Annotated in this window: 82 protein-coding genes, 2 pseudogenes and 2 other annotated features; of the genes and pseudogenes, 62 read left to right on the top strand and 22 right to left on the bottom strand. The window is 39.6% G+C overall.

Annotated features, from left to right (window positions below; all coding sequences use genetic code 11):
• Positions 1–171 precede the first annotated feature (171 nt).
• The 3 genes and pseudogenes from FC81_RS07565 to FC81_RS11175 all read left to right on the top strand — a co-directional run.
• Positions 172–465: pseudogene (locus FC81_RS07565) on the top strand (HigA family addiction module antitoxin).
• 778 nt (positions 466–1,243) lie between these two features.
• A complete protein-coding gene (locus FC81_RS11170) occupies positions 1,244–1,411 on the top strand; it encodes a hypothetical protein (protein WP_235804658.1) in 168 nt (55 codons plus the stop codon).
• A gap of 12 nt (positions 1,412–1,423) precedes the next feature.
• A pseudogene (locus tag FC81_RS11175) lies at positions 1,424–1,804 on the top strand (M24 family metallopeptidase); the annotation flags it as partial.
• Positions 1,805–1,984: 180 nt separating this feature from the next.
• On the opposite strand, the gene FC81_RS07575 reads toward FC81_RS11175, so the two are convergent.
• From FC81_RS07575 to FC81_RS07605, 7 genes are all read right to left on the bottom strand, one after another.
• Positions 1,985–3,388, bottom strand: a complete 1,404-nt coding sequence (locus FC81_RS07575) for an APC family permease (protein WP_057745183.1) — start codon at positions 3,386–3,388, stop codon at positions 1,985–1,987.
• Between the two features lie 18 nt (positions 3,389–3,406).
• A complete protein-coding gene (locus FC81_RS07580; RefSeq protein ID WP_057745186.1) occupies positions 3,407–4,300 on the bottom strand; it encodes a DMT family transporter in 894 nt (297 codons plus the stop codon).
• A gap of 23 nt (positions 4,301–4,323) precedes the next feature.
• Entirely contained in the window at positions 4,324–5,073 is a 750-nt protein-coding gene (locus tag FC81_RS07585; protein WP_057745189.1) for a gamma-glutamyl-gamma-aminobutyrate hydrolase family protein, read from the bottom strand.
• A gap of 119 nt (positions 5,074–5,192) precedes the next feature.
• The gene (locus tag FC81_RS07590) at positions 5,193–6,161 is read right to left on the bottom strand and encodes an NADPH:quinone reductase (RefSeq protein WP_057745191.1); all 969 of its coding nucleotides are present in this window, start codon (positions 6,159–6,161) and stop codon (positions 5,193–5,195) included.
• Between the two features lie 61 nt (positions 6,162–6,222).
• Positions 6,223–6,606: a RidA family protein gene (locus FC81_RS07595; protein ID WP_057745194.1), complete on the bottom strand. Its 384-nt coding sequence runs from the start codon at positions 6,604–6,606 to the stop codon at positions 6,223–6,225.
• 71 nt (positions 6,607–6,677) lie between these two features.
• The gene (locus FC81_RS07600) at positions 6,678–7,460 is read right to left on the bottom strand and encodes a PhzF family phenazine biosynthesis protein (RefSeq protein WP_057745197.1); all 783 of its coding nucleotides are present in this window, start codon (positions 7,458–7,460) and stop codon (positions 6,678–6,680) included.
• A gap of 179 nt (positions 7,461–7,639) precedes the next feature.
• The gene (locus tag FC81_RS07605; RefSeq protein WP_057745200.1) at positions 7,640–8,515 is read right to left on the bottom strand and encodes a LysR family transcriptional regulator; all 876 of its coding nucleotides are present in this window, start codon (positions 8,513–8,515) and stop codon (positions 7,640–7,642) included.
• Positions 8,516–8,618: 103 nt separating this feature from the next.
• On the opposite strand from FC81_RS07605, the gene FC81_RS07610 reads away from it, so the two are divergent.
• Together FC81_RS07610 and FC81_RS07615 are read left to right on the top strand one after the other, a co-directional pair.
• Entirely contained in the window at positions 8,619–9,098 is a 480-nt protein-coding gene (locus tag FC81_RS07610; RefSeq protein ID WP_057745203.1) for a YbaK/EbsC family protein, read from the top strand.
• 51 nt (positions 9,099–9,149) lie between these two features.
• Positions 9,150–9,746, top strand: a complete 597-nt coding sequence (locus FC81_RS07615; protein ID WP_057745206.1) for a sugar O-acetyltransferase — start codon at positions 9,150–9,152, stop codon at positions 9,744–9,746.
• Between the two features lie 402 nt (positions 9,747–10,148).
• On the opposite strand, the gene FC81_RS07620 is transcribed toward FC81_RS07615, so the two are convergent.
• Positions 10,149–10,661: an HXXEE domain-containing protein gene (locus tag FC81_RS07620; protein WP_057745209.1), complete on the bottom strand. Its 513-nt coding sequence runs from the start codon at positions 10,659–10,661 to the stop codon at positions 10,149–10,151.
• Positions 10,662–10,793: 132 nt separating this feature from the next.
• On the opposite strand from FC81_RS07620, the gene FC81_RS07625 reads away from it, so the two are divergent.
• Entirely contained in the window at positions 10,794–11,336 is a 543-nt protein-coding gene (locus FC81_RS07625) for a TetR/AcrR family transcriptional regulator (RefSeq protein WP_057745212.1), read from the top strand.
• A 194-nt stretch (positions 11,337–11,530) separates the two neighbouring features.
• Here the strand turns inward: FC81_RS07625 and FC81_RS10775 are convergent, their stop codons facing one another.
• The 3 genes from FC81_RS10775 to FC81_RS07635 all read right to left on the bottom strand — a co-directional run bounded on the left by FC81_RS10775 (position 11,531) and on the right by FC81_RS07635 (position 12,801).
• Positions 11,531–11,752, bottom strand: a complete 222-nt coding sequence (locus FC81_RS10775) for a Txe/YoeB family addiction module toxin (protein ID WP_420806349.1) — start codon at positions 11,750–11,752, stop codon at positions 11,531–11,533.
• An 84-nt stretch (positions 11,753–11,836) separates the two neighbouring features.
• Positions 11,837–12,097, bottom strand: a complete 261-nt coding sequence (locus FC81_RS07630; protein ID WP_057745213.1) for a type II toxin-antitoxin system Phd/YefM family antitoxin — start codon at positions 12,095–12,097, stop codon at positions 11,837–11,839.
• A 311-nt stretch (positions 12,098–12,408) separates the two neighbouring features.
• Entirely contained in the window at positions 12,409–12,801 is a 393-nt protein-coding gene (locus FC81_RS07635; protein ID WP_057745216.1) for a helix-turn-helix transcriptional regulator, read from the bottom strand.
• A 984-nt stretch (positions 12,802–13,785) separates the two neighbouring features.
• Here FC81_RS07635 and FC81_RS07640 point away from each other — a divergent pair.
• The 13 genes from FC81_RS07640 to FC81_RS07700 all read left to right on the top strand — a co-directional run bounded on the left by FC81_RS07640 (position 13,786) and on the right by FC81_RS07700 (position 25,731).
• On the top strand, positions 13,786–14,583 hold the full coding sequence (locus FC81_RS07640; protein ID WP_057745220.1) for a CPBP family intramembrane glutamic endopeptidase: 798 nt from the start codon (positions 13,786–13,788) through the stop codon (positions 14,581–14,583).
• 309 nt (positions 14,584–14,892) lie between these two features.
• On the top strand, positions 14,893–16,053 hold the full coding sequence (locus FC81_RS07645; protein WP_057745222.1) for a flagellin N-terminal helical domain-containing protein: 1,161 nt from the start codon (positions 14,893–14,895) through the stop codon (positions 16,051–16,053).
• A 118-nt stretch (positions 16,054–16,171) separates the two neighbouring features.
• On the top strand, positions 16,172–16,603 hold the full coding sequence (locus FC81_RS07650; protein WP_057745225.1) for a flagellar protein FlaG: 432 nt from the start codon (positions 16,172–16,174) through the stop codon (positions 16,601–16,603).
• A 10-nt stretch (positions 16,604–16,613) separates the two neighbouring features.
• Positions 16,614–18,029: a flagellar filament capping protein FliD gene (gene fliD, locus FC81_RS07655; RefSeq protein WP_057745228.1), complete on the top strand. Its 1,416-nt coding sequence runs from the start codon at positions 16,614–16,616 to the stop codon at positions 18,027–18,029.
• Between the two features lie 15 nt (positions 18,030–18,044).
• Complete coding sequence (locus FC81_RS07660; RefSeq protein WP_057745230.1) at positions 18,045–18,386, top strand: hypothetical protein; 342 nt, start codon at positions 18,045–18,047, stop codon at positions 18,384–18,386.
• 16 nt (positions 18,387–18,402) lie between these two features.
• The gene (gene fliS, locus FC81_RS07665; protein ID WP_057745233.1) at positions 18,403–18,780 is read left to right on the top strand and encodes a flagellar export chaperone FliS; all 378 of its coding nucleotides are present in this window, start codon (positions 18,403–18,405) and stop codon (positions 18,778–18,780) included.
• 90 nt (positions 18,781–18,870) lie between these two features.
• Entirely contained in the window at positions 18,871–21,063 is a 2,193-nt protein-coding gene (locus FC81_RS07670; RefSeq protein WP_057745236.1) for a glycosyltransferase, read from the top strand.
• Between the two features lie 18 nt (positions 21,064–21,081).
• Positions 21,082–22,215 (top strand): DUF4767 domain-containing protein, encoded by a 1,134-nt coding sequence (locus FC81_RS07675; protein WP_057745238.1) that lies wholly within the window; start codon positions 21,082–21,084, stop codon positions 22,213–22,215.
• A 34-nt stretch (positions 22,216–22,249) separates the two neighbouring features.
• On the top strand, positions 22,250–22,900 hold the full coding sequence (locus FC81_RS07680; protein ID WP_057745241.1) for a DNA alkylation repair protein: 651 nt from the start codon (positions 22,250–22,252) through the stop codon (positions 22,898–22,900).
• A gap of 202 nt (positions 22,901–23,102) precedes the next feature.
• A complete protein-coding gene (locus FC81_RS07685; RefSeq protein ID WP_057745244.1) occupies positions 23,103–23,741 on the top strand; it encodes an amino acid ABC transporter permease in 639 nt (212 codons plus the stop codon).
• Positions 23,742–23,843: 102 nt separating this feature from the next.
• A complete protein-coding gene (locus FC81_RS07690) occupies positions 23,844–24,701 on the top strand; it encodes a transporter substrate-binding domain-containing protein (RefSeq protein WP_057745247.1) in 858 nt (285 codons plus the stop codon).
• 42 nt (positions 24,702–24,743) lie between these two features.
• The gene (locus FC81_RS07695) at positions 24,744–25,031 is read left to right on the top strand and encodes an ArsR/SmtB family transcription factor (RefSeq protein WP_057745249.1); all 288 of its coding nucleotides are present in this window, start codon (positions 24,744–24,746) and stop codon (positions 25,029–25,031) included.
• 55 nt (positions 25,032–25,086) lie between these two features.
• Positions 25,087–25,731: a glutathione binding-like protein gene (locus FC81_RS07700; RefSeq protein ID WP_235804666.1), complete on the top strand. Its 645-nt coding sequence runs from the start codon at positions 25,087–25,089 to the stop codon at positions 25,729–25,731.
• 87 nt (positions 25,732–25,818) lie between these two features.
• Here FC81_RS07700 and FC81_RS07705 read toward each other — a convergent pair whose 3' ends face one another.
• Positions 25,819–26,712, bottom strand: coding sequence for a helix-turn-helix domain-containing protein (locus tag FC81_RS07705; protein WP_057745256.1), 894 nt, complete (start codon positions 26,710–26,712; stop codon positions 25,819–25,821).
• 91 nt (positions 26,713–26,803) lie between these two features.
• On the opposite strand from FC81_RS07705, the gene FC81_RS07710 reads away from it, so the two are divergent.
• Together FC81_RS07710 and FC81_RS07715 are read left to right on the top strand one after the other, a co-directional pair.
• Positions 26,804–28,000 (top strand): MFS transporter, encoded by a 1,197-nt coding sequence (locus tag FC81_RS07710; protein WP_057745259.1) that lies wholly within the window; start codon positions 26,804–26,806, stop codon positions 27,998–28,000.
• A gap of 132 nt (positions 28,001–28,132) precedes the next feature.
• Entirely contained in the window at positions 28,133–28,804 is a 672-nt protein-coding gene (locus tag FC81_RS07715; protein ID WP_057745262.1) for a type 1 glutamine amidotransferase, read from the top strand.
• Between the two features lie 137 nt (positions 28,805–28,941).
• Here FC81_RS07715 and FC81_RS07720 read toward each other — a convergent pair whose 3' ends face one another.
• Positions 28,942–29,970 carry a zinc-binding alcohol dehydrogenase family protein gene (locus tag FC81_RS07720; protein ID WP_057745619.1) on the bottom strand — a complete coding sequence of 343 codons (1,029 nt, stop codon included), beginning with the start codon at positions 29,968–29,970 and terminating at the stop codon, positions 28,942–28,944.
• A 180-nt stretch (positions 29,971–30,150) separates the two neighbouring features.
• Between FC81_RS07720 and FC81_RS07725 the strand changes: the two genes are divergently transcribed.
• From FC81_RS07725 to FC81_RS07735, 3 genes are all read left to right on the top strand, one after another.
• Complete coding sequence (locus FC81_RS07725) at positions 30,151–30,558, top strand: winged helix-turn-helix transcriptional regulator (RefSeq protein WP_057745264.1); 408 nt, start codon at positions 30,151–30,153, stop codon at positions 30,556–30,558.
• Between the two features lie 178 nt (positions 30,559–30,736).
• Positions 30,737–31,300, top strand: a complete 564-nt coding sequence (locus FC81_RS07730; protein ID WP_057745267.1) for a DUF2975 domain-containing protein — start codon at positions 30,737–30,739, stop codon at positions 31,298–31,300.
• A gap of 43 nt (positions 31,301–31,343) precedes the next feature.
• A complete protein-coding gene (locus tag FC81_RS07735) occupies positions 31,344–31,520 on the top strand; it encodes a helix-turn-helix domain-containing protein (RefSeq protein WP_201781898.1) in 177 nt (58 codons plus the stop codon).
• Between the two features lie 117 nt (positions 31,521–31,637).
• Here FC81_RS07735 and FC81_RS07740 read toward each other — a convergent pair whose 3' ends face one another.
• Positions 31,638–31,817 carry a hypothetical protein gene (locus FC81_RS07740; RefSeq protein WP_057745271.1) on the bottom strand — a complete coding sequence of 60 codons (180 nt, stop codon included), beginning with the start codon at positions 31,815–31,817 and terminating at the stop codon, positions 31,638–31,640.
• A gap of 230 nt (positions 31,818–32,047) precedes the next feature.
• Here FC81_RS07740 and FC81_RS07745 point away from each other — a divergent pair, with 230 nt between their 5' ends.
• The 20 genes from FC81_RS07745 (at position 32,048) to FC81_RS07840 (ending at position 55,858) form a co-directional block, all read left to right on the top strand.
• Positions 32,048–33,421 carry an MFS transporter gene (locus tag FC81_RS07745; RefSeq protein WP_057745275.1) on the top strand — a complete coding sequence of 458 codons (1,374 nt, stop codon included), beginning with the start codon at positions 32,048–32,050 and terminating at the stop codon, positions 33,419–33,421.
• A 180-nt stretch (positions 33,422–33,601) separates the two neighbouring features.
• Positions 33,602–34,351 (top strand): 16S rRNA (guanine(527)-N(7))-methyltransferase RsmG, encoded by a 750-nt coding sequence (gene rsmG / locus FC81_RS07750; RefSeq protein ID WP_057745278.1) that lies wholly within the window; start codon positions 33,602–33,604, stop codon positions 34,349–34,351.
• On the top strand, positions 34,351–35,202 hold the full coding sequence (gene noc / locus FC81_RS07755) for a nucleoid occlusion protein (protein WP_057745281.1): 852 nt from the start codon (positions 34,351–34,353) through the stop codon (positions 35,200–35,202). The genes rsmG and noc overlap by 1 nt, the downstream gene beginning before the upstream one ends.
• 14 nt (positions 35,203–35,216) lie before the next feature.
• Positions 35,217–35,981: a ParA family protein gene (locus tag FC81_RS07760; protein WP_057745284.1), complete on the top strand. Its 765-nt coding sequence runs from the start codon at positions 35,217–35,219 to the stop codon at positions 35,979–35,981.
• A complete protein-coding gene (locus tag FC81_RS07765) occupies positions 35,974–36,855 on the top strand; it encodes a ParB/RepB/Spo0J family partition protein (RefSeq protein WP_057745287.1) in 882 nt (293 codons plus the stop codon). The genes FC81_RS07760 and FC81_RS07765 overlap by 8 nt, the downstream gene beginning before the upstream one ends.
• A 35-nt stretch (positions 36,856–36,890) precedes the next feature.
• On the top strand, positions 36,891–37,100 hold the full coding sequence (locus tag FC81_RS07770) for a DUF951 domain-containing protein (RefSeq protein ID WP_057745290.1): 210 nt from the start codon (positions 36,891–36,893) through the stop codon (positions 37,098–37,100).
• Between the two features lie 19 nt (positions 37,101–37,119).
• On the top strand, positions 37,120–38,220 hold the full coding sequence (gene ychF, locus FC81_RS07775) for a redox-regulated ATPase YchF (RefSeq protein WP_057745293.1): 1,101 nt from the start codon (positions 37,120–37,122) through the stop codon (positions 38,218–38,220).
• A 34-nt stretch (positions 38,221–38,254) separates the two neighbouring features.
• On the top strand, positions 38,255–38,989 hold the full coding sequence (locus FC81_RS07780; RefSeq protein ID WP_057745296.1) for a DUF1129 domain-containing protein: 735 nt from the start codon (positions 38,255–38,257) through the stop codon (positions 38,987–38,989).
• Positions 38,990–39,098: 109 nt separating this feature from the next.
• Positions 39,099–39,332 (top strand) — a binding site (T-box leader).
• A gap of 96 nt (positions 39,333–39,428) precedes the next feature.
• Positions 39,429–40,577, top strand: a complete 1,149-nt coding sequence (locus FC81_RS07785) for a trans-sulfuration enzyme family protein (protein ID WP_057745298.1) — start codon at positions 39,429–39,431, stop codon at positions 40,575–40,577.
• 33 nt (positions 40,578–40,610) lie between these two features.
• Positions 40,611–41,309, top strand: coding sequence for an amino acid ABC transporter permease (locus FC81_RS07790; protein ID WP_057745622.1), 699 nt, complete (start codon positions 40,611–40,613; stop codon positions 41,307–41,309).
• Between the two features lie 24 nt (positions 41,310–41,333).
• Entirely contained in the window at positions 41,334–42,077 is a 744-nt protein-coding gene (locus FC81_RS07795) for an amino acid ABC transporter ATP-binding protein (protein ID WP_057745303.1), read from the top strand.
• Between the two features lie 18 nt (positions 42,078–42,095).
• The gene (locus FC81_RS07800) at positions 42,096–42,905 is read left to right on the top strand and encodes a transporter substrate-binding domain-containing protein (RefSeq protein WP_057745306.1); all 810 of its coding nucleotides are present in this window, start codon (positions 42,096–42,098) and stop codon (positions 42,903–42,905) included.
• Between the two features lie 496 nt (positions 42,906–43,401).
• Positions 43,402–44,034, top strand: coding sequence for a superoxide dismutase (locus tag FC81_RS07805; RefSeq protein ID WP_057745309.1), 633 nt, complete (start codon positions 43,402–43,404; stop codon positions 44,032–44,034).
• A 170-nt stretch (positions 44,035–44,204) separates the two neighbouring features.
• The gene (gene licT, locus FC81_RS07810; RefSeq protein ID WP_057745312.1) at positions 44,205–45,071 is read left to right on the top strand and encodes a BglG family transcription antiterminator LicT; all 867 of its coding nucleotides are present in this window, start codon (positions 44,205–44,207) and stop codon (positions 45,069–45,071) included.
• A 108-nt stretch (positions 45,072–45,179) separates the two neighbouring features.
• On the top strand, positions 45,180–47,000 hold the full coding sequence (locus FC81_RS07815; RefSeq protein WP_057745315.1) for a beta-glucoside-specific PTS transporter subunit IIABC: 1,821 nt from the start codon (positions 45,180–45,182) through the stop codon (positions 46,998–47,000).
• Positions 47,001–47,029: 29 nt separating this feature from the next.
• A complete protein-coding gene (locus FC81_RS07820; protein WP_057745318.1) occupies positions 47,030–48,487 on the top strand; it encodes a glycoside hydrolase family 1 protein in 1,458 nt (485 codons plus the stop codon).
• 260 nt (positions 48,488–48,747) lie between these two features.
• Complete coding sequence (locus tag FC81_RS07825; RefSeq protein ID WP_057745322.1) at positions 48,748–49,881, top strand: exonuclease SbcCD subunit D; 1,134 nt, start codon at positions 48,748–48,750, stop codon at positions 49,879–49,881.
• Positions 49,881–53,018, top strand: coding sequence for an AAA family ATPase (locus tag FC81_RS07830; RefSeq protein ID WP_057745324.1), 3,138 nt, complete (start codon positions 49,881–49,883; stop codon positions 53,016–53,018). The genes FC81_RS07825 and FC81_RS07830 overlap by 1 nt, the downstream gene beginning before the upstream one ends.
• 197 nt (positions 53,019–53,215) lie before the next feature.
• Positions 53,216–55,045 carry an SEC10/PgrA surface exclusion domain-containing protein gene (locus tag FC81_RS07835; protein ID WP_057745326.1) on the top strand — a complete coding sequence of 610 codons (1,830 nt, stop codon included), beginning with the start codon at positions 53,216–53,218 and terminating at the stop codon, positions 55,043–55,045.
• Between the two features lie 267 nt (positions 55,046–55,312).
• Positions 55,313–55,858, top strand: a complete 546-nt coding sequence (locus FC81_RS07840; RefSeq protein ID WP_057745329.1) for a phosphoribosyltransferase family protein — start codon at positions 55,313–55,315, stop codon at positions 55,856–55,858.
• A 91-nt stretch (positions 55,859–55,949) separates the two neighbouring features.
• On the opposite strand, the gene FC81_RS07845 is transcribed toward FC81_RS07840, so the two are convergent.
• Both FC81_RS07845 and FC81_RS07850 read right to left on the bottom strand, forming a co-directional pair.
• A complete protein-coding gene (locus FC81_RS07845; RefSeq protein ID WP_057745332.1) occupies positions 55,950–57,284 on the bottom strand; it encodes a dihydrolipoyl dehydrogenase family protein in 1,335 nt (444 codons plus the stop codon).
• A gap of 89 nt (positions 57,285–57,373) precedes the next feature.
• Positions 57,374–58,558, bottom strand: coding sequence for an ArgE/DapE family deacylase (locus tag FC81_RS07850; protein WP_057745334.1), 1,185 nt, complete (start codon positions 58,556–58,558; stop codon positions 57,374–57,376).
• 174 nt (positions 58,559–58,732) lie between these two features.
• On the opposite strand from FC81_RS07850, the gene FC81_RS07855 reads away from it, so the two are divergent.
• The 17 genes from FC81_RS07855 (at position 58,733) to FC81_RS07935 (ending at position 80,266) form a co-directional block, all read left to right on the top strand.
• On the top strand, positions 58,733–59,152 hold the full coding sequence (locus FC81_RS07855) for a (deoxy)nucleoside triphosphate pyrophosphohydrolase (RefSeq protein ID WP_057745337.1): 420 nt from the start codon (positions 58,733–58,735) through the stop codon (positions 59,150–59,152).
• A gap of 1 nt (position 59,153) precedes the next feature.
• Complete coding sequence (locus FC81_RS07860) at positions 59,154–62,069, top strand: DEAD/DEAH box helicase (protein ID WP_157054760.1); 2,916 nt, start codon at positions 59,154–59,156, stop codon at positions 62,067–62,069.
• Positions 62,070–62,159: 90 nt separating this feature from the next.
• Positions 62,160–62,510, top strand: a complete 351-nt coding sequence (locus tag FC81_RS07865; RefSeq protein ID WP_057745344.1) for an Arc family DNA-binding protein — start codon at positions 62,160–62,162, stop codon at positions 62,508–62,510.
• A gap of 30 nt (positions 62,511–62,540) precedes the next feature.
• Positions 62,541–63,350 (top strand): SPFH domain-containing protein, encoded by an 810-nt coding sequence (locus FC81_RS07870; protein ID WP_057745346.1) that lies wholly within the window; start codon positions 62,541–62,543, stop codon positions 63,348–63,350.
• 161 nt (positions 63,351–63,511) lie between these two features.
• On the top strand, positions 63,512–64,099 hold the full coding sequence (locus FC81_RS07875) for a uracil-DNA glycosylase family protein (RefSeq protein WP_201781899.1): 588 nt from the start codon (positions 63,512–63,514) through the stop codon (positions 64,097–64,099).
• Between the two features lie 53 nt (positions 64,100–64,152).
• A complete protein-coding gene (locus FC81_RS07880) occupies positions 64,153–66,264 on the top strand; it encodes a cation:proton antiporter (RefSeq protein WP_057745353.1) in 2,112 nt (703 codons plus the stop codon).
• Positions 66,265–66,633: 369 nt separating this feature from the next.
• On the top strand, positions 66,634–67,455 hold the full coding sequence (locus tag FC81_RS07885; RefSeq protein WP_057745355.1) for a homoserine O-acetyltransferase/O-succinyltransferase family protein: 822 nt from the start codon (positions 66,634–66,636) through the stop codon (positions 67,453–67,455).
• Positions 67,456–67,526: 71 nt separating this feature from the next.
• Positions 67,527–67,780 (top strand) — a binding site (T-box leader).
• A 98-nt stretch (positions 67,781–67,878) separates the two neighbouring features.
• Positions 67,879–68,721, top strand: a complete 843-nt coding sequence (locus FC81_RS07890) for a MetQ/NlpA family ABC transporter substrate-binding protein (protein WP_057745358.1) — start codon at positions 67,879–67,881, stop codon at positions 68,719–68,721.
• 55 nt (positions 68,722–68,776) lie between these two features.
• Complete coding sequence (locus tag FC81_RS07895; protein WP_057745361.1) at positions 68,777–69,859, top strand: methionine ABC transporter ATP-binding protein; 1,083 nt, start codon at positions 68,777–68,779, stop codon at positions 69,857–69,859.
• Positions 69,852–70,553 carry a methionine ABC transporter permease gene (locus FC81_RS07900; protein ID WP_057745364.1) on the top strand — a complete coding sequence of 234 codons (702 nt, stop codon included), beginning with the start codon at positions 69,852–69,854 and terminating at the stop codon, positions 70,551–70,553. The genes FC81_RS07895 and FC81_RS07900 overlap by 8 nt, the downstream gene beginning before the upstream one ends.
• Before the next feature lie 45 nt (positions 70,554–70,598).
• Complete coding sequence (locus tag FC81_RS07905) at positions 70,599–71,768, top strand: ArgE/DapE family deacylase (protein ID WP_057745366.1); 1,170 nt, start codon at positions 70,599–70,601, stop codon at positions 71,766–71,768.
• Positions 71,769–71,958: 190 nt separating this feature from the next.
• Positions 71,959–73,134: a pyridoxal phosphate-dependent aminotransferase gene (locus FC81_RS07910; protein WP_057745369.1), complete on the top strand. Its 1,176-nt coding sequence runs from the start codon at positions 71,959–71,961 to the stop codon at positions 73,132–73,134.
• 129 nt (positions 73,135–73,263) lie between these two features.
• Positions 73,264–75,075, top strand: a complete 1,812-nt coding sequence (locus FC81_RS07915) for a sigma-54-dependent Fis family transcriptional regulator (protein ID WP_057745372.1) — start codon at positions 73,264–73,266, stop codon at positions 75,073–75,075.
• Between the two features lie 530 nt (positions 75,076–75,605).
• Positions 75,606–76,946, top strand: a complete 1,341-nt coding sequence (lpdA, locus tag FC81_RS07920) for a dihydrolipoyl dehydrogenase (RefSeq protein WP_057745374.1) — start codon at positions 75,606–75,608, stop codon at positions 76,944–76,946.
• Positions 76,947–77,013: 67 nt separating this feature from the next.
• Positions 77,014–77,982 (top strand): thiamine pyrophosphate-dependent dehydrogenase E1 component subunit alpha, encoded by a 969-nt coding sequence (locus FC81_RS07925; RefSeq protein ID WP_057745377.1) that lies wholly within the window; start codon positions 77,014–77,016, stop codon positions 77,980–77,982.
• Positions 77,983–78,004: 22 nt separating this feature from the next.
• Positions 78,005–79,036, top strand: coding sequence for an alpha-ketoacid dehydrogenase subunit beta (locus FC81_RS07930; protein WP_057745379.1), 1,032 nt, complete (start codon positions 78,005–78,007; stop codon positions 79,034–79,036).
• Between the two features lie 12 nt (positions 79,037–79,048).
• Positions 79,049–80,266: a dihydrolipoamide acetyltransferase family protein gene (locus FC81_RS07935; RefSeq protein WP_057745382.1), complete on the top strand. Its 1,218-nt coding sequence runs from the start codon at positions 79,049–79,051 to the stop codon at positions 80,264–80,266.
• A gap of 119 nt (positions 80,267–80,385) precedes the next feature.
• Here the strand turns inward: FC81_RS07935 and FC81_RS07940 are convergent, their stop codons facing one another.
• Genes FC81_RS07940 through FC81_RS07965 form a run of 6 tightly spaced genes read right to left on the bottom strand, consistent with a single transcriptional unit; the run spans position 80,386 to position 86,493 of the window.
• A complete protein-coding gene (locus tag FC81_RS07940; protein WP_057745385.1) occupies positions 80,386–80,889 on the bottom strand; it encodes a shikimate kinase in 504 nt (167 codons plus the stop codon).
• A gap of 5 nt (positions 80,890–80,894) precedes the next feature.
• Entirely contained in the window at positions 80,895–81,989 is a 1,095-nt protein-coding gene (locus FC81_RS07945; protein ID WP_057745388.1) for a prephenate dehydrogenase, read from the bottom strand.
• A gap of 4 nt (positions 81,990–81,993) precedes the next feature.
• Positions 81,994–83,307, bottom strand: coding sequence for a 3-phosphoshikimate 1-carboxyvinyltransferase (aroA, locus tag FC81_RS07950; protein WP_057745391.1), 1,314 nt, complete (start codon positions 83,305–83,307; stop codon positions 81,994–81,996).
• Between the two features lies 1 nt (position 83,308).
• Positions 83,309–83,839 (bottom strand): hypothetical protein, encoded by a 531-nt coding sequence (locus FC81_RS07955; protein WP_057745394.1) that lies wholly within the window; start codon positions 83,837–83,839, stop codon positions 83,309–83,311.
• 16 nt (positions 83,840–83,855) lie between these two features.
• Complete coding sequence (gene aroC / locus FC81_RS07960; protein ID WP_057745397.1) at positions 83,856–85,022, bottom strand: chorismate synthase; 1,167 nt, start codon at positions 85,020–85,022, stop codon at positions 83,856–83,858.
• Positions 85,023–85,050: 28 nt separating this feature from the next.
• The gene (locus FC81_RS07965) at positions 85,051–86,493 is read right to left on the bottom strand and encodes an MFS transporter (RefSeq protein ID WP_057745399.1); all 1,443 of its coding nucleotides are present in this window, start codon (positions 86,491–86,493) and stop codon (positions 85,051–85,053) included.
• Between the two features lie 522 nt (positions 86,494–87,015).
• On the opposite strand from FC81_RS07965, the gene guaB reads away from it, so the two are divergent.
• Entirely contained in the window at positions 87,016–88,500 is a 1,485-nt protein-coding gene (gene guaB / locus FC81_RS07970; protein ID WP_057745402.1) for an IMP dehydrogenase, read from the top strand.
• The last annotated feature ends 190 nt before the right edge of the window (positions 88,501–88,690 follow it).

Here is an 88,690-nt window from a genome sequence, read left to right on the forward strand (position 1 = left end):
TACAAAAAAATCTGGCATTGATGATTTCCATCAATACCAGAAAGTTTAGACCCATTAATATAGTAGGTCTATTTATGAGTAATGGGCTCTCAAGTAAAGTTGTCACTGTATGATTAGTGTAATTGCTTTTTGTTGAAGGAGAAATAACATCTGTTAAAGGGAGTGAATATTATGAATAAGATCCCAACACCAAAAATTAGCGAAATTTTGAAAGAAGAATTTATGGAGCCGTTAAACTTCTCAGCCTATGCATTGGAAAAGAAGATCAATGTGCCAACGTCTAGAATACAAGACATCTTACATGATCGGTGACAAATCACTGTTGGTACATCTGTTAGATTAGGCAGGTTTTTTGGAGTTTCTGACCGCTATTTTTTAAATTTACAAAATGATATAGATATTCGTAATGCTGAAGAAGAAAAAGGAAATGAGTATAGTCAGATTCGGCAATATCAACTTGGATAGATTTAAATAGTCCACACCAAAAAAATAGGTGTGGACTATTTAATAACCATGAATTATAAGTTTAGCTTCAGGGTCCATTTATATAAATAACCCTGTAAAAACATTGCTAAAATAGCTCTAAATATTTCAATTATAGATATTAGAGGACATTTTTTTAAATTTCAAAAAAATAACTTCTAATTTTGAGAATTCAAATAGACACCTAATTGCTTAAGGGGAAACCTAATATTTGATTCATTATAAAGAATACAGCTAGTTTCTCTTTTTTTGAGTCAGGTATATAGTCAATAAGAATAGTAACTTAGGATTATCTTCATTTTCTGTAATCTTTTGTAGTGCGTTCATATGATCAATTAAACCTACATGAGCACTATTAAAGAAATCAGGTGAAGAATATATAGTTTCACTTTCATTGTTATATTCTACTAAAAGATTCATAGACGTACGGCTGCCGGTTATTTTTAAATCAACTTTAGACAATATGCTATACAAAAACACAATTTTTCCAACAACACTTTTATCCAGTTCATCAGGTATTCTGAAATTTGATCATAGCTTTCTTTTTTATCGGCGCTAGTAGTAGTTGCTTTTTGAGAATCACTGTTTAAATTCTAATGGGATACCACATATAGAGCAATTAAATTATCAAATACATCATTCTCTGGATGCTCCTAAGTCAATATGTAGTAACGTTGTAAATGAAACTCTAGCCATTGCACAAACCGGTACCAAAGTAGTTGATACTTACAAACTAGGCATGAGAATTGGGGCTGAAGGAATGTCTAAGCATTTTAGCCTTGAAAATAGAACAATTAATGCTGTTTGGCCTGCTGAGTATAGCTATATGCCGCATAGTATTCCTGACGTTAATTCAACAATTGGTTCAGGTCCCAATATCGATGTTGCTACTTTTAATATCCAAGGATATGCTGCTGAGTGTGAGTGAACCTTTTTCACTGAAGAACCCTCCAGAGAAGATATTATTCATTTTAATCAAATGATGCATGCAAGGGAACTTTTCTTGGATAACCTTAAACCCGGGAAAAAATCTAGTGACATTGAACAAGTAGTTGATGAATATTTTAAAGATGAAGGCGTTGATAAAAATACTCTTCATCGTCCGGGCCATGGAATCGGGTTAAATAATCATGAATGGCCAACCCTTTCTCTAGAAAATGATACAGTCTTGGAAGAAAATATGGTAGTTTCTATTGAACCAGCTATTTATTTTGATAATCAAGGTGGTTATCGACATTCCGACACTGCTTTAATTACTAAAGATGGTTATCAATTAATGATTGATGCGCCTACTTCACTTTCCGAGTTAATTTTAAAATGATATGAAGTACTAAATTAAATCTAACAAAGATCTTCAAATAGTTTTTGAAAATTTCCTGCTTAAATTCACAGTCATAGTAATGAAGTCCTACTATATAATAGGACTTCATTTTAATTTCCCATGTTATAACATGGATGAGGGAAATAGTTAATTTACCGGATTGGGTTATCTCTTTAGATATCAATTCTTTTTTTGTAGTTTCGAGTGCTTGATTCCATATCCAAAATATACGATTAAGCCTAAAATTAGCCAAATTCCCACTGAAATCTTAGTGATGTTAGGCAACATAACAATAAAGTAAAGGCTCAACAGCCCTGCTAATATTGGCAAATATGGATAAAGTGGCATTTTAAATCCATGGTTGGGAATATCCTGACGGTGGCGTAAGGGAATAATTCCAAAGGAGATAAGGGCAAAAGCCAACAGAGTTCCGGCATTAATCAGGGCAGCTAATTCAGTTAATGGCACTAATCCAGCAAAAAAAGCTTGCACAATTGTTGCCACAATAATGGCATTGTGCGGAACCGCATGTTTTTTACTAATGCTGCCCATCTTAGCAGGTAACAAGCCATCACGGCCTAATGCATATACTAACCGTGAGCCACCAAAGAACATGGTAATTAGGGCGGTAAAGATCCCAATCAATGCTCCAATGGTAATCAGCTTATTCCAAGTGTCTAAGTGGATTACCTTCAAGGCATAGGCAGCGGGATCATCAACGTTCAGTTCTGAATAGTGAACAATTCCAGTTAGGACAAAGGAGAAGGTTACATATAACAAAACGGAAATGAGCACGGTTCCTAAAATGCCCTTGACCACATTTTTCTCGGGTTCAATCGTTTCAGCTGAATTAGCTGCCAGGGCATCAAAACCAATGAAAGCAAAGAAAACCGTAGCTGCGGCTGTGGAAATACCGCCTAGACCAAAAGGCGTGGTATGAAATTGTCTTGGGTAAAAGGGAACATAGTTACTAGTCTTAACATAAAATGCCCCTACAATAATGAACAAAACAATGATAACTACTTTAATAATGACCGCGACATTTTCAACCCTTTTTGATAAATTAGCCCCTTGAGCGATGATGACGGCAATTATTAAGACAATCACAGTTGCAGAAAGATTAATAATACCGCCTTCCAACGGACCACTCTGTAGTGCCTTTGGTAGGTTGATCCCTAAGGCATTTAGAATATTATTATTAAAATATGCTGCAAATCCTGTTGCCTCAGCGGCAACAGCCAAAAAGTATTCCAAAATTAGCGCCCAACCGAGGATCCAACCAATAATCTCACCATAAACAACAGAACCAAACGAATAGGCTGATCCTGCTACGGGCATTGCTGATGAGAATTCAGCATACGCCATACCAACGATTCCGGAAACTAAGGCGGCTAATAAAAAGGCAATAGTCACCGCTGGACCGGCATGCATCGCTGCTTCGTGTCCTGGCAAAATAAAAATTCCTGTTCCAATGACTGCACCAATCCCTAAAGATACCAAATCACGTGCTCGCAAAGTCTTGTGTAATCGTGAATCAGCTTTTAAGTATGTAGCAACCGATTCTTTTTTAAAAATATTTGTCATACTGCACTCCTTAAAAATTCATTTTTGGGATTCAAACCTAGAAGATTTCCAGTGTCCACTTTGATGTTGAAATACCATAAGCAAGATACTAGCTAGAATCATCATGGCACCAACTAACTCATATTTATTGAACAACTCTCCAAAGAAAAGCCAAGAAAAACCTGCGGAAAACAGTGGTTCTAAAGAAAAAATCAGTCCCATGTTCAAGGGAGAGGTATATTTTTGTGCAAGTGGCTGGAACATAAAGCCAACTGCTGTACATAAGAAGCCCAAACCTAAAACAGCTCCCCAGGTAATGGTGTCTGTCGGCAGCGGAAAATGATGGTGGTTTAATAAGACGATTATGGTTGATACAAAACTAGCAGGAGTGATTTGCCAAATTCCAATTTGTAGTGGTGATTCTCCCTGTGTAAAATAGGCGGTCAAAATTATGTGTCCAGCATACAGGACCCCGGTGGCTAGACACCATAAGTCCCCAATGTTAAATGACTTAAGGGAACCATGCAACGTCAAAAAAGAAACCCCAATTAGAGCTAAACCAATGGCTAATGCTTCTCGTGAAGTAACCCTCTGATGTTTGAACAGCCATAATTCAATGGGGACAAAAATCATCGTTAAACTAATTAAAAAGCCAGCTTGTGAAGGAGTTGTGGTCCGTAATCCCAACAAAGGAAATAAGAAAACCCCAATCAAAATAAGTCCTAATAAACTACCATGGATAACAGTTTTTAGGGGTGTTTTAATGAACTTAGGTCCTAAAAAAATCCCAATGATTAGTAAGGCTAGATCAAAGCGGATCGCTAGTACAGTCAAAGCATCAAGTTGAAAAAGGGCAAATTTCATAAAAACGTATGATGCACCCCAAAAAAAGGTAACAAGTATTAAAATCAAGTTGGCCTGTAACCGTGACATAACATTCAAAGTCCTCTCATTAATTATTTGTCTTTAGTAGAGATGGTTTGTAAATTAAGTTCACTGCGTTGCAGAAAATTTTGAAACAGGTTTTGGGCTGCAACTTGCGTTTCATAAAGGTTTTCTGGGTGCCATTGAACCCCCATAACTTGTCCATTAGCCGTCTCAATGCCCTCTATCACGCCATCTGGAGCAGTTGCCGACACTGTTAAACCTTCGCCTAATTTTTTGATTGCCTGATGATGTCGTGAGTTTACCCAAACTTGTTTGCCAATAATTTGGGCTAGCCAGGTACCAGCTTTAGTCTTAATCTCATGTGTGGGTAAAAATCCAGGGGCTGTTTGTGCATGTTGGATTTTTAAATCAGGATATTCAGAACGTAGATCTTGATAAACAGTTCCGCCCAAAGCGACATTAATCATCTGCATACCGCGGCAGATTCCTAAGATAGGTTTATTGGTTGTTAGGGTTTGTTTAATCAGCGCCTGCTCAAATTGATCGCGAGGATAATAACTGGTGCCAATATTGATATGTGGTTCTTCGTGATAAGTTTTAGCCGCAATATCAGCACCACCAGGAATAATTAAACCATCAAAACTGTCTAAGACCTCCTGATTAATCTGATTGGGATTCATAATCGGTAGAACAATCGGAATTGCTCCCATACCCAACACAAGTTTGACAACAGGCTGCGGTACATAGTAGCAAAACTGCTTATTGAGCAGTTTAGTATTGGTTAAATTTACTGCGGTGGTAATTGCAATTTTAGTCATCTTAATTAGCTTTCCTCTATATTTTCAATTAGGTTAAAGTAAAAAAAATAACCGTTAATTAGGAAGCTATAGCGGTTATTGCATCTACCTTGTAGGCATCAGTATAACTTGGGATTGCACTACTTTTTATTAAGAATTTTGAGAACGACTTTGCCCAAACTATGAGCTAACGCTTGTTGTTGAGCTTTTGCTGCTTCGGCTAAGGGTAAGACCGTCCCGACCTTAGGAATAAGTTTCTTTTGATCCAGTAGCGTTGCGATAGCATCAAGATTATGCTGATATTGCTTATCAGGAACGTTCCACAAAGACATGCCAGTTAACGTAATATCTTTGCTGATAATGAGCCGAGGATTGAAGTCAAGAGAACCACGATTGCCAATAATAACAATTCGGCCAAACTTTTTTAATATCCCAATATCCTTAATCAAATTAACATTGGCTAACATCTCAATCACGAGATTAACATTTTGAATGTTATCTAAATACGATGGATCATGATGATTTAAAACCAAATCAGCGCCGGCTTGTTCAACCTGATTGATTCCGTCCATTGAACCAGCAGTCCCAATAACTTTAGCACCAGCACGTTTAGCCAGTTGAACAGCCAATAGGCCAACGCTGCCTGAAGCGCCATGAACTAAAATGGTTTCCCCGGCATTCAATTTAGCTTTGTCAAATAGTGCATGATAAGCTGTTGAAGCTGGTGAGCCTAAAGTGGCCCCTTCTGAAAAGCTGACAAATTGTGGTAAGCGACGAACAAACTTAACATGACGAACCGTCTTTTCAGCATACGTACCATTTTGAGCATTAGCCAGAGAAGAAGTAACAAAGACCCGATCACCTTTGTTGAATGCAGTGACTCCTGGGCCAAGTTTATCGATTACCCCAGCGCCATCTAAGCCTGGAATATACGGCAAGTTAGGTTTAAAAGCAGCATAGTTTCCCGAACGAATATAGGTATCGACGGGATTAACTCCGGCTGCGTATAATTTAATTCGAACTTCATTTGTCTGTGGTTCGGGTTCCTGAACATCGGTTAATTTCAATAGGTCAGGTGACCCAAATTTTGATAAGCAGATAGCTTTCATTTTAAGTCTCCTTTAAACATGGTCGTTAAAAAACTAATGCTACTTGTAATGAATGCTTCAATTATGCTTCTGTGTCTGCGCTAATTGCTACAACTTCAATTTCACATAATATATTGGCTGGTAGTTTTTTGACAGCCACACAAGTACGAGCCGGTTTTGAAACAAAATACTGTGCGTAGATTTGGTTAAAAGCATCAAAGTCAGCCATATCTTGTAGAAAACAAGTAGTTTTTAACACCGCTTTGAAATCACTTTTGCCAGCTTTGAGTACAGCTGCAATATTCTGACAAGCTAATTCTGTTTGGGCGGTGATCCCTACGGGAACGTCACCGCTTTGCGGATCTAATGGTCCCTGACCAGAGCTGTAGAGCACCCCCTTAGAAACCATGCCCTGAGAATATGGTCCAATCGGCTGTGGAGCTTGACTGGTTTTTATGATTTTCATAATAAACGCCCTCCTGTTAACATCGTGTATAATTTATTAGCTAGTGAACTATTTTAAAATTGGTCACAGCTTTATTTTAGATTAAGGTTACCTGTTGAATATAGCGTAGCATGTCCAGCTAATTTGGTAATTTCCCCTTGATAATCGCAGTAAAGAGTACCGGTACGTTCAGAAGCTTGAAATGCAGCAATTTGATTTTTGCCCAGCTTCTTTGCCCAGTAGGGAATGACGTGACAATGACCACTTCCACAAACCGGATCTTCATCAACATTTAATTTAGGTGCAAACGAGCGGGACACACAATCATAGGCCTTGCCAGGAGCAGTAACATTTTGCAAAAGGCCATCAAGATGCTTTAACTTTTCCAAATTCGGTTGCATTTTTTTAACTTGATTCTCATTAGTAAATACTGCTAATAAGTCACGTCCAAGATAGGCTTCAATCGGCCGCACGCCAAAAGCCGCTTCCATTTCATCAGTAACTGGTACTGACTTAAGTTTGTAAGATGGGAAGGCCATTTCATATAAGTCGCCTTTCTTAGTCACTTTTAAAGCACCGCTTTGAGTATTAAAGGTGACCGTATCGGTATCCTTGGGGGTGGCATTTTGAAAGACCAAGTAACCCGTAGCTAAAGTTGCGTGTCCACAAAGGTCGATTTCTCCGCCTGGAGTAAACCACCGTAAATCATAATTAGCATCTGCTTTTTTGATAGCGAACGCTGTTTCTGAAAAACGGTTTTCCATAGCAATATTTTGCATTAATTGGTCAGTGGGCCATTGATCAACAAAACAAACCGCGGCTGGGTTGCCCTTAAATAACTCATTGGTAAATGCATCTACAACAGACATCTTCATTGAATACCACTCCTTTGATAGTTCGATATAACCTAATCATACTTGTATTTATAGGATAGTTAAAACAAATATAATTAATCCTATCATTAGACAAACTGATTTGTGATATATAGCCGCTATAAAACCGTCACCCATACTAGCTCAATCAAAAATCGCGGCCTTTAGTTACAAAAAATTTACTAGCGCAATTGCCCCTTATTTGTTAACAATTCCTGAATAAAGTACTGACTAGCAATTGGCAGACGTTGTCTGTCTTGATAAGCAACTGCAATTTCACGCTGAATAGCGGGGACTAGCGGTCGAGTAACAATGTTAAATGGCATGCGTTGCAATACCAATTTAGCCAAAATACTGACTCCCAGTCCTGCCTCTACCATCGTCATGATGGCATAGTCATCGTGAATACGATATTTTATGTTGGGCTTAACTCCTGCAGTGGAAAAGGCGTTTAGTGGCTCACTATAATTGCCTTCTTCCAACAGAATCAGGGGATCGTTCTTAAGTTCTTCTAGTTTCAAAGGAACTCCTGGTTTGCGAGCTAATGGGTAGTTTTTAGGCAAAACTGCTAGCATTTCACCTTGTTTAATGGGAATAGTTTTAAATTCAGTAGCCATCGGTGGCGTAGTAAAACCAAAATCAACTGTATTAGTTCTAATCCATTCAGCAATGGAATTGTAATCACCCTGATAAAGTACAAACTCAACATTAGGATATTTAATTTTGAACTGTTTAATTAACTTGGGTAACCAGTGAACGGTGATGCTGGAGATCGTACCAATTCGGATAACACCGGTTTTTAAGCCTTTAATCTCGGTGGCCCGCTCTTGAACAGCTTGATACTGACGAATAGCTTGTTGAATTAAAGGATAGAGTTCTTGTCCCTCTAAGGTTAATGAAACCCCAGAGCGAGACCGATTTAGTAACTTAATGGACAATTCATCTTCCAGTGATGCAAGCATCTGACTGATTGAAGATTGGGTATAGCCTAAAACCTCGGCAGCCTTAGTAAAGCTACCAAGTTCAATTATTTTTTGCAGGATTAGGAAACGGTTCACGACACATCATTCTTTCTAATGTTTGAATTATAATTATTTGTTTTTATTATTTTACTAGTCAGTATATACTAAGCGTAACTTATTCTTCAAGGAGTGAATTGATATGTCGATTGAAAATGTCCGTCAGTATTTTAAACAATTTGGCTTAGCCGATCGCGTAGTGGAACACGATCATATTGGTGACACAGTAGCGCATGCGGCACAAGTGCTAAATTGTGAAGAAAGGCAAATCGTTAAAGCTATGACTTTTATGGTTGATGATCAGCCCATTTTGATTGCTATGGCAGGAGACGCTAAAGTTGATAATCATAAGTTTAAAGCAACATTTCATAGTCGGGCTAAGATGATCCCTTTTGACCAAGTAGAGAGCTTGATTGGTCACATTCCGGGCGCGGTAACTCCATTTGCCGTTAATCCCGGTGTAAAGATTTATTTAGATGCTTCACTCAAACGTTTCAAAACTGTGTATACGGCTGGCGGAAGTTTAAATAGTACCATTAAACTATCACTTGGGGAGTTAGAGAAGTATACTAAACTTACAGATTGGGTGGACGTTGGCAAAGGTTGGTTCATCAACGAATAACAGTTAACGTCAACTACCAACATTAGAAAAGCAAAATGAAAGGGTGAAACGATGAATTTAGATGAAAAGTTTCAATATATGGCAACAGAAAAGCCTTACAATGATTTAGATCCACTTCTATCAGATACCCGTCATCTTTCTACAAAGATGACAAATAGAATTAATCGGGAAGAAGACCCTGAGAAAAGAGAACAACTGATTCGTGAGTTATTTGGCAGCGCTGGAGTTAGCCCTGAAGTTAGTCCTAACTTCAGGTGTGAGTTTGGACGTAATATTCATGTTGGTGATCATTTTTATGCGAACTATGATTGTGTCATCTTAGATGGTGCCAAGGTTACGATTGGTGATCGCGTTCTCTTCGGCCCTAAAGTAGGTCTTTATACGGCCAATCACTTATTTGATGCCAAGGAACGTGAAATTGGGGGTTGTATTGCTAAACCAATTACCATTGGTGATCGTTGCTGGTTAGCTGCTAACGTATCTGTTTTGCCCGGTGTCACCATTGGTAGTGATACTATTATTGGTGCCGGCAGTGTGGTCACCCATGATATTCCCAGTAATGTGATTGCCGCAGGAAATCCATGTAAAGTGATTCGACCGATTACTAATGACGACAAAACTAGCTTTACCGGCCATGACAATTTGTAAGAGATTACTATTTTAATTCTTTAAAATGTTAGTAAAATAATATTAATAAAAAAATCATGAATCATGGTTCTTTGAAAATTTCTACAATCATGGTTTATGATTTTTTACATATAATAAGAGACTGTTTTTGAGTTCAATCGCTGATTTCTTGGTGGCTGCCAATTTTTGTTAATCTTCTATAGGAAAATAAATACCAAACTCAGAGTTACTGTCATTTTTCCCGTTGAGTCATGTCGCTAAATGGCTAAGTATTGCTGGCCTGATCCAAGCCTACATAAGCTATGGTCTTGCTTCGATGGAATGATTTAACCAATACATGAATAAGTCCCTGTTTTTCACATGGTATGAGTACCTAAGTAATTAATTCTCAACAAGAGGCTAGTTATGTCACATCCTCATTGTTTATTTTGCGTAGGCTAGGAACTTTTTCTGAATTACCGGCATTAGCTTGTGCATTATCAGTAAGTTGATAAATACAATGAAGAATGCAGGTACTAGATATATTATAAGGTTCAAGATCGAAGCTTGGCTTAAAGTCCAATATGAAGTAATCAACCATATCATAAAGGGAAGTTGTATTGTTGCGGAGACAACACCTGGAACATAGCTCTTTATAGAAAAGCACATTTTATAGTGCATAACGAAATGAAATGTATACACAATTATAAATGCTAAGTACAAGGTGTAATTATGACTTAAACTACAGATTATTGAAACAACAATTAGAATTAGCATTTCTTCTAATACACCTACTGAAAATGCCTGTCCATTCGTTACACGACCAAAAAATGGCTTCTCCATGTTAGCTAACAGTTGCTGGTGACGCCTTTTCCACAAAGGGACGCAAATTATTTCTTCAAAATCATGCAATATAAATAATATTGGCAGTATCCAAAAGTTCAAAAAAATTTCCATACTTTATCCTCCTTAAAAAGGTTGCATGTGTTACCTTTTTAAGGGTAGGATAGATTTTGTAGAAATACAATATATTTTTCTTAAGTGTCACAGATTGACTTTTCTGTTACCTTTTTGAAGGGGTGAAGTTGTATGAATAAAACTGCATTAAAATCTAAAAAGAAAATAATGGATGTCTTTTTTGAAAAACTAGCGACAGAAAGAATTGAAGTAATTACGATCTCAGAGATCGCTTCTGAAGCTGGCGTATCCAGAAAAACTTTTTATCGTAATTATGCTGGAAAATTAACAATAATAAAATTTTATATTCAGGAAACGGTTAATAAATATTTGGAAGACGTAAGTAAAGAAAATATTACATCATTTCAAGATGTATTAACCTTTTATTTCTCTTTTTGGAAGTCTCAGAGTAGGTATCTTGAAACACTCCAAAATAATGGCTTATTGAGTTTTATGTTTGATATTCAACGAGAAACATTACTAAAGAAGGTACCATGGCAAAGCTTTGCATGGCATACGCTGCACAAAGATGAGACTATCATTGACCTACTTATCATTGGGGGTATATGGAATATTTTCTTATATAACCTAAACCTAAATAATGCTATTGAGCCAGAAGTATTAGCGCAAAAAGTTATTGATGATCTTAAGGTGTATATAAAATATCTAAATTAAATACTAGCTTATCTTTCATCTTGGGGGGAGATAGTCCAAGGGTTGATCCGTAAAAATAGCAATACAGGTGAAAAGAGAAAATTTACAAAATGATAAAAAAAGAACCGCTAACTTTGATCTATATCTCCCAAGCTAAAATCTTTACTTTAACTTTTGGGGGACACCTCAAAACTAGTGGTTGTCCTTTGCTATTGTTAGTTTCTTCTTGAATTAGGTTTACCATTCAATTCAAGAACCCTATCCTCATAGTGTGCCCAACATGAATAAATTTCGACTATCTTGGTTTCTTTATTAATCGTATAGACTACTTGATGTTGCCCATTTATTCTTCGAGAATAGTAACCAGCAGCAGGTGGAGTTAATTTTTCAAATGACTGTATTGGCTTATATGGATCAACTTCTAAGACATTTTTTATTTCTTCAAATGATTTACGTAATGGGCTTTTTAAGACTTTTTTAAGTCACCTTTAGCTGACGACTTTATCTTAATTTTTCAGCGGTTACTCATTATCAATCTCTTTCATCATTTCAGCCAGGTCAACTGATTCATCATCTTTACGGTTAAGGGTTGCTTGAATTTGCCCATTCACAATTAAATTCATAGTTTCTTGTAACGCATCATAATCCCTTTTCCCAATTAGGACGGCACTACGACTATCATCGGCACCTGCAATGATAACAGGTGTGGAGTCTCTGTTAGCACTCTTGATAAGTGAAAATAAATTTGTTCGTGCTTTAGTTGGATTAATGATTTTTTCCATGTTGTCGCCCCCCTTGATATATGCTAATTATATATGTACTGGATAGCGTACGCCAATGAAAAACTACCGCAAAAGGGGATAATAAGGTTATGTAATAAATCGTCTTACCAATCCAAAACTAAAGGGTATAGGATACTGAAATACCCCATAATTGTTAGTTTTTAGGGGACCTAACAATTATGGGGCGCTTCACTAACGTGTTAGTAAGATATTCTTTTTCGTTATCACTTAATGATTTTTTATTTCACGTAGTAATAATAGAAGAATCGTGACATGATCAAAAAGTATAATTGACGGCAGCTAGACCTTGACTACCTAAATGCGTCAACAATTTCAGGGATGAACCAAGATAACCAACCGCCGATAACAAAAATCAGCCACCAATACTTAACCAGAAATTCCCAAAAGTTTAAGGGATGGTGCCGGCGGATGTATTTACCGTCGCGAGGATCAAAAATAAATTCATTAGGGTCGATTTTCTCCGTAGAATTATCCGGTTGCTCAAGTCCCAGAACTAAATTATCTAAGGAACAGTTAAACAATTCAGCTAATTTGATGAGATTACTTAAATCGGGTGTAGCATCGCCTGCTTCCCATCTAGAAATGGCTTGGCGTGAAATGTGCAGTTTGGTCGCAAGATCTTCTTGTGACATCTGGGCTTTTTTGCGGTATTTCTTAAGTTGGTTAGGAAATAATAATTCCATCTTAAACACGCTCCTTAATGTTTTCTTACCTTTAGTATTATCTATGTTCAACCAAAAAGATAGCATTAAAAATCACCAAAGCCGCAATCAGCAACTATAACATGCGCACGCTTAGGTTGCTGATTGCACTTAACAAGTACCCTGAACGCTGTTAATTCAGGCTTAGTTTGGGTTGCGGGATGTTGAGGAATATATAATGCTACTTTGCATTATTTCTATATTCTATCTATATAATGAAAAGAATGATACTAGATAAGGTGTGAGTGCAACAGCCATAGCAATGTGCATTGGTCTCTAATCATAAACTTGCTCAACCTTTTAATTTCTGTTCGCAACTGGCTGCTTTTTCAAAATTGCACAATCTATACCACTTATTTTATTTCTTTACACTTCATTTTTGTTTCATGTTATAATGATTTTGCAAAGAAAGAATAAACATTTTTACACCAAAGCCCCTAGCAGTCACAAGCTGCTAAGGGCTTTTTTTAGTGGGCTAAATGTCGCCTATGTTGTTTTACGTGCGGTGTTTCCGTTTTAGCCAGTCCGTAAACCACGCTGTTATCAGCGCGACCGCAAGTGGGGCAAAAAGTGAATTAAACATATACACAAGTATTTATGTTGGAACGATATTGAATAGTAATGAAAAGATGATTTACTATTCTTATAGGTGATATACAGGCATCAAAGCACTAGGTCGTTTGTATTTTAGTAATCGTCTAGTTAGAGCAAAAAGACAACTTGGGGAGATTAGCTCAATAGTGAGAGCTATTTATTTTTTTATTATTGTAATTATTCAATTTTTAACTTAAAAGCGAGTAGTGCCATGCGCTTAAAATACAAACACGCTAGTATCTTTAATTCAAATGGTGCAATGGAGTGCATAGCTGGAGCTAGCATAATATTTATGTGTTCAACTTGATAATTCTAGGTATAATGTTTTTGTTAGGGCTGCCTAACAAAGCTAATTGTATTGGAGGGAATTTAGTGATAAATGTTAAGAAGGAAACGTTTTTGTTGGTGCTGCTAGTGGTTATTAATTTTTTGTTAGAGCTTAGCGTGTTCTCTGAGATACAAGCAGCATTGAATATTTCGGGAATGCAAGGGCTGTTTTTCTATAAAACCTGTTCACTTATTAGTTTGCTTTGTTTGAACTATTTCATTACAAAACAGACGATTTATTTCAGATTTAAGATGTCAGCCAATATAGTTAAAGCAATGTTGTTGCTTCCAGCTGTCTTTTTCATCTTTTTTATAGCAGGTTCAAAAAATATACCAGCAGCTTTCAGCATCGGTATTCTGGGGGCCGTACCGGAAGAATATCTATTTAGAGGGATAGTTCTTGCTAAAATGTTGCGGTTATTCGCGGTTAAGTTGAATAATCAAAAACTGAACATGATTATTTCAGCAATATTATCGAGTGCAGCTTTTGGTGCGATGCATCTGATAAATCTATCACATCAGCCTTTAGGTTTTACCGTTGCTCAAATGGCACAGACATTTGGTTTTGGAATGCTGCTGGCCGCGGTCTACCTCAAAAGTGGGAGTATAGTTTTTCCAATGTTAGTCCATTTTGCACTAGATTCAATAGTAATTTTAATGGTGGGTTATTCTAAAGCCATGTCTGGGTCACAACACGTATCTGTTTTGTTAACTATTGTGATGTTAGGGATATATACAAGTATTTCTGTTGGGATGATATTGGATAGTAATGAAAATAAGTTGTTAAAGAAGATATGGAAAAATACATATGGTGTCAATGAAGCAGGTGAAGTAACAAAGTGAATAATTATGGGGATTGTGTGGCGGTAATATCTAGGCACAGGATTCTGAAAGATTAGTAATTCACTAAGTGTGAGGTGTCAGTGTAAGGTTCCTAGATGTAGATTTTACAATAGAGTAGAGACTTCAAAGTCCCTAAAAATAGTTATTTAGGGTCCTTTAAACTTAAAAAGTCGCAAAGTACACTAAAATTTTCAAGAAAAAAAGATATTTTTACAAAAAACTATTAAACCCCGATATTTTCGTCCGATACATATAGCATGAGGGGGAAACCTCAGAAGATAAATACACAAATTATTGGAGGAATTCAACATGAGAATTAATACAAACGTTGCTGCTTTAAACACATACTCACGTTTAACAGCTGCTACAACATCAAAAAGCAACTCATTAGCTAAGTTATCATCCGGTTCACGGATCAACAAAGCTGGGGACGATGCAGCCGGCTTAGCAATTTCAGAAAAAATGAAGGGCCAAATCGGTGGTTTAACACAAGCTACTCGTAATGCTCAAGATGGTGTTTCTCTTATCCAAACAGCTGAAGGTGCTTTAAATGAAACACATAGTATCTTAGGCCGTATGCGTGATCTTGCAGTTCAAAGTGCCAACGGAACTTTAAGTTCAGATGATCGCTCTGCTGTTAATAAAGAATTCAACGCACTTCATAAAGAAATTGATCGTATCAGTACAGATACAGAATTCAATACAAAGAAATTATTAAACCAAGATGACCAATCCTTCACTTTCCAAATCGGTGCTAACGAAGGACAAACAATGTCTGTAACTATCGGTAAAATGGATGCATCATCGTTGTTAGGTGAAACTACTACAGCAAATCAAGTAAATCTTGATGTTGCAAGCAATGCAACTGAACTGGCTACATTTGACACAGCTATTTCAGGTGCTACAACTACTGCTTCGAATTATAGCGCGGTACTTACTAAAATTGGAACGGATCTTACTGTTGCAAAATCAAGTACAACTGCGTTAGATGCTACAGACATAGCAGCATTATCAGCTGCTGGAATTGATGCTACTGGCGCTACAAAGGTTTCAGATTTATTTGCTAGTGGTAAGTCTTTAGAATCTGATGCCGCTAAAACTTTGGCAGACGGTACAGATAAACTTAGTAAAGCTGTTACAGATGCTCAAACAGCTAAGGACCAAGCTGCTGATACTTTAGGACGCTCAAATGCCTCTAAAGCAATTACAAGTATCGATGGTGCTATCAAGAAGGTTTCTGACCAACGTGCTGACTTAGGTGCTGCTCAAAACCGTTTGACACATACTGTTAACAACTTGGGGACAACTAAAGAAAACTTATCTGAAGCTAACTCACGTATCCGTGACGTTGATATGGCTGAAGAAATGATGAACTTCACGAAGTCAAATATCTTGACACAGGCAGCAACATCAATGCTTGCACAAGCAAATGCAATGCCAAACAGTGTTCTTTCATTATTACAAGGTTAATTTTAAGCAACAGATTTTCGTTTTTGGCAAAGGCCGATCGTCGTGTAAATTCGGCGGTCGGTTTTTGTAGCATACATAACTTTTTTAAGTTATCCTTTTTGAAGGGGAGGATGTATGGATGGAAATTGAGAAAATTCAACCAGTTCCACCAACGACAAAGGTTCAACCGATTGAGACTGATAATGATTTAGACGGAGCTAACTTAGACCTCCGCCGCCTAACACAAGACCTCTTGTCAGATAAGGGTGAAGATAAGCCAGCCAATGAACAGGTTGCGCCTAAACCTAAAGCCGAGAGTAAGAGTGATGAAGCCTTCCAAGCGATACCGCAGGCTCAGTTAGAACAGGCTGTAGATGAAATGAACAAGCATCTGCTGGGACGTGACGTCCGGATGCGTTTCAGAGTCCATAAAACTACGGGACGGACTTATGTCCAATTGATTAATATGAAAAACGACGATGTTATCAAGGAGATCCCACCAACTAAGATGCTGGATGTAATTGGCAGTATCTGGAAACAGATGGGGATCGTTGTCGATAAGAAAGGATAGTGAGTAAGCGATGGCAAGTATAACAACTACTAATGGAATCAGTAGTACTTTAGGGCAGTATTCAGGAATTACAGCTGACGATGTTGAAAACCTGCTGCAGGCTGATTCAGTCGGTAAAATTAAGGCTCAAAATCAAATCACAACGCTGACTGATCAAAAAACAGCTTGGAGTGATGTTAAGACCCGCTTAAATAATTTCTTAACTAAGGTTACCGCCTTGCAATCTGATAATACTTATCAGACTAAGAAAGCAACAACGTCAGATGCAACGATTGCTTCGATTACTGGTGATACGACAGCTACTGAAGGAACTTATGATTTAAAGGTTGATCAGTTAGCAACTGCCAGCAAGATCACCGGTACCCGGTTGGATGTTAAAAACAGTAAAACGGCTGTTGGAACTTCTGGTTCATTAACCTTAACTAGTGCGGAAACAGATACTGATGGGCAAGCCAAGACTTTCAGTTTTGATATCAGCGGCACTGATACCCTAAATGATATTGCGGCTAAGATCAACAAACAAACCAGTAGTTCCAGTATCAAGGCTAGTGTGGTCGATAATCGTTTGATTTTAGCTGATAATAAGATGGGTGCACGTGATATTAGTGTTGCTGGTGATGCCGCAACAAGTCTAGGACTTGGAAGTGGCGCAACAACTGCCAAGGGCAAGTCAGCGATTTTTGAACTTGATGGTATGAAGGTCACCCGTGACACTAATACTGTTAACGATGTAATTGAGGGAACGACCTTTACACTCTCTAAGGCTAGTGACGACCATGCGACACTATCATTAACCAATGATACTTCTAAGACGGTTTCCGCCGTTAAAGACTTGGTATCGCAGTATAATAGTTTAATGAGCTTGATCAGTGATGATCTGAGTGTGGGCGATCCTAGCAAGTCGGATAATACAACTGGTAAGTTAGCCGGTGACAGTGAATTGATGCGCTTGCAGTCATCCTTGCGGAATATGATTACCAACCCTTATGTTGCGGGTAGCACTTTGAACCCAAGCAAGGTTGGGATTTCCCTTGTCGATCGTGAAGGAACCTTGGGCTTAGATGAAGATAAGCTGAACAAAGCGATTACGGATGACCCGGCAGCTGTTAAAGACATGTTCTATCAGTCAACGAAGAGTTCAGTTGGAACAGTTACTTCTGAGTCTGGCTACGCCGCAGACTTGTCTAAGATGCTGAATACTTACTTAGTTGATAGCTCAGCTAATAAGGGGATCATCGCAACTAAATCGGCAGGTTATGATTCTAGCGTCAAAGATTTGAATAAGCAGATCGACAGCTTTAACACGATGTTAGAAGCTAAGAAGACACAATATGTTGATATGTTTACCCGGCTTGACCAAGCAATGATGGAAGCACAATCACAGATGAGTTACTTTACAAGTCAGACATCATCACTTTCAAGTTAAGAATAGGTGTGAGCAATGGAATCAAAGCAGAATAAAGAACTATTAGAACAACTGGAGCAGTTAAATACACTTCTAGGTTCTTGGGATGAAAAGAGTCTGGAACAGGCCGAGCGTATTTTGAAGGATGCACAGGTAATGATATCTGTGTTGGACAGTCTCTCACTCAAACAACTGACGAGCTCTGAAAAAGAAGTCGTTGACCATATTGTGGGGCGGTATGGTAAACTGGTGCATGTGCTTTCTGCTAAAAAGGGACGGCTGGCAAAACAGTACACACAGCTGAATAAACCAAACAGCACGATCAGAACATATTTGCAGCAGGAACAAGGCGCGTCCCTGATCGACGTTGACTTTTAAGGAGTGAATATAAATAATGGGTTACGAGAATGTTAAAAAAAGTTATTTAAAAAACCAGGTAATGAGTGCTTCACCTAATAAATTGATTGAAATGTTGTACCAAGGGGCAATTAAGAGTGTTAAAATTGCCGGGATCGCAATTGAAAATGATGACCCTAAAAAAGCTCATAAAGAATTGGTCCGTGCGCAAGATATCTTAATGGAGCTCAAAGGTTCGTTGAACACTGAAGTTGAGGGCGATGTTCCAGCTAACTTAGAATCGTTATATGATTTTATGAACGAACAGCTTGTTAAAGCCAACATTAATAAAGATCAGTCTTTATTGCCGCCAGTCGTTAAAATGCTGACGGAGCTACTTGATGCTTGGACGCAGATTACAACTGAAACAAAATAATTGAAAATCTTTCATAAACCCGTCTTGAATGGTTATTTTCAAGGCGGTTTTAATACATATAAGCTAATAAGTTATAAGGAGCAGTTATTTATGAGTAAAATGAATAATAATACTGTCTGGGTATCACCAACAGCTAAGAAGACAGAATGTACGTTGACAATTTCCTTACTAGTTTCGAACAGTATTGCGACAATTCGCAAATGTTTGGAGTCTCTTCGACCACTTTTAGAACAGGTTGATAGTGAATTAATTGTTGTCGATACTGTTGGAAAGGATAACTCCGATGGTTCACTAGAAATTTCCAGGGAGTATGCAGATAAAATAGTTCGTTTTGAGTGGTGTGATGATTTTGCAGCTGCGCGTAATGCTGGGTTGAAGTTAGCACAAGGAAAATGGTTCCTCTTTATTGATGATGATGAATGGTTTGATAATGTTGATGAGTTTATAACTTTCTTTAAGAACTCCGATGAATCTAAAAAATATAATACTTTATTTTTCAATAAGCACAACTATCAAAATCTTGAAGGCACGAGTTATGGTGAAATTAAAGTTCCGCAATGTATAAGGCTCACTAAAGATATGTTTTTCAAAGGAAGAGTACATGAACAGTTAACTGTAAGCCGTTTACCTTTTAAGCATATCAATGCATTTGTTCATCATTATGGCTATGTTGGAAAACTTAGTAAAGAGAAAGTTGAACGGAATGAGAAACTATTAAAAGAATCTTTACGTGAAAATCCGCAGAATATGCATATGTGGGCGCAGTTACTCGCAGGCTATGGCATTAAAACAGCTGAGAATAGAAAAAAGGTAAAGAAAGAAGCTCAAGCAGCTTTAAAGCAATTTGAACAGATTCAAGAAAAGGATAATGGTCTTCAACGAGATGGGTTTACGGTGTTAGCTTATTTGCTAAGAGTTTTAATGGCAGAGAAAGAATGGCTGGCAGCACTGGAAACCAAAGAGAAATACGAAGAGCTGCTAAAGCTTTCTCAATATGAACATTGTATTTTAGATAATCTTGCCTATATTTTGTTCATTAATTTAAAAAATGAAAAAGAAGCTACCAAGTATGTTTTAGACTACATTAAAAACTATTGTTGGTTACAGAAGCATGAAGAAGAGTACCTTAATCAAGAGTCCTTCTATTTTCAGAATGATGTTTCTGAGGCAAAACTTTTCGGATTAAGCGCTAGTCTTTTGAGTCGTGAAAGGGAAAACGAAAATTGGCAGAAAATTTTAAATACGGCAACAAAACTTCCATGGGCGAATAATGTTAAGTATATTAACAGAATTTTAGCGATTGTTTTACTTGCAGCATATCATGAAAGTGATTTGAAGATTATGCAGACTATCTGTGATCAGATAACAACCAATGATGGTAAGCTCCCATTGATTTTCGGAATAGCAGTTAGAGCATTGAAGGAAAGTACTGAAGTTGATGAGAAGGAGTTCACATCTTTTGTTGCAAGAATTAAAAGCAAGGATAGCTTTATTCTAATTCAACAAGCCTTAGTAGCTGAAGGGACAAGTGTTTTTGAGCAAAAATTAAAGAAGTTGCAAAAAGCACGAGTAAGCTGTACTGTTCCTAATGAAGAGCTGTTTTCATTGTTAATTCGTAACAAGCTTGATCCAACGTTGCACACTGAGTCGCTATCTTATGAAGAATGGCTGGCAGCTGTAAACCAAATTGTAACTATATATGCTAAGAAGCGTTCGCAAATTCCAGCTTTTGCTGAACAAATTGAACAAGTTTGGAATTTATGTTCAAAACGTGAGTTATTGTTAATGTCATTGCGGCATAACTATTTATTTAGCCCAGATATTACAACATCTGAAATTAAAAATGAGTTAGGAGCATATGCAGATAATGTGGTTAACTTCGCGCAGATGATCTATCTGCCTGAATTATTAGCGGGTAAAACATCTAGTATGCTGCCAAGTGAGATTCGTTTTGGGATCTTTGTTCAACGAGCAGTTAATGAACGGAAAGCAGGTCATGAAGCTCAATACTTAGCTAATTTACGCAAGGGATTGGAGTATTATGAAGCTGCAGACCGGCTGATAAAACGATTGCTGCGAGAATATGACGAAAAAGATCAAAAACAACAGCAGATTAATGATGAAATGGTTCGTTTAGGTAGTCAGGTCAAGGTTCAGATACTTGAGATGTTGCAGCAAGGTGAGAATCAGCAAGCTGAATCGCTTATTCTTGAGTTAGCTCAATTATTACCAAATGATTTAGAAGTTAGGAGATTATGGGCTTTGTGCCACCGGGGAGTGTAAAGATTTGGGGGAAATAAAATGAAGCTAAACAGAAAGTTAATGTTGTTCTTATCAATTACTGGTTTATTATTGACAACTACCGCCTGCAGTTCCAACAGTCAGCCTGCCTTTGTCAATAAAGACAGTAAAAGCACGTCTACGCAGAAAAAGACGGTCAAGACTTCGACGAAGAAGGAGAAGAATGGTGCTACAGTTGCTTCTTCTAGTTCGAAGGACACGGGTTCAGGTAGCATTAATAGTACTTCAGCTAAGCAAACTGATTACTGGAATGGTGCTAAAGCAACTGCGTTGAGCAAGTTTATGGACCAATGGCAGGAGACGATGGATCAGCAATATGCGAGTTATACACCAGCTAAGAATGTTAATTTCTATGGGTTAAAGTACCCCGATGAGTTGGCGCAGAAGACGACCGCGGTTGATGATCAACAGATTCCAATTGAATGGTCAGATACAGGCCGCGGCAACAAGGACTATGAAGTAGTGGCTGTCTATTCTGATGCTGAGTACACTCATAATATGAGTCAGCACCTATATCTTTTTGTATTGCATGATGGCGAACCAGAAGTACTGATTACCCAACAAAACCAGGGGATGCCAGATCATTTGATCCACTTCAAACAAACAGAGAATACTGTTTTAAGCACGGGCTTCGCCAATATTGTTAAGGGACGAAGCGCAACCGTCCCGAGTTCAAGCAAACAGAGTAAGAGCTCAAGTCAGAATTCGGCTTTAACTGTTCCCGCGGCCTTGAAACGGACCTGGTATGGTTATGATGATGAGGGGAAGCTTAATACGGTTACGATTACAGCTGATACTTTGACCTCCAGTGGTTCTAAGATTTACTTGCATACACGTGATGCCAATATTGACCCATCAAAAGAACCACAGCATGATGATTGGGCCAGTGCTAGCACAGCTAATGTTCGCGGAATTAATTTTCTGAATATTAGGGGCTGGAACCAAACAGCTGGAGCTGGTGAGAGCTATGGAGTGAAACAGGAAAATGTTGATGGACAAAACATTGATGTTATGATCGAAGCAGGTGGTGCTGGCGTATGGTGTTCGCAGACCTATTATACTTCGGCTGATTTAGCTAAAAAACAGCAAGGTCAGAAGTATGATGATATTATCTACTATGATGATGCCGATTAGAGCAGTTTATTGAACTTTTAAGGAAGTGCTGGGGATGGGTAAAGTAACTGAGTTTAAACTCAGGGGGTCAGCGGAGCTTAAAGATCCGATGGCTGCGTATATGAAAAACAAGTTTTCTTTTGTTGGAGTCAAAACACCTGCACGTAAACAGCAATCTAAAGAATACATCAAACTGAGCAAGAAAATGCCGTTACAAGAGCTTTTGCATACAATCAGCGAGCTTTATCAGCAGTCCGCACGTGAGTATCAGTATGTAGCAATTGATATGTGTTTTGCGAATATTAGACGTTTTTCGTTTACTGAGATAAGTGATTTCACGCAGTATGTGATGCAGAAATCATGGTGGGATTCAGTTGATGCTTGGCGTAAGGTTTTTGGCAAGTATGTACAGCTTCATCTTAATGAGAAGCAGCAGCTCTTTGAACTTTTTTACAAGCATGATGATTTTTGGATGAGACGAATTGCTATTTTACTGCAACTTTTTGAAAAAGAGACTTTGGATAAAGAAATGTTAGCATCAGCGATTCTTTATGACCAACAGACAGATGAGTTTTTTATTCAAAAGGCAATTGGCTGGGCATTACGCAATTACAGCAAGTTTGATCCGCAGTGGGTTAAACATTTCGTTGTGGAGCATGATTTAAGCAAGCTGGCAACGCGAGAAGCGAGTGTCTATCTGACGTAAATTATTTATGTATAGAAGATGAGTCATACCAGTTTGCAGAGCTGAGTTGATTACCTTTTTTTTCTTGAGTTCTTCTTCAACTAAATTTTCGTAAAGCACGCAAAAGCCTTTTATTGAAAGGCTTTTTTTTAGTGCTTTGACCGCTTAAGTTTTATTATAAAAGAGTGTCTACAATATGATTACATCTTAAGGAGCCACTATCATGAATCTATTTGATCCAACTCTCGCGCTAGATTCACTGCCAACCATTCTCAGTGGACTACCGCTTTCACTATTTTTGCTAGTTATTTGTTTTACCCTCGCCAATATTGGCGGTATTCTGATAATGCTGCTGCGAATCAGCCAGCGGCGCTTGCTCAGCCTTTTTGCGCGCTTCTACATTTCATTTTTTAGAGGAGTACCAGTACTGGTTGTCTTATTTTTGACTTACTTCGGGGCCAACATGGACGCGATTCCTGCCGCTATCCTATCATTAACGCTTGTTTCCAGTGCCTTTGTGGCGGAATACTACCGTTCTGCACTGATTGGGATTAACCAGACACAGAATGACGCAGCTCGTGCACTAGGTCTTTCAAGCCTTGAAACAATGCGTTACGTGATCCTCCCACAGGCTTTTCGAATTGCACTACCTGCTCTGGGTAATGTACTCCTAGATATGTTTAAGGGGACCTCCCTTGCGGCGATGATTACCGTCTCAGAGATGTTTATGAAAGCTAAGATCACGGCTGGAGCCAGTCAAGATTATATGACCATTTACATCGTGATCGCCATTATTTACTGGCTGGTCTGCTGTGGACTAAGTTTCCTTGAGCAATTAGCCGAGCGCCGCTTTCACTATTAGTTTTTGGCTAGCTAGTCGCTTTAGTTGTGAAAACGATTTCCAAGAGCTATTATTAAACTTGTTAATAATTAAAAGGTTACTTAAACAGGGGGGAAATTACAGATGTTACGAAAGAAATGGTTATTTTCATTAGTACTCACAGTTACTTGTATCTTAGGGCTGGTTGATACAGGCAGTATCAGTGCCGCCAGCAGCAATGATACCTTGACAGTTGCGACGTCGGGGACACTTTATCCGACCTCGTATCACGATTCCAAGACAAAAAAACTGACTGGATATGACGTCGAGGTTATTAAGGCAGTCGCTAAAAAGATGCATAAGAAAGTGGTCTTTAAGGAATATAATGTTGACGGTATGCTGACGGCGGTCAAGTCTGGTAAGGCTGATGTGGCGATCAATGATTTTGCGATCTCGCCTGTCAGACAAAAGAGCTATCTGATGTCAACACCGATCAAGCACTCTTTCAACAGTTTGGTAGTGCGTGCAAATGATAATTCTGGAATTCACAAGTGGGCGGACCTTAAAGGAAAGCGTTCCGCGGGTGAAGCAGGAACTAACTACCAGCGACTGGCACAACAGTTGGGTGCTAAACCAGTTAATTATGATAACGTGACTAACGATATTTACCTCAGAGATGTCAAGAAGGGTAAAACTGACTTTATCATGAACGACTACTACCTGCAAAAACTGGCGCTTAAGGCAGTACCTAATAATGGACTTAAGATTATTCCGAACATGTACTTTACGACCAATGAAGACGGTAAGGGTGAAGGTATTATCATCGGCAAGAGTAACAAGAAATTGCAGAAGCAGGTCAATACTCAGCTTGCTCAATTAAAAAAGAATGGTTCGCTATCTAAGATGGCCAAGAAGTACTATGGGGCTGATGTTACAAAGAAGCCAAGTGTACACATCTCAAAAAAATTTACTATTCAAAGTAATAAGTATGCTGGTCAGTAATTCATCATTGTAATTTTTTTGAAGAGGAGTTAAACTACTTCTATGAATATCGAAATAGAAAAAGAAAATAAACTAGCAGAGTTATTTGGTGCTCTCAGCGAGCCTAATAGAATTAGGATAATCAAAATTTTAAGAGATAGTAAGCGCGAGCTGAATTGCAGTGAGGTAAGTAGTTTGCTTAAAATTGCTCCCTCAACGGTTTCATATCATTTTAAGGCCTTGCGTCAAGCGGGTCTGACTAAAACAAGACAGCAGGCACAAACAAAATATTTATCGTTGAACGTGGAAACGTTCGCCAAATATTTACCTGGTTTTCTGGATTCACTATGAATCCTTTTTCTTTTAGAATTTTATTTCGATAAATATAGAAATAGAAAGAAGTATAATAATGAAATTATTTTACGCCGCCGGAGCAAGTTCGCTGGCACCGCATATCCTGCTTGAAGAGAGCGGGATGCATTATACTTTAGAGCGAGTCAATTTAGATACTAAAATCTGGAAGGGGGGAGAATATCGGCAAGTAAATCCTAAAAACTATGTTCCGGCGCTAGCAATAACAGACAGTTATATTTTAACCGAATGTGCAGTTATTTTGGAATATATTGGTAAACAAGTAGCTGACCGTAATCTTATCGCAATATACGGGGGCGAAACTTACTGGAAACAAAGAATCTGGCTGAACTATATTGCAACTGAGTTACACAAAAATTTCATCTCGCCTTTTAGAAAGGGGAATTGGCTGCCAAATACCGCTGATTCGAAAAGTTTTGTTTATAAGAGGGCCCTTCCTAGATTGAAGTTTGTCGACAATGCTTTGAAGCAACAGGACTATTTAGTTAACAACGAATTTTCCGCTCCTGATGCCTATTTATTTGTGATAACTAATTGGATTAAAAGATTAGGCTATAATTTTGACGACTTTAAAAATTTACAGAGTTTTGATGCTAGCATGCGTGCACGTCCGGCAGTCCAACGTGTTTTGCAACAGGAAGGTAGACCGCACTCTTTACAAGATGATGTAAAATGCTAAAAGCAGGTTACAGCCAAAACGACGACAAACGTTACTAATCGAGAAGCTGCTCAAATAAGCTAATTTTAGTAGAACAGGTAAGGATAGTTAGAGATGCACATCTGCAAAGTCAAAGACCAGCCGCAATTCTTCAGTGGTCAAATACCGCGTTAGGTACTGCCGCTCATTTTCTAGAAATTGGGGTCCATGTCCAGTTAAGTGAGCGATTAAATTAGCCCTTTTGATAAAACGTAAACCACTCTTTTTATTTCCACTAAGGTAAAGTGTTAGGCCTTTCAAGTTAAAGAGGCGTGCACGGTGATAGTAGTCCTTTTCCTGGTTTTTAAAGTAATCTTCTAACTTAATGACTAGTGCCTGTGCGGTGTCAAGGTACTGACTATCTAGCATACTTAGGATCACGTTATTGTAAATGTAAAACAGCATTGAAAAATTATCGTGTCGGAAGTCTTCATAAATAATCTTCTTTTTTTGCAACTCCTCAAATAGACTGAACATGAATGTTTGCTCTAAAAAGGGAATCGAGTGGCCGAACAAGTACAGTTCGAAGAAAGTCCAGTTACTGATACCTTGAAAATAATCTTCTAGAACTTTTAACTCACTTTTGGTGATGCTGTCAGCTTTCAGAGTTGTCAGCATCATTTTTATTTGAATGGCTTGCAGGTGGGCGAATTTTCCGGGTTGTGCCTGCCAGTGAACCAAATACTGGCGTAGTTGGGTGACGTTGCCGGCTTGATAAGCACGCTGAAGATTGGGCAGCAAATCATTAGCTGCGGTATTTCTAAGTTGGTAGAGAAATTCAAACTCAGAGAGTTGCACATTAAGACGATGCAACAATGCTAAGAGATGTGTGAATGAAATATCTGTGAGTCCGCGTTCAAAACGCGATAAGAAGGGCACTGAAACGATTCCTCGGCTTGCTTCTTGAAGTGTAATATTTTTATTGGTTCTGAATTCTTTAAAGATCTGACCTATTTTCATCATTTATTTAACCTATATGCAACTTTTTTATTCTTAAGTTTATTCCTAGATTAAAATAAAAGCTACCTTAGTAATTTAATTTAGGAGGAAAACCATGTTATCGCATAATTCAAAATTTGGCTGTCTCTGGCTGAGCTTTTTGATCTCTTCAATTGGCGACTGGCTGTATCGTCTGGCGTTGCCACTCATTATTCTTGAAAAAACTGGCTCTGCTTATCATGCCGCAACGGTTTTTGGAGTATCTTTTGTACCTTGGGTCCTTTTTTCGTTACTTGGTGGGAGCTTAGCTGATAATTATGCTAAGAAAAAAATCTTGATTAGTGGCAATGCTGCCGCTGGGCTGATCAGTTTATTTTTAATTTTTATCCTGCAAAGTAAAAGTATCAACTTTGGCTTATTATATGTTGCGGTATTTTTACTCGCGTCTGTAGATCCTTTGATTCATCCCAGCTTCCAAAGTATTATTCCAGAACTTACGGTACAAAAACAGTTTGTCAGTGCCAATGCGGCTCTTCAAATGGTCGATAATACTTTAGCAATTATGGGACCATTGTTAGGTGGGACCTTGGTCACTTTCTTAGGTGGCATGAGTGCTATCTTGATCGATACACTGTCTTTTTTTATTGCCGCACTTATCCTATTCAAACTGCCGCAGCGTACTGAACGAACGCGAAAAAATCGTCCAGTGCGCGGCATAGTACAGGATGTAGTAACAGGCGCTAAGTATAGTTTCCAGCAAAAAGTTATTTTTAGTGGGTCACTGATGTTCCTATTTACTAATTTTGCGCTCAATATGTTTGAGGCTAACTTCATGTTTTATATGACAGAAGCTTTAAACTATCCGGTCATTAAGGCAACGATCGCGCTAGCACTTGGTGGCGGTGGAGCCTTGGCTGCCAGTTTTGTTGGGAGCAGAATCGTTGAGAGTTTTAGAGCGGGGATGTTATTATCATCAAGTACGATTTTAGCGGGGCTAAGTACGTTGCTGTTATTGTTTAACCAAAACTATCTCTACATTGGCATAGTGTTAGGGTTGGTCAGCTTTTTTGGAACGATCAATGTGATTACTTACTTTACGCTGCGGCAACGAACGGTTCCACGCCACCTTCTCGGTCGTGTAATCGCGGTGACACGGATGGTTTCTTACGCTTCGATCCCAGTCGGCTCATGGTGTGGTGGGGTATTGTTAGCACACGGTCAAACGATGTTTACGGTTATCTTATTAGCTGGAATTATCCGCACACTGGCAGGTGTCGGGGCTAAGCTATCACCGTTGGGGCGGGAGAAGTAGGATGACTGTTTTTTCACCTCCATTTGTTTGACTTGTAAAAAGTATGGTTAAAGGTAATACTTAGTAAAAAGCTATATAACTTGCATCGAACCCATGTAGGTTACTTTATTTAAGCAAGAAAGTAGGGATCACATGCGAATCAATATTTTACAACATACTCCTAACGAAGGACCTGGCTCGATTTTAGCTTGGAGTAGGCTACATGGGCACGAGGCCTACATCTATCATCCGTATCAATTCGGCTTTTTACCGACCGCTGCGGAAACGGATATGCTTATTATTTTAGGTGGTCCAATGAGTCCCAATGATGACTTACCGTGGATCAAGCAAGAGCGTGTGCTTATCCAGAAATTAATGGAGACTGATAAACCCATTTTTGGTGCTTGTTACGGTGCGCAGCAGCTTGCTAAAACCTTGGGGTGCGCGATTACCAAAGCTCCAGCTAAAGAAGTCGGGTGGGCGCCGGTCTATCGGCAAAGTGATGCGATTCCAGCGTTGCCTAAAGAACTGTTGGCACTGCACTGGCATGAAGAAATGTTTGCGATCCCACAGGAAGCAGAGCTGCTATTCTCAAGTGAGCGGGTTAGAAACCAAGGTTTTGTTATGAATCATCGCATTATTGGCCTGCAGTTTCATTTTGAACCGCAAACTGATAATGTACGCGAGATGGTAACTAACGATTTCCCTTACATCACCGGTTCAGTGTTCAAGCAAACGGCGGCTGACATTTTACAGACCCCAGTCCCTGCGGAAAATAAGCAGGTCATGTTCAAACTTTTGGATTATATTAGTGCAGGTAAATAAATAGATTTAACTGAAATAGCCGTCTCGGCTTGCAGAAGTTTATTCTACAGATTGAGACGACTAGGTCTTTGAAAGATCAAGACAGCGCTGAAGATTTCAAGCAGGGCTGTTTTTTATTGATTCCTTAATGGTTGTCTTTAATGCTTAGGCTGATTACTGATAACCACTTTGCCAATCATATGATTGGTCTCAATTAATTGATGAGCCTCTTTTAGATTACGCACGTTGATCGGCGTGAGTGTCTTAGTCAGCGTGCTTTTTAGGACTTTTTGATCCAATAAAGCTGCAATTTGTTCGAGGATCTGGTGCTGGCTGATCATATCTGGAGTTTGGTAGAAGGATTTAGTGTACATCCATTCCCATGCAAAAGTAGCTCGTTTTTGGGTCAATTTCCGGAGGTTGACAGGATGGTGATTCTCGGTAATTGAGGCAATATGACCGCTGGGTTTGATTAATTCTGCCATTTCATCCCAGTGGCCATCTAAGTCATTTAGTTCTAGGATGAAGTCAACGTACTTATAGCCAAGATTGCGGACCTCTGTTACTAGACTTTTACGGTGGTTGACGGTTTGATCTGCTCCTAATGAAGTCACCCAGTCGATGGTTTCAGGTCGTGAGGCGCTAGCAATAACTTTCAGCCCCGCCCAGTGCGCCAACTGAACGGCAATGGAGCCGACCCCGCCAGAACCATTAATGATCAGAAGCGTTTTAGCCCGATTGGCCGCGCGAGCTTGCGGGTCGATCGCTAATTGTTCGAAAAGAGCTTCCCACGCGGTCAACGAAGTTAACGGCATGGCTGCCGCCTGGTCAACTGTTAAAGTTTGCGGAGCATGACCGACAATGCGCTCATCAACTAACTGGTACTGACTGTTACTGCCAGGACGTTTAAAAGAGCCGGCATAAAAAACACGGTCGCCTTTTTTGAAAAGTGTAACTTGTTTGCCACTTTCTTCAACGACACCGACTGCATCCCAACCAATGATTTTAGGTTGTTGCAGTTTGCTATGCCCGCTTTTTCTAACACCGACATCAACTGGGTTAACGGAAACAGCTTCCACCCTCACTAACAAATCATGCCCCTTAGCGACTGGCTTAGGTATTGCAAATTCTAATAAACTATTATTATCTTCGATAGGTAAGTGTTCTTTAAAACCGATCGCTTTCATCATGGTAGTCATCCAAGTCCCTTCTTTCACAGTTATTATTGACCACTGTACAAGCAGGCGCAATAATGAAGAATTTGTAAGGTGAGCCATCCAAGGCTGTGTTCAACAATAATAATTGAAAAATAAACGCGACTCCTGTATTTTGGATATTAAAACAGATTGTTAAGGGAGCGATAAGAGATGCAGCGACATATTTATGCGTGTCAAGACGGCTGTCCAGTGCAGAGTACGTTACAGATAATTGCCGGCAAATGGAAGGCTGTCATTTTATACCACTTTTTTAAGGATGGCATCTGTCATTTTGGGGAACTTCAAAGAGAAATTCAAGCTTGTTCCAGCCGAATGCTGGCGTTGCAGCTGAATGAACTTGAAGAAGATGGTGTGATCAGTAAAAATATCTATTCAACTATGCCACTAAAAACAGATTATACATTAACAGAGTTCGGTAAAACCTTGGAACCCGTCATCGATGCAATGGCAGCGTGGGGAAATCATTATAACCAAACTATTGCTGGAGCTGAAGATTTCTCGCAACCTGGGGCTTGCCGCTGGCCGGTTGATGTAACAGCTAAATCTAAAAACAAATAAGAACTTGAACAAGTGTGGTCAAAGAACGAAACTACTTGTTTGAATTCTTACTCAATTTAGTTTCAGACAATCTTTTTCAAAGATATAATTAACTTTCTCCCCTTGAATATTCTAAAACAATGTTTTATCATTGATTTGGATATATAAAATATCGTTTTTCGATATAAGGAGGAAGAAAATGAAACATAATTATAAAAAAATTATTCGTTGCCTAAATGTGTTTACAAGAATTATTTTGGCCTTTTTAGGGTTAGCATTTATTGGTTCAGTTTTTTATGTAGTCGATATCTTATCAGGTAATATCAAGGAAAACTTAATTAATGACGATTCAATGTTTATTTTACAAGGGCATACTGTTGTTGCTGACAGTGCAATCAGGAACTTTCCGCGTGTACAGTATGCTTTGAGCTTTATTTGTGGAATCAGCTTAATGTTTGTAGGAGCATACATAGCATTAAGAGCTGTACAGAATATTTTGCAAAACGTTCTTAAAGGCCAAGTCTTTAATCTTAAAAATGCTCAAAATATCAAGCAAATTGTATGGGCACAAATTTGGCTAGTGTGCAGTGACCCATTCCTCTTCTGGACGAACCATTTGACAGAAACCCATTTAGGACGTTCAAGTAATACTTTTCAAAGTTCTTTTATTGGTGATAGTATTACTCTTTTAGTGATTTATGTGGTTTATATCGCGTTTAAGATGGCAGTTGATCTCAAAAAAGAAAATAGTTTGACGATTTAACTTAGGAGGAAATGTTTTGATCAAGATTACTTTAAATGTTGTTATGGCAGAGCGAAACATCTCATCTAATGAACTTGCAAAGTTAGTCGGCATCACACCGGCTAATATTTCTATTTTAAAAACGGGTAAAGCCAAGGCAGTCCGTTTTACCACACTCGAAAAACTGTGTCAGGTGTTGGACTGCCAACCAGGAGATCTTATTAAGTATGAAAAAGATTGATCGTAACCGTAAAAACTTATTAATAAGTTTTCTCTAAAACACAGCAAGAACTTAAATAAGTAAGACTTAATTACTAGTCTTACTTATTTAAGTTCTTGTTTTAGTTTGGTTTCTTATTTAATCTTCAGTTTTACGCGGCCAGAGTGCGAATTTGGGACGCGGCATAACGATCAGTGCTAAGAATACCGTGCCATAATCAAGGTAGGCATCAATGGGAGAAGCATTGAAGAGATAACCGCGTAGAATAACCAGTGAAATGATTGCTAAAGCTAAAATAACACGAAGATCTTTGTTCATAGTAACCGCCTCCTAAGCTTTATCTTTCTTTAATGATAGCGCTTTAATAGAGTTGATTCAAATTATTATTACTGAAAAGGGAAATTAAAATTAAATTAAAAAGAAAGGGTATCAGAACTTAACTAAAGTTAGTTTTTTGCACGCTAACTTTCAAAAAGTAATTTAGAATGTTTACAAATTACATTTAATAAACTATCATTTAAAGTAATAGTTTAGGAGTGAGTTATAAAATGGAAGAAAAAGAATTACATGGAATCAAACGAACTATTTTTGTTTGGACATTATTAGCCGGAACTTTCACAATGTCTATCAGTCAGTCGTCCTTATCAACTGCTTATCCGACCTTAATGCACTATTTTGGTGTAGATGCACCAACGATTCAGTGGTTGACGACCGGTTTTATGCTGATTATGTGTGTGATGATGCCGTTAAGCCCGTGGTTGTTGAATAATTTCTCGTTCAAAAAGATTTATTTAAGTGTGCTGCTGATCTTTATGGTGGGGACAGTTATGATCATCATGGCACCGAACTTTATACTGGCACTGCTAGGAAGAGCACTTGAAGCAGTCGCGGTTGGGGTGTTGTTCCCGTCATTTCAAACAGTATTGTTGACGATCACACCTGTGAAGAAACGGCCGTCTGTAATGGGATTAGCAGGTTTGGTCATGGGATCGGCATTAGCGTGTGGGCCGATCATCTCAGGGATCATTTTAAATTATCTCAGTTGGCAAAGTCTCTTCGGTTTCTTTTTATTTGTAATCGCAATTGTATTTGTAAGTGCACTTTTCAATATTTATGATGTTTTACCACGACAACACAGCGGCTTTGACTTTATTTCAGTAATTGCTTCATTTGGATTGATCGGGATCTTGTATGTTGTTCAAACCTATGGCAGCAAGCTGGAAATGACGCCTGCATTACTAGTGTTATTAATTCTTAGTCTTGCATTTACCGCCTACTTCATCTACCGCCAGTTTACACTGAAAGAACCACTATTAAAATTAAGAGTGATGCGGGTCGTGAACTTTGATCTGGCGGTTCTATTGACCGGGATCGCTTATATCTCATTGATCGTTGTCACAGTTGTTTATCCGCTTTATTACCAGAAGATACTACATACATCAGTTTTGGTGTCGGGCTTAGCCTTAGTACCACCAGCAATTCTTTTAAGTATTTTGAATCCACTAACTGGTAAATTGACTGAAAAAATCGGCTTCAAAAAGACTCTGCTTATTGGGATGGCGATGTTGGTCTGTGGCTGGGGCGCGTTAGTCGTCTTTGCCGGGAATCTAACGCTGGTATCGATGATTATTTTCGCTATGTTGATCGAAGGCGGAAATGCATTTGTGATGATGCCTGCAACGACCTTAGGTGCTAACTCCTTAGCAGAGAGTCAGATATCGCATGGAACAGCAATCATTACAACCGTCAGACAGCTGCTAGGTGCGTTAGGTGTTACTGTAGCAACCTTGATTTTGGCCGCCGGCAGCGGTTCGATCAGCTCAGTTAACGGCTACCGCAACGCCTTTATCTTTTTCTGCTTATTAGAGATCATCGGCTTTATTTTAGCTTGTGCTATTCGGCAGACAAAAGATAATAAATAAATCAGTTAGTTTTTGCTATTTTTAATAATTTAATACAAAGGAAGGTCCGGAAAAAGTCATTTTAAAACCGGGCCTTCTCTTGTATTTAGTTCAAAAATACTTTAAACTAAAGGAGTGTGTGAAACATATTGTTTCACAAAGAAGACGATAGTTTAATTTAAGAGATGAAAGAGGAATATTATGACTCCAGAGCGTTTCAGACAAGAGCTTGCCCAACATGATGTTATGTTAACGGACCAGCAGATGCGGCAGTATGCAATCTATTATGAATTTTTAGTAGCAACTAATGAGCATGTTAATTTGACGGCAATAACTGCGCAAGAAGAAGTGTATCTGAAACATTTTTATGATTCATTGTTGCCTGCACTGGTGGTCAAAGAGCTGCAAAGCGCGGAATTGAGCTTATGTGATGTGGGCGCAGGCGCGGGGTTCCCTTCAATTCCACTGAAGATCGCTTTTCCCCAACTGCAAGTTACGATTGTTGACTCACTCAATAAACGGATCAAGTTTTTGGATGAATTAGCTGCTAAGCTGCAACTGAATGGGGTAGTATTCCACCATGCACGAGCGGAAGAATTTGCTGGTAAAAAGAGTTCTTTTCGTGAAAGCTTTGATATCGTGACTGCCCGTGCAGTTGCACGGCTGACCGTGCTATCTGAACTATGTCTGCCATTAGTCAAAGTTGGCGGTAAGTTTGTCGCTTTAAAGGCTCAGAAGGCACAGTCAGAGTTGGCAGAAGCACAGTACGCACTTAAAAAGCTAGGCGGAAAAGTGCTCACGGATATGCAGCTGCAGTTGCCGGAGACAGATGATGAGCGGCATATTGTTACATTTGCTAAAGTCGCTGCAACACCTAAGAAATATCCACGCAAGCCAGGAACTCCTGCCAAATCACCTCTTTTAAAGACTGAGACTAGGGGGCAAAATTAATGGCATTTTCGTTTTGGAACAAAAAGAAAAAAGAAACTACGGAGACGCGGCAACAAATCACAGAACTTCCACTCGAACAGATCGTCCCTAACCGTTTCCAACCACGTAAAGTTTTTGCTGACGACAAGTTAAGCGAATTGGCTGAAACGATCAAGGAGCATGGCTTATTACAGCCGATCGTTGTGCGTCAGTATGAACCAGAACATTATGAGATCATTGCTGGTGAACGTCGTTTCCGCGCTGTGACCCAATTGGGCTGGGCAAAGGTTCCGGCGTTGATCAAAGAAATGTCGGATACTGAGGCAGCGTCAATGGCAGTGATTGAAAATTTGCAGCGTGAAGGCTTGACGGCGATCGAAGAAGCCAAGGCTTACAAGGAACTGATGGAGTTAAACAAGCTGATTCAAAGCGAGTTAGCGCAGGCGATCGGTAAGAGCCAGTCTTTTGTGGCTAATAAGTTGCGATTACTTAAACTGACAGATTTTGGTCAACAGGCTATTCTAGAACGAAAAATTACTGAACGGCATGGACGGGCTGTGCTTAGCTTAACAGCTAAACAGCAAGAAGAGGTTTTACAACAGGTTATCGCTAAAAAGATGACGGTTAAGGAAACCGAGAAACTTGTTCAGCAGATGACTCAAAAAGTTAAAAAAAGCCCCGCAAAAAAAAGATCTAAAGGTTCGACAAGTGATGTTCGCGTAGCAGTTAATACAATAAAAAAGGCACTTAAAATGATTAATGATAACGGAATGAAGATCAAGATACATGAAGAAGATCAGCCAGATTTTCATCAAATTATTATTGATATCCCGCTTGAGAAAAAGGGCAAGGAAGATCCAAAGAAAAATTAGGGGGCGAAAGATTCATGGGAATTGTGATTGCATTGGCAAATCAAAAGGGCGGTGTCGGTAAGACGACCACCAGTGTTAATCTAGGAGCATGCCTCGCGGAGTTAGGTAAGAAAGTTTTGTTGATCGATTCTGATGCACAGGGGAATGCTACCAGTGGTGTCGGTATTCATAAGGCCAAAATTGAAAAAGATATTTATGATGTATTGGTCAACGAATATCCAATTGCTGAGACCATCATCCCTAGCAGCCGGCCGGGGCTTGATATCGTCCCGGCAACGATTCAACTTTCTGGGGCTGAGATTGAATTGACATCTCAGATGGCACGAGAATCGCGATTGTTGGATGCAATCAAGCAGATCAAGAACAATTACGATTATATTTTAATTGACTGCCCACCGTCTCTGGGGCTCTTAACAATCAATGCTTTTAGTGCAAGCGACTCGATCTTGATCCCAGTTCAGAGTGAGTACTACGCTTTGGAAGGATTAAGTCAACTAATGAATACCATTCGACTGGTCCAGAAGCATTTTAATCCATCTTTAAAAATCGAAGGCGTCTTGATGACAATGTTGGATGCACGAACAAATCTTGGGACACAGGTGGTTGCTGAGGTCCAGAATTACTTTAAAAATAAGGTTTATAAAACAGTCATTCCACGTAATATTCGGCTCTCAGAAGCGCCTAGCCATGGAAAAGCAATTATTGATTATGATCCTAATTCACGTGGTGCAAAAGAATATATGTCTCTCGCCAAGGAGGTGCTGGCCGCACATGACTAACAAGAATAATAAGGGCTTGGGCCGTGGAATCGAAGCTTTATTTCAAGAGTTCGACGATTCCAGCGATAATGAAGAAGTTGTGACTGAATTAAAATTAGCCGAGATCAGGCCTAACCCATATCAGCCACGTAAGACTTTTGATGAAAAATCGTTGGCAGAGCTAACAGTTTCCATAAAAAAGACTGGTGTTTTTCAGCCTATTATCGTACGCAAGTCAACGATCAAAGGGTATGAAATTATTGCTGGTGAACGCCGCTTTAGGGCCTCGAAACTTGCGGGCAAGGAGACGATCCCAGCAATTGTGCGCCAAATAGATGAAGCCAGCATGATGGAGATCGCTGTTTTGGAAAACTTGCAACGTGAAGATTTAACTCCGCTTGAAGAAGCAGAGGCCTATAATACACTGATGGAAAAGCTTAATTTGACCCAAAATCAAGTCTCAGAACGTTTGGGTAAGAGCAGACCGTATATTGCTAACTACCTCAGACTGTTAGGGCTACCGCTAGAAGTCAAACAAATGCTGCAGGCAGAAAAACTTTCCATGGGACAAGCACGGACTTTGCTAGCGTTAAAGGATAAAAAACAATTAGTAATGTTAGCCGAGAAAACGCTGCGTGATAATTTAACGGTTCGCCAATTGGAACAACTGATTGCTAAAATGAATGGTAAGGACTCTAAGAAAGGCAAAAAAACTGCCAAAGATCCATATGAACCTTATTATAAGCAGAGTGAGACAGCACTACAGGAAAAATTTGGAACCAAAGTTGCGATCAAGAGCAGATCTAAAGCGGGCAAGGGTAAAATTGAAATTGATTATTTATCAACTAAAGATTTCAATCGTATTCTAGACCTTTTAGGGATTAGCCTAGATTGATTAAGGAACGCAGACTAGTGACTGGAGGAATTTAGATGCCAACGACAGACTATGCACTGCACGATATTGTTGAGATGAAGAAACAGCATCCTTGCGGGGTAAACCGCTGGGAGATTATCAGAATGGGAATGGATATCAAGATCAAGTGTACCGGCTGTAACCATCTGATTATGATGCCACGGCGGGAGTTTAACCGTAAATTCAAGAAAGTCCTCGAACAAGCTAAAAAAGAAGATCAAGATTAGGAAAGAGTGAAGAATAACTATGTCATTAACCGCAGGAATCGTTGGTTTACCCAATGTAGGTAAATCAACCTTATTTAACGCAATTACAAAAGCAGGGGCAGAGATGGCGAACTACCCCTTTGCAACGATTGATCCTAACGTCGGGATGGTCGAAGTGCCAGATAAACGTCTGATACGGATCGATGAACTGATCCCCGCTAAAAAACTTATTCATACAACCTTTGAATTCACAGATATTGCAGGGATCGTTAAGGGTGCCAGCAAGGGTGAAGGTTTAGGCAATAAGTTCCTTGAGAATATTCGTCAGGTAGATGCGATCGTCCATGTTGTCCGAGCTTTTGATGATGATAACATTACGCATGTCAGCAACAAAATTGATCCTTTAGATGATATTGATACGATTAATCTCGAATTAACACTTGCAGACCTGGATAGTGTCAATAAGCGCTATGCTCGTGTTGAGAAAGTTGCCCGGACTAAAGACAAGGAAGCCGTAGCAGAGTTTGAAGTTTTAAAACGGATCAAACCGGTCCTTGAAGCTGGCAAACCTGTTCGCTCCCTGGACTTTGACGAAGAAGAACAAAAAGTAGTTAAGGGATTGTTCTTATTGACTTCTAAACCAGTTTTGTATGTCGCTAACATTGCTGAGGATGACATGGCTGATCCGGATGCTAATCAATATGTCCAGCAAATCAACCAGTTTGCTGAAGCTGAGGGTTCAGAAACAATCGCAGTTAGCGCTAAGACGGAAGAAGAAATTGCTGAACTTGACGATGCAGATAAACAGGACTTTCTTGAAGCTGAAGGCGTTGAAGAATCAGGGCTGGATCGTTTAGTCAAAGCTTCATATAAGTTACTGGGACTTGCGACCTTCTTTACTGCTGGTGGCAAAGAAACGCGCGCCTGGACATTTAAACGCGGAATGAAAGCTCCACAAGTTGCTGGTATTATCCATTCGGACTTTGAACGCGGCTTTATTCGAGCTGAAACGATGTCCTTCGAAGATTTGGATAAATATGGTAGCTTGGCCGCTGTTCGTGAAGCTGGGCGTCTTCGTTCAGAAGGTAAGGAATACCTTGTTCAAGATGGGGATATTATCGAATTCAGATTCAACGTTTAATGTGTGAAGCAAGAGATAAAGGTGGAGATTACTTGTGACAGAAGAAAATAAACAAAATAATAAGCAGCGTAATCAAAAGGTAGCCGCAAAGCAGGCTGAACAACGACAGGCCAAAAAAGATGAGGTTATTCCTGCAAGTACACTCGAAGGACTGACAAAGCGGAATGAAGATTACATGTTCCGCTTGAGTCGAATGCTTGAGGAAAGAGGGGTTCCTGCTGAAAAGAGGAAGCAAGCGGTTGACGAAATGATAGCCGAGCTGCGTAAAAAACAACGGCAAGGTATTACCGCTAATAAGCTTTACGGAACGGTCAGTGAGCGTGTTGACGCAATTATTGCTGGACCAAAGAAAAAGCCTAAGGAACCTTCCTATTGGAGTGTTGCTCTGGATAATGGTTTGATCATGTTCATGATGTTCTGTATCATGTATGCAGCTTTAGGTGCTTTTTCGAAGAAACAAGCACAGGTCAATGGCGGGATCTTAACACTTATCGTAACTTCTGTAATTGCTGGTTTGGGAATGGCATATTTCTACAAAGTCGCCGGTTATCGCCGTAATCGCAAGAATCGTATCCCATTGTGGCGGACACTACTACTTTCAGGAGCGCTGGTGGTTATCTGGATCACAGCTTATACTTTAGTGATGGCAGTTCCAGGAGTACTGAACCGAACCTTTGAACCGATCGTTTATGCGATCCTAGCTGTGATTGCATTTGGAGTGCGCTATATCTTAAAGAAAAAATATGGACTTATCGGCTCGATTTTTTAAATTAAGGTTTAACTTATAAAATTCTTTTTTAAAAGAAATATCACCTAAACTAATTAGGGTTGACATTTCTATTTATTAGGTTAGAATAAGTATCTATAATTAAGATTTAATAAACAAATTGATCAGGAAAGTAGTTTTTTCATTTATCAAAGAGAGGCTGTGGTTGGTGTAAGCAGCTGTTAGATGGAATTATGAAAATGACCTGTGATTGGTTGCTGCGAGAACTTGTTTAAGCAGCAGACGGCGTGCCCTCCGTTATTTTGGGACACTATTATTAAGATAGTAGTTTAGCTATGCATTCCTGCATAATTAGAATGGTACCGTGGGACCTCTCACTTCTAAAAAGAAGTGGGGGGATTTTTTTATTTTTAATTAGTCGAAACACAAAGTAAATATATAAAAAGTCAACGCTAGCGAATGGCTTAGGAGGAAATTTAATATGACGAATTTCGACACAAATTTGGTTCACGGAGTCTGTTGTAGTGACAATAATACAGGAGCAGTCAATGTCCCAATCTATAATTCATCAACATATGTCTATCAAAATGCTGATGCAAAGGTCAAGTGGGATTATGCCCGCTCGGGAAATCCCACACGTGCATTTCTGGAAGAACAGATTGCACTGTTGGAGGGAGGAACGCGTGGATTTGCATTTTCTTCTGGGCTGGCAGCGATTCACGCTGCCTTTGCGATCTTTGAGCCTGGCGACCACATTATTATTGGTGATAAGATATACGGGGGAACTTTTAGGCTTGTCAACCAGTACTTCAAGAAGTGGCAGCTCGAATTCACAACGGTTGATACACAGGACGTGGCAGCAGTTGAAGCAGCTATTAAGCCTAACACCAAAGCAATTTACTTTGAGACGTTCACTAACCCCCTTTTGCGAGTTACCAGTGTTAAAGCAATCGCAGAAATTGCAAAACAGCATCATTTATTGACGATTGTTGACAACACTTTCCTAACGCCATACTTGCAGCAACCGTTAAAGTTGGGAGCTGATATTGTTATTCACTCGGCAACTAAGTACTTAGGAGGACATTCTGATGTGATCGCAGGTTTGGTGGTTGTTAAGGGGGACGAGCTAGGTGAAAAAATCTATTTTTCGCAAAATGCTCTTGGTGGAGTTTTATCGCCTGAGGATTCAAACCTGATTCGACGCGGAATACAGACATTGGGGGTGAGGATGGATCGGCACTTAGCCAATGCAGCTAAAATTGTTGCTTTTTTAATTAAAAGAGCAGAAATAGTCAAAGCATACTATCCGGGGATAGAAGGATCTGTAGATCATGAGATCGCTCAAAAAGAGTGCCGCGGGTTTGGTGGAATCGTGAGTTTTGATTTGGCTGCAGCCATTGATTCAAAAGCGTTTGTTGAACGGTTGAGTTTATTTAAGCTAGCTGTCAGTTTGGGGGCAGTTGAAAGTCTGGTAGAATTGCCATATAAGATGTCCCATGCTGAACTGTCAGTTGCGGATCTGCAAGATTGCGGTATAAGTACACAGTTGATTCGTTTATCTGTTGGGATTGAAGATGCACAGGATCTAATTGACGATCTTACACAGGTATTGGACTCATTTAAAAAATAAGAGTGTTATTGAAAGGTGTGTCAGTTTAAGATTATGTGGGATATTATTGTCAATGCAACACCGCAATTGATCGTTGCGGGTTTAAAGTACACGATCCCGATTTCGATCGTTTCGTTTTTGCTAGGATTAATACTTGCTCTGATAACGGCTCTGGTCAGGTTATCGACTAAGAAAGGACCATTCAGGATATTTAAAGCAATTTTTAGATTTTATGTGTGGCTTTTCCGAAGCACGCCATTATTAGTACAGTTGTTTATTGTTTATTTTGGATTACCGTACCTGAAGATAGCTGGCATTGCGCCAGACGGAATAAAGCTAACACCGCTTGTAGCGGGTATCATTACTTTCTCGCTGAATACTGGTGCTTACTGCTCAGAAACGATCAGAGCTTCGATTCTTTCGATTCCCAAGGGACAATGGGAAGCGGCATATTCTATGGGAATGACTAGATCAAAAGCACTTTCGCGGATCATTTTACCCCAAGCAGTGCGGGTTTCACTGCCGCCGTTGGCTAATAGTTTCATCGGTTTGGTCAAGGATACCTCACTGGCAGCTTCAATTACAATCGTAGAAATGTTTGAAGTCAGCCAACAGATTGCAGCTGAGAATTATCAGCCATTGATTATGTACTGTTTAGTAGCTGCTTTGTACGCGGTTGCTTGTTCATTGCTGTCATGGCTTCAAGGATATCTTGAAAAGATAACTTCACGTTATATCACAAACGTTGATTAAGATCAGAAGGAGACAAAGACAGCTATGCTTAAATTAGAAAAACTTAACAAGCGTTTTGGTGAGCATCATGCATTAGTTGATATCACAACGACTTTTCCTGAACATCAAACGACTGTGATTTTAGGACCATCTGGTTCAGGAAAGTCAACCTTACTGCGATCACTTAATCTTTTGGAACGACCAGAATCTGGCAAGTACTTCTTTGATGACGATGTTTTTGATTTTGCCAAAGGAATTTCAGTCAAAGATACACTTAATATTCGGAAGCAAACTGAGATGGTGTTTCAAGGTTATAATCTTTTTCCACACCTAACAGTGCTGAAAAATATTATGGAAGGACCAGTTCAAGTACTGCATCGCCCCAAAGCTGAGGTTGAGAGGGAAGCACACACCCTTCTGGCAAAAGTTGGTCTAGCTGATAAAGCGGATGTTTATCCTAATCAGCTATCAGGTGGTCAGGCACAGCGTGTAGCAATTGCCCGCTCGCTGGCAATGCAGCCAAAATATATTTTATTGGACGAACCCACCAGCGCACTCGATCCAGAGTTGGAGTTAGAAGTACTTAAGGTTTTGAAACAAATTTCAACAGAAAAACGTTCAATGATTATTGTAACGCACAATATGGCATTTGCTCGTGAGGTTGCCGATAAGATTATCTTTATTGAAGACGGACATATCTTATTTGATGGACCGAATGAAAGATTCTTTAAAACTGATAACAAAAGAATTGCAGATTTTATCTCAGCGATGACATTTGCAAACATTTAAAAATGGAGGAAAATAACAATGAATAAATTATTTAAAAAGGTGTTTTTAGTTGCTAATGTTGTAGCCGCTGGAGTTGTTCTCGCAGCATGTTCCTCATCGAAAGAAAAAACAAACTCAGCAGACAGTTATAAATCAGAACTTAATCAAAAGGGAACACTGACAATTGGGCTTGAAGGAACTTATTCGCCTTACTCTTACCGTAAAGACGGTAAATTAACAGGTTTTGAAGTTGATTTGGGAAATAAACTTGCAAAGGAAATGGGACTAAAGGCTAAATTTGTTCCTACAAAATGGGATGGTTTAGTAGCTGGTTTAGGGAGCAACAAATATGATGTTGTATTAAACAATATAACTGCCACACCGGCGCGTGCTAAGAGCTATATTTTTTCCAAGCCATATATCTATTCGCGCTATGCGCTGATTACGCGGCAAGACAGTGATGGTATCAAAACACTCAAGGATATTAAGGGCAAGAAGCTGGCTGAGGGAACTGGAACCAATAATGAACTGGTTGCAAAACAAAACGGTGCTACAATTGTTCCGTCAGGTGATTTTGCAACGAGTCTGTCTTTGATTAGACAAAAGCGGGTTGATGCTACAATTAATGCACGTGAAGCGTGGTATTCATATAAAAAGAGCAACTCAACTGATGGATTAGTGTACCATGATCTTTCTTCCGAGAAGGAACCAGCTAAGATTGTTGGTTTGTTTAATAAGAAGTCTACCAAATTACGCTCTGAAACAAACAAAGCTTTAAAGGATTTACGAGCAGATGGAACACTGAAAAAATTGTCTCAAAAATATTTTGGTGCTGATATTACTGAGTAATAATTAAAAAATTAAGTAAAAAATTTGTTGGGCTTTAACCTAGGGGATTAGAAATGGGTTAGAGCTTTTTTTGATGATAGCAGAATTTTGGGTATGCGTCTGGGAGATTTAAGAGAAAAGATATGTAAAAATAATTGTTGGTTTTACTTCCAGATGCCACTGTATTAATCTTTGAAGATAGAATACATTACTGATTAGAACAGGCATGAACCTACAGCTTTTTACTTGAGTGCGACCTTCGACTGCTTAGTGTGATCTTTTAATCACTTTATGGAAAGCTATGCCGACCGAGTGATGACAAATGTTCAAATAAAATAGCGTATCTTTCATATCTATATTCGATGGTTATGTGATATTTGAGGATAGTTTTAAAAATTAGCAATACCTATAAGACTATGTCAGCGTAAAAAGACTAAGCATCTTCTTGGAGTTTTATAATTCTATGGGTTAGAATGTAATAAGTTAAAGCCCTTACAGACGAAAGGAGATTGATAATATGGCATATACGCTTCCTGATTTACCATATGATTACAGTGCGTTAGAACCTTATATCGATGAGCAAACGATGCGCTTGCATCATGATAAACATCATCAGACCTATATTAATAAGTTGAATGTAGCTTTGAAGAAACATCCCGAATTATCAGAACTTCCTGTTGATGAGTTGATGATGCAGTTAGATAGGGTACCTGAAGGTATAAAAAAAGCAGTTCGGAATAACGGTGGCGGTCACGCTAACCATACGCTTTTCTGGAAACTACTTTCGCCTCATTTTGACACTGCCCCAGAAGGAGCTCTCCTTGAGGCTATTGAGCATAAATTTGGTAGTTTTGATAAGTTTAAACAACAATTTACAGAAGCGGCTCTGAGTGTTTTTGGTTCAGGCTGGGCATGGCTTGTTAAGGACACAGCTGGAACATTGAAGATTATGACAACCGCTAATCAGGATTCGCCACTTTCCGTAGGGATGGCTCCTGTGTTAGGGCTTGATGTTTGGGAACATGCGTACTACCTAAAATATCAAAACCGCAGACCAGAATATATTGAAGCTTTCTGGCATGTTGCTAACTGGAAGGAAGCTGCACGGTTATACGACAGCGAATTAGTCGGGATCGGTTCAGAAAGTTAAATAAAGCACTTGCAAAAAGGCTCAAAAAGTAGTAACATTCTAGTTGTCGAAGGATTGTTACCGCTGTCATAAGTGGGTAAAACCTGTCACGAATTGTAGTTATAGACTAGTAATAGTTTATATAGCAATTTGTGTACAGGTTTTTTTACATCATTGTCTGGGGAGAAGCTATGAAGGTTAAGCAGGTTTTCAATAATAATGTTCTTTTAGCGAGTCAAGGCGGACAGGAGGTCGTACTGGTTGGGCGTGGGATCGGGTTTAAACAGAGACCAGGAATGCCTATTGAAAGAGAGAAGGTCAGTCAAGTCTTTGCACCAACTGATGATAAATGGTTTACACTGTTTCACGATTTGATTCAAAATATCGCACCTGATTATTTGGAACTGTCAGCAGGGATTATTAAACAGGCTGAGGAAATGCTGCATACAAAGTTCAATGATTATCTTTTGATCTCATTAACTGATCATTTGGATTTTGCAGTTACCAGATATAAGCAGAAGATCCAGATTCATAATGAGATATTGTGGGAGATAAAAAACTACTATCCGAATGAATATCAAGCTGCTGCAGCGGCTTTGAAGATGGTAGAACAGCATTTGAAGATACGGCTGCCAGAGGATGAAGCAGGTTTTATTGCGATCAAGTTTCTTGAGAGCAGTATCGATCATCCGCAAAGCAGTGGAACTGTTAAAATAACGAAACTGATTGGAGATATTGTTCAAATTATTCAATATCAGTTACAGTTAAAGTTGGATCCAGATACGATGAGCTACAGACGCTTTCTAGTTCATGTTCGCTTTTTGGCAGAGCGAATCTTGCAGAAGAAAATTAATAAAGCTGGCAGTGATGATGAGTTTTTATTTCAACATGTAGTAAAAAAATATCCGGCTTCATATGAATGTACTAAAAAAGTAACCGTCTTTATCAGTAAACAGATGCAAGTTAAGCTTTCGGTAAATGAACAGATCTATTTGACCATACACATTCAGCGGATCCTGGATGATCTTAATAAAAAAACTACACAAAAGGGATTGTAACTATTAGATTAGGCAAAACCCAAGTCGATATGAGCTTCAGACTTTACTAGTCTGAGCTTGATATCGACTTGGGTTTTTGTTTTAAAAATAATTTTAGGGGTGAACAAAATGGATTATGAAAAATTAGCAACTGATATTGTGAAAAATATTGGTGGAAAAGAGAACATCAACACTGCCTGGCATTGTGCAACTCGTTTACGGTTTAAATTAAAGGATGAGTCGAAGGCTAAGACCGCGGAAATCGAAAATTTGGACGGAGTAATTACAGTCGTTCAATCAGCTGGACAATATCAAGTCGTTGTTGGGAACGCAGTTGCAAATGTTTTTGAGGCTATAGCTAGGCAGACTGGCTTAGATAATGAAGAGCAAAAAACACAACCGCAGGAAAAAGAGACCAATCTCGTTAATCGCTTTATAGCCTTTATTTCAGGGACTTTCACACCATTTCTAGGTGCAATGGCGGGTGCTGGGATTTTGAAAGGCCTGCTGGCATTATTTGTAGCTCTCAATTGGATGAGTGCAACAAGTGGTACCTATGAGATCTTGTACGCCGCTGGTGATTCATTATTTAACTTCTTACCGATTTTCTTAGCCTTCACGGCTGCTAAGCGACTAAATGTCAATCAATATGTTGCGGTGGCTCTAGCGGCATCACTAGTCTATCCAACACTGGTCGCCACAGCAACAAAAGCACAAACACTGCATTTCATCGGAATCCCGGTGGTCCCAACAACTTATACTTCATCGGTCATCCCGATTCTTTTAGCCGTCTGGATCTTATCCTTTATTGAACCGGTTTTGAATAATATTTTTCCAGAAGCAGTGCGCAATATTTTTACACCGTTGTTTTCGTTAGCAATTATGGTGCCTTTAACAATGATCGTGGTTGGGCCGCTGGGGTCCTCCGTGGGAAATGTTTTATCAACGATGGTTACGTCAATCTATAACTTCGCACCCGCATTAGCAGGTGCGATCATGGGTGCTTTCTGGCAAGTCTTTGTTATCTTCGGAGTTCATTGGACTTTTGTTCCTGTGATGATGAACAACTTGGGTAAAATGGGTTATGATCCACTGCTACCAATCTTATGTGCAGCTGTTATTTCACAGGCTGGAGCAGCTTTAGGGATATTCTTGAAAACAAAAGATAAAAAACAAAAAGCTTTAGCTGGTTCAGGTGTTATCACAGGAATCTTTGGAATTACTGAACCAATTATTTATGGTTTAACTTTGAAATTGAAACGACCATTTATTTACGCCGTTATTTCTGGTGGAATTGGTGGTGCGATTATTGGGGGCTTCCAAGTTAGAGCGAGTTCATTTACATTGCCAAGTTTGCTGGCTATTCCAACTTACCTTGGTAAAGGTTTCATTGGCTCTATAATTGGAATTGCAGTATCATTTGTTTTAGGTGCAGTTTTGACCTACTTCTTTGGGTTAAGCAAGAGCCAAGCTGTGGCAGAAGAAATGGATGGGGAAACTGAAAAATTACTGGCACCTGTTCAAGGAACTCTTATTCCGTTAACAAGTGTTAACGATGAAGTATTTGCATCAGAGGCAATGGGCAAGGGGATCGCGATCGTCCCAACGGATAACAAAGTCGTTTCACCGGTCAGTGGGACAATTAGTGCCGTTTATCCAACAGGGCATGCGATTGGAATTATTTCAGACCAAGGCGCGGAGATCTTGATCCATATTGGGATCAATACAGTTAAACTTAATGGGAAGTACTTTGAAACAAAGGTCAAACAAGAACAGCGAGTTGACCAAGGTGACGAATTACTGGCCTTTGATCCTGCTAAGATCAAGGAAGCTGGTTATGATAATACAGTGATGATGATCGTGACAAACACCAAACAGTATGAAGTTATTAGTACGCAAGAAACAGCTGCTGAGCATAACACTGTTTTGACGCTGCAATTATTAAAATAAAAAAGTTTTAAAGAGGAGGAACAATCCATATGTATAAGACTGATTTTCCAAAAGAATTCCCCAAGGACTTTTTATGGGGTGGGGCAACAGCTGCTAACCAAATTGAAGGTGCATGGGATATTGATGGTAAAGGGCTAACGACTGCTGAAGTTGTTCGAAAAGCAGATGACCGCAAGAAAATGTCGATGAATATCGTTGATGATACTTCGATTGAAGAGGCTATCAAAGATAAGACGACTGCTAACTACCCTAAGAGACGTGGGATTGATTTTTACCACCATTACCAAGAAGACATTAAACTTTTTGCAGAGATGGGTTTTAAGGTATTTCGCTTTTCAATCGCCTGGGCCCGCATTTTCCCTAAGGGCAATGAAGAACAGCCGAATGAAGCTGGTTTAGCGTTTTATGACCGTGTGTTAGATGAATTAGAAAAATATGGAATTGAACCATTAATTACGCTTTCGCACTATGAAATGCCATTGGCACTGACTAAAAAACAGAATGGCTGGCTCGACCGCGCGACGATTGCCGCGTTTACCCGTTATACAGAAGTCGTATTTAAACGCTATCGCGGGCGTGTTCGGTATTGGTTGACATTTAATGAGATCAACACAGGGACATGGGGCTTTCATGAAACCGGTGTTGTTGATAGCCATTTAAGTAAACAAGAACAAGAAAAAGTCCGTTATCAGGCACTACATCATCAATTAGTTGCCAGTGCACTAGCAACCAAACAGCTACATGAACTTGATCCGCAGGCTAAAATGGGTTGTATGCTTGCAAGAATGCAGACATATCCAGCAACCTGCCGACCAGAGGATGTCCGTGCGGCCCAATTAGAAGATCAAAAGAACCTGTTCTTTACTGATGTCCAGGCACGAGGAGAATATCCTGAGTTTATGAATAGGTATTTTGCTGAAAATGGAATTCAAATTGATATGGCAGCTGAAGACCAGCAGATTTTGGCAGAGACACCGGTTGACTTTATCAGTTTCAGTTACTACATGACCACCGTAACGAGCGCTTCGACCGGCGCCGAGGTCAATGGTAACATGGCAACTGGTGGTCGAAACAAATACCTCGAAGAATCAGATTGGGGTTGGCAGATTGACCCAGTTGGACTGAGAATCACTTTAAACGAATTTTGGGATCGATATCGAAAACCATTATTTATTGTCGAAAATGGTTTGGGAGCTTTGGATAAACTTGAAGATGGAAAAGTCCATGATAATTACCGGATCGATTATCTGCGTAAGCATATCGTCCAGATGAAGGAAGCTATTCAAGATGGGGTCCAACTGATGGGTTATACGATGTGGGGTCCAATTGATCTAATCAGTTTCTCAACTTCAGAGATGTCTAAGCGTTACGGCTTCATCTATGTTGACCAAGATGATGATGGTCAAGGAACTTTGAAACGACTTAAGAAAGATTCGTTTTATTGGTATAAAAAAGTTATTTCTTCAAATGGTGAGGATCTAGCTTAAGTAACATAACAAGAAAAAGTATGACATGTGTCAGTGAGGTTTGAGAGTTGGTTTACACTTACTTCTCAAAATTACGACTTATGGACATGCTTTTTTTGTTATTAATATTTCTAGCATTCATTGGATAATAGTGGTTCGGTTACCAATAAAGAATTTAAAGTTGATAGCGACTTGTTATACAATTAAGCTTGTTAGCGAAGTAGTGTGGTTTTCTATAATTAAATTTAAAAAAATCAAAAACTGAAGGGAAACAGTAAAATATGCGTATTTTACATACAGCTGACTGGCATATCGGTCGGCGGTTACATGGTTTTGACCTAACTAAGGAACAAAACCATGCGTTTGAACAAATTGAACAGATCGCCTTGGATGAACACGTTGATGGGATAATTATGGCAGGTGATTTATATGATCGCAGTATGCCATCTGAAGCAGCGGTCGCGCAGTTGAATCAGATGCTGCAGCAGTTGAATTTAGTTGATAAAGTACCACTTTATGCTATTTCTGGCAATCATGACAGTGCTATTCGCCTTTCAACTGGGACACCCTGGTTTAAAAGTACGCAGTTTTACATGTATACCCGTTTGGAACAAGCCTTTAAGCCTGTTGAACTGCCGGATACACAACTCTTCTTACTACCGTATTTTGAACCTTTTGCTGCACAGCAATATTTCAATGACGATAGTTTACAGCATTTAGAGCAGGCGATTGTACCAATCGTTGCTAAGATGAAGACCTTGTTTGATCCCAATAAAAAACATCTTTTAGTCGCGCATTTTTTTGTAGCTGGCAGCGCGACTACCGATTCAGAAACGCAGTTGAAGGTCGGCGGTTTAGCAGCTGTTCCGGCTGGATTATTAAAAGATTTCGATTATGTCGCGCTAGGACATTTACATGGTAAGAATGCTCTACATGCTAAGAATGCACGTTACAGTGGTTCACCGCTAAAGTTTTCTTTGTCGGAAACTAAGCAGGAAAAAGGAGTCTTTATTGTTGATACGGAACCTTTCAAAATAACATTCAAGCCATTGACACCGCTTAAAAACGTTCAACAATTAACAGAATACTTTGAAACATTAGAAGATAAAGATTTCTATAAAGACTTACAGTTAGACAATTACTTTGGAATAACATTAAAAGACCGCAAACCGATTCCGAATGTCATGGCACGACTGCGTGAGATATATCCTAACATTATCGCGCTTAATCGTGCAGATGGGTATGAAACTAATGTCGAAGGTTCAGGTGAGAGTGGCAAACAGATCCGGCAAAAGGATCCAATTGAGCTATTAAGTGATTTTTATAAACAAGTTGCCAAAGATGATTTATCACCGCAGCAAATCAAATGGGCGCAGGAAGCATTAAAAATCGCTGCTAAAAGGGAGTCTAAATAGTGAAACCAGCTAAATTAATACTTAAAAATTTTGGACCGTATGAGGATGAGACGATTGATTTCACTAAGTTTGATGAAGCATCAATTTTCTTGATCGCGGGGAAAACCGGTAGTGGGAAAACGACTATTTTTGATGCACTGACGTTCGCTCTATATGGTTGCAGCGCTAGCGATGATCGGACACCGCAAAGTATGCGCTCGGATTTTGCGGACACTAGAACAGCGACTGAGGTAACGTTATTATTTGAACATCAGGGACAAACCTATCGGATTGTTCGTCGTCCAAAACAAGAATTAGATAAAGAACGAGGAACTGGGACTAAGATCTTTGAAAGCAAAGGGCGACTTGAGATCTTTAAAGCGGGAGAGAAGCTCGCTGAAATTACTAAGATGCGGGATATCAATCTTAAATTACTAGATATTTTACAAATCAGCCGTGAACAGTTTGTTCAAATCGTCTTATTGCCACAAGGAGAATTTCGACGGTTCTTGACGGCATCTAGTTCAGATAAGGAAGACGTTTTACGCAAGATTTTCCGAACACAGCTTTATCAAAGATGGAGTGATACGCTGAAGGAGATGCTCAAAAAACAGACTACTAAGACTAAGGATGCTAAGCATGCTATCGATGGTGATTTGGCAAAAGTAGTCTGGTTGGATCCTGTACCAGTTAATATTAAAGAACGTAGTATTAATGATCAGATAGCGACTCTATCGCAGCAGCAAACCCAAGCCAATATAGTGTTAAAGAACTTAGACGAAGAACGACGATCTATTCAAAAACATTATGCAGATGCTAGTCAAAAGTTTCACGCGGCAGCTGAGATGAACCAACAGATCACGCAGTTAGCCGTGAAACGGCAGCAACAGGAAACTTTAAAAGCACAGCAAGTGCAGTATGATCAGTTAGGTGAGCAAGCGGCTAACTTGAAATGGGCAAAAGATTTGAAACCCAAGTATGTTCAATTTCAGGAAATGCAAGGTGAGATTTCCAAAAACGAACATCAACTAGAAAAAACTGTGGGCGAAATGCATGTTCAAATGAATTGCCATGAAAAGCAGACCCAGCAGCAGGAACAGTTGCAGGTTCAAAAGCCGCAACAGGATCGACGACTTAAGCAAAAGTCAGTGCTTGAAGAGCAACGACCGATATTTAAGCGGATGTATGAGCTGCAGGACCAACTTAAACAAGCAGAAACTAATGTTGCTAAGGTTGAACAGCGACTTAAGACTAAGGAAGAGAAGGTAGCAGCTTTAGAGAAACAAAGTGAACAGATCACAGAAAAACTGAATCAAGTTATGGGGCTGACGGAACAGCTCAACCAGCTAACCCAGACGTTTAAGGTTTTAAAAACTGCAGCGAAACAGTTAGCTAAATTAAACCAGGAACAGCAGGCTAATAATGAATTAAAGGTTAGGCTTGGGCAAAATAGCCGTGACTTGCACGAATTGACGACGCGCGTAGAACAAATGCAGAATAAATATACCACTTTACGTAGCGATTGGTTAAGTAATCAAATCGTGAATTTAGTTAAGCAACTAAAACCAGGGACACCTTGTCCGGTTTGTGGGAGTACAGCTCATCCCAACCCTGCCCATATCGCTGACCTGCCCAGTGTCAGTGATGATGATATCAAAGCTGCGGAAACACAGCTACAGCAGTTGCAGAACCAGCAAGCAGCTGCTAAGACTAAACTCAGTGAAGAAGTTAAGCAAGCTGCTAAACAAGAAGACCAATTAGCAAGTGCTTTTAAAGAATTTACGGCTGAACTAATTGTGGAACAAGTTTTACAAGAAATACCAGCTGACCTAGAGACTGTTAGTCAACAGGTCGCCACCGAGACCAGTAGAAATATCGCTGAACGAACTGAACTTCAAAAGCAGCAGGCTGATTTAAAAGCCGAGCAGGAGCAACAAGGACAGATTAAAGAGGCCTTAGATCAATTGAAGCCAGAGGTCGCTCAGTTAAAGCATGATTGCCAAAATGAACAGGTTAGACAACAAAAGTACGCAGTTAAACTGGAGGATGCGACGCATAGTTTGCCCAGTAAGTTTAGTGATTTAACTGCTTTGAATCAGCATTTAGACAAAATTAAACAAGCAATTGACAGTTATGACCGAGAAGTTGACCTTAATCGTGCCCAACTGGAAGAGACTAAACAGACGCAGGCAGCTTTACAGGCAACCAAAAGTAGTTTGGAACAACAGTTAAAACAGGTTAAGGGAAAAATGAAAACTGTTAAAAATGAACTAACGACAGCTATTTCAAAACGGTTTGGAACAAGTAGCTGGGAGCCACTGCAGTGTTTAATACCTCAAGAAGACCAACTAGCTGATTTGCAGCAGCAGATTAATGATTATCAAGAGCAGTTAAAAAAGAATGAAACTACGATTTCAACGTATGAACAAATCGTGGGCGATCATCAGTTGATTGATCTAGATGAGGAACAAACCAAACTTCAACAGCTTGACCAAGTCCAAGAGCAGCTACGGGCTCAATATGAGAAAAAATACAAGCAGACTTTGCTGAATGACGAATTATTAAAACGGGTCAAGGAAAATGATCACGCTATTCATGCCCAACAAGAGAAGATCAACCAGCTTCAACTCTTAGTTGAAACAGTGAATGGAAGTGGGGATGCCAAATTAGGTTTAGAGCGTTATGTCTTACAGGCACAGCTAAAAGAAATTCTTAAAGTGGCCAATCAGCATTTGAAGCAGTTAAGTTCTGGACGCTATGCTATGCATTTACACAAAGAGGCTGGAGCCTACCAGAAAAATACGGGGCTTGAAATTGATGTTTATGACGATAATGTTGGTCAGGTACGAAGTGTTCATACCCTTTCCGGAGGAGAGAGCTTTATTGCCGCGCTGAGCTTGGCACTTGCACTGGGTGAAGTAATTCAAAATGAGTCAGGTGGGATCAGTATTGACACCTTATTTGTTGATGAGGGATTTGGTTCACTCGACCAAGACTCGCTTTCAATGGCAATGGCGGCTTTAGAGAATATTGAGAGCCATAACCGAATGATTGGTATTATTAGTCATGTTACAATGTTGCAGGAACAGATCTCCTATCAGATCCAAGTACAGACGCAAGGTCAAGGGAAAAGTTGTGCTAAGATTATTGCCCCATAGGTAAGGAACTAATTCAAAAAACTGCTCTAAGCTACTTGCTATTGCCTAACTTTTTGTTTCGTATCTTGCTCTTGTGGCTTAAATGGCATTATGATAATGTTTATTTGATATGGGGATAAAAAATGGGGATTAGGTACCTAGGGAATATGCGGAAAAACCGTTGATCTTAGGTCCGGAATGTGGAGTGGATTTATTTTATGAACAAGAAAATAGTTATTACAGTAGTGACAGCAGCTGTAACGACATTTACAATTAATACGGCTGTAGCTGAGGCAGATGAAACTCCTTCAACCGCAGCTGCAAGAATAGCAGATACAGTAGATACAACAGATCAAGCAAAAGAGCCGATTACAGCTAATAAACAAACTGATACTGGTAGTCAAATCAAGGTGACGGATACAGCTACAAAAGAAGTACAGCCGCAAGAGGCAGTTACTGCCAGTATCAATACCAATGGTGCTCAACAAGCTAAAATAATAGCGCTGGCAACCGCAAGTAGCAAGTCTTCAGTAGAACAGCAACAACAAACAGCTGTTTTAACTCAAAAGTATACAGCGGACCAAAACCGTGCTGATCAAGAATTGACTGCTCAGACAATAAAAGCTAAGGATACATACGCCTCACAAACAGCACTTCAGCAACAGAACAATACCGAAAAACAAAAAGAAGCGCAAGCAAAAGTAGAGCAAGCACAGACTGAAGCGCAGAAGACCGCAGCAGAGAAAATTACGGCAGCTACCCCTAATGCACAGACCAATGCTCCTACAGAAGCATATGAGCCAGGTCATGCAATCAACTCTGAGACAGATCTGCCTACAAAGTTAGTAGAACCACAGATTACTGATGCAACAACACCAACTTATTATGATTACTACGGTTATCGTGGCGGAGCTGATACTTCGGCTCAAATCGACGGTTCTCTAGATAAAGCTCAGCAATATGAATTGGCAGATTATACGTTAACATTGCTTAATGATTGGCGTGCAGCGCGGGGATTGACAAAAATCCACTATAATCAAAATGTTGAGGAAGCAACGCTGGCTTTAGTTGCCTTGCGAAATAAAGAGAATAAAGATTTTGATCATATTACTTTTAATGAGCAGGAAACAAGCATCTTTGACCAACGTGGTTTGAACTTAGTGGGTGAAAATCTTGGCGTGTCAATGCCGCAAAAGACAACTTTACTGCAGTTGAAGGTTGAGACGTTGAATGCCATTACTGCCATGATCTGGCAGGATGAAGCTCATTATAATGGACATCTGCAGAACTTTGCTACGGCTGAATATATGGGCTTTGGCGTCCAAGCTAATCCCAAGATGGCCTATCCGTACCAACTTGTTTTTGAAATGGCGGAACTCAGTAATTCAGATGTCCAAGCCCCAGATATCGAGTTAACAGCGGAAAAAAAGATCGATGATAAGCGTGTAGCTGCAAGAGCACAGTTGGTTAGAACAGATCCGGGACTTATGGCGGCAAATAGGGCATTAGCCAAGCTTGAAATAGAAAACCAACAACAGTTGTTAAGTTTACAACAGCAGCAAGCTACAGCGTTAGCACAACTTAAAGCAAACCACACAGCTGAGTTAGGTAAATTGACGGTAGCATACCAAGCAGAGCTTGCAGCTTTGCAGCTAAAGAAACAGCCTCAACTGACAACATTAGCAAAAAAGGCTACACCAGCAAAACAGTCAAAGAGAAAAATAACAAATCAAACAGAGACTTCCAGTAAGACAGTAAGAACAAGTCGACTTGAGTTGGTACAAAGAGTGAAGTTTCCGTCGCTGACATCAGCTAAAAATACGACGCATCAATTAGTTGTAGGACCAAAAAAGGTTGGAAATACGGTAGAGACGTCCAAGGAAGACCAAATAAACCAAACTAAGAGAAACAAACAACACTTACCACAATTAGGCAATACAGCAAAAACAGAGGTATCAGTGCTTGGGATGATCATTTCTATTTTGACCGGAATTTGCGGGGTGAAGGCAATAATTGCTAAACACAGAAAAGGCCGATCTCTGAAGTAGGATATATTGTATAAGTTAAAGCGGCAGAGACATGTTTATAATTTTTGTCCGGCTCTGCGGTGAATAGTTTTAGTGGAAGATTTATCTTTATTAAGAAATGATTATCGCAGTTAAGCTCTAATTTAAATGAGGTAATTATTTTTTATTGTTCTTAAAAGCAAAAAAATATGATTATAAAAGTTAAAATATGTTTATGCTATAATTAAAAACGAACTATTAGCAAGATAATATGATTAATGTTCATCGTTATGGGTGGAGGTCTAATGGATGCAGGAATATTATGACTTAAAAATAGGTAAATTAACGCGACGGTTACCGGTGGTAAAACTTAATGCTGATGTAGCTATTGCTTCGTTTGTCCTTTTAGGTGATGCGGAGCTAACTCGTTATACAGCTGAAAAATTAGCCCAGAAAATTAATTTTGAATTTGATTATCTCGTGACAATGGAAAGTAAAGGGATCCCGCTTGCGCAAGAAATGTGCCATTTCCTAAATAAACCACGGTATATTGTTTTACGCAAAAGTGTCAAAGATTACATGAATTTACCGTTAAGTATATCAGTCAGTACAGTTACGACGAGCGCCCCACAGCAATTAGTCCTTGATAGTAATGACGCAACACTGTTAAAGGGAAAGCAAGTTGTTATTATTGATGATGTTATAAGTAGTGGTGGTTCAATTACAGCTGCTGAGAAACTTTTACGCAAGGCACAAGCAAACGTAGTCGCGCGTTTAGCTATTTTGGCAGAGGGTGCCGCTTCTGAACGTACGGATATCGAATATTTAGAGAAACTGCCGTTATTTGACCTTTGAACTTTTAGAATTTGATTAAAATAATCCCCAGTAACAAGGCCATTGAAGGCATTCTTACTGGGGGTTTTGATTTGAAGTAAAATTGTTTGCGCTATAGTAGTTCCCAAGAGGCTGAACTAATTGTTGGGAAAAGGTGAATCAAACGTTCGGCTTGTTCAGGCGCTAGGTTTAGTTCAATTGCCGGCAACAAACTATTAATAACATCTTCGGCATGTTCACTAACCTCCGTTGCACCAACAAGGTGATGCTCTTTATCGAAGACAAGTGCGTTCTCGCCAAATGTTTCACGTGTAACTTGTCGATACCAATTATCTAAAACATTATTTTTAACGACAGTGTAAGCAGGATTATTTTCTGCTTCAGCAACAGATACACCAACGCGAGCAATCCGAGGAGATGTGAAGACAACTGAAGGGATTGCTGGATAGTCGATAGGTGAGCTTGTCTCACCGGCAAAAAGGTGCATTAGATAAGTTGATTCAAAAATAGCGGTAGGGGTCAACTGAGGCTGCTCTTTCTTGATAACATCACCGCTAGCATAGATGTTAGTAACTGTGGTCTGCAAATGATCATTAACAATAATACCTGCAGAATCGTACTCAACACCAATTTTAGCAAGTCCAAGATTCTCAACGTTTGGGATTCGACCGCTAGCATCAAGGATCCAATCAACACTAAGATTCTTGTTTTCTGCATAGTAGATAGTTGTTTTCGTTCCATCTTTTTTAAAATGTGAGATACCAGCATTACGAATGAACTGGACACCACGTTTTTCTAAGTCCGTGATGATATGTTCAACGAAAGGCTGATAGAACCGGCGTAAGGCTTTTTCCTTGTGCATAAGAACAGTAACTTCAGAGCCAAAAGCATTCGCAATAGTAGCAAATTCTAAGCTGACGTAACCTGCACCGATAATTGCAATTTTAGCAGGTAATTCTTGGAGATTCATAAATTCAGAGCTATCGTGTGCCAATTCACTGCCAGGGATAGCTAACCGATGTGGGCGCAGACCAGTTGCAATAACAATTTTAGCCGCAGTTACGTGCTGGCCTTCAACATCAAGGGTATGTTGATCAAGAAACTCCCCACGTCCGTGAAGTAGTGTCACACCATGGTCGACTAACAACCCACCGATAAAGTCAGGTAAACCTTTGATGACATCATGTTTATGCGCAACCGTCTTGGGCCAGTTCAAGGAAATAGGTGTGGTAACAATTCCTTGAAGGTCTTCAACTTGCCGTTGCAAAGGAACCGGTGCATCTAATGTGATTTTAGCGTTACAGCCGCGGTTGGGACAGGTTCCACCAATTAAGCCGCTTTCAATCACAGCAACTTTAAAGCCTTTACTTGCCAGTGGAATAGCTCCATCAAAAGCACCGTGCCCGCTGCCAAGATAGAGGACATCATAATCATACTTTTTTTCCATATAACCAGCCTCCTATTGTTTTTTCTCTCTCTTCCACAGTAGCGCAGGGCGGTGTTATGGACAAAGTAAATGCTCAATTAATGAATTTCCTAATCTATGCCAGTATAATCTGTTTGAATCTGCTTATCTTTAAGAAAATCAAGTGCAAATTGTTTATAAAAGTTGATAGCATTTAAATAATCATCTATCTCGACGTATTCGTTACTTTGGTGTGAAGTGGCAGAGCCTGGCCCAATCTCAATACTATCGAAGTGACCTTTAGCCTGTAGAAACTCGGCACCATCATTTGCACCCGAGCTGCCGGTGACCTTGGCGACTGAACCTAAAACTTGTAGGTGTGTTTTTTGAGCCAGCTGGATAATACGTGAATCGGGGTTGCCCGCAATTGCTTCTTCAGGGAAACTGTAGGCAATTGCTAATTTAAAACCTTCCTTTTGGTTTAGTTCAGCGATAATTGACTCTAGTTCATCATAAAAATACTGATTGGGATAGGCTGGAATGGTGCGAATATTGCCCATTAATTCAGCATATGAAGGTATACTGTTAACTTGCTCACCACCCTTTATTTTAGTGATACTGTGGGTCACACCGCCAAGAACAGCATCTGTTTCGGTAAATTTCAGTAACCTTTCTAGTGCAAGATGGTAGAAGACGATTAGATTATCAATCGCATTGATGCCATGCTGTGGTTCGGCACTATGTGCGGCCTTACCGTAAGAAATAACTTTATAGTCAATAACGCCACGAGCAGTGTAAACGATTTTTTGCATTCTAGATGTTGGTTCTGCAACGATCAGCCCGGCTAGATTATCGGCAAAGCCTTGTTTAGTTAGCTGGGCAGCACCGTACTCACCAGTTTCCTCTCCAACAGTTGCTAGAAGACGAAGCTTGCCTGGGAGATCTACTTTTTGTTCTAAAAGTTCAAGTAGGGTTACTACAAGTGCGGCTAGCCCACTCTTCATGTCGGTAGCACCCCGACCGTAGATTTTATGATCAGCAATTACTGCCGCAAAGGGATCATAATTCCAGTCAGCTCGATTTCCCGGAGCAACAACATCCATATGTCCGCTAAGCCCAAGTATCGGGCCTTTATTTTTCCCAATGGTCAAGACGAGATTGTCACGGTTAGGGGCATAATTAATTTTTTGAATATCAACGTCAGGATAGGGTGAAAAAAGTGAACTGATGTAATCAGCCACTTGTGTTTCGTTGTTATTGACAGAGTTAATTTGAATCATTTTTTGTAGAATTTCGATTTTCTTTTGAGTCTTCATCAACTGGACCTCTTTTTTCATTATTTACTTGAACCACCATTATACACTTTTGATGAATTTTTTAATATCATAATGTTTAAAAAACCATCTTTTGAATATTTACTGTGAAATTCGGCGAATGAGCTGGTCTTTGTTATACTCAATGCAGATGAAAAAAATGAAAGGACTATAAAAGTGAAGAAAAATATTTATGTAGTGGGTGCAGTTTTGCTTAATGAAGATAAAATTTTAGCAGCTAAGCGTGCTGAAGGACGGACATTAGGTGGGATGTGGGAATTTCCTGGCGGTAAAGTTGAAAAAGGAGAGACGCCGCAGGCTGCTTTGAAACGGGAATTGGCAGAAGAGTTTTCAGACCAGATTACTGTGGGCCCGCAGGCTGCAAAGACGGCTGTGTATGAATATAAATTTGGAATAATTCACTTAACTGTTTATTATGCCCGCTTGCTGACAAGAAACTTTAAGTTGATTGCACATAGTCGAATTCGCTGGGTCAGTCAAACAGAATTGACAAGTCTGGAGTGGGCACCAGCTGATTGGCCAATTATTTGGGAGCTTGAACACACCGATCTGAAACAGGTGAAATTCTATGACTGATATGACAAGAGATGAATTGCAAGCCGCGGTGTTGAATGGTTATGTCGACCAAGATAAATATAATGCAGCTACTGAATTTTCACCGCAATTACTGAGCAATATTGAACAAGAAACTGTTTGGGAACATCTGAGGTTTGAATTGAACAACTGTTCTAGTTTTACTTTTGCCGTTGCCTTCATTACAACCGATATGCTAACACCACTTAAAGTAGTTTTAGCTGATTTAAAAAGACATGGTGTCTATGGGAAGATCCTAACATCAAATTATTTGTACTTTAACCAGCCACAAGTCTTTGCTGAACTGCTTAAGTTAACAAATGTTGAAGTTAAGATTGCTCGGCAGGATGGCTTTCATGTTAAAGGGTATCTTTTCGAGCATGCTCAGCAGAACTATCAGTCTGTAATTATTGGCAGTTCTAACCTGACAAGAGCGGCATTACTGCATAACTACGAGTGGAATATGCGTTTTACCTCATATGCTGCTGGCGCCATTACGGCTCAGCTTGCTGCAGAACTTGAGCGGGCGTGGGCTCAAGCAGTCCCACTGACGAAACAGTGGTTAAATGAATATACGCGGGATTTTGCTAAAAAAGCTCCCCTTCTTGGAACAAACGAATGGCAGTTACATGAAAAAAGGGCTGATTATACGGTCCAGGCTGAAGCGGAGGTCGTACCCAATAAGATGCAGCGTGCGGCCCTGCAGAATTTGCAGAAATTGCGGCAAAATGGGGAGAAAAACGGCTTGGTTATTTCAGCAACAGGAACAGGTAAGACCTATTTAGGCGCTTTTGACGTCAAACAAGCAAAACCACAGCGTTTCTTATTCATTGCTCATCGTGAACAGATTCTGCAAAAAGCCCGGCTTAGTTTTCGGAAAGTTCTTGGTGGACCAGCAAGTGACTATGGCATACTGTCAGGTCAGCATGCCGAGAAAACAGCTAAGTATTTATTTGCAACTATTCAGACACTTGCTAAGCAGGAAAAACTACAACAATTTTCAACAACAGAATTTGATTATATTCTTATAGATGAGGCACACCGAGCTGGAGCAGCAAGCTATCGTCGTATTTTAGCTTACTTTAAGCCGTCCTTTTTCCTAGGGATGACGGCAACACCTGAGCGGACTGATGATTTTAATATTTACCAATTATTTGGTTATAATATTGCGTATGAGATTAGACTACAGGATGCTTTGCATGAGCGGATGTTAACACCTTTTCACTATGTAGGTTTGCAAGATTATGAGTATCAGGGGAAACTGCTTGATGATAAAGCTCCGCTGCGACATTTGGCCTCTGAACAAAGAGTAGCTTATGTGCTACAACAATTAGCATATTATGGTTATTCCGGTAGTAAAGTTCATGGTTTGATTTTTTGTAGTCGTCAAAAGGAGGCTTATGAACTAGCCGAATTAATAACAGCCAAAGGGCATCCAGCGGTTGCATTAACGGATGAATCAATCAAAGTTCGTGAGCAAACAGTGGCGCTGCTTGAGGCAGGAGAGATTGAGTATATCGTGACAGTCAATATCTTTAACGAAGGAATTGATATTCCTTGTCTAAATCAGATTGTTATGCTGCGCAATACGCAATCCAGCATCGTTTTCATCCAACAGCTTGGGCGTGGTTTACGTAAATTTGCACATAAAGAATATGTAACTATTATTGATTTTATTGGAAACTACAAAAATAATTATTTGATACCGCTGGCGTTGACGGGGGACCGTTCCCGTAGTAAGGATAATGCGCGGGCAGAGCTTAGTTTACAGCCTACGATCGGTATCTCGACTATTAATTTTACGGAAGTTGCCCGCCAACAGATATATGCTTCATTGCAGACCGTAAAGTTAGATTCACTACTGGAGATGCGTCAGGATTATAATGAACTGAAGTATAAGCTTGGACGTGTTCCTTTACTCAAGGATTTTGAGGAGTACGGTTCAATGGATCCAATTGTTTTTGCAAACAATAATTTGTTACCTAACTACTATCATTTCCTTTTGAAAATGAAAGAACCATTCAAGCTAACAAGCTATCAAGATAAAGTTCTATACTTTATGACAAAAGAACTATTAAATGGGATGCGGTCCCACGAGCTATTACTGCTGCAAAGTTTGCTGCGACAGCAAGAAATAACGGGGGAAAAATTTAAACAACTACTAGTTGCCAATGGTTGTTACGTTAATACCGCAGTTTTAACATCAATCGATGCTATTTTAAGTCTGACATTCTTTCACATCAAGGCAGGCAAAGAGTTTAAATCTGATAAATATGGAGGGCAGCCGCTGGTTGTTCACGTGGAAGATAAATATAAATTAGCTTCGCAGCTGGTAGCAGCATTGGCTGATCCAGAGTTCAAAAAGCTTTTTAATGATGTCCTTGAAACTGGACTTAGTAAAACACGGAAGTTTGATCAGAAGGACTTGTTTACCCTTTATCAAAAGTATACACGTAAGGATGTCTGTCGACTTTTAAATTGGAAAAAGGATGTCAGTGCACCAATGTATGGTTATCGCGTTGGCACGGATGCATGTCCGATCTTTATCACATATACCAAGGATCCCAGTGGTAAACGCAAAGGCGAAAATTACCAGAATGAGTTTCTAAATACGGCTGTGATTCGCTGGTTTACCCGCAGTCCACGTCACTTGTACTCAGATGAAGTCCGTAAGTTACTGCAAGTAGATAACGAAGGCAAGCCAGTTGTTAAGATTCATTTATTTGTTAAAAAAAGTGATGCTGAGGGTAAGGACTTCTATTATTTAGGTGAATGTGAAATTATTAAGAATTCTGCAACTGAGAAGATGATTCTGGGCAAGAATGGCCGCCAGAAAGCAATTGTGGCACTGCAGTTGCGACTTAAAACACCGGTACAATATCGCTACTATACACTATTAACTGCTGAAAATAAAAAATAATAAATAAAAAAATAATTGACTTATGATATCTAAATGATATCATATAATATATTGATCAAACTGATCTCAACTTGCAAGGAAGTGATCTTCATGGAGGACATGGCAACATTCTTATTGCGGATGCCGCAGGCTTTGAAGCGAAAGTTGGAACAGCGTGCCAAACAGGAAAATAGAAGTGTTAATAGCTTGTTGCAAACGATGATCGAGAATGAACTTGAGTCGCTTAAGCAAATAGATACAGTAACTTCGCTTGAACATCGTCAGTTTATTGGGCAGGTCATCTCCAGTAAACAAATTGATCAGGAGAATGGATTGGTACAAGTAAATGGGATCTTTTATCGTTATTTGATTGAAAGTAACCAGAATTTTGATTCAACTAAGAGTTATATCGTGATTGAAGCTAACGGTAATATATTAACGTTGCGACCAGTTGTACTATAAACTTGTCCAGCGCTGCAGGGGGAATTTACATTGTTAGGAATTAAAATTGTACAGCAGAATTGTCGGGGATTAGTTGAGACTTTAGGAAAATATCGCAAAAGTGTTGAAGCTGGAATTCATTTTTATATTCCATTAGTTCAACGAGTTCGTTCAGTCAACCTAGCGATGCGTCCCTTACAGTTATCACAATATTCAGTTATTACGAAGGATAATGCCGATATTAAGGCCAGTGTGACACTCAATTACCACGTTACCGACGCCAAAAAGTACACTTATGAAAATACTGATTCAGTTGAATCGATGTCACAGTTGGTGCGGGGCCACTTACGTGATATTATCGGGAGACTAGATCTAACTGATGCGTTAGGTTCGACATCTAAAATCAATGCTGACCTAGCGGCTGCAATAGGTGATTTGACTAATGTATACGGCATTAATGTTGACCGGGTCAATATTGATGAACTGACACCATCTGTTGCGATTCAAGAAGCAATGGATAAACAATTGACAGCTGATCGAGAACGAATTGCGACTATTGCCCAAGCGCAAGGGCAAGCACAGAATATTAAGTTAACGACTGATGCTCAGAACAGGGCTTTGATCGAAACAGCTCAGGCGCAAGCGCAAGCAACTAAAACACGGGCAGATGCTGAAAGCTACCGGATTAATAAAATCCAGACTAGTTTGGAGAATGTTAATGGTAATTATTTTAAAGATCAAAGCATTCATGCTTTTGAAGGACTTGCAAGCTCTAATACTAACTTAGTTGTTTTATCTAAAGATGAGATAACAACTTTGGGTCAAGTCCCAGTTATCAAAAAAATGTTGGATCAAAAATAAAATTAAATATTAAATAAGGTTATTCCCAAAAGATCACGCAGACAAACTTTTGCAGTGGTCTTTTTGTTTGTAGTGTTTTCTTAGCAAAATCACATTTGGCTGTTTTGCGAACAATGCTACAATGTAAGAGAAGACTTTTTGTCGGGAGGGAAGTTATTTTGTTGAAACCAGCTTATGAGACAATCAACCAGAAAATATATAATGATTCACAGAATATAGCCTACACACAGAAGAAAATTAAGCCGCTATATTACGCAGACCCAAAGGCTAAAATTTTAATTATTGGACAAGCACCAGGCAAAAGAGCCCAGGATACCCATATTATTTGGAACGATCCTAGTGGAGTGAGATTGCGGCAATGGTTGGGTGTGTCGGATGAAGTCTTTTATCATTCAGGGAAAATCGCCGTATTGCCAATGGACTTCTACTTTCCAGGTAAAGGAAAATCAGGCGATTTACCGCCACGTAAAGGTTTTGCGGCTAAATGGCACCCAATATTATTAGAAACAATGCCTAATATTCAGCTAACACTTTTAGTTGGAAGCTATGCTGTTAAGCGTTATTTACACTTGAAAGGTTCAACTAAACTAACTGATGTCGTCCGAAATTATCAGAATTACATGCCTGAATATTTTCCAATAGTACATCCCTCACCGCGTAACCAAATATGGATGGCTAAAAATCCATGGTTTGCAGATGAAGTTTTACCAGAGTTGAAGAAACGTACAAAATTAATTTTAGAGGATTGAAACTTGAAGTGTGTTGAAAAGGCGTGGTCGGGTATGACAATGGAGGCAGATGAATGACATTTATTTATTCAATAATTGTGTTGGTTGCGGCGGTAATTGCAGCTAATTTTATTGCCCAAAAATTTACAGCTGTTCCGCAATCTGTTTGGCAAATTATTATTGGGTTAGTCTGTGCGATGACACCGTCAATGTCTAACTACATAATTAATTTAAATCCTGAGTGGTTTATGATGATTATCATAGCTCCCTTACTTTTTTTTGAAGGACAGCAAACGCAAGGGAAAACTATTTCACGAAATATAAGAAATATTATCCATCTTTCGTTTATATTGGCACTAATAACAATGATTATCATAGGCTGGATGATTCATCATTTCTTGGCGTGGCCTTTAGCAGTTGCGCTTGCACTAGCAGCTATTGTAACACCGACAGATGCAACAGCTTTAAATTCAGTTAATAAGGGCTTGGTTATGCCGCAAAAAGTTTTACGGTCATTAAACCTTGAGTCTATGTTTAACGATGCGACCGGAATTGTTATTTTAGAGTTGGCAATTGTGTGGATTAATACAGGTCATCTTGCGTGGAACGAAATATTATTGAAGTTTACTTTGGTAGCTATAGGAGGAATCGTATTCGGGTTAGCTGCAGGGATCTTGGTTATCCAAATACGTAAGCAACTATTACGAAGGCAATTTGATGATATGACTGCACAAGTTATGATGCAGTTGTTAACGCCACTAGTTATTTATGTAGTAGCTGAGAGAATAGGAGTTTCTGGTATTATCGCAGCAGTAATTGCTGGTATTATCCATCATGAAGAACGCAGCCGTACATTGCTGGTTTCGTCGCAAATGAATAATTTGATTACGCAACTGTGGAAAGTTATCACACAGTTATTAAATGGTGTTGTGTTTGTTATTTTAGGCTTGAGTTTGGCTCCTATTTTAAAAAATATTTTTACTCTTAAGCTAGAGGAAAGCATCAAACTTATTGTAATGGCTTTTCTTATTTATGGGGGGATGCTGCTGTTGAGATATCTTTATGTATTGTTTGATACTAAGAGAATAAACAGAACAATACCTGACCATTTATTTAAGGATGCTCTTATTTTTTCTGTAGGCGGTGTCCATGGTACAGTGACACTGGCGATGGCTTTTTCATTACCTCTGTCCATAGGTAATCACGATGTTTTTGCAACGAGAAGTAGTATTATAACAATCTCAGCTCTAATCATTCTTTTTAGTTTATTTGTTCCATTATTACTCTTGCCAAAGTTGTTGCCTAAAGAGCAAAAAGAATTTGCTGTTAATGAGCTCGATCAAGCTTATAGAGAGATTGTTAACGCGGCAATGGCTTATATCAATACACTTGAACTTTCAGATGAGCGCAAGTATAAATTAACGAGCAAAGTTCAAACTCAGCAAGTTCATGGATACAATAGCGATCCTACTGCTTGGAAGCAAATAACTGAGCAATTAGCTGATGTCCGTACTCAAACAGTGGAGAAAGCAATTAAAGATGGTTTGCTGTCAGCTGATGCGATCAAACTCTGGGATATTATGAATGAGGGTAAGAAACACAAGCATAATATGAAGAATTTTAAAAGAAGGTTTAAGTATTGGCAAATCTTAAATCATCTTTGGGCCAAGATACTTGAACTCTTTTTTACACCAAAACAGAGTAAAAAAAGGCAGATAAAAAAATATCAAAAAAAGATTAAAAAAATCGAATATAAAAGCAAGATTGCGAGTGCAGAAGAGCAAGTAGTCTTGCAAAATAAAATTACTAGACTTAAAAGAAGAATTTCACTTGTTCAGATTTATGGTAATGATTCGCAAAGAGATCGCTGGTTAAAAGCATTGCAAGAACTTGAAGATGTGACAGCTGACGAAACGGCTCAATTTGTTGCTGAGTTTGATAGGCAGAATACGGATAAGGGAATAGTTATTGCTCTACGTGAAAAAATTGCCAACGAGAAGTTGAGTGTATATAACCAACTTAGTGTAGGATCCCAGCAAAATGCAGACTTAATAAATGTTTTGCAGTTTGAACTAGGCTTCATAAAAGAACGTCATGCAGAAGGCACGTATAGTACTGATTTGACGAAGTCTTTGTATGATGACATTATTGCAGCACAAAGTCTTATTTTAGAAGTTGGTGCGTGATAATGTCGTCGTTGCCTAAAAGTTTAAGGAGTTTTTAGTTGTTAATAATTTGCAAATTGAATAAAAGCAAGGTAAAATTCAAATATAATTAACAGGACGGGTGAGGATTTGAGATGATGGTATCTCCTAAGATGAAAACAGAACAGAATTGTTGTTGTCGTATTTCGTGCGTAAGCATTTGGAATACGTCTGTTTGGAGATACAGTTGCTGTAGAAATTTTAAGCAATTTTGATTTATATCTTCTAAAAGAACGAACATTCTTTGCTTGAGGCACGAATCTTATAGAGATTGGTGCCTTTTTTGTACCCTCAATTAATAATATTAAGCATTAAAGTAAGTTCTATAAAAAATACCTAAAGGAGAAAAAAATGAAAAAGCAGCAGCGGCTTAAAATTGGGGTGTTGAACTTAATGCACAACAAGGAAGAATCACAAAAACAATTTACTAAAGTTCTGACCCAAGCATATTTTCCTATCGAATTGGTTTTTTATTATCCTAAAATGCACTACCAAAAGCGGCCAGTTCCCCAGAAATTACAACGAATAGCTAAACCATTGAATTTAGAAGAAGTTAAGCAATTAGATGGGTTTATTGTTTCAGGGGCACCGATTGAAAAAAAGGCTTTCAATGAAATATGGTATATGCCAGAGTTAGAGGCTTTATTTGATGTATTACTGGAGAACAAAATTGAACAATTGTATGTTTGCTGGGGTGCAATGGCGGCGCTGAATTATTTTTATGGGATACAAAAACAGATGCTGCCGGCTAAAATTTTTGGAATTTATCAAAACACTATTTATGCCCCAAGCAAACTTCTGGATAAGATAATGACCGGCTTTCTTGCTCCGCATGCGCGGTATGCGGAGATGGATCATAAGCAAATGAGCGCTCAAGCAGAACTTGAGCTTTTAGCTTCGGACATAAACGGGCATTTAACACTAGCTGAAGCAGTAGGACAGAAACAGACTTTTTTATTTTCGCACTTGGAATATGATAGAGATGCTCTTTTGAAAGAATATTATCGGGAAATAACAGCTAACCCTGAATATATCGAACGAATACCTAAACCAGAAAATTATTTTAGAGATTCGAAAAATATGGTAGAGCCCGTTTTTAGTTGGCAGAGAACGCAAAAAACATTTTATACAAATTGGTTAACTAGAATTTTAATGCAAAAATCATTATCGTAATAAATGTTGTTAAAAAGTCTTGACTTTAATGAAAAATACATTAAAATAGGATTATAACATTTAGACGAACGATAAACATATAGAAGAGTAGAGTACACGTTGGATTTTCTAAGAGAGCTTCTGGTTGGTGTGAAGAAGTGTGGAGAAGATGTGGAAGATGGACTTGGAATGGCAGTGGTGACGTTTAGCCGCTGACGGTGTTGCACCCGTTAATGATGCAAGGTTATACTGGCTGACAGATATCAAGTCGGTGTATCTTAGCGAGACAGTTTGTGTAAGTAAACTGTGAACAAAGGTGGCAATCACGGAAGTATCCGTCCTTTTTTAGGGATGGGTGCTTTTTTTGTTTCCCTAAGTTAGAAGATACATCTTAATATGTTTATCGGGCGGATAGAATCAAATCTATTTAAGGGAGAGAAGAAAATGAAAAAATCATTAAAATATCTTATTGGATTAGTTGTATTGTTAGCGATTGTTGTTGCGGGTTACTTTAGTTTTGGTGGTGGAAAAAAAGCTAAAGCTGAAACAGTCACAGTTGGTGTTATGTCAGGATCAAAACAGGATGACCAAGTTTGGAAAGTTGTTGCGAAGACATCCAAAGATAAGTATAACTTAACCTTAAAATTCAAGAAGTTCACTGATTATTCTCAGCCCAATAAGGCTCTTGCTAGTGGCAATATTGATCTTAATTCATTTCAACATTACGCCTTCTTAGATGAATGGAATAAGGCTAATAAGACGAATATTGAAGCCATTGGTAAAACAATTATTACCCCGATTCGGCTGTATTCGAATAAGGTAAAAAACGTTAAGGATATTAAAGACGGTGCAACGATTGCTATACCTAACGATGCAACTAACGAGTCGCGTGCACTGTATGTTCTGAAAAATGCCGGTTTGATTACGTTGAAGCCTAATACTAAGTTGGCAACTATTAAGTCGATCGTAAAAAACCCGAAGAATCTGCAAATCAAGGAATTGGATGCAAGTCAGACAGCACGGTCATTGTCAGACGTTACGGCAGCAGTTATTAATGGAAACTATGCTCAGACAGCAGGGATTAATTATAAATCCGCAATTTATGTTGAACCCGTTAACAAGGATTCTGAACAATGGATAAATTTAATTGCTGCTAACAAGAAGGATAAAAACAAAAAAGCATACAGGGAAGTTGTTAAGGCATACCAATCAGAAGCAACTAAGAAAGCAATTAAGGATGTCTATGGAACTTCTGAATTACCAGCGTGGGATATCAAATTAAGGTAAGTTATTGAACTATTTGTATAAGAAATAGTCCTTGGGGAAAGTTATGAGGTGCAAAATGGCAGAGAAAATTATTGAATTGGATAAGATCAGTGTCACCTTTAAACAGAAAAAACAAACGATCGAAGCTGTAAGAAACGTTTCACTCACTATTAATAAAGGAGATATTTATGGTATTGTCGGTTATTCAGGAGCAGGAAAGTCAACCCTTGTCAGGGTTATAAATCTGCTGCAGCGACCTTCTTCGGGTAGCGCTAAAATCAATGGGGATCTTTTTTACGAAAAGATTGGTAATCATGAGAAAGTAATTGATAGTAAAAAATTAAGAAAAAAGCGTCGTAAAATCGGAATGATTTTCCAGCATTTTAACTTGCTTAACGAACAGACTGTTGTTCAAAACGTTGCCTTTGCGCTTAAACATAGTTCATTAAAGGAAAAAGAGATTAAAGAAAAAGCATTAAATCTGCTGCAGCTTGTGGGCCTAGAAGAACGTGCAGATTCTTATCCGGCACAGTTATCTGGTGGACAGCAGCAGCGGGTAGCGATTGCAAGAGCTTTAGCAAATGATCCAGAAATATTAATTTCAGATGAAGGAACGTCTGCTTTAGATCCTAAAAACACACTTCAGATTTTAGATTTACTGAAAAGATTAAATGAAGAGCTGGGACTAACTGTTGTGCTGATTACACATGAGATGGAAGCTGTTAAACGAATTGCTGACCGTGTAGCTGTTATGGAAAAGGGTGAGGTACTAGAAACGGGTGATTTGTTAGACATCTTTATAAATGCTAAACACAAGTTAACTAGGGAGTTTATTGGAACAGAAAAGGAATCTGCCAAGGCTCTTGCAACACTTGGAAAGTCTAAATTGGTTAAACTTGGTGATGATCAGGAATGTGTTCAATTAACATATATTGGTTCAGCGGTTGGCGAGTCATTAATAGTTAAGCTCTATAAGGATTTCGGGGTTGTTGCCAGCATAATATACGGTAATGTTGAGATCTTACAAGAAACGCCTGTCGGTTCACTTTTTGTAATTATTAAAGGAAGTACTGCCAAAAGAAAACAGGCAATTGAATTCTTAAAAAAACAGGACATTATTGTAACTAGAGTGAAGGAGGGTGAAGTCTTAAATGGTTGAGCTTTTTACTAAATATTTTCCAAATGTTGTCTATCAAGGTTGGAGCGGTGATGGTGGTTGGCTGCAAGCAATTGGTGAGACACTTTACATGACTTTTTGGTCCGCTCTTTTTGGTGGAATTTTAGGACTTGTTTTTGGAATAGGACTTGTTCTGACTGATTCAGATGGAATTATTCCTAATAGAGGGGCCTTCAGCTTTTTTGATAAAGTAGTTTCCTTTTTCAGAGCTATTCCATTTATTATTTTGCTGGCCTTTATTGCACCGGTAACTCAAAAAATTGTTGGGACTCAAATTGGAACAACTGCAGCACTTGTTCCACTTTCATTAGGTGTTTTCCCCTTTTATGCCCGTCAAGTTCAGGTCGCATTAGCTAGTGTTGATCGTGGAATTATTGAAGCAGCACAGTCTCTGGGAGCAACATTCAGTGATCTCATTTTCGATGTCTACCTGCGTGAAGCACGTTCGGAGTTAATCAGAGTAACAACGGTAACGTTGATTAGTCTGATTGGCTTGACCGCGATGGCAGGAGCAATTGGTGCTGGTGGGTTAGGAAACATGGCGATTGCTTATGGTTATAACCGTTTTGCAAACGATACAACATTTATTGCTACTTTACTGGTATTGATTTTTGTATTATTAGTTCAGTTGATAGGTGATCTATTGGCACGGATTTTGAACCATAAAAATAGTTGAAGTAGTTGTGTAGACATATTTATTTTTGGAGAGATGCGATGATCTATGAAGGAAAAAGAAAAGTTAAAAATACTAACCGATCTGATAAAAATACATTCTGTGAACGGCAATGAATTTGAAGTTGCTAAATATATTGCTGCATTATTTCAAAAAAAGAATATTAGTGTTAGAATTGATCGTTTTGACAGCAATCGAGCTAATTTAATCGCTGAAATTGGAGAAAAAAGGGATAAAGGTGTTTTGTGCTTTACTGGTCATCAAGATACCGTTGCTGTTGGGCAGAAAGATGGCTGGAATTATGAGCCTTTTTCAGGAAAGGTTGTCGCCGGAAAAATTTATGGTCGTGGAGCAGCTGATATGAAGAGCGGCCTTGCTGCGCAGATTATTACATTGCTGGAATTGGTAGAGGAACAGCATATTCCGGCGGGGATGGTCCGTTTTGTTGCGACGGCTGGTGAAGAATATGGAGCACAGGGTGCATATCGTTTGAATGATCAGGGTATGATGAATGATGTCGCTGCATTAGTAGTGGGTGAACCTACAAGCGGTCAAGTTATTTACGCACATTCGGGAAGTTTGAACTATCAAATTAAGAGTTACGGCAAGGCAGTGCATAGTTCACGACCAGGTCAAGGAGTTAACGCAATAAGCGGCCTGATGCAGTATATCAATGCCGAGCAGACCTTGTTTGATGATGTCCCGCTAGACCCTTTGTTAGGTAATGTCCAACATAGCATTACGGTTATTAAGGGGGGGCAACAAGTTAATAGCATTCCAAGTTATGCAGAGATTTACGGTAATATTCGGCCAACCAAAAAGTTTAACAACAATCAAGTTATCGAACGGATTCAAAAAAAAATTAAAGAAATTAATCGTAAAAGTTCGTTTAAATTAGTATTTTCAATTGTGCATAATTTTTATCCAGTTGGAACTTTACCACAAAATTGGTTTGTTCAACTCGTACAAAAGATCACAGATGATGAGTATCCAGATCGTGAAATTAATTTGCGGACTATTAATGGAGCAACAGATGCTAGTGTTTTTATCCAGAGTAAACCAGAGATACCAGTTGTTATTTTAGGTGCTGATGCGTGGAAAGAAGCCCATCAGTTGAATGAATATACAACAGTGACCAGTTATTTGACAACGATTCAGATTTATAAAAAAATAGCGCTGAATTTTTTTAAGCAAGGCAGGCCAGTAAGTGTTGTATAGGGCAGCAAAGGCTAAGTGCCAAATTGGAATTATTGAGTATAGTAACTATTTTATTAGAAATAATTCTGAATTAGATAGGAAGCTTCAGTCCACAGAGTTTGTCCATATAGAGCGATTGAGAAGCCGAAGCGAAATTAGGCTTTTGACTAAGCTTTTCGGAACATCAAATTAGATTAGAAGGAAATAGCTGATGAAATTTAACAAATCACAGATATTAGGGGAATTACCAGAGCAGTTCTTTGCAGCATTAGTTGCGAAGGTTAATAAAAAAATCGCGGCAGGAAACGATGTAATCAATCTTGGACAAGGAAATCCAGATCAGCCGACATTTGATTATATAGTTAAAGCACTTGACGAGGCAGCACAGGATCCGCAAAACCATAAGTATTCGCCGTTTAGAGGATTGGGCGAGTTAAAAAAAGCTGCTGCCGCTTTTTACGAAGAAGAATATGGTGTTGCAGTTGATCCTGAAAAGGAAATTGCTATTTTGGGTGGGTCAAAGATCGGCTTAGTTGAACTGCCATGGGCATTGATGAATCCGGGTGAAAGACTACTTTTACCTGACCCAGGGTACCCAGACTATTTATCAGGTGCTGCTTTAGGGAAAGTAGATTATGATACTGTACCGTTGCGGGCAGAAAATGCTTTTTTACCTAACTATAATGAGATCCCCGAAGAAGTGGCTAGAAGGGCTAAGTTTATTTATTTGAATTATCCAAATAATCCGACTGGAGCCGTTGCAACTAAAGATTTTTATGAACAAACAGTGGCGTTTGCTAAGAAATATAACATTGGGGTCGTAAGTGATTTTGCGTATGGAGCATTAGGCTTTGATGGTTATAAGAACCCAAGTTTTCTGCAAGCAAAAGGTGCTAAGGATGTTGGAATTGAAATTTATACATTTTCCAAAACTTTCAACATGGCGGGATGGCGTCTAGCGTTTGCAATTGGCAATCCGAGCATTATTGAAGCTTTGAACCTGATCCAAGACCATTTATTCGTGAGTGTGTTTCCAGCGATCCAAAAGGCTGGTATCGCAGCTCTCCGTTCACCGCAACGAAAAAGAGAGGTTGCCGCGTTACAGGCATTATATCAAGAAAGACGGGACGTCTTTCTTGCCGAGGCGGCTAAGATCGGTTGGAAAGCATTTGTGCCTGGCGGAACTTTTTATGTATGGATGCCGGTGCCAACGGGATATACTAGTACGAGTTTTGCTGATCTCTTACTTGAAAAAGTTGATGTTGCCGTAGCTGCCGGTCGAGGCTTCGGTTCTATGGGTGACAATTATGTTCGTATTGGCCTGCTTGTAGATTCAGCAAGATTATCTGAAGCAGTTCACAGAATTGGAAAACTGCATTTGTTTTAATGCTCCATAAAAGAATTACTGACTGCTCAAGCACAACTGATTAGAAAACCGAAAAAGTAGTAATAAAAGCGATCTCATATATAATATAAGTGAGAAACGCTTTTTTTGGTTAGAATGGGGGCTGAGCATATGCAAAATCAGCAATTGTGGAAACAATTCATTTCAGGAAATCGATTTGCAGCTGATATGTTAGACACTAAGATCGCGGAGTCATGGAAGTTTTGTTCACGAGCAGAAGTTGATCCATATCTGTCTAAGCCGCAAAAGATCCTTTCGGCAGCAGAACTGCTTAATAAGCAGCAGCAGTATAGTAAGCTGATCGAAATTGTTAAAGAACAGATTAAAAGGATTGAAAGCAGCTTTATTCTGGAAAAACCAGTGTTTATCTTGACTGATGAAAATGGGAATATTTTATGGCGGGATGGTAATTTACAAGCCCAAGAGCATGCAAACGAGTTTTACTTTAGAGAAGGAACGATGTGGACAGAACTTAATGTTGGGACGAATGCTATTGGAATCGCCTTACGGACTAAACGAGATGAGCATGTTACTTCAGATGAACATTATGCTTATGCATCAAGGCAGTGGAGCTGCTCAGCCTCACCGATTCTAGATGAAGAGGGAGACGTTTTAGGCGTCTTGGATATCTCCACGTTATATAACGATTCGGCTAAGGATGCCTTGTTATTACTGACATTACTAACGCAGCGGATATCCAATGTTTTGATTCGTGAAGAACTTGAGCGGCGGAAAGAATTACTGCAGTATTGTGTGTTACACCAACCAAATGAACTTCTATGTGATACCCATTTTAAACTTGTTAGTGTACCTGAAAAAGATAGTGAACGTTTTGAATTGGGAAGTGATATCCATAATTATATTGATACAAAAACGATTTATAAAAGTGAAAAGATCTATTTTAAGAATAAGTTGATTGGTTATAAAATGCATATTTTTACTAAATCACCGCATCCAAACAAGTTCTATTATCCTGGTGTACCCACAGCTAATAAGGCCTATAGTCAATTTTTAGAACGTATTTTAAAGCTAGCAAGCAGCAACTTGCCAATCCATCTTTTCGGTGAGTCGGGAACAGGAAAAGAAGTATTGGCACGGACCATACACTATAATAGCGCGGTGAAAGAGGGCCCGCTGGTAGCGATTAACTGCGGAGCTTTAAGTCAAAATCTACTTGAAAGTGAACTTTTTGGTTACGCTCCAGGCGCGTTTACAGGATCTAATGCTAAAGGGCAGAAGGGGAAGATTGAGCAGGCTGACGGTGGAACGTTATTTTTAGATGAAATTGAGAGTATGTCTAGCCAAATGCAGACAGCGCTATTACGTGTGATCGAAGAGAAAAGAGTTGTACCAATCAACGGCGAACCGCGAAAAGTCTCTTTTCGGCTAATTACTGCCAGTAACCGCGATTTACGCTCTTTGGTTCAGCAAAAAAAATTTCGTGAGGACCTTTTTTACCGGATTTACGTCTGCCCAGTTCAAATCCCGCCTTTGCGTGAGCGCAAGGAAGACCTCCAACAGTTGATCACTGCTTTTTGCAAGAAGAAGAAATGGCATCTAAGCTGGCAAGACGAACTTTATGCTATTAGCCAGACCTATTCGTGGTATGGGAACATTCGTGAGTTCAATAATTTCTTGGAACGGCTATACCTCTTTTATGAACTGCAGCAGCCAACGAGTACACAGATCAGACAGTTGATAGAAGCAGGTGCAATTTGTGGTTCTAAGGAGCCAACAGGAGAAACAGCTGGGCTTACCAAAGTAGCTGAACATACCTTACCGCTTCAAAGTCAATCTAAGGAAGTGAAGAAACTGCAGAAAGTGTTAGAACAGAATCACTATCATATTAGTAAAACAGCTGCTGAACTATGTATCTCACGGACAACTTTGTATCGCAAGATGAAAAAGTATGGTTTAAGGTAACTTCAGGCACAGAAAATAGATAGTTACAAAATGTTTCATTAAGAACGTTTTGTTCAGAGGTAAATGTAACATTAAATGTTCAAAAAGAATTTCTAACAAGAAGACTTTTGAAAGTAAATATATTTTTTGCTAAATTATTAATGAGTAAGCTTTTGGAAAGGCCCTAGCTTAAAAGTCAAATTTTAGGCAGGGCCTTTTTTGATTGGAAATAAAAATACTAGCAGCGCTAAAATGATTTAGATTGTTGGAAGCGACTCGTGTTAAAAAAACTGCTATCTCGGTAATTACACCTTAATAGCAACAGCACTTCTTTTTAAGTCCTACTTTTTCTGTGAACAAGGGCGAGCGGATACTGGAAAATAATAGCTAACTGAATAACAGTTTAAATAAAAAAATGGTGTTAATCCGCTAATGTACGCCTGATCTAAGCAACAAGTAGAAATAGTCCGTTATTTGAAAATTATTGGCATGGAAGTTGCTTATAAATAAATGTGAGAGGAAGAGCTTTTTTGCGAGGGGGGAAGTAATTTATGGCAAGTTATGATGTTGCAGTTGTTGGAGCGGGGCCTGGCGGCTATATTGCCGCAATTCACGCCGCTCAACTTGGGAAAAAAGTAGTAGTGATCGAGAAAAAAGATATTGGCGGTGTGTGTTTAAATGCTGGCTGTATTCCATCTAAGAGTTATTTAAAGCATAGTCATTGGGCGTTAGCTGCTCAGGAAGCCAGTCAATTTGGATTGTCTATGGAGATAAAAGGTGTTGATTTTCCTAAATTAGTTCGGCGAAAAGACCACGTAGTTGCAACTCTGCAAGGCGGAATCAGGCAGTTGTTCAAAGCAAACCGAATTACGTATATTGAAGATGAGGCTGTATTAACTAAAGAACACCAGTTAAGTGTTGCTGGCAAGGTAATTGCTGCAAAGGATATTCTTTTAGCAACAGGCGGACACCCCTTTGTTCCACCGATTAATGGGATCGATAAGGTTGAATATCTAACTACTGACACCTTTTTTAAAATGACTGTTCTTCCACGAAAACTAGTTATCATCGGCGGTGGGATCATTGCAGTTGAACTTGCCTTTGCAATGCAGCCCTTAGGCGTAGAGGTTACCTTGCTTGAGGTGGCACCAGATATTTTGCTGACTGAGGATGAAGAAGCACGTCTGATCGTTAAGCAAAAACTGCAAAGTATGGGAATTACGGTTAAGGTAGGCGTCAAAATCAAGCAAGTTGTTTCTAAAGAAGTTCAGCTGACAGATGAAGTCTATAAATTTGACCAGCTACTGGTTGCAACTGGTCGAAAGGCAAACCTTGAATTAGTAAAAAGGGCTGGAATTGATTTAGATGAGGGCCAGCGGTTTGTCAAAGTCAATCAACATTACCAGACAAGTCTTCCCCATATTTATGCTATTGGAGATTTGATTGGTGGTTATCAATTAGCCCATGCAGCCAGTGCAGAAGGCCTTAGTGCAGTAGACGCGATCTGTGGTAAGAAACAAGCACCGGTAGCGCAGCGCTATATTCCGCGCTGCCTATACACAGATCCAGAAGTTGCAAGCTTTGGATTAAGTGCAGTACAAGCTGCGGAAAAGGGTTTTGATGTTGTTGTTAAAAGTGGCTCTTATACCAGCAATGGTAAGGCGATTGCAAGTGAAGAAACAGCTGGTTTTGTGAAGATTATCAGTGAAAAGAAATACCATGAGATCCTTGGTGCGGTTATCGTTGGCAGCAATGCCACTGAAATGATCCATACTATCTTAGCTGCTGCTAAGGCAGAAGGAACAGTTGATGAGTTAGCCGATGTTATCTTTGCGCACCCGACGTTATCAGAGTTGACTGGGGAAGTTGCGCAAACGATCCGACTTAGTTAGATATCAAATGAATGAAAATTTTAAAACAAAGTTGTTTTTGCTTTAAAGACATGAGGAGGTAATAAATATGGAGAAATTATCAAAGGAACGTGCAGAGTGGATTTATAAGAAAATGAATGATATTCGTAACTTTGAAGATGAAGTGCATCAAATTTTCTCGACAGGTTCTATCCCAGGCTTCGTCCATCTTTATGCAGGTGAAGAAGCCATTGCGACAGGTGTCTGTGCACATTTAACTGATAAGGACTACATTACCAGTACTCACCGTGGACATGGGCATTGTATCGCTAAGGGTTGTGATTTGGATAAAATGATGGCTGAGATTTATGGAAAAGAAACCGGTCTATGCAAGGGTAAGGGCGGATCAATGCATATCGCAGATATTGATAAGGGAATGTTAGGTGCTAACGGAATGGTTGGTGGTGGTTTCCCAATTGCGATTGGAGCTGCTCTACGTAACAAGTACTTAAAGACGGACGATGTTGCAGTTTGTTTCTTCGGTGATGGAGCTGCTAACGAAGGAACTTTCCATGAGAGTATCAATATGGCATCTATTTGGAAATTGCCAGTTGTGTTTGTGAATGAAAATAACTCATATGGTGAAGCTACTCCACAAACATATGCTTCAGGTTCAAAGCATATCGCTGATCGGGCACCGGCTTATGGTATCCCTGGTGAAACAGTTGATGGGAAAGACTTAATGGCCGTTTATGAAGCAGCCGGTAAAGCGATCGATCGTGCACGTAAGGGTGAGGGGCCAACATTGATTGAATGTGTAACTTACCGTAATTATGGGCATTTCGAGGGTGATGAACAAAAGTACAAAGCTAAGGAAGGTAAAGAAAAAGAACTGGCAGACCGTGATTGTATTCCAGAGTTTCGGAAATATGCAACAGCTAAAAAATTACTGAGTGCTAAAAAAGCAGATCAGATTGAAAAAAGTTCCGTTGAAGATATCGAACATGCGATCAAGTTTGCTGAGGAGAGCCCTATTCCAAAACCAGAGTCCCTGTACGAAGATGTTTTTGTTGATTAAACAGTAGAAAGGAGAATGCAACATGGCTAGACGAATAACATTTATGAAAGCGATCAATGAAGGCTTGGATATGGCAATGGAAAAGGACGATCGGGTGATCCTTTTGGGCGAAGATATTGCAGGTGGCGCGACAGTTGATCATTTATCAAAGGATAATGAAGATGCTTGGGGTGGAGTTTTTGGTGTAACTAAAGGACTGATGCCTAAGTATGGTCGGGAACGTGTAATCGATACCCCTATTTCTGAAATGGGCTATATGGGGGCTTCAGTTGGAGCCGCAGCAACTGGTTTACGTCCGGTTCCAGAACTGATGTTTAACGATTTTATTGGCTTTTGTTTAGATACATTGTTAGCACAAGGCTCAAAGATGCGTTATATGTTTGGTGGCAAAGCTAAAATTCCAATGACAGTTCGGACTTGTCACGGTGCAGGAGCAAGTGCAGCTGCGCAACATTCCGGTTCTTATTATGGAATGCTAGCTTCGATTCCAGGTATCAAAGTGGTTGTTCCTTCTAACCCATATGATGCAAAGGGTCTGTTGATATCAGCGATCGAGGATGATAATGTGGTTGTCTTCTCAGAGGATAAGACACTTTATGGTATCAAAGATGAAGTTCCAGAAGAATATTACAAGGTTGAAATCGGTAAGGCGAAAGTCAAACGTGAAGGTACAGATCTAACGATTGTGACAATTGGTAAAATGCTTTACGTTGCATTGGAAGTTGCAGACCGGTTGGCTAAAGACGGAGTTGATGTTGAGGTAATTGATCTTATTACAGTTGCTCCTTGGGATCAAGAAACGGTTATTAATTCAGTTAAGAAAACAGGCCGGCTGATAATAATTGATGAGGCTAATCCACATAACAACACAGCAACAGATATTGCTTCTGTTGTAGGGGATCAAGCATTTGATTACTTGGATGGACCGATTAAAAAGGTTTGTGCACCAAATACACCAGTTCCATTTGCAACTAACTTGGAACAACTATATTTACCAGATGCAGATCGGGTAATTGAAACTGCGGCCGAGTTGATTGACGACTTGAAGAAATAAGGGGGTGTTAGCATGGCAACAGAGATCATAATGCCAAAACTTGGCTTAACTATGACAGAAGGAACGGTCTATGAGTGGGTTAAAAACGAAGGCGATGAAGTAAAAAAAGGCGATGTCGTTGCAACAATTAGTTCTGAAAAACTGACTGCCGATGTTGATGCTCCTGCTGACGGAACACTAATTAAAATATTAGTGCATGAGGGTGAAGATGCTAAGTGTCAGGCCCCAATTGGTTATATCGGAGCTGCTGGAGAAGCAGTTGGTGAAGGTGGAGCTGAAGAAACAGCACCACAAGAGGCAGCACCAGTTGCTGAACAAACACAGCCGCAAGCTGCCGAGCAGCAACCAGTAATGCAACAAGGTAGCGAAACCCAAGACCGTGTTTTCATTACTCCGTTAGCACGTAAAATAGCTGGAGAAAAAGGGTTTGATTATCATCAAATTAAGGGGACTGGCGGTAATGGGCGAATAACCAAACGTGATGTTGAAAACTATGTTCCAACCGCACAACCAGTAGGAGCAAGTACTACGGCATCCACGGCTGGAGCCGGTCTAACAGGAATGCGTCAAATAATCGCGCAGCGAATGATGAGCAGCCTGCAGAATACAGCCCAGGTTACTTTACAACTTAAGGCTGACATTACTAATTTAATGGCCTTCAGAAAAGACCTAAAGCAGAAAGTAAACCAGCCGTTAGTTGATGGACAGTTGAGTTTAACGACGCTTGTCACCAAAGCTGCTATCCTGGCACTTAAAGATACCCCAGAAATGAATGCATGGTATCATGACGGCCACTATGAAAAAGTTACGGACATTAATATTGGGATGGCAGTTGCAGTTGCTGACGGGTTAGTAGTTCCAGTCGTTAAGTCTGCTGGTTCGATGACGTTAACAGAACTAGGTAAGTCCCTAAACACAGCAATAACTGATGCACGTGACGGCACATTGGACAGCAGTGCTTACAGCGGTGGAACCTTTACGATCAGTAATTTAGGTAAGAGTGGGGTTGAGTACTTTACACCTGTAATCAATCAGCCTGAGATCGGTATCTTAGGTGTGGGGACACTCTTGAAAGAACTTGTCCTTAGTGACGAAGGTAAGATCAAACAACTGCTTAAATTACCACTAAGTTTAACATTTGATCATCAAATTATTGATGGGGCACCAGCAGCAGACTTTTTGGCAGAGATCGTTTCTTACTTAGAGGATCCGTACACACTGATGCTGTAATTAAAATATAAGTTAAAAAGCATCTTGGCAGCACTTGGGTTAACAGCCGTTTTAAAGTTGACTAAGAAGGTTTTCTTTAAAGACGGTTGGGAACTCAGTGGGCAGGGTGCTTTTTGCTGTCATTTTTGCTTTAAGAAACTCAAAATACGCTTGACGATAGTTTGTGGACTTAGACCATCAGTTTGAATAATTAGGTCGGCGCATGTATGATACTGTGAACGACGGGCATCTTTTAGGGAAACAAGGTCGGTCTTAGTGAGTGAGTTAACTAAGGGTCGGTCATGATTGTTGTGGACACGTTCAAGAATAGTGTCAGCCGCAGCTTCTAAGAGAATAACTGGGGTCGCAGTTTCCTGTAAGACTTGCAGATTAGTAGCTTGAGCAGGAGTCCCACCACCAGTTGAAAGGACTCCATCACGTGTGAGTGTTTCTAATAGAAGTTGGTGTTCGAGTTGGCGGAAGTAGTCTTCACCGTGCTGTTCAAAAATATTTGTAATGGGACATCCGGCTGCAGCTATGATTTGATCATCTAGGTCAATGTGCGGTAAAGCCAGTTGATGAGCTAAAAGTTTACCAATAGTAGTTTTTCCACTACCCATAAACCCGATTAAAATAGCTTTCATGTGTATTAATCCTTTCTTAAAATCGTGTAATGTGCATGTGTCAGTATCTTGACAGCTTGTGCACGGTCATTTTCTCGCATAAAGGTAAGTTGTAAAACGCCATCCAAATCCTCTCTAATTTCAAGAATGTGAATATTAACAAGGTTGATTTTATTAAGCGCAAGTAGTTGTGTGATTGCTGCAAGCGCACCAACTTGATCAGGAATATTGATAAATAAATCAAAGAAGTTCGGTAGTTGACCAACCTTTTCAGGGCCAAGTTCATCCCGGCTGTTTTTGGCAGTTTTAAAGAATGAAAAGATCTGGTCATGGTCATCCTCCATGATAGCTTTTTGGATCTTCTGCAGCTCATTAACGTATTGACTGATTTGTTGAATAATAATGGCTGAGTTTGATTGTAAGATCGAGCTCCACATCGTTGGATCAGAAGAAGCGATTCGCGTAATCGATTTGAAGCCACCGGCAGCCATCCGCATCCCTAAGGGTGAGTCAGCAAAAAAGACTTGGGTTTGATTGACAAGTGCGGCGGCAATAACATGTGGCAAGTGACTGATCTGACCAACTAATTGATCATGTTCTTGTGCAGAGAGCAACAGCCACTTGACGTGTGCTCCTTGAAGCAAGTTTTGCAGTGCTAAGTATGCGTCATCTGGGACTTTGGTTTTGATCATAAAGTAAAAAGCATTTTCAAAAAGGTCAGCTCGACCTGCTGTGACACCGGTTTTATGCGAACCAGCCATAGGATGTCCACCAATAAAAGTGATTCCCTTTTCTTGTAAAGGAAGTGCGGCTTTGAGTACCGCTTGTTTAGTGCTGCCGACATCAGTAATAATAACGCTCTTTTTTAAAGGCAACTGGGCTAGTTGCTGCAGATCATTGATTATTTCAGTAACAGGGGTAGCTAAAATAATAAAATCGGCGGCAACAGCGGCGGTTAGCTCGCGTGTGCTCTGATCAATTAGGTGATGTTTTAAAGCATAAGCTGTTGTCTGAGGATCTGCATCGTTGCCGATGATAGTAAAGGTTGGGTGCCGTTTACGAATAGCTCTGGTTAGAGAACTGCCGATCAAACCTAAGCCTTTAATAAAGATGGTTGTCATGAGATTACAGCTCCTTTTCTTTAGTAAGTAGTGAATTGAGATCGACAAAGAATTCAGGATAGGAGACAGCGACTGCTTCAGGATTACGTAGTAGAAGAGCGGTGGTTGAACGTAGAGCGGCGATAGCCATCATCATCCCAATGCGATGGTCGCCATGACTATCTAACGTTGGATCAACGGGTCGCCATGTTTCTTGTCCTTCAATAATCAAACCATCAGGCAATTCTTGAATAGAGACACCAAGTTTGCGTAATTCTTGTGCGATCACCGCAATTCGATCAGTTTCCTTGAACCGTAATTCTTGTGCGCCTGTGATGGTGCTTCGTCCAGGAGTACATGCGGCGAGTAACGCAATCAGCGGCAACTCATCGATGATTGCTGGAATATCTTTTTCACCCAGATCAAGTGGTGAAAGGTCCGCTGACCTTACACGAAGATCTGCGGCGGGTTCGCCAGAAGAAGGCAGCGCGGTAACTTGAATATTAGCCCCCATCTTCAAGAGAGCATCTAAAATACCCGTTCGAGTGGTATTGATATTGACATTGCGTAATATAATATCTGAATGAGGAACGATCGTTGCTGCTGTGAGAAAAAAGGCCGCTGATGACATATCGCCAGGAACATCAACCGTTTGACCTTTGAGTTCTGGCTGCGGCTTGACAGTAATAGTTAAATGATCTGGTGCTGTCTGTACATCAGCACCAAATTTACGCAGCATGATCTCAGTATGATCACGGGTCGGCAATTTCTCAATAATCGTTGAGGAACGATCTGCTTGAAGAGCGGCCAGGATCAAGGCACTCTTAACTTGGGCGCTTGCAACGGGTAATTTAATGTGAACCCCGTGGAGTGGCTGTCCAGTAATTTTTACTGGAAGAGTTCCAGCCGGTGCTGTTTGGATGTCGGCGCCCATTGTACTTAAAGGATCGCTTACCCGCCGCATGGGTCTTTTTTGCAGTGATGAATCACCGGTTAAGACACTCTGAAAATCCTGACCGGCAAGTAATCCCATTATTAGGCGTGTAGTTGTTCCTGAGTTGCCCATATCTAGCGGGTTAGCCGGTGCTTGTAAACCTGTGAGGCCTTGACCATGGACAACAATATCGTTTCCCTGTTCAGTGACTGTAATACCCAAGTCGCGGATAGCCTGAAGGGTACTTAAACAATCAGCCGAGTGTAAAAAATGTTTGATAACAGTTGTTCCGCTGCTTATTGAGCCTATGAGAAGTGCGCGGTGCGAGATACTTTTATCGCCGGGAAGCAGCAGTTCACCGTGTAAACCTGCTGTTGGTTGTGAAATTAGTTTTCTTTTACCCATTTTATAACCCCTTAATTTGATAGAGACTCCAGATCATTTGCGGTTCGTAACGTGCAATAATTTTTTCCTCTGAAGAAAGAACGATATTTTTTTCATTAGTCAATGTATATTGTCCATCATGCAGGTATTGTTGATAGGCAAGGTACTTACTAGCCGAGTAATACATCTGCTGTGGATGGACTTTTGCGGCCAAAAGCTTAGCTGTCGCGGGATGTGAATAGGCGATCCCGCTTTTTCGCTGACAGTGTTCAATCATCACCAGTGGGTTTAAACGATGTATAAAGCAATCTTTTAGCTCCAGTTGATCAAGATATTGATAATGCAACTCACCCCAAGTTAGATTTAACGCGACTGATTTGAAAGCAGTTGGTATGAGCAGGAAATCATTCTGATACTGGGGAAGAGCGTTAATAATATCCGTGTAGCTAGCGGAAAGAACTATCTGGGCTTTAGAGAGCGCGTTATGTTGTATATAATACTGCGCAGCATCATTACTATCAGTTTCTTGTGGACCAAGAGTATGAATGATCATTGAGTTCACCTCGAAATTAGTATTCTTTTAATTCTTGCCGGTAAACAGTTAGTTCTTCCTGCAGGCGAGATAGGCTGCTGCTTTCAAAAGTATCGGTGATCGCTTTAGCTAGTTCAATCGCAATAACACTTTCAATTACAATTGACGCAGGAACGATTGCCGTCGTATCTGATCGTTCAACGTTTGCTTTTTGAATTTCCCGGGTTTTGAGATTAACACTTTGAAGTGCCTTGTAAAGGGTGGGGATAGGTTTCATGGCAGCTTGGATAATAAGTGGCATACCATTAGTCATTCCACCTTCAAAACCACCAAGATGATTAGATAATCTACTCCAGCCAGTTTCTTTGTCCCATATTATTGGATCCATCACTTCACTGCCAAAGTTTTCTGCAGCATTGAATCCATCTCCGATCTCAACACCTTTCATGGCATTAACGCCTACTACAGCTGCAGCTAATTTAGCATCTAATTTTGTGTTCCAGCTGCTATAGCTACCTAAACCAGCAGGAACATTTTCCGCGACGACACGGATAATTCCACCAAGTGTGTTACCAGCGCGCTTAGTATCATCAATTAATTTGTGAATAGCTGGGACTTGATCTGCATCTAGAATACGTAAGTCATTTTGTGTAATCTGGCTGTTTATCTGTGCAACAGCCGTTGGTAATTCTCGTGCACCAGAGATTTTACCGATTTGTTGAACATAGCCAACCAGTTTGATATCTAACTGATTTAATAATTGCTTACAAACGTTTCCGAGTGCAACTCGCATGGCTGTCTCTCGTGCAGACGAACGTTCTAAGACATTGCGCAAGTCTGTATGCCGATATTTCATCCCACCAACTAGATCTGCATGTCCAGGCCGAGGACGATCAACCCGGCGGAGGGTATTCGTTGGGGTTTCAGGGCTGACAGGATCCATAATGTTGGACCAATGTGAGTGATCGCGATTTTGAATAGTCAGTGCCAACGGGGATCCGAGGGTTATTCCATGGCGTAGCCCACCGACAACACGTACTTGGTCATGCTCTATTTTTTGCCGATTACCACGACCGTATCCTCCTTGGCGATTTGCGAGAGCTTGATTGATCTGGTCGATATCGAGTTTTAGACCAGCAGGTAGGCCTTCGATAATCCCTGTTAATTGTGGACCATGTGATTCACCAGCAGTTAAAAAGTACATATAATATTACCTCCAATAGTTTGATAGTTTAATTGTTATTTTGTCGTTTGTTTTCTTGATATTTACGAGAATGAGCCATTATTTCAGTGTAGATCTCCTGTAAGTAAGGCAGTATTTTTTTATCTGAGCAGTTAGCTGCAACGTTAGCCAGCACTTTTTCTTCGCGTTTACTGTCTAAGACAGGAATCTTTAATTCCTTTTTGAAGGTGTTAATGGTATTTACTTCTTTGAAACGCCGGACCAGAAGCCGAATAATTATTTTATCTAGTAGTGAAATCGTTCTTCGTGTCCCAGCGATCGTCTTCTGTCGACCTAAAGCCAGCCGAACGATTATTACGAGAAGCAAACTAGCACTGCCGATCAATAAGTCAAACTCAAGTGTTGCTGCAATACTTTGCTTAGATAACCAACCTGTGATAACTGGGACTGTAAATGAAGCTAAGCTACCAAAAGTAAAGAAAACTCCTGTAACTAATCCTTTAGTCCGTGGGTACAGTTTTAAGAAGGTGTTGAGGCCAACTTGCATTACACCACTAGCGGCAGTTAGACCGAAAATAAAGGCTGCTAGTTGAGTGACCCATGCTATATGAATGAAACAAATGATAGCTAAGGACAGGAGTGCAGCGGTATTTAATGTAACTAGCAAGGTTAGTTCTGAAAAGTGTTTGCGTAACAGCCAGAACATAATTAAAACGCCGCTGATAGAGCCAATACTGTAAAGTGAGAGTAAAAAATGTGCGGCAACATTACCCATGTGTAGGATCTCAGTCGCGTACATTGTGATCCATTGTGTGAAGAGGATCATCAACGCCATTGAAGTATAACCGTAAAGTGCAAGTGCAGCAGTGATAACGGCTTTCTTTAATTTACCAATATCTTTCCATGTACCAAGCAATACTTTGGAAGTTTGATTGGCTTGAGGAAATTTTAATGGTAGTAATAAGAAGAAGTTGATGATCAGTACTGCCGCTGCGAGAACAAAGGACCAACCAAACCATAAGTTATTGTTTTCTAGTGAAACAACTAATAGTGGTAAAATAAACTCACCTAAGGACATAAAAGCCTTGATCAAAACATTTGAAGCACTTTCGTTACCACCTAATTCGACAAAAGTCGTGTATGTGCCTGAATCAAGCGCGGAGTTAGCGATCCCAGCAATGATCGCGAGCAAGTAAGCAATCTGAATATTAGGAGCGGCTAACATCCCTAAGAAAAAGAGGCAGTAACAGATCATTCCCAGCATGATAAAATTCTTGCGGCCGTAGCGATCAGACAAAACACCTAGAAGCATGTAGGCAAGAAGGCGTCCGATTCCTAAACCAGATATAACGTAAGAGACGGTAGCTAAGGGTGTTTGCCACAATTTGCCTAAAGTTTGCATGTTTTGTGCTAAGATAATTAAGCCGATACCATGAACGAAGTAATTTAAGTATAGGCTGAGTGAAAGACGTTGCCGCATATGTGAATTCATTGAAGATCCTCCTTAATTATTAAAAACAAAACACCAGCTAGACTTTTGTCATCCAGCTGGTGTTAATCATCAATAATTGGAAAAAGAAAAAACTCATGCAGCCAGCTAGACTTTTATTAAGTGTCTAGCTGACAAAGAAAAATAACCTTGCAACTTTAGACACAGACGTGTAAGCAACGTCCGCATCTGAAAGTACGGACGTTTACATAAAGTAAGCAAAGCTGTAATAATAAAGATTTGTTTGCAAAGTTTTACTATTAGCCAAGGTCATTCTTCCTTTCCTGTTAATAAATTTAGTATAATTAAAACATCATTAAGCGTTTAAGTCAATATATAATTTTAAATTAATCTTGCTGTTAGAGAAGAGACGATTCAACCAGATATTTTGCTTTCTAGAAAAGGAATCTTAAATACTACTTTAATTATCCTGAGAGTTTTTCTGAAAAATAGATGAGAATGCTTGCTTTTACTGGTAAAATTAGTTAAGTTAGAAAATAAAATATTAAAAGGAGCGCTATTGTAATGTCCAACTGGGATACTAAGTTTACGAAAAAAGGATTCACTTTTGATGATGTTCTACTAATACCGGCAGAAAGCCATGTTTTACCGAATGATGTTGATCTAACTGTCCAACTCGCTAAGAATATCAAATTAAATATCCCTGTCATTAGTGCTGGAATGGATACTGTAACTGAGTCAGCGATGGCAATTGCCATGGCACGACAAGGTGGTCTCGGTGTTATCCATAAAAATATGACCATTGAACGGCAAGCAGATGAGGTCCGCAAAGTTAAGCGGTCTGAGAGCGGCGTAATTATTGATCCGTTTTTCTTAACACCTGAAAGTTCGGTGGCAGAAGCAGAAGGTCTAATGAAGAAGTATCGCATTAGTGGTGTCCCAATTGTTGAGACATTACAAAACCGTAAATTTGTGGGGATCATTACAAACCGCGATTTACGTTTTGTAACTGATTTGACTGTTCCGATCGATGATGTCATGACTAAGGAAAACTTAGTAACTGCACCAGAAGGAACGTCTTTGAAAATGGCAGAAGCTATCTTACAGAAACATAAGATTGAAAAATTACCAATGGTCGATGACAACGGTAAATTAACTGGTTTAATAACAATTAAAGATATTGAAAAAGTTGTGGAATTCCCTAATGCGGCTAAGGATCAACATGGCCGGTTACTGGCAGCCGCTGCAGTCGGTGTTACAAGTGATACTTTTGACCGGGCACGCGCGTTGTTGGATGCAGGTGTCGATGCTATCGTAATTGATACAGCTCATGGACATTCCGCAGGTGTTATCCGTAAAATCAAAGAAATTCGCCAAACATTCCCTGAAGCAACTTTGATTGCTGGGAACGTTGCAACTGCAGCAGCAACAAAAGCTCTCTATGATGCGGGCGTAGATATCGTTAAAGTTGGGATTGGACCTGGTTCGATCTGTACGACACGTATCGTTGCAGGTGTCGGTGTTCCTCAGCTGACTGCTATTTACGATGCAGCCAGTGTTGCTCGCGAATACGGCAAAACAATTATTGCTGATGGTGGGATCAAGTATTCCGGTGATATTGTCAAAGCTTTAGCAGCTGGCGGGAATGCTGTAATGCTCGGTGGAATGCTTGCCGGAACTGATGAAGCTCCTGGTGAAACAGAAATTTATCAAGGGCGTCGCTTTAAAACCTATCGTGGTATGGGGAGTTTAGGCGCGATGGATAGCAAGCATGGTTCATCTGATCGTTATTTCCAAAGTGGTGTTAACGAAGCTAATAAACTTGTCCCAGAAGGAATTGAAGGTCGTGTGGCTTACAAGGGTAGCCTTTCAGACATGGTATATCAATTAGTCGGTGGGCTACGCGCCGGTATGGGTTATGTTGGAGCAGCACATCTGAAGGGCTTGCAAGACGATGCCCAGTTTGTTCAGATTTCAAATGCTGGTTTACTTGAATCACATCCACATGATGTTCAGATTACCAAAGAATCACCTAATTACAGTAAATAAATTAATTTAATAGAATTATTAGAGGAGCTATGCCAAAAGTTAACTTTTGGCATAGCTCCTCTTTTATTCCGTATAAACGTGTTCCATAAGTCAAAATTCTCCGTCTAACTTCGAATCACTCATAGCGAAGTACGCACTATGTTCGTAATTTTGAGTTAGTACTCAAATTTTCCCGACTTTGTACTGCCTT

This window comes from Liquorilactobacillus capillatus DSM 19910 (assembly GCF_001434915.1).
GTDB classification, from domain to species: Bacteria; Bacillota; Bacilli; order Lactobacillales; family Lactobacillaceae; genus Liquorilactobacillus; species Liquorilactobacillus capillatus.

Excerpts from the sequence above, each read along its gene's own strand:
- FC81_RS11170 (WP_235804658.1), top strand. The coding sequence starts at position 1,244 with ATGTCTAAGCATTTTAGCCTTGAAAATAGAACAATTAATGCTGTTTGG.
- FC81_RS07575 (WP_057745183.1), bottom strand. The coding sequence starts at position 3,388 with ATGACAAATATTTTTAAAAAAGAATCGGTTGCTACATACTTAAAAGCT.
- FC81_RS07580 (WP_057745186.1), bottom strand. The coding sequence starts at position 4,300 with ATGTCACGGTTACAGGCCAACTTGATTTTAATACTTGTTACCTTTTTT.
- FC81_RS07585 (WP_057745189.1), bottom strand. The coding sequence starts at position 5,073 with ATGACTAAAATTGCAATTACCACCGCAGTAAATTTAACCAATACTAAA.
- FC81_RS07590 (WP_057745191.1), bottom strand. The coding sequence starts at position 6,161 with ATGAAAGCTATCTGCTTATCAAAATTTGGGTCACCTGACCTATTGAAA.
- FC81_RS07595 (WP_057745194.1), bottom strand. The coding sequence starts at position 6,606 with ATGAAAATCATAAAAACCAGTCAAGCTCCACAGCCGATTGGACCATAT.
- FC81_RS07600 (WP_057745197.1), bottom strand. The coding sequence starts at position 7,460 with ATGAAGATGTCTGTTGTAGATGCATTTACCAATGAGTTATTTAAGGGC.
- FC81_RS07610 (WP_057745203.1), top strand. The coding sequence starts at position 8,619 with ATGTCGATTGAAAATGTCCGTCAGTATTTTAAACAATTTGGCTTAGCC.
- FC81_RS07615 (WP_057745206.1), top strand. The coding sequence starts at position 9,150 with ATGAATTTAGATGAAAAGTTTCAATATATGGCAACAGAAAAGCCTTAC.
- FC81_RS07620 (WP_057745209.1), bottom strand. The coding sequence starts at position 10,661 with ATGGAAATTTTTTTGAACTTTTGGATACTGCCAATATTATTTATATTG.
- FC81_RS07625 (WP_057745212.1), top strand. The coding sequence starts at position 10,794 with ATGAATAAAACTGCATTAAAATCTAAAAAGAAAATAATGGATGTCTTT.
- FC81_RS07630 (WP_057745213.1), bottom strand. The coding sequence starts at position 12,097 with ATGGAAAAAATCATTAATCCAACTAAAGCACGAACAAATTTATTTTCA.
- FC81_RS07635 (WP_057745216.1), bottom strand. The coding sequence starts at position 12,801 with ATGGAATTATTATTTCCTAACCAACTTAAGAAATACCGCAAAAAAGCC.
- FC81_RS07645 (WP_057745222.1), top strand. The coding sequence starts at position 14,893 with ATGAGAATTAATACAAACGTTGCTGCTTTAAACACATACTCACGTTTA.
- FC81_RS07650 (WP_057745225.1), top strand. The coding sequence starts at position 16,172 with ATGGAAATTGAGAAAATTCAACCAGTTCCACCAACGACAAAGGTTCAA.
- fliD (WP_057745228.1), top strand. The coding sequence starts at position 16,614 with ATGGCAAGTATAACAACTACTAATGGAATCAGTAGTACTTTAGGGCAG.
- FC81_RS07660 (WP_057745230.1), top strand. The coding sequence starts at position 18,045 with ATGGAATCAAAGCAGAATAAAGAACTATTAGAACAACTGGAGCAGTTA.
- fliS (WP_057745233.1), top strand. The coding sequence starts at position 18,403 with ATGGGTTACGAGAATGTTAAAAAAAGTTATTTAAAAAACCAGGTAATG.
- FC81_RS07670 (WP_057745236.1), top strand. The coding sequence starts at position 18,871 with ATGAGTAAAATGAATAATAATACTGTCTGGGTATCACCAACAGCTAAG.
- FC81_RS07675 (WP_057745238.1), top strand. The coding sequence starts at position 21,082 with ATGAAGCTAAACAGAAAGTTAATGTTGTTCTTATCAATTACTGGTTTA.
- FC81_RS07680 (WP_057745241.1), top strand. The coding sequence starts at position 22,250 with ATGGGTAAAGTAACTGAGTTTAAACTCAGGGGGTCAGCGGAGCTTAAA.
- FC81_RS07685 (WP_057745244.1), top strand. The coding sequence starts at position 23,103 with ATGAATCTATTTGATCCAACTCTCGCGCTAGATTCACTGCCAACCATT.
- FC81_RS07690 (WP_057745247.1), top strand. The coding sequence starts at position 23,844 with ATGTTACGAAAGAAATGGTTATTTTCATTAGTACTCACAGTTACTTGT.
- FC81_RS07695 (WP_057745249.1), top strand. The coding sequence starts at position 24,744 with ATGAATATCGAAATAGAAAAAGAAAATAAACTAGCAGAGTTATTTGGT.
- FC81_RS07705 (WP_057745256.1), bottom strand. The coding sequence starts at position 26,712 with ATGATGAAAATAGGTCAGATCTTTAAAGAATTCAGAACCAATAAAAAT.
- FC81_RS07710 (WP_057745259.1), top strand. The coding sequence starts at position 26,804 with ATGTTATCGCATAATTCAAAATTTGGCTGTCTCTGGCTGAGCTTTTTG.
- FC81_RS07715 (WP_057745262.1), top strand. The coding sequence starts at position 28,133 with ATGCGAATCAATATTTTACAACATACTCCTAACGAAGGACCTGGCTCG.
- FC81_RS07720 (WP_057745619.1), bottom strand. The coding sequence starts at position 29,970 with ATGAAAGCGATCGGTTTTAAAGAACACTTACCTATCGAAGATAATAAT.
- FC81_RS07725 (WP_057745264.1), top strand. The coding sequence starts at position 30,151 with ATGCAGCGACATATTTATGCGTGTCAAGACGGCTGTCCAGTGCAGAGT.
- FC81_RS07730 (WP_057745267.1), top strand. The coding sequence starts at position 30,737 with ATGAAACATAATTATAAAAAAATTATTCGTTGCCTAAATGTGTTTACA.
- FC81_RS07735 (WP_201781898.1), top strand. The coding sequence starts at position 31,344 with ATGGCAGAGCGAAACATCTCATCTAATGAACTTGCAAAGTTAGTCGGC.
- FC81_RS07740 (WP_057745271.1), bottom strand. The coding sequence starts at position 31,817 with ATGAACAAAGATCTTCGTGTTATTTTAGCTTTAGCAATCATTTCACTG.
- FC81_RS07745 (WP_057745275.1), top strand. The coding sequence starts at position 32,048 with ATGGAAGAAAAAGAATTACATGGAATCAAACGAACTATTTTTGTTTGG.
- rsmG (WP_057745278.1), top strand. The coding sequence starts at position 33,602 with ATGACTCCAGAGCGTTTCAGACAAGAGCTTGCCCAACATGATGTTATG.
- noc (WP_057745281.1), top strand. The coding sequence starts at position 34,351 with ATGGCATTTTCGTTTTGGAACAAAAAGAAAAAAGAAACTACGGAGACG.
- FC81_RS07760 (WP_057745284.1), top strand. The coding sequence starts at position 35,217 with ATGGGAATTGTGATTGCATTGGCAAATCAAAAGGGCGGTGTCGGTAAG.
- FC81_RS07765 (WP_057745287.1), top strand. The coding sequence starts at position 35,974 with ATGACTAACAAGAATAATAAGGGCTTGGGCCGTGGAATCGAAGCTTTA.
- FC81_RS07770 (WP_057745290.1), top strand. The coding sequence starts at position 36,891 with ATGCCAACGACAGACTATGCACTGCACGATATTGTTGAGATGAAGAAA.
- ychF (WP_057745293.1), top strand. The coding sequence starts at position 37,120 with ATGTCATTAACCGCAGGAATCGTTGGTTTACCCAATGTAGGTAAATCA.
- FC81_RS07785 (WP_057745298.1), top strand. The coding sequence starts at position 39,429 with ATGACGAATTTCGACACAAATTTGGTTCACGGAGTCTGTTGTAGTGAC.
- FC81_RS07790 (WP_057745622.1), top strand. The coding sequence starts at position 40,611 with ATGTGGGATATTATTGTCAATGCAACACCGCAATTGATCGTTGCGGGT.
- FC81_RS07795 (WP_057745303.1), top strand. The coding sequence starts at position 41,334 with ATGCTTAAATTAGAAAAACTTAACAAGCGTTTTGGTGAGCATCATGCA.
- FC81_RS07800 (WP_057745306.1), top strand. The coding sequence starts at position 42,096 with ATGAATAAATTATTTAAAAAGGTGTTTTTAGTTGCTAATGTTGTAGCC.
- FC81_RS07805 (WP_057745309.1), top strand. The coding sequence starts at position 43,402 with ATGGCATATACGCTTCCTGATTTACCATATGATTACAGTGCGTTAGAA.
- licT (WP_057745312.1), top strand. The coding sequence starts at position 44,205 with ATGAAGGTTAAGCAGGTTTTCAATAATAATGTTCTTTTAGCGAGTCAA.
- FC81_RS07815 (WP_057745315.1), top strand. The coding sequence starts at position 45,180 with ATGGATTATGAAAAATTAGCAACTGATATTGTGAAAAATATTGGTGGA.
- FC81_RS07820 (WP_057745318.1), top strand. The coding sequence starts at position 47,030 with ATGTATAAGACTGATTTTCCAAAAGAATTCCCCAAGGACTTTTTATGG.
- FC81_RS07825 (WP_057745322.1), top strand. The coding sequence starts at position 48,748 with ATGCGTATTTTACATACAGCTGACTGGCATATCGGTCGGCGGTTACAT.
- FC81_RS07835 (WP_057745326.1), top strand. The coding sequence starts at position 53,216 with ATGAACAAGAAAATAGTTATTACAGTAGTGACAGCAGCTGTAACGACA.
- FC81_RS07840 (WP_057745329.1), top strand. The coding sequence starts at position 55,313 with ATGCAGGAATATTATGACTTAAAAATAGGTAAATTAACGCGACGGTTA.
- FC81_RS07845 (WP_057745332.1), bottom strand. The coding sequence starts at position 57,284 with ATGGAAAAAAAGTATGATTATGATGTCCTCTATCTTGGCAGCGGGCAC.
- FC81_RS07850 (WP_057745334.1), bottom strand. The coding sequence starts at position 58,558 with ATGAAGACTCAAAAGAAAATCGAAATTCTACAAAAAATGATTCAAATT.
- FC81_RS07860 (WP_157054760.1), top strand. The coding sequence starts at position 59,154 with ATGACAAGAGATGAATTGCAAGCCGCGGTGTTGAATGGTTATGTCGAC.
- FC81_RS07865 (WP_057745344.1), top strand. The coding sequence starts at position 62,160 with ATGGAGGACATGGCAACATTCTTATTGCGGATGCCGCAGGCTTTGAAG.
- FC81_RS07880 (WP_057745353.1), top strand. The coding sequence starts at position 64,153 with ATGACATTTATTTATTCAATAATTGTGTTGGTTGCGGCGGTAATTGCA.
- FC81_RS07885 (WP_057745355.1), top strand. The coding sequence starts at position 66,634 with ATGAAAAAGCAGCAGCGGCTTAAAATTGGGGTGTTGAACTTAATGCAC.
- FC81_RS07890 (WP_057745358.1), top strand. The coding sequence starts at position 67,879 with ATGAAAAAATCATTAAAATATCTTATTGGATTAGTTGTATTGTTAGCG.
- FC81_RS07895 (WP_057745361.1), top strand. The coding sequence starts at position 68,777 with ATGGCAGAGAAAATTATTGAATTGGATAAGATCAGTGTCACCTTTAAA.
- FC81_RS07900 (WP_057745364.1), top strand. The coding sequence starts at position 69,852 with ATGGTTGAGCTTTTTACTAAATATTTTCCAAATGTTGTCTATCAAGGT.
- FC81_RS07905 (WP_057745366.1), top strand. The coding sequence starts at position 70,599 with ATGAAGGAAAAAGAAAAGTTAAAAATACTAACCGATCTGATAAAAATA.
- FC81_RS07910 (WP_057745369.1), top strand. The coding sequence starts at position 71,959 with ATGAAATTTAACAAATCACAGATATTAGGGGAATTACCAGAGCAGTTC.
- FC81_RS07915 (WP_057745372.1), top strand. The coding sequence starts at position 73,264 with ATGCAAAATCAGCAATTGTGGAAACAATTCATTTCAGGAAATCGATTT.
- lpdA (WP_057745374.1), top strand. The coding sequence starts at position 75,606 with ATGGCAAGTTATGATGTTGCAGTTGTTGGAGCGGGGCCTGGCGGCTAT.
- FC81_RS07925 (WP_057745377.1), top strand. The coding sequence starts at position 77,014 with ATGGAGAAATTATCAAAGGAACGTGCAGAGTGGATTTATAAGAAAATG.
- FC81_RS07930 (WP_057745379.1), top strand. The coding sequence starts at position 78,005 with ATGGCTAGACGAATAACATTTATGAAAGCGATCAATGAAGGCTTGGAT.
- FC81_RS07935 (WP_057745382.1), top strand. The coding sequence starts at position 79,049 with ATGGCAACAGAGATCATAATGCCAAAACTTGGCTTAACTATGACAGAA.
- FC81_RS07940 (WP_057745385.1), bottom strand. The coding sequence starts at position 80,889 with ATGAAAGCTATTTTAATCGGGTTTATGGGTAGTGGAAAAACTACTATT.
- FC81_RS07945 (WP_057745388.1), bottom strand. The coding sequence starts at position 81,989 with ATGACAACCATCTTTATTAAAGGCTTAGGTTTGATCGGCAGTTCTCTA.
- aroA (WP_057745391.1), bottom strand. The coding sequence starts at position 83,307 with ATGGGTAAAAGAAAACTAATTTCACAACCAACAGCAGGTTTACACGGT.
- FC81_RS07955 (WP_057745394.1), bottom strand. The coding sequence starts at position 83,839 with ATGATCATTCATACTCTTGGTCCACAAGAAACTGATAGTAATGATGCT.
- aroC (WP_057745397.1), bottom strand. The coding sequence starts at position 85,022 with ATGTACTTTTTAACTGCTGGTGAATCACATGGTCCACAATTAACAGGG.
- FC81_RS07965 (WP_057745399.1), bottom strand. The coding sequence starts at position 86,493 with ATGAATTCACATATGCGGCAACGTCTTTCACTCAGCCTATACTTAAAT.
- guaB (WP_057745402.1), top strand. The coding sequence starts at position 87,016 with ATGTCCAACTGGGATACTAAGTTTACGAAAAAAGGATTCACTTTTGAT.